The sequence below is a fragment of the Desulfosporosinus paludis genome, assembly GCF_045689965.1.
GTDB classification, from domain to species: Bacteria; Bacillota; Desulfitobacteriia; order Desulfitobacteriales; family Desulfitobacteriaceae; genus Desulfosporosinus; species Desulfosporosinus paludis.
The window spans coordinates 4,605,515-4,720,857 of the sequence record NZ_CP144211.1 but is presented as its reverse complement, the minus strand read 5'-3'; the positions used below and the strand labels follow the sequence as shown (position 1 = coordinate 4,720,857).

Sequence of the window (115,343 nt, the reverse complement as noted above, 5' to 3'; positions counted from 1 at the left end):
ATATTTTTACCTTCCAACATTTTTAACATTTGCAGGGTACCCGGATCTGACGTACGAACAGGATTCTTAGGATCAACAACTCGTGGTGCATCCGATGGTCGGGCAGTATGGGTTAAATCCCGATATCTAGGCATGTTACAACCTCCTCTTTATTAAGATCCCCTTCTCATACTCTTATTGCTACAAAAGAAAGCCTCAGTCATCTCCTTCCTCGGTTATTTTTCCATAGATTTTATTGAGCTGAACTCCCAGAGACCCTTCAGGCAATACATCACTGCCTGTATTAATGGACATTTCCAACAGTTCGTCGCTGTAAGGGATGATGCCAATAAGCTGTTCTGAAGAAAAGCGGTCTCTAAGAAAATTTTCATCGTTTGAGTTGCGAACTTTATTACCAATAACGACGACACGAGGAATACCAAGTTCATTAGCAAGCTGTTGAATGACATGAACTGTTTGCACACTGACTTTAGATGGTTCTGTAACAATCACTAAAACATCAACACCCAACGCTGTACCGCGAGTTAGCTGTTCAATACCTGCTCCCATATCCAGAATTACAGTATCTTTTTCCCCTAATATCAGAGAATTTACCAATGCTTGGAGAAAACTATTTTCCTTGCAATAGCAAGAGGTTCCTCCCCCTTTGATATTCCCCATCCTAAAAAAGCGAAGTTGTCCAACAGATACGCTGTAATCATCTAAAATATCATCGACATTGGGGTTAAGCGGGTAAAAAGCTCCGCTTCCTCCCATGCGTTCCTCAATGAGCTCCTTCATATCGACAATTGGTTTCAGATCCGTCAATACATCGTCCGAAATTCCCAGTATTGTCCCTAAACTTGCATCGGGGTCTGCATCAACTGCCAGAACGGTAATCCCTTTTTGTACTAACCAACGAGCAAAATTTGCAGTAAAAGTGGTTTTTCCGACACCACCTTTACCGGAGATTGCGATTTTCAAATGTCCTCCACTCCTTTATGGTGCAATTTAGCAACATATCTGGGAACTATTCTGTGGTTATAGATATATTCTTTTTTTATTTGCTTAATCCTGCAAACTTTCTGAATTTATTTTAATATTAACATTATTTTTATTAATGATTTTATTATTTTTGACTCAGAATATTATAATTAATTTAAATATTCTGTGAATATCCAATATTCAGTTCAATGCTTATTCGTTTTATTTTTGGTAGACAGATACAAATTTGTAATTATTGACCTTTGATATTATTCGCTAAAAAAATCATTATTCCTATCTTGTGCATTAAATATCTTACTCACTTTAAATCAAAGGCCTCAGCGGAAAATCTATAGTCCGAATCCCCTTGAAAGAACGTTTGAGGGGATGAACCATTAGGTTTAGCATTTCTAAAGTAAGAACTAAACTATATTATATTGGCCAAGGATGAAACACTAGGCCAAACGCTCCTGTTCCGACATGAGTCGCAATTACAGCCCCCGCTTCAAATAGACGAATATCATGTTCAGGAAAAAGATGCTTCAGTTCTGCAAGAAGAGCCGTCCCTTCACTTGGTATATTGACATGCATTATACAAATTCGAAAACGCCTTCCGCTTGATAACGCTCTTGTCAACTTTTCTAGTACACTCTGCCAAGCTCTTGAACGAGACCGTACTTTATCAAAAACATCGATCTCACCTTGTTGATTAAAATATAGAATTGGTTTTATCTGCAGTAAAGTGCCCAATAAGGCTGCAGCACCGCCTATTCTCCCGCCCTTACGCAGATTTTCCAGAGTATTAACAATAAAATATAATTCCGTCTGTTCTCTCAAAGTCGTTAAGTTTACCATAATTTCCGGAACACTTAACCCTTGTTCCGACCATTCTGCAGCCGCCCAAGCTAATGTGCCAAGTCCTAATGCCGATGATTGAGAGTCAAAACTATGAATTCTCTTATTTGTGGCTAAGTTGATGGCCATTTGGGCTGAACGTAATGTTCCACTTATGGCACTTGAGAGATGAAGACTGATGATCTCCTCATAGCCTTGGGAGAATAACGTTTCATAGGCCTCGAGGAAAGCTCCAACAGAAGGTTGTGAAGTCGTTGATAAACCATCAATACGATTGAGCTTTTCAAAATAACTCTTATTCGATAACTCGGTTTCTGGATACGTTTCCATTCCAATAGTAACAGCGAGGGGTACGACAAGAATCTGGAATTGCTGCAGGATATCGGGAGTTAAATATCCAGTAGAATCCATAACGATTCCTATTTTTCTCAAGTTGCTCTCTCCTCTAAATCAAAAACCTAAATTATCTGTAAATTACATCTTGTATCCAGTATATCCTAAAATATTAGGCCTAGCAATCTAAGCAAATAGGCATAAAACAGCAAATCAAGAACCAAAATTTTTGATTGATTTGCTTGTACCTCGAATAAAGGTTGACAGGACTAAAGTGGTTTGTTATCATAATACTCGTTCTAATAAACAGGGTAGCGGGGCGTAGCGCAGTTTGGTAGCGCGCTTGGTTCGGGACCAAGAGGCCGCAGGTTCGAATCCTGTCGCCCCGACCATTGATATTACTGGGATTCCATCGCTGGAATCCCTTTATTTTTTATCTTTTGACTCTCTTTTTTTAAAGAAGCTTTGCTTGTTAAAATAGTAACATGGTTTTTATCAGTTTGTCGATAGGATTTCAGTATGTTCATGATTTATTTTGTCTATGGCTGTTTGCGGTGCTCAATTCTATTATGCATAAAAAATTCCGATTCTTCCCCTATGAAGATTAATGGCAAGGGGATATTAAGGAGTTTTGCCAATTCGACCTATTATATTACATGAAATTAAAGAAGCATCCATTTCATATTCTTCCAATGTTCTTGATGAGATCTCGCAATACCCAGCTACCTCTTCTATTGTATAACCGCAACTAATCCTTGCTGCCCTTAGGTGATAGTAAACATTTTTATCTCCTTCGTTTTACCACAATGCCGAAGGGCTATTTATTGAACAAAAAGAACTCCTATGGTAAGGATAGGAGTATAGAAGAAGGTACAAAGGTTTTAAAGGGTGCACCTTTCAAAAAGAAAGATTACAGTTAAATTATTACATAGTGGTTGTGAAAATATTGCCTAACTGGAGCGTCTGAATTTATAGACTCCTACCTATATCAAATCATTAGAGAGCCATATTTGAAACCGATGAACTTTGGAAAGGAGATCCAGCCGACATTTGGGCGTAAGGTTTCTGAATTATGCCAGCAAGGTGTTGTCTGGGGAAACTTGTCTGATAAAATGTAAGACTCCCATCGTTATAAGAGTCAAATGCCTATCTATATACAAAAAATCCCCTCTCTAGGAGGGGCAAGTAAGGCTGCGTGTTGTTGTACTTAGTATAAATCATGTTTGTTACCTTTCCATAAACGTTCAGTAAAGAATACGTTAAACTTTATAACGCAAAACCCCTCCCGCCATTACGGCGAGAGGGATCCTCGTGCGTACAAACTACGGTCCAAGAGCTTGAATATTACGGTACAAGATACATATTATCTATTAGAAAGATGAATGATAAAGTGGTTAAAGAGGCCTTCTTGACGACAAGGGAAGTTCATGAGAACTACACATTACCCATCATTACAAGTTTCTCAGCCATTTGGGTAATTTGTAATAAAGCATTAGTTAGTTCTGTCGCTGCAGTGGCCTGTGATTCAGTGACTCCACTCAGTTGCTTCACAGATTCCACCAGATTATTAACGGAAATACGTACACCATTGAGATCAGCCTCAATTTCATTCGTAGAATTTTTGGTTGACTCGGCCAGCTTTCTTATTTCATTGGCGACTACCGAAAAACCTTTGCCATGTTCTCCGGCGCGGGCCGCCTCAATCGACGAATTAATACCAAGAATGTTACTTTGAGCTGAGATTTTATTAATTTTAGCGGTTACTTTATTGGTATGTTCAACTTCCAGAGTAACTTTGTCTGTCTCATCGATCATGGCCTTCGTAGTCGCTGCTAGTTCTTCTGAAGTCGCTGTAAGATTTTCGGAAATTGCTGAAATCTCCTCTACTGCTGAAAGAATCTCCTGCCCGGCTTTTAGTAAGTTATCATAGTGCTCGGTTGATATACTTACTGTAATACATCCAATAATCGTTCCATTCTCTCGTATTGGATTGGCTATCCCAACGTAAGGTATGCCTAAGACTTCTTTAGAGATACGTTTCACAATGCGGCTGCCTGTCTGAAGTGCTTCTTCTGTGGCCGTATTCTGGGGTATAAGATCTCCGGTCATTAGCTTTAAATTGAGTTGTGGTCCAGGATAAGCAGCCAGTACCTTTTCTGTATCTAATAACGTGATAGCTGTTTCTGCATCAAAGAGGTCCTGCAATTCACCGGCAATTTCTAAGTAAGAATCAAGTTTCAAATTTAATGACCTCCTGATTGTTGTTAAATCAATTGAATAATTTTAATATTTACTGACATTCTAGTATGGTTTAGCATTAAAATCAACCTCTTGAAACAAGTGGATCTTGTACAAATTCATTTTCCTTCTCTCAAAGCACATGATAGAATAGTTATTATTATTCAAACGAAGGTTAAGTGAAGGAGCATAAAATGTTAACGGGTAAAAGAATTAAAATTCGCCCTCTTGAAGAAGATGATATTGACATGTTATTTCAATGGTCCAATGATGAGGAAGTTAATTATTGGTCTAGTGGGGCTTGGCCGTTGAATTCCCTTCAAACGAAAGAACAATTAATCGAAAAGTTTCTGGACAGTCCACCGGATAGTTATCGATACGCTATTTTAAATGAGAACGATTCATTGATTGGAACAATTGGGTTTAGAGAAATCAATGTTCCTAGCCGTTCAGCGACCCTTTTTATCGTCATAGGAAATAAACCATACTGGGGTCAGGGGTATGGGACTGATGCCACTATTACCTTTGTACGCTTTCTTTTTACCCAATGGAACTTTCATAGAATTTCACTAGACACTTGGGATGAAAACCTTCGAGCTATCAGAGCTTATGAAAAAGTTGGTTTTAAAATTGAAGGCCGTCAGCGAGAGGCTCGTTTTGTTTTAGGAAATTATCATGATGCTGTACTCATGGGGTTATTACGTGATGAGTTTCTCACTCTACACGGGAAATTATAGGTTGCTAAATCTAACGGCCTGGAGTAAACTATAATCAATTTAATAAGATAGTATCCTCTGGGGTTGGGTGAAATTCCCTATCGGCGGTAAAGCCCGCGAGCCTTCTGGCAGATCCGGTTAGATTCCGGGGCCGACAGTAAAGTCTGGATGAGAAGAGGAATAGATAAAAGATGTGTTTTGGCACGCTTTTTTAGCTATGACTTTGGCTCAACACTCGAGGATAAGCGAGTGTTTTTTATTTTGCCTAATCGAGTTTTTCCGATTTTTTTGGGGGACACTAGATATCGAAGTAAGAAAGGATTCTTATGAACGAAGAAACTTCTCTAAAATTAGACGACGAAAAATTTATGCGCAAAGCTCTGGAACTAGCGAGTCAAGCTATGGGAAGAACCAGCCCTAATCCTATCGTAGGGTGTGTTATCGTCAAGAACAGCCAAATTGTTGGCGAGGGATATCACCAGAAAGCAGGTACGCCTCACGCTGAAGTCCACGCACTGGAAAAAGCTCAGGATCGAGCCCTCGGCGCAACGGCCTACGTTACCTTGGAACCCTGCTCACACTTTGGTAGAACCCCGCCTTGCGCAGATGCCCTGATACGCGCTGGAATTAAGCGAGTTGTTGTCGCTATGAAAGATCCTAATCCCTTAGTGGCGGGCCGCGGCATAGATCGATTGCGTGAAGCTGGAATTCAAGTCGACGTTGGAGTATTATGCCATGAGGCTGCTACATTGAATGAAGCATTTTGCAAAGCAATTACAACAAACTTGCCCTTCGTGGTATATAAGACGGCCATGACCCTGGATGGAAAGATTGCCACCGAAACTGGAGATTCCCGCTGGGTAAGCAATGAAGAGTCACGCCGATACGTCCAACAATTGCGCGATCATTACGACGTGATTCTCGTAGGAAGCGAAACTGTTCTTAGCGATAATCCTGCACTTACCTGCCGTTTACCTAATGGACGAGATCCGGTTCGCCTCATTGTTGACGGGGAATTGCGTCTGCCTGAAAGCTCTCACGTCCTAACATCCTCCACCTCTAGCCCTTGCATCATTGCCACAACCAACGCAGCCCCAACCGACAAGCTTAAGCGCCTAAAAGATCTTAAGCATGTTGAAATCTGGCAGTATGATGCGCCACGGCATGTTCCGCTTAAGAAAATGCTGCAAGACCTGGTTCAGCGGGGATGGATAAGCGTTTTGCTGGAAGGCGGAGGTCGACTAGCTGGTGCTCTTATCCAGGAACATTGTGTTGATAAATTAGACTGTTTCATTGCGCCCAAGTTAGTCGGAGGGAATGGTCCCTCTCCGCTCAGTGGATTGCATATCCGATGGATGAGTGAAGCTATTGAGCTTTCTGATCTTCATGTCGATATGAACTTGGGGGATATTCATGTAACGGGATATCTAAGACGTGATTAAATCGGTTCACTGACGAAGATGCCTTAAAGGGGGATTCAAGTGTTTACCGGAATTGTGGAAGAACTGGGTATTGTCCGCACTCTTCGCCTTTTACCAGACTCAGGGAAGCTCACTCTTCAAGGAAAAAAAGTCCTTGAGGGTACGCAATTGGGTGATAGCATAGCTGTTAATGGAGTATGTCTGACAGTTATCGATCAAACTGGCGATGAATTTACAGTAGATGTTATGGCAGAAACTCTGGCCAAAACAAATCTTGGTAATTTAAAAAGCGGTAACTACGTTAATTTAGAACGGGCATTACAACTTCAGACTCGTCTTGGAGGACATTTAGTAAGCGGGCATGTTGACGGTGTTGGGCGTATACGCAGGATAACCCCTTGGGGTATTGCTCAAGTTTTCGAAATCAGTGCACTATCTACTCTTCTTTCCTTTATTCTGCCCAAGGGTTCTATTGCTATTGACGGGATTTCTCTAACCGTTATTGATGTTGAAGAGGATTACTTTACAGTCTCTCTGATTCCTCACACGTTCGAGGAAACTACGTTAGGATTAAAAAAAGTGGGGTCAAGTGTTAATTTAGAAACAGATCTCATTGGAAAATACGTTGCCCGATTTATGGGACATAAAGTTTCAACTCAAGATTCTAAAGAAGACCTTTCCTTAGCTTTTCTAACCGAACACGGTTTTGTTTAGAAATAAATAAATTTGTCGAACACCAAATTTCAAAGGAGTGAATGATCATGTCATTTAATACAATTGAAGAAGCCATCGAAGATATCCGTCAAGGTAAAATGATCGTCATGGTGGATGACGAAGACCGGGAGAACGAAGGGGATTTAGTCATGGCCGCTGAAATGGCGACCCCTGAGTCCATCAATTTTATGGCCACTTATGGCCGAGGGCTTATTTGCGTGCCCATGACTAAAGAGCGAATTCAAGCCTTACAACTCGAACCGATGGTTACTCAGAATACAGACCCTCACGGAACCGCTTTTACAGTTAGCGTGGATTCTTCCGATAGTTCGACGGGGATTTCTGCGTTTGAACGCGCCCAAACTGTAAAAGTTCTTATGGACCCTAACAGCGTACCTAACGATTTGCACCGCCCTGGGCATATCTTTCCACTTCAAGCTCGGGAAGGCGGAGTATTAGTTCGAGCTGGCCACACTGAGGGAGCCGTAGATTTGGCGAGACTTGCCGGATTGAAACCGGCTGGGGTCATTTGTGAGATCATGAATGAAAATGGAACCATGGCACGTGTACCGGATTTACAGCTTTTTGTCCAAAAACACAATCTGAAAATCGTGACTCTTAAAGATCTTATCGCCTATCGCCGTCAGTCGGAAAAGCTCATTGAAAGAGGAGAAACTATCCATCTTCCAACAGATTTTGGCGACTTCCGAGCCGTCGGCTACCTCAGTATTACTGATCAAAAAGAGCACCTAGCTTTAGTAAAAGGCACTGTGAATGACGGAGAACCCGTACTAGTACGGGTGCACTCGGAGTGTCTCACAGGAGATGTTTTCCATTCCCGTCGCTGTGATTGCGGCGACCAGCTTGTAGCAGCCTTAGAAGAAATTGAACATGAGGGGCGCGGAGTTTTGCTTTACATGAGACAAGAAGGCCGCGGAATCGGCCTTTTAAACAAGCTTAGGGCTTACAAACTCCAAGAAGAAGGAAAAGACACCGTTGAGGCAAATCTGGCTTTAGGGTTTCCGGAAGACCTTCGAGATTACGGTGTCGGCGCTCAAATTTTAGCCGACCTCGGCATTTCCAAAGTTCGTTTAATGACTAATAATCCACGCAAAATTGTAGGACTTGAAGGATATGGCTTAAATGTAGTCGAACGAGTTCCTGTAGAAATCCCCTCGAAACCTGAAAACTCACGTTACCTCTGTACGAAGAAGACCAAATTAGGTCATTATTTATCCGCTGTTCAATAACTAACGTTTAAAAAGCTGTAAAAAGATTATCTAAAGAAAACTTGGCTGGCGCCCACGAAGACACTGTCTTCGCACGTATTAGCCTTCATGCAGACACTGTCTTCGCACTTGTTAGCCTTAGCGCAGGCGACTGCCTAGTTGCACTTATGCTGTAGAAAGTATTTAACGAAGTTATACTTTCTGACAGTACAAAAAAGAAAGGATGTTTGGATCTTATGAAAACTTTAGAAGGAAATTTGCTGGCTCAAGAACTTAAAATTGGTATTATTGCTGCTCGTTTTAATGAATTTATCACAAGCAAACTTGTAAGCGGTGCTCTAGATGCCTTACGCCGCCATGGCGCTGTTGAGGAAAATATAGAATTGGCTTGGGTTCCAGGAGCTTTTGAAATTCCACTCGTGGCCCAAAGAATGGCGAACTCTAAGAAGTATGATGCTGTAATTTGTCTTGGAGCGGTTATTCGTGGTGCAACACCACATTTCGACTTAGTCAGTAATGAAGTTAGTAAAGGGATCGCTCAAGTCGGTTTACAAAGCGGAATTCCCGTCATTTTCGGTGTATTATCTACTGACAGCATTGAACAAGCCATTGAACGGGCAGGAACGAAAGCAGGAAACAAAGGTTTTGATGCAGCAATGACAGCCATTGAGACGGCAAATTTATTAAAATCTTTTTAAATTAATTCTTTAAAGTGTTTAACAAGATATGGATGATTGTCCACTAAAAACTCCTTGTCAAAAAGATCAATTTTTATTAGACTCATGAAGAAGGACTTTGACAAATTTTTGACAAGGAGTTGAGTGCCATGTCTTTCCAAGAAAGCGCCATTGAGACGTCTATGCTTGAGGCAGCGCGCTCAGGCAATAAAGAGGCATTGAACCAACTGATCGAACATTATGAACCTGAAGTCCGGATGATCGCTTGTAAATACTTTTTGCCGAGAGCGGATTATGAAGATCTCATTCAAGAAGGACGAATCGCTATTTATAGAGCAGTTCTTGATTATGATGAACGTTTGGATATTCCTTTTCTTCATTTTTTAAGAATGGTCGTAAAACGCAAATTGATTGATAGCATTCGTAAATATACCCGTAATAAACACGTTAATCTAAACAATGCTTATTCCCTTAACAATGTTGTAGCGGAATCTGAGGAAACCAGCTTTATTTCCCTTCTCCCCAACGCTGAAGACCCTGCCACAACGGTTATAGCCAATGAAGAAGCTCGTTCAATCATTGATGAATTAAACCAGGAGCTTTCCAAGCTTGAACGCCTCGTATTTGAACACTATTTTCTTAAGGGATTTAAGCAACGGGAAGTATCCGAGCAGCTGGGACTCCACCCTAAATCTTTAGACAATGCAATCCAACGAATTCGACGAAAAACAGTACTCTATCGATCTCGACAAATGGCTGGTTAAATCAACCACTTGGAGGAAGTTACTGATGCTTTCGTTTTCAAGTTTCGTTTTTTCGTGGCGAATGCGCCTTTCAAAGTTAAGAAACCACAAATTAGCCGTCAGTTTAAGTTTGATTGTCCTTGTTTTAGCAATTATTTTAGGGCCACCTTTGTATTCAGAAAGCTGGCTTGACCCTTTTAGTACCCTTAATGTAGCCAATCGGGAGCTTCACCCCCATGCTATCACGATGGTAGGGATGCTTAATTCTGATGATCCATTTCACCCCTATTACTACACAAACAAAGCTAAGATTAGCGAATTAATGCGTAACTTACAACGCTCTACTCCCATTTCCACATCTGAGATACCCACAAATACGTTGGAGAATCTTAAGATTCAATATTTCACACTCCATAGGGCATCATCCAAATATCATCCAGAGGAAGATTATGCTCTGCAATACTATCCGGACAAAGGGATTGTTCGATTTGGCCAACAGTTATTTCATATCAATGAGGCCACAGTTTATACATTTACTCAAATCACCGAAGGCATGGCTCCAGGATGGTGGAAATAGAACTTCCAACTTAATGAATAATCTTGAAAAATTGTAAAATTCATAATAAAATGGGCTGTAACAATTGGAGACGTTTGTTACAGCCCTTTCCTTTACCTTTGTACTATCAGAAAGTATAAACTTGTGTTATATACTCTCTAAGGTCCCTTCACGCCATCCTTGGCTTCAGGGACACTTGGCCATCCTTGGCCTGCGCATAAGAGCAACTAGGCAGCCGCCTTCGCCAGAGGCTAACAAGTGCGAAGACAGTGTCTTCGGGCGCCAGCCAAGTTTTCTTTAAATGAGATCTTTTAGGCAATGCCACCATTCTGATTAATCAACTTGCTGACCTTACTATGTGCGTTAGTGGCTTCGTTGGCTAATCGTAAGTAGATATTTCTCAGATCACCATGATGAGCCCGCGTAGCCAAGGTCATATAACCCATAGCTGCAGTCGCAGCGTCTTTTTCATAATCATAGAGCATATCCAAATCTGTGAATTGACTCATTCTAAAACCCCCTTTCTATTGCAATTCAGCTATTCCTTTTTTGAAATATCCTATTACGTCTTCCAAACCTTTAGCCTGCTCTTTGAAAAATCCTTTTACAGTAGGGTCTTTGGCCATGTCATAATACATTTGGCATTTTTTCAAAGCTGTTTCGTTTTCAATAATACTTCGCGTCAACATTCCTTGATCTAGAAGTTTCTTCATTTCCATCTCGTTGAGTTGCATCTTGGTCCCTCCTTTTCATTCATTAGAAACTAATTCCATATAACAGTCTCAGGATGTGAAAAAACGCTCAAATTATTCACAAACCTTAAATTTCTATCAAATCAAAGAGGAGGCTTCAAAATTTGGAGATGCCAGATTTTAAGCGAGTCATCCGTGGTTATGAGCCCGAATCAGTCGACCAAGCGTGGACAGAAGCGAATCGTCAATTATCTGAAGCGAATGAGGCAAATAAAGAACTTCGCTTCCAAATTAATAAATTAAAAGAACAAAATTCAGAGTGGGGTAATCGTCTTAAGGACTATGAGGCCATTGAAAAAGACTTGCGAGACGCTTTGCTAAATGCTCAGCGAATCTCCACTCAGGTACGTGAAGAAGCTTCTAAAAATGCAGAAGAGCTGATAGAATCAGCCCGTGCGGAAAGTAAAGCCATCATCAATGAAGCAACTCGTCTTTCAGAACTCAAGGAAACAGAAATCGAGTCAATACTTATTGAAAAAAGGCAATCAGTTATTACCATTGAGGAACAAATACAGGATCTAATTGAGAGAAAGACTAAGCTTCAGGCTCTGGTAGAGCAAAGCATTCAGCATCTGGAGATTGTGCAACGGTTATTGAGGGATTATCCAACGACCATTGAAGGACCGAAGGAATAATATTCTTCTTCTCATTACCATGAGATATGGGAATTTAGAGCGCGCCCAAAGATTAGCAACATTATTGCCAACACTATCCCCCATAGGATTACCCGAGAAGGATTGGAAGAACCCGCTGAAACAGTTTCTTGTTCCTCTTCTCTCTCTAGCCTTAATAAGTTTTCCAACTCGTCACTATCTCCTTCAACAGCGCTTAAAGGCTCTTGAACTAATTCAAGGGCCTTTAAACGTAAATGGCTTGGGACATAAAGATCTACGCCCGCTGTTAATCCATAGGCGATTTTCAAAAAACCTCCAGCTTCCGGATACTTTTTAAGTGATGGGATACTCTCTTGGTTTAATAGAGCGACAATAATATCTGCTTCTTGATCCTGGTTTACACCACAGAGGAACGTCCAATTCTCCTCAATCATTTCCTCACTCACTCCTCTGCAAAACTTAAGCCATCGTTAATCCATAGTCCTTCCAGCGCTGATCAACAAGTTGGATTGTTGCCTCATCAGGAAGCACTTCCCCGGGATAATCAGGTTTCATACGCGCATCAATTAAGATAGATCCGTGATAGATTAGGCTATGCCGGCAAATCTCGGTTTCTGCATAGATATCGTGAGCAGGATCAAAGCGAGTAAAAACCTGCCATAGAAAGCCCGTGGTATCAAGGGCTAAATCAAGGTCATCAACTAAGACAGCTAGGGGCCAATTCTTGAAGTCTTCGCCGAGAAGATGGGGCAAAATCTCTTGAGCAAAGTCTGGTGCCTCTCTAAAAGGAGGAGCCTCCAAAAGCAAGCAGCCAGCACAAAACGGTTTGATGTTAGATATACCGGGCAGGTTTTCACCTCCAAATTGACGAGGCAAATCCCGTTTGGAACTGCCCAATCCAAGCATAATTGCCTTGCTTCCATGATTAAGTCTGCGCCCAGTGTAGTCTAAGGTATCCATGGAGGTTTCATTTAAGATCATGAGATCGGATTCTGGTTCAAAACGCGCGAGTACAGTCTCTAGTAAAGTTTTGAAATTCTTTAAATCAAGTTGGACATCTGTTAGAATTAGGAATTTTGTTAAGGTGAGCTGCCCTTCCCCTAGTATTCTAAAGGCATGAGCTAAAGCCTCCCGTCGGTAGCTTTCCCGAACTATGGCTGCGGCAAGAGCGTGAAAACCAGTTTCAGCATACGTCCAAAGTGCTTTTACCCCTGTCATTACGACAGGAAACATTGGGGATAACAACGATTGTAAGTATTCGCCAATAAAATAATCTTCTTGACGCGGTTTACCCACGACTGTGGCCGGATAAATTGCGTCCCGTCGATGGTAAACAGTACGGACATTAAACACTGGAAAATCGTGAGTTAAGGAATAATAACCATAGTGATCGCCAAAAGGTCCTTCCGGTTTGCGAATATGGGCAGACACGGTACCGCATAGAGCAAATTCGGCTTCGGAGATCAAGGCATGGGGATGGGAAGGGACATTCACTCGGGATAGTTTTTCTCCCATTAAAAAGGAGGTAAAAATCAGCTCCGGTAACATTTCAGGAAGAGGCGCTATCGCAGAAAGAATCAGAGCTGGTGGTCCGCCTAAAAAAAGTGTCGTTGGGAGATCTTGCCCAAGTCGTTCTGCTTCATAATAATGAAAACCTCCCCCTTTATGTATTTGCCAATGGATACCTGTCTGTTGTTGATTATAGATTTGAATTCGATACATACCCAGATTATGTTCTCCAGTTTTAGGGTGCTCAGTGTAGATCAAAGGCAAGGTCACAAAAGGACCTCCATCCTCCGGCCAACTTGTTAATACAGGAAGACGAGTTAGATCCACGGAATTCTCCTGGATCTCTAGAACTGGAGCTTTGTCTGGCTTTGAATAACGCAAGCCACTTTTAGCCAGCGACATGATCCACTCTCTTTCTTGCCAAAGTATCGAGGGTTTCGGAGGGAGCAGGTGATTCAGAGCTGAAACCGCTCGCTGAACAGTTTCTTCCGGTTTAGGCCCTATCGCGAGATCCACTCTTCGTCGAGTACCAAACAAATTCGTGACTACTGGAAAATCGCTGCCTTTAACACGTTTGAAAAATAAGGCTGGTCCTTCGTTCTCAATGACACGACGATGAATCTCAGCAAGTTCAAGATAAGGGTCCACTTCTGCTTCAATCTCAATGATTTGCTTTTCTTTTTTAAGCGTATCAATAAATTGACGTAAATTTTTATGCATAATTCACCTTCTAAAAAGATTTCATGATTAAGGTTAATATTATAGTAGATTTAGCAGGAACTCGGCCACGATTTCTCGATTGATTTTAATAACTTTACAGCTTCCTGAGTAGCACTGTTACAGTTTTGAATAATTTCACGTAATTCCTTCGGATTTAAGTGGTCGGAATGAATGCCTGAAGTAATTGTCACTGGAAGCACGAGTTCCTGGGCCAGTATTTCAGCCGTCGCTCGGCCAACATCAACGTCTTTGTGCCCCGGAACAGGTGTAATATAAACATCCGAACTCCAACCCTCTCCGCTCAAGCTTGGGCGAGGAAGGGCCAGGACAACTCCGCCGACATGTGGTTTTTCGCCCCCAGTTAAAAGGCCTTGGAGGCCATTACCAGTATCAATAAGGGTTAAAAATATCTGACAGCGTCCTTCTCCTTCTTGCCATTGCCACAACTTTAAATGGGCAAGGTTATCTAAGAGCATGGATAATTCCCCCACTTATAACTTTTATGTTCGGCTTCATTATACATTTTGTTCTTTATTATAGACAAGTTTTTGAAACAAAAACATTCAGGGGCTGTCTCAAAAGGAAAAAGGGGCACCACGCTTTAGAAATCTAATTTCTATTCGTGGTACCCCTTATGCTGTTAAACTACTAAACTATAATCTCCCGTGACGTTGTCTGTGTCCACTAAAATCCTTTGTCCATCTTTGATCTCACCTTGTAATAGCTTGAGCGCCACAGGATTCTGAAGGCGTTGTTGAATCACCCGTTTAAGCGGTCTTGCGCCATAGATTGGATCATACCCTTCGTTAGCAAGCTGGTGAAGCGCCTGATCGGTTAATTCCAAGGTTATCTTGCGTTCGCTCAAGCGTTTACGCAAGAGACCCAGCTGAATCTCAATAATTTTTCCAATATGGGAACGATCGAGGGGATGGAAGACGATAACTTCATCCAAACGGTTGAGAAATTCCGGGCGGAAATGCTGTCGGAGTTCTTCATTAATCGTCGAACGGACCTCTTCCTGAGAGGCATTTCGTCGGGACATTTCTTGAATCAAAGGGCTGGCAATGTTACTGGTTAAAATGACGACTGTATTTTTGAAGTTGACAATCCTTCCTTGCCCATCTGTAAGACGACCGTCATCAAGGAGTTGTAAGAGAACATTGGTGACGTCACTATGCGCCTTCTCGGTTTCATCAAAAAGAATGACGCTATACGGCTTACGGCGAACAGCCTCCGTTAATTGCCCCCCTTCTTCATAGCCAACATAGCCGGGAGGCGCTCCGATAAGACGAGCGACCGTGTGTTTCTCCATATATTCGGACATGTCTATCCGAATCAGAGCTTGTTCATCATCAAAGAGAAATTCAGCGAGGGCACGGGCTAACTCTGTTTTACCGACACCTGTAGGTCCTAAGAAGAGGAACGATCCCAGAGGGCGATTGGGGTCTTGCAGACCGGCACGTGCCCGACGTACTGCATCGGAGACTGCTCGCACAGCTTCATCTTGACCGATCACTCGCTGATGTATTCGCTCCTCCATTTGAACCAGTTTCTCCATCTCGCTCTCCATTAGTTTGGAAACAGGAACATGGGTCCATGTGGCTACAATTTCTGCGATATCTTGTTCAACAACTTCTTGCTTCAATAAAGAATTTTGCTTTGACTGCAGTTTTTCCTCCGCATTTTTTAAGTCTTTCTCTAAGCTGGGAATAATTCCGTATTGCAATTCAGCAGCCTTGTTGTAATCCAATTGTTGCTGTGCTTGCTCCATAAGAGTACGGGACCGATCAACTTCTTCTTTGAGTTGTTGAATTTTAGCTAAGATTTCCCGCTCACCCTGAAGCTGAGCCTCAAGCCCCGATCGTTCCTCTTTAAGATTCGCCAGCTCTTCTTCGATTTTAAGCAAGCGTTCTTTGCTGGCCTCATCTTTTTCCTTTTTTAAGGCCTCACGCTCGATTTCCAATTGCATGACTCGGCGTTTAATCTGATCAAGTTCATAAGGATCACTCGTAATTTCCATCCGCATTCTTGCCCCGGCTTCATCGATCAAGTCTATCGCCTTATCCGGCAGAAATCGATCACTGATATAGCGATCCGAGAGTACTGCAGCGGCGATAATAGCTCCATCCGTTATGCGGACTCCATGATGAGTCTCATAGCGTTCTTTCAAACCACGCAAAATAGAGATAGTATCTTCGACACTTGGCGCATCGACCATGATCGGTTGAAACCGCCGTTCAAGGGCCGCATCTTTCTCGATATGCTTACGGTATTCAGCCAGAGTGGTTGCGCCCAGCATGCTTAGTTCACCACGGGCTAGCATTGGCTTGAGCATATTGCTGGCATCCATAGCCCCCTCAGCTGCTCCTGCACCTACAACAGTATGCAGTTCATCAATAAATAGGATAACATCTTCACGATCTTTAATTTCCTTGAGCACCGCTTTTAATCGTTCTTCGAATTCTCCGCGATATTTAGCTCCGGCTATCATGGTTCCAAGATCGAGAGCTATCACTTGTTTATCTTTAATAGCCTCTGGAACGTCTCCGCGAACGATTCTCTGGGCTAAGCCTTCAACAATCGCTGTCTTGCCTACGCCCGGTTCTCCGATTAAGACAGGATTATTTTTTGTTCGTCTGGATAAGGTCTGAATAACGCGGCGGATTATTTCATCCCTCCCAATAACGGGATCAAGGCGACCGCGTTTAGCCTGTTCAACTAAGTTCAGCCCGTATTGTTCGAGAGCGGCATAAGTTCCCTCTGGATTTGGACTTGTTACACGTTGGGTTCCTCTCACCTCACGCAATGCTTGCAGGAGGCTCTCCCGGGTTAAGCCGGCTTGTTTAAGAGCCTTTTCAGCAGCTCCTCCTGATTTCTCCAAGGTAGCTAAAAGGATATGCTCTGTGCTGACGTACTCATCTCCGAAGGTTGACATTTCATCGTGAGCTGCAACCAACACAGTCCGTAAGCGGGGAGAAATGGTAATCTGGACGTTCCCACCGCTTATCCGCGGGAAACGATTAATTTCTTGCCGCATCGTTTGAATAAGGGCACCAACGGCCATATTTAATTTCGCTAATACTTGAGGAACGACACCATCTCCTTGCTCCAAGAGAGAGAGCAAAAGGTGTTCGGGCTCAACTTGGCTGTTCCCGTTGCGTTCCGTCATTATTTGAGCTTCAGCGATCGCTTCTTGGGACTTTTGAGTAAATCGATTGGTATCAAAGGACATTTTCTCACACTCTCCTCTCAAGTACTGACATGATATTGAATAATAATTCTAGCTTATCCCTCGTTTTTGGGCCAATTCACGCAATGTAGCAAGCTCTTGTTGGTTCAGATCTCCAGGTAACACGATCGACAACTCTGCAAAAAGAGCTCCATATTGGTTCGGTTGTTCCAAATTCGGCATTCCTTTTCCTTTCAGACGGAATTTTTTGCCGCTTTGCGACATGGGCGGGATCTTAAGAAGGACCTCTCCTCCGAAGGTTTGAACACTGACCTCTCCGCCTATGATTGCTTTATAAAAATTAACAGGGCAGGTTACTTTTAAGTCGTCTCCATCCCGTGTAAAGCGTGCATCTGAGCTTACTGTAATAGTTAAATAGAGATTTCCTGCAGGACCACCAGAAATTCCAGGGCCGCCTTGACCTGCTAACCGCACTTTGGAACCCGTCCGTACACCCTTGGGAATCTTAGCCTCAATTTGTTTTTCCCCTGTTCGAACCACTCGTTTTGTTCCGTGGTAAGCCTCTTCCAGGGTTACTTGTACTTCCACTTCAAGATCTTGTCCGGCTCGAGCTTTTACTCCTGCAGAGCTCCCACCAAATCCGAATCCTTGCCCTCCACTCCCTCCAAAAAGGGTCGAGAAGAAATCCGAAAAGCCATCGGTACTGTGGAATCCCCCGAGCGAGCCGAGCCGCCAAATATTTCAGCGAATTCTTCGGGTGACATAGTATAGGTCTGCTGTCCTCCCGCTCCGGGATTTGCCTGCCATCGACCCCAATCAAAATCTCCACGTCCTCCACGGGTTTGCCATTGTTGATAATCCTGCCTCAGTTCATCATATTTTCGCCGTTTCTCAGGATCGCTGATCGCTTGATATGCTTCAGTAACCTCTTTGAACTTGGCTTCCGCTGCTTTATCCCCGGGATTCACATCAGGATGATATTTTTTGGCAAGCTTTTGATAAGCCTTCTTGATTGTTTTTTCATCCGCTTCAGGAGAAACCCCCAAGCTTTCGTAGTAATCTTTAAAATCCATAGTTTCACCTCAAATGCTCATACTCTTAGCCCATTTTAATTTATAAGTTAGTTTACCCTACTCAGCGTTGCGAGTCTGGGATATATTGGTTTTATTTTTCCTTGACAATTAGATTATATTCTCTTTTTTGACGAAGGTCAATAATGGTCAGATATTTTTTTAAGAATTATTAGTTAGGAAACTATCTCTAATAGTAAAGAAAAAAGGTAAGTATTTGGAAATTAGTTGCCAAATACTTACCTGGATTAGGAATTCTTCCATGTAAAGAGCAGCTAAGCTCTTGATCATCCCCATAACTGGAGGAGCTTTCGATGAATAATAAACGTAACCGGTGCCTGGCCTGGTTGCTCACCGTCAATATCCAAAAGTGCCTTCTCCTCAGAACTAATAGCTACAGAACCTCCGCGTCGCTCTGTGACACCAGGAATCTTGAGATGCTCGCCTCTATAAATCTTTGGCAAATGCTTTAATAATGTCCAGGTGGAGAAATCACCTAAAATAATAACATCGAAAAATCCATCATCAATTTCTGCGTTTGGCGCAATCATCATGCCTCCGCCAAAATATCGTCCGTTCGCTACCATGATGCTGTTGAGTCGTCCTTCGATACGATCCTTGCCGTCTATAACACAAACCATGTTTTTATTACGGTAATGCAAGATACTCAAGATTGCACCTAATAAAAATGATAATTTCCCACCGAGCAATTTGTTCTGCTGATTAACACGAGCAACCGTCTCCCCACCCAATCCGACATCAGCAACATTTAAGAAATAACGCTGAGCTTGTTCGCTTTCACTCTTAAATTGAACTTCTCCAACATCAATGCTCCTTTTATAACCCTGGCGAAGGATTTTCAAAAAACCCTCGATTCCTTTGGGCATCATGAGAGATCGAATGAAATCTCCGCCTGTACCGTGCGAAAGAAGAGCAAGATCAGCATTGGAATTAATCAGGTGACCGTCGGAGAAGAAGCCATTAACGACTTCGTTCATAGTTCCGTCTCCTCCAACAGAAATAATATGTTTATACCCTGCTTGCAAAATTTTCCGTGTAAGATCCGTAGCATCGCCTGGTCCGGAAGTGTATTCAAACTCGACAGAATACCCTTCATGCTCCAACCGTTTTAAAAATTCGGGCCACCGTTTCCCTGTACAGCCACCTGCTGAATGCGGGTTTACAACGGCATACCAAGCTCCCTCATCTAACATCCTTTAGTCTCCCTTTTGGCTAGATCTTGTCGCAGAAATGCATTCATCTAACTTAACTCGGGAGAATTCGACGCTAATTGTACAATATCCTTTAATAAGGATAACCGGATTCACGAAATCGTTGCAAGAGTTTCTCCTGATGGCTATAGTTTTGTGTCTCCAAGGTCATAGTAACTCTAACGTAACGTAACGGCACACTTAAATCATACCGCACTTGCTCAACCGTAACGACATTAGCCTGTTCTTCCGCTACGAGATTCAATAATTTTTCCAAACTCCCAGGCTTATCGGGAAGAACTGTTCGCACGACCATTGAACGCCCTATCGTACGCAATCCACGTTCGATAATCTGGGCCAGGAAATTGACATCTATGTTTCCGCCACTCATCACTAACACAGTTTTTTGCCCTGCAAGATTCACTTTACCCTGCAGTGCAGCGGCAAGGGCAACTGCTCCTGCCCCTTCGGAAATGCCTTTAGCTCTCTCAAGGAACGTAAGAATAGCAGCGCTGATTTCATCTTCAGAGACTGTTACGATATCATCGACCCAATGTTTAATATGTTCAAAGGTTAGATTTCCAGCCCGTTTGACTGCAATCCCATCGGCGATAGTATTGGCAGTTTTGATCGTCAGTGGATGCCCATGTTTCAGAGCATCTCTCATAGATGCGGCCTCAGAAGCCTGAACACCAAGAACTCGCACCTCTGGCTTAAGACTCTTAATGGCTACGGCAATTCCGGAAATCAACCCTCCGCCACCGATTGGCACAAGAACCGTATTCACTTCCGGCAGATCTTGGAGAATTTCTAAACCGATTGTTCCTTGACCTGCCATGACATCCAGATCATCAAAGGGATGTATAAACTTTGCGCCTGACTCAACTTGGATTTCTTTGGCTTTTTCATAAGCATCATCATAAACATTGCCATATAGAACCACATTTGCTCCATATCCCTTCGTCGCTTCTACCTTTGTCAGCGGTGCTCCGACGGGCATGACTATCGTGGCCGGAATGCCCCTTCGTGAGGCGGCTAGAGCCACTCCCTGAGCGTGATTTCCAGCGGACGAAGCTAAAACACCGCGGCTCTTATCTTGAAGGGTGAGCTTAGAAATTTTATTGGCGGCCCCACGCACTTTAAAAGATCCTGTTTTTTGCAAGTTCTCTAACTTAAGATAGATTTCTGAAGATGTCAAGCTGCTAAAACTGCCGGAATAGTCTAGAGGCGTGTGTTGGACTAAAGAGCGAATGTTCGTATAAGCTTCTTGAATCTGAGTCAATGTTAATGTGTTCATTATTACTAATCCTTTTTTCTTTTTTTCAGAAATAAGCAGACACTAGACAAGAGATAATGTCTCACGCTGTGTCAAAGATTAGTATGTACCTCTGCTTATGGTTTATCCAAATGTTAAAGGGGTGATCCTTCAACACAAAAGGTTGTGTTGACAGGATCACCCCGGATATACAAGCGTTTTATTGGGAACGGATTGCGGAAATTCGGTTCATAACATCCCCTCTTATTTGGCGGAGAGATTCTTCTGCTTCTGAGAAGGTGCTTGCCTTGACAGAAAAATAGAACTTGATTTTTGGCTCTGTGCCAGATGGACGAACCATGGCAAATCCGCCTCCCTCAAAGGAAAACCTCAGAACATTTGAACGAGGAAGGGTTAGAGGATATGATTCGCCTGTCAAGAGATTCCTGCCAATTTGACGTTCATAGTCATCAATCGTAACAATCGGGATGCCACAAAGTTCGGAAATTTCTTCTTGACGCAGTGAGTCCATAATCCGCTCCATCTCTTCGTGACCTTGTAAACCTTCTAAAGTGATGGATTCCTGGGAATCAAGAAAATAACCAAATTTCTGATAAATACTATCCAAAACTTCAAAAAGATTGCGTTGTTCAATCCGCTGATAATAGAGAGCTGCTTCTGCCAGAAGAACAGCGGCAACGACCCCATCTTTATCACGAACAAAGTCTCCGGCCAAATAGCCGTAACTTTCTTCAAAACCAAATTGAAAGGTACCCCAGCCACCATCTTCCATCTCTTTTTCTTTTTCGGCAATGAATTTAAAACCGGTTAAGACATTTTCTACGGCAACTTGGAAAGATTGAGCAACTAAATCGGCCAAGTCTGTAGAAGCCACCGTTTTGATGATCGTTGCATTTTGAGGAAGGATTCCTAGGTCCTTTTTTTGAGAAAGAATGTAATAGGTTAATAATACTCCGATCTGATTACCAGTAAGCTGAATATAATTTCCATTATTGTCCCTTAAGACTACGCCTAGGCGATCAGAGTCCGGATCCGTCGCTATAAGCAGCTCTGCATTCACTTTCTGTCCATAGCTGCGTGCTAAATCAAAGGTTGTAGAGATTTCAGGGTTCGGATATGGAACCGTCGTGAAGTCGGGATCGGGCAATTCTTGTTCACGGACTACCGTAAGAGAACTAAAACCTAACTCGGTTAAAGCCCTGCGCACAAGTTTATTTCCTGCACCGTGCAAAGGAGTATAGACAATAGAAACTTCTTTTCCGTACTGGGCGTCAAGATTAGGATGAAGGGCAAGTTCTTTTACTCTTGAAAGATAGCGGTTATCAATCTCTTCCCCAATTATCTGGAGCAGACCTTGTCTTTTAGCCTCATCATGGTCCATTGGCTCGATGCCCAGCCAACTCTCACGAGCTTCAATACGGGCCAGGATTTCATCAGCTTTGGCTGGAGGAACTTGACCACCATCTTCCCAGTAAACCTTATAACCGTTATAGGCTTTGGGATTGTGGCTGGCTGTAACGACGATTCCTGCAATCGTTCCAAGTTCCCGAACCGCAAAAGATAACTCAGGGGTGGGCCGCAAGGCATCAAACAAATAGGCTTTAACTCCATTTTGGGCCAGAATTAAGGCAGCTTCAAGGGCAAAGTCTGATGAGAACTTGCGGGAATCGTAGGCGATCACGACCCCATGCTTCATTCCATCGGGGCCATGATCACAAATATACTCTGCTAAACCTTGGGTCACTTTCCGAATAACGTATTTATTCATCCGATTTGTCCCTGCAGCCATAATTCCCCTTAGGCCGCCTGTACCGAATTCTAAATCCTTATAAAAACGATCCTCAATCTCTTGCTGATCGCTGGTTTGTCTTAATTCCTGTCGCGTCTCTTCATCAAAGTAGGGATTTTCTGACCATATTCGATAGCGATCTTGAAAACTCATACTAAACATATTCCTCCTTCAATACTCAATCTACGTTGGATAATGTTCCCTATTAGGTGAGTATAGCATACTCCAACAGGTTAGAACAGCTCGAACGTCATCGGTATCCCTCAACCTATGTTAGATAACCTATGAGGAATTTCCAGCCAGCAGAACGATAATAAGACCTAAGTTTCAATTGAAACTCTTTTCTCATCCCAAATACAAAAGCGAGCTTCTTAAATAATAAGAAACTCGCTTTCAGATTTGGTTCCTGAATGAATCTAAGTCTATCAGGTTACAATTGAGGATTAGAATTCGGGTCAAAATACCGCTCCCTTTCTGTAACTACTTATCCTTCTTCATGAACTGGCCTTCGAGTCTTGGGTGACCTTATTGATTCAAGCCCAATCGACTCTAAAATTGCATTGATCATAAGTTGTTCTTTTTGCGTCATAAAATTCTCCTTTCATTAGAAAATAGATTACTATACTAGTATATACTTTTTTTCCAACTATTACAAGACTTTTTAAAACTCCCTCATTTAGATAGAGACGTCTCAGCAATCGTAACGAAACGACCCATATTTCCTGAAATCACCGGACCTTAACAATATATGACGGCGACGGCAGGATTATACCAGTTCAATACACATTTCATACTGCTGAGCATTAGGTTTAATTCCCTTGACCCTAAGAACTGCTACAATCCAATCTTCCGGCTGATTGATCAGGGAAAACCCTTGACTGCGAATATGAAATGCTATCGAGATAATCTCTTCGGCACCAATTGCAGTCGAGCCCCAGACATCGAGCAAAGGAGCATTTTTTTTGGGTGAGATAAGGATTCCTGCGGTTCCTTCTGAATTTATTAAAGCCGTTGTCTTACCATAACGTTCCAAATATCCCTGACGGCGCTGCCAAGCCGGATTAAATGATGCCCGCTTACGATTTTCAAAGTATTCAGGCAAGAGAACTTGTTTAATGGGACTCGTTTTGGTGAGTTGAGCCGAAATATTCATTTCAGCACCGATACGAAATATTTGAAGTTGACGTATGTTCGTAAAACCAACAGTCTGATAAACTTTCTGGGCATGATTCTGAGTTAGAACCTCTAAATAGACTTTTTTAAGTCCGCTGCGCGCAGCTAAGTCCAACTGAGAACGCATCAACGGGGCAAAAAGACCTTTCCCTCGATAATTTGGATCAATGCACGTCCCGGCAATCCAGCCCTCATCATTACTTACCGCTAACAAAGCAAACCCCACTATTTGATTTTGGGTACAAATTGCAAGGGAATTCGCTAAAACTACTTGACCAAGTTCCAGCCAGAACCTCATATGTTCTCGGGTATAAGCCATATCGTAATAGTACCCTTGCCAACAACGGTTCCATATCTCCACCAAGTCATCTATGTTAACGTTTTCCAATGTCATTAACCTAATAGTTTCCATAATTTAAACTCACTTTTCTTTTTAAAGATTTCTAACCTTCAAACCCAGAATAGTTCTCTATAATTAACGAATTTCCTGCTTAAAGTTTAAGAGATTTTACAAAATGAAATAGGCTGATATCATATAGGAGAGATCATTTATTTTTGATAATAATGGTAAGATATGTTCGTGAAATGAAGAAAGGCGGCTAAACAATGCAAACTTCCAATATAACCACTGAGGAACTTGAATTTTCCCAAGAACTGCTTCAGTTCATCGACGAATGCCCCTCACCTTTCCATACTGTAGAAAGTATCAAAAAAATACTCACACCGATCGGTTTTACTGACCTTAACCCGGAAGAAAAATGGTCATTAGTCCCCGGGGGAAATATTTTGTAACTCGCAATAATTCGGCAATCATTGCTTTTACCATCGGCTCTGGAGAGCTGGAGACTTATGGTTTTCATCTTGTCGGCACGCATACAGATAGTCCGAGTTTTCGAGTTAAGCCTCTACCGGAGATTTTGCAGGAGGGATACCTCAAACTAAATGTCGAGACCTATGGCGGACCAATTCTTAATACTTGGTTAGACCGCCCCCTCTCTTTAGCTGGTCGTGTCATCCTGCGCGGAGCCTCTCCTTTCCGCCCACAAAGTAGACTTTTCTGCAGTGAGCGCCCCTTGCTCGTTATTCCCAATCTGGCAATTCATATGAATCGAAAAATAAACGAAGGTATCGAATTGAACAAACAAAAAGACCTCCTCCCCTTACTGACTCAAATCCGAGAGGGTTTGCAAAAGGAAGGGATCCTCGTTGAACACCTCGCCGAAACGTTGCAATGTTCAAAAGAGGATATATTAGATTTTGATCTTTTCCTCTATGACACTCAAAAGGGGTGTTTTGTTGGCCTGCAAAAAGAGTTTATCTCTAGTGGACGACTCGATGATTTGGCCATGGTCCATGCAGGGATTTCAGCTTTAATCAAAGCGAAATCAGCTCCAGTTACACAAGTGTTAGCCTGCTTTGACCACGAGGAATGTGGCAGTACCTCGAAACAAGGCGCAGCTTCTCCATTTTTAGCAAATGTTCTCAAGCGAATTCTCCTAGCGTTGAAAAAAGACCCGGAAGCATACTACCAGGCCATGGCACGTTCTTTCTTTATTTCAGCAGACATGGCTCATGCCCTTCATCCCAACGCAGGGGAAAAGCATGACCCAATACATCATCCTATCCTCAATGGTGGTCCCGTCATAAAATATAGCGCCAACCAGAGTTACACCACAGATGCAGAATCTGCGGGTATTTTCACCTCACTTTGCCTAAGCGCTGATACTCCTGTACAAAAATTTGTCAATCGTTCTGACGAACGTGGTGGATCAACGATTGGTCCTATCACAAGCACACACCTTGATTTTCGATCTGTGGATATTGGAAGCCCAATTCTAGCCATGCATTCAGTACGAGAACTAGGTGGTGTAAAAGACCACTTAGCTATGGCCAATGTCTTTACTAAATTCTACGAAACCCTATAAAGGTATAAACTTAAAGCTGCTTACCATACAATCATTCAAAATGAAGTGATGAAACGTTGCTCTGAAGGAATAATTTCGCGTGATCACGATGTACTGCCATGATCTGGTCGCTTGTAGAATTAAGTGGGATGAAAACCGCCACGACCTCCTCAAAGTCATATATTCTTTTTCCAGTCGACTGGCAGACTAAATAACCATTCTGATTAAATATCTCTTCGAGTCTTAACATACCTTGGATACGTTTCGGCATTGTCTCATCACCAAGAGACTTCAAATCCCATCATCTCCTATCTCGCTGAAATCTAAGATTGTATCAATAACTTATGCGTTTCAGGATTTGTTTATTATGGTGGGGCAGTTTTAGAAGATCCCCATCTTCTGGATAACTTCAGGTAAATTTTTACTTGGAAATAACGTTTAATAATTGACTTATATTTCTATTTTAGTTATACTTAATTAAACTCGTTCGTACTTGTGGATTTGCACAGACCTTCTCGATTGCCTCAGGCTATGGGAAGATTTTTCTGAACTTCCCATGTAGCGGGTAATAAAAATCGTGGAGGTATTTATGTTCAGCGACAAAATTTTAAGTTGTAAGGAATGCGGTCGTGAGTTCGAATTTACTGCATCTGAACAGGAGTTCTATGCTGAGAAAGGGTTTACCAATGAACCCGGTCGTTGCCCTGAATGTCGTGCTGCTAGAAAAGCACAAAATAGAAATAGCGGTGGTGGTGGATATTCCCGCCAACCACGTGAAATGTTCCCTGCTGTCTGTGCCACTTGCGGAAAGGAAACCACTGTACCATTTCAACCATCTGGTGATAAACCGGTATATTGCCGAGACTGCTACCAACCGCGTTCACGCAGTAACTGGTAACCAGCTGCGAACTCAATAACATCGAAAGACCTTTCTAGTCAGACTAGAAAGGTCTTTTATTTTAAATAAACTTCTTACTTTAGACAAGTTGAAAACATACGAAAGGAATGTTCATAAGCCTACTTATTCTTATACCAGATTGTATGAATTTAGTCCCTTAGAGGTTGTTGGCGAACATCAAGTTGAATGAGTTCATGATAAAGTTCTTTTCGCCGGTCTGCTAGAAAAAAACTATCCCGCATGGAAGCCCGGTCGAAGCGACGTACTCGATTAATTCGCTCTGCAGAAAGAGTAGCTGTAACTATACCTTGTCCCATTAATTCTGATGGGGTAATTTGATCAATCACTTCTCCTTTGGGACCGACGACTAAAGTCCCGCCGCTAAACTCTTTATTTTTACCGTTGCTTCCTATCAAATTACATGCTCCAAGGTACACTGAGTTATCATAGGCTCTCGCCCCAAGATATCTTAGCCAAATCTCTTTACGATCACCAGCGATTATCGGTGAGGCATGCGGTGCAAAGATAAGTTCAGCACCCTTTAGAGAATAGATGGCAGCCATTTCCGGAAAATGCCAATCCCAACATATTCCTACTGCAAAACTAGTACCATGTGCCGTAAAAATCGGAAACTTGTCACCGGGAGAAAAAAAATCTTGTTCACTCCGACCTAAATGAACTTTCCGATAAACCATATCCTCTTGTCCCGGAGATAAAATTACTTGGGAAATGTAAGGCTTTTTCTTATCTACATCTTGTTCTACCAAACCTACTAATAATGTGATTTTTAGATCTTCTGCACACTCTCTCAAACGGGATATTCTTGAACTTTTGAGAGAATCACCAATTTCCGAAGCATCTTGTGGCGAATAACCATCTAAGGCACATTCAGGAAAGCATAAAAAAGAAATTTCCTGCTGACTAGCGACCTGTGCAAGATGTGCTATTCTCATATAATTAAGCTCGCTCTCTCCAACATGAGATTCCATCTGAACTAGGCCTATCCGACAGTCTTGTTTCATTTTATATACCTCGTCTTCCAACTCATTATAAGCCAGTAAATAAATTGTCGTTAATCTTTATTCACTCGATATTATCCAATTCATTATAATCCCTGCTAAGAATATTCGTTAATAATCTATGATCATGAAGTAAATCAATTAACAGGCGTTCATCTTTAGTCTGAGTTGTTTGGGTAGCCTGAGCATTCGTAAGAATACTTAAGGGTCGATAAACTGGGGCATCCTGTATCTTCAAAGATTTGAAGATTTTCTGATCGCATTCACGACGAACCGTAAGTGAAGAAATAATCGTGATGCCTAGACCTGCAGCTACGACTTCCTTAATCGCCTGGGTACTCCCTAATTCCATACTGATATTTAATTGATCAGGATCAAGCCCTCTCTCTTTCAGAGCCATTTCCATAACTCTGCGCGTTCCAGAACCGTCTTCGCGGGTCACTAAACGTTCGTGAGGCAGTTCAGCAAGAGTTATGCTTTCTCTCGAAGCCCAAGGATGAAAATACGGAAGTACAACCACTAACTCATCTTCCCAGAATTTTTCGACATATAAATCTTTATGCCGAGGAACAGGCCCTTCAATCAATCCAATATGAATCTTTTTTTCTAGAACATCTTGAGAAATCGAATCAGTGTTAGCAATCTTAACCTTGAAATCTACGTCAGGATGATTCCTGTATAAATATGCCAAAATATTAGGAAGAATATATTCTCCTATCGTTAGCGTTGCCCCTAAATAAATAAGTCCCCTACGACCCTTGGATAGAGCACTGATTTGTTCTTTGGCATTTAAGAGGATATCTAGAACACTTCGAACGTGTGTGTAGAATATTTCCCCCTCTTTCGTAAGGGTTACACCTTTGTTGGTTCTGTCGAAAAAGCGAGCACCATATTGATTCTCTAAGTTCTGAATCTGCAAACTAATACTAGGTTGGCTCATATGGAGTTTCTTCGCAGAGAGCGTAATGTTTTTAGTTTCTGCCACTTCTTTAAATACAAGAAAGTGTTGTTCCATGATGGTTATTTCTCCCTCCTAGATCTTATATATCAATAAAGATTCTTCGCCAATCACTTACGTTAGTTTGAACAAGATAAAAATTATGCAAGATGGCTATCGCATATCTTTATAATACCATTCGCAGAAAGATTCCGCCAGACAATCAATCTATCTTTTCCTAAATGAATTATCAAAAGCACCGAATTTAAAGACTCCGCATTACATTAGCTCTGCGGAGTCTTTTATAATTCTTAGACCAGTAAGATAGTTAAATCAAACAAAACGATTCGTATCAAACACTCATTTAAATGCGGAGAATCCTCAGCAATTTCATGTTTAAAAGCAACTTAATTTTGTCCGGCAACTTTTTCAATAGATGCCCATTTCGTTTGGTTGTAAACCGAAGCTAGATGAACCATTCGTTCGGCCCAAATAGGGCACCCTGAGGCATGAAGGTGATTATAAGAGGCGAAGACATTCTTATAACAGATTCCATCATGCTGTCCATCAATACCATGTCCGCGTTTAACATGCAAGCCAAATTTTATATCAGAGGATAAGTTCATAATTCGCGAATTATGAAACTCATGTCCTTTTATTTCCGTATCTTTTTCAAACCAGGGCTGCCCCTCGTTGACTTGCATCAAGGTATAGCCATGACCTTGTGGTTTAGGTTCCATTTGTGTATCAAAAGGAAGTAATCCAACCATCTCGTAGGTTCGAGAAGCGGTGCGTATAGAGCGTCCCAAAAACATTAACCCTCCACATTCGGCATATATAGGGAGCCCCTTTTCACCATAACTTCGGATTTCTTCACGGATTGTCTTGTTTTTTTCTAATTCTGCAGCGAAAATTTCCGGAAAGCCACCACCTATATAGAGAGCATCCAAATCGCTCGGAAGTTTACTGTCACGAAGAGCCTGAATGGGAATAAGATCAGCCCCCATTTGTTTTAAAGCCTCTAGATTTTCAGGATAATAGAAACTAAAAGCAGCATCCTGGATTACCCCAATTTTCGGCGATACGTTCTTTGATTTAAGCGCAAAATTATAATTAAGCGGCGACTTTTCAGAAATACATGGTAGTTCGAGAGCTCTATGAGCCAATTCAAGGATTAATTCCAAGTCAACATGCTTTGCAATCACGTCAGCGAAGTAATCCAGCAACTTGTCCGTTTCATTAAATTCTCCACTGGTAACCAGTCCAAGATGACGATCTGGAATGGTTAACTTTATATCTTTAGGGATTGCCCCAACTACCGGAATTTTACAGAATTCTTCAATAGCTTCTCGAGCAATTTTTTCATGACGATTCCGGGCAACTTTATTAAGAACTACACCAACTATTTGTACCTCAGGGTCAAAGTGTTGATAACCCATAACCATAGCGGCGATACTACGCGTCATACGAGTTGCATCCACAACTAGCAATACTGGAGAACGAGTTATTTTAGCAATCTCTGCAGTCGAGCTGCTTCCTTTCAGATCTGACCCATCATATAGACCCATCGCGCCTTCTATAAGGACAAGGCCCTTGTCCTTGGAATGATCCAATACGGACTTACATATCTGATGATGGTTCATAAAATAAGAGTCCAAATTTCGACTAGTGTTCCTCGCCGCAACAGAATGCCAATTCGTATCGATATAATCCGGTCCCTTTTTGAAAGGCTGAATCTTGAAACCTTGATTTGCAAAGGCTCTTAATAAACCTAAGGTGAAGGTTGTCTTTCCACTTCTCCCTTGCGGTGCCCCAATAACTAAGCGTGGAACGTTTAAGTCACTCTGCTCTATTTTAACTGATGTACTTTCTGACAACGGCAACATATCATCCACACCTTTCGCGAGCAATTTGTTATTAGGATACCGTGGGACATCATGGATGAAAATTGACCATCCATCTTCCATACCCGAGTATGCTTGATCGAATAATCAGCAGAAACAGAGGGCATGGGAGAAGGATGGTCATGGTTTAAACTGAAAGTCAGGATGTGATCTCGTCGATCATTCGTCTATTCATTTGGAGTTTGGACTTTTCCTTTTAGACAAATATAGGTGGTCGTAATATAGAGGTATTCAACAAGATCCTCAGCTGTTAGTTCTTTTACGGCATCATCTACATCGCTTTTTTTCTCCCCGATGGCTACCGCAACGTCTCTACTTTTAGCTTTTTGAACTTTCGCAAGGTACTCAAGAATTTTGGCCTTAATTTCGGGGTTCGCAGGACCTCTTCCCATAAGGCTATACCCCCTTAATTTTATTTTGCAAATGATTAGAACTTGAATCCAGCAGCAGTACGGAATGTCTCTCTCGCAAAGATATAATCATCAATAAGCATCTCCGAGAAAGGAAGTCCGCTTAAGCTGAAGAATCTTTCCCAACCAATGCGCTCAATCCACTCGCCTAAACGTTCGCCTTTATTAGCATTTGCAATCCAGAGTTCAAGAATACTACGAATAGCTTCTGTAACTTCTGGCCAACGAGGAGGATTGTTTGGAAGGAACGGAATAACCATGCGTGAAAAGCTCGGTGCAGTACGTGCATTGGAAACTTTTCCTCCGATGAGAATAGCAATTCCATCATTTCTTGGATCATAAATTTCCATAGCCGGTGACATCGTGTAGCAGTTTCCGCAATACATGCATTTATCTTCGTTAACGATAACGCTCTTGTTCTTCGGATCTGGACGAATAGCACCAGTTGGGCAACTTGCTACAAGTGTAGGAATTTCGGTAGTTTTACGCAGTTTCTCGTGGTCAATACGAGGAGGAGTACGGTGAACACCAACAATTCCAATGTCACTGCAGTGTGTGGATCCGCACATGTTTAAGCAGCATGCTAGACCCATTTTTAATTTTGCAGGAAGTTTCATAGTATTAAAATACTCATATAAGTCATCCATAACGGCCTTAACAACACCCGAAGCATCAGTTGCAGGAGTATGGCAGTGTACCCAACCTTGAGTATGGATGATATTGCTGATAGAAGCACCTGTACCACCAACAGCATATCCTTGAGCATTTAATGTTTCGAGGAGAGGATTTAGTTTTGACTCATCGGATACTAAGAATTCTACATTGTTACGTGTTGTGAAACGCAGGCAGCCATCACAGTATTGGTCAGCAATATTACAAATGTCACGGATAAAATCAATGCTCACCAAACGAGGAGAACCTACACGTACACTGTAAAGTGCAGCGCCGCTTTCGGCAACGTGTTTGAGTACACCTGGTTGTGGGATCTCATGATATTGCCATTTTCCATAGTTTTCTAAAATTGCAGGAGGAAGCATCTCTTTATAATTAGGAGGTCCTTGGTCTAATTTTGCCATGATTATCCACCTCTCGTAAGCTACTTATTTTTAATTAGAGTTTCGATCCATCAAGAGCAGTCCCAGACTTATCAAGGTCATCTTGTTGCCAGAACACATATGGGTTAGCACGTGGACGTAAGACTTGTTGCGGTACCGGTGGGATTTCAACTTCACGCAGGAATTTGCCCATTCCAAGACGGAAGATTGTTTCACCGATACGTTCACGGGACTTACCGTTTTCATCCCACCATTCCCAAATACGACGAACAACATCTTTAAATTCTTCAAAATCATTTTCAGGATCCATTTTGATGAAAGGCACGATAACTGAGGACATGAATGCAGATTGAACGATTGTCGACTTACCACCGACTAAAAGACTTGCGCCTCTTTCTTTACCAGCTTTAACAGCTTTAGGCATCATGTTGATGCAGTGCATACAGCGTGTGCAATCTTCAGCAACAACAGAAAGCTCTTGAGTCTCCTTGTTATAAGTCAGGCACTTGGTTGGACATTTGTCACAAACCTGACCCTGAATATCAAAGTTTTTAGCAGCATATTCTTTTACTGCAGCTTGATTAAACTGGATCGAGTCACGCCATGTTCCGATTACAGAGATATCGGCACGAGCAATTGCTCCAGTGCAGTCATTAGCGCAACCTGAGAATTTAATTTTGCTCTTATATGGCCACATTGGACGATGTAACTCATCCATGAATTCATTCGTAATGTTATAACAAGCCTCAAGAGTGTCATAACAAGCATACTCGCATCGTCCTGGTCCTACGCAGCAGTTAGTGGTTCTCAGGCAGGAACCAGATCCGCCCAAATCAAAACCTGCTTCACTATACTCATCGAAGATAGTTTGAATATCCTCTGTTTTACAGCCAAGTAAAATTACGTCCCCGGTAGAACCGTGCATGTTGGTTAAGCCACTGCCATATTTCTCCCAAATATCACAAATGGTACGAAGTGTTTTCGTGTTGTAGAAAAATCCTGATGGTTGATTAATACGGACTGTGTGGAATTCAGCAACATTTGGATAGGTTTCTGGCTCATCGACATAACGACCGATAACGCCACCGCCATAACCTCTAACTCCTACAATTCCACCGTGTTTCCAGTGTCCTCTGTGCTCCACATAAGATCTTTCCAAGACTTGGAGCAATTCGCCTGCAGATTTGCTTTTAACTGCAGCACGTTTCATTTCCGTCACAAAACTGGGCCATTTCCCTTTTTCCAGTTCGTCCAGTAGCGGCGTTTTCTTTTCGGTCATTGCACACCCTCCGTCTTTATAATTTATGAGGTTTTTTTACATTTCACTAATAGTGATAGCACCCGTCGGACAAACAGAAATGCAGCTTTCACAACCCATGCATTCTGATTCGTCGCCGATTACTTGTGCTTTGTCATCACTAAAGCCAAGCAGGTGAGCTGGGCATCCTTCGGTACATGAATTGCAACCAGAGCACTGATCTTCATCAATTGATACGATAAACACTAATTACACCTCCTTAACTTAAAAGAGAAGTATCAAAAAAAAGGACATTGTGAGGATTATTAGGAGAAAATCTTCTTGTGTAAATTAACACTAGTTCATATTCTTAATTTAACACCTTGTATTCTATCCGTACAATACATAATCACGATTGTACAATATGCAAAACTGATTATAATTCATATCACAAAATTTGACTTAAATATACATCACTTGACTAACTATCAATAGCTGATGTCAAAGTGGTATTAGCCCGAACTGAATTTTCAGGCCTCCTCTCCCTAGGGTTCGTGGGATGTTTCGGCAAATGTCCTGGGAACGTATGTTCCTGAAGCAGGCGCAAAACGCGCTTAAACTTCGACTTTAGGTAACCACCACGGTCATTTTTGTCTTTTCAATTTATCTAATTATAGTGTAACATTAAATATTTAAATTTCAACTAGATTATGGACCATCTCAAGTAACTGAAATGGCCCATAAAAATCCAAGGATCAACTTCTGTCTTTTATTCTAAAAATTCGAGGAAAGGCTTCTTCATACTTACTAATGCATTTACCATGAGTTCAACTAAACCGCCATATTGAAGGTTGTATTTTTCTGTTGCCTCAAAATGCTCTAGAATAGCCCTCATAGCTCCTTTACAGTTCGAACAGGGTGCGCAGATGTATTTAGGTAAAGAAGCGTCTTCCATGACTCCCTTGAAGGCTCCTAGAATTTGGTTGAATTTCATGCGTGAAGCTACATTATCTCTAAACTGAGGGAAATTGTGCGAGTTCATAATAGCGAAGCCGCTGCCTCCGCCACAACAATAGTTATTAACCCCATGAGGCGTCATTTCTCTAAACTGCGGGCATATTTCCTTTAAAACATTTCTCTGAGGCTCAACGATTCCCATTTGACGCACAACGTTACAAGGATCGTGGAGAGTCACCGGGAAATTATTACGGCTAGGATCTAGCTTTAAACGTTTTGTTTTGACCAGATCCCAGAGAAGCGGTAAACAACTTTCAACAGGGACTTTGGCATCACCATAGGCCATACGATCACCGACAATGATCGATGCTTTATGGGCGTGACCGCACTCCCCTACGACAATGCGATTAACTCCGAATTCTTTAGCCACTTTCATCTGCATTAAAGCTATTTGCTTCGCTTGATAGTCATCATACCACAAACCATAATTGACACTATCATAACCCATGATTTCGCTGCTGAGTGTCCAATTCAAGCCGGCTTCGTTAAATAAAATTGCAAAAGCAACGGGATTTTCCGGCCAAGCGATGAATTCTCCAGCGTTATGCAACACTAAAATGTCGGCACCTTTTTTGTCGACAGGGAACTTCAGTTTGATACCATACTTCTCTTCAGTATCTTCTTCCAAAAACTCAAGAGTATCCAAGAAAGCCGGCTTGCTTAATCCTGTCGATGAACCGGTTTTGATTTGCAGCATAGTACCTTTATTGTGAAGGGGGGTAGGAGCAATCCCCATTTCCTGACTAAAAATCTTACGAATTTCTTTAGCAAGAATAGAATTATCTAAACCTAATGGACATGTTTGAGCACAACGTCGACATAGATTGCAGCGATAAGCCAATTCACCCAGACGTGCGATCGTTTCCCAGTTTACGTCGATATCAGCGCCCACGAAGCTTCCTAGCAACTTGCCGCTCTTCGTAAAATACTTCTTGACGATTTTGCGAAGGACTTCAGAACGGAAAATCGGGCGATAGAGTTCATGATCTCCAGTAGCTTTATAGATATGACATGCCTCTGAACAGGTGTTGCATTTTGCACAATAATCAAAGGATAATAAAAGGGGTTCCAACACGCCGTTATTCGCATCAGTGAAAATTTTCTCCAGACCGCTAAGAAACTTGCGGACAAATTCGTCCTCTTCTTCTTTAGTGTTGGGGCGAGTTAGGGTATCAAGTCCAATATATCCATCTAAAGAAGTACAATACTTATCTCTCCACGCTGGTTTAGGATCCGTAAGCGGCGGTTGCATGCCTGGCTGATCGTACGGAGCCAATAAGGGCATAAGTTGATAAGCTTCTAATTTAATCAACTGCTCATCCGGACGTCCCATATCCTTAGGGCGCAAATCTTTTTGATTTAACATATAGCTCTCCTCTTTCCACAAAGTTCACTCTGGAATTCGATGCTATTCCTTAGGGGAGGTAGGTTTCTTAATATGGGGGGCAGACCAAGAGTGGGTTGGGCGATAAGCAGTAGCCTTTTTTACTCGTTGCTCTATCGCACTCCCTCTCAGATTTGGGCTATTATCCCACAGTACCGTATGGAAGGTAAAATACTTTCCAACGTAATGACTCATTTTACTGAGAGGTATATACGTCAGCATAATTCCGACTAAGATAATGTGCAGGATTAAGATGCCATTGGCGGCAAAAGGCGTAAAGGTGAGGAGGTTAGCGGTCACTTCGCGGGCAGCAGTAAATGAAAAATCACTGCTCCATGTAATAATCCCCGTTATAAGAGCGGCAAAGATGAGCAAAAGATTAAAATATTCTTGAGGAGTTGTGAATTTTTTCAGGGTATTGTCAAACATGCGGCGAAGAACTAATAACCCAGAACCTAAGGTTGCTAAAATAAGTCCAAGAATACCGGTCGCAAATGTTAAATAGAATAACAAAAGGCCCCAAGCACTTGTACTGTTGGCTGCCACAACAACTCCATTAAGTACAGAGATTGCCCCAGCAACTAACAATACTGTCCAAGCTACAATAAAATAGATTCCTAAATGAAGAGCGTAGGAAAGCCACCAGAAAGGACGTTGATTCTCGAACAACGTTTTAATAAAGAGTATTTCCTTGAGCATTTCGATGATTTCCCGGGCATGAGAGACTTCATGAGGTTTATTCCACCAAGAAACCTCCTCATAAAAAGAACCTCCATGTTCATAGCCCTTTTCTTTGGGCACAGGATATAGTTCCATCCGCCCATGTAAGGGCAATTTTGAAAACTGATAGGCCTTATGAGCGGAAATTCCGAGAAAAAGGAGTATGGACAAATATGCAATAATACTTAGAAACAAAACCGTCAACCTCCTTTGTTATTATTATCACGTTTAGTGTATGTGAGTTACTATAGCTTGTAAAATTATCATTTTTTATCTCACCATATCATTATATGATTGTATCTTAACCACGCACATATCTTATTTTTAATTCAAAAAAAGCTTAATGGTCTGATATTTCTTAATAATGCTAACACTTTTAAGGAAAATTTATATTCTGCTTTTACTAATTGACTTTTTCGTATAACATATACTAAATCCTTATTAAAAACCTATAATTTCAAGGAGGAAACACGATGAAAGCATTAATTACATTAACTACCAGTGAGTCAAAGCGCCTAATCGCCAGAGGAATCAAAGGAATGTCCTGTGTTCAAAATGCCTTGCAAAAGCATGCCGTTATTGTCGCAGGAGGTACGACAAACGCTTTTGTTGCTGAGGAATTACTCGGTATTACCATTGAAGACAAGACAGGATACACTATGGGCATCGTAACCAAGGGAGAATTGGGAGTAAGTCATTCAACGAAGAGGAAATCTCCTTATGTCATCGTTGAAGGGAATATTGTTGAAACTCCATGGAAAGAATATCTGCCGAAATTGAAAGCTGGTGATATTTTTATTAAAGGAGGAAACGCCTTGGACCCTACCGGTTTAACAGCAGTGATGGTTTCAGATTCCCTTGGGGGAACTATTGGTGCTGCTCAAGGACTTTTATATGCCCGTGGCGTAAAACTTCTTGTTCCAATCGGGCTCGAAAAGATGATTCCTGATGTTCGCCAAGCTGTTGAATTTATGACAAAATCACCTCTCGACGAATCGATGGGGCATAAAGTCGGGCTCATACCAATGTTAGGAGCAACTCCTGTCACTGAATTGACAGCATTAGAAACATTATATGACGTGGAAGCCCGTTGTATTGCTGCTGGTGGAGTTGATGGCTCAGAAGGAGCCGTTATAATTGCCATTGAAGGACTTGATGAAGAAGTTCAACGCGCTCTCCGGGATATCCATTCTTTAAAAGGAGAACCACCTGTTTCTGTGCAATAATATTGGTTATTCCTTAACCGTTAACTAAAAACCCTTAAATAAAGAGATTGAAAAAAACTTCTTATTTTAAGCGAAATCTCAACACGTATTAATTAAAACGAGGATTATTCACCTAACTGTGGCAAATAATCCTCGTTTTCTTTACTTTGGTTCTTGATGAAAATCGATTAGTCCTTGTTAATCTTGTGGGTTGATTCCTTTGCGTTCTCTCGGCGGTCGAGCACCAAAGAATTGATAGTAATGACATTCTAATCGGCCGTTATACAATTTTCTGCTTTTATCCCAACGCCGCCCAATAAAGCGTTCGGGGGCTTGCTGAGTAGTAAGAAGATGCAGGGACCAATTCTCTAAACGTTTAAACGTTTCGCCAAGCTCTAAATATAGTGGTTCCACGTCTTTTGTCTCGCCAAGGCGCTCGCCATAAGGTGGATTAGCGATTAAATGCCCGTAATTAAATCGCGATTTCACCTCTGCTACAGGTAAACGCTGAAAATGAATAATATCGTCAACACCTGCTTCTAGGGCATGTGTTCGCGCTAAAGACAACGCCTTGGGGTCAATATCTGAACCATAAATATGAAGACTTTTGTTGTGTTCCTGAAGATCAAGTGCTTCTTGCCAAGCCTCTTGCCAGTACTCTTTAGAAATACGCGGCCATTTCTCGGCAGCAAAGCTGCGTTTAAGGCCAGGCGCCCGATTTTGGGCAATCAAAGCCGCTTCTATCGGAATCGTTCCTGTTCCACAAAAAGGATCTAATAACGTGCGATCCTTGTGCCAATGGCTTAATTGAATCATCGCTGCCGCTAAAGTTTCTTTGAGCGGTGCTTGTCCCGCAAGCTTTCGATAGCCCCGCTTATGCAGGCCAAGTCCTGAAGTATCAATGGTTAGGGTAGCCTGATCATTTAAGAGGGCAACCTCAATTTGATAGCGAGGTCCTGTCTCTTCAAACCAATCTTGGCGATATTTTTCCTTTAAACGTTCAACGATCGCCTTTTTAACAATCGCTTGACAATCAGATACACTGAATAGCTTTGATTTGATGGATTTTCCCTGTACGGGAAAATTGGCGTCTTTGGGCAGCCAATCCTCCCAAGGCAATTTTTTGGTTCCCTGAAAAAGCTCTTCAAATGTCAAAGCTTGGAATGTTCCCATTTTCAATAAAACACGATCAGAACTACGCAGCCAAAGGTTCGATCGGCAAACCCCCAACTCATCCGCTGAAAAAGTTACCTTTCCATTTTCGACACTTTGATCAAAGTATCCCAGTGTTTTTAATTCTCGCGCAACAATGGATTCTAAACCAAAAGCAGCTGTTGCAATTAGCTGAATTTTTGCCATCTGGATTCAACCCCTCAATTTTACCATCTAAACTTACCTTATCGGATAGCCTTTCTACTATACGTTTTAGAAATGACAATAGCAAGCTAATTAATCCAGTTGTAATTTTCTGTCTTTGATAGAATACACTGGGAACAAACGTTCTCAAGGTTAACTAATTCATAAGTAGTTTTATTGGGGAGTATCCACGCTTTGGATACCTTCTTTTATTTTACGTGATATCTCCTCCATAAATTTCTGGAACTTAGTGTTGGCATCATTCGATCTAAAAACTTGAGGGTCTTTCAAACACTTAACTTCCATGCTCTGCATAGTTTCTGTTTCTTTATTTGTTAATTCTTGTCCAGCTAGTTTTTTACGATAATGCTCTTGCTTAAGCTTTTGTAAATCTTCGACTAATTTCCGAGCCTCCGGATTATGAAGGAGATCATACTCTGCTTTTTTAAAATCCTTATAGATCTCTGTTTGAGCGATTAATGTTCCAAGCTCAATACCTTTTTGCAAGATTTGCTCTATTTGATCCATTATGAACGAAGCCTCCTATGCAAATATAGTTATTACCTAGTCTAGCCAACAAATGATCGTTTAACTCATCTGAAAACAATGCTCGGTCTCAGCTTATTCTTTTATGAGTGGCTCTGAAACTCTTACCATCACTATACCCCCGAGCATAAGCTGCTTGACTGGCAGAACCCTGACTCACCGAGTGGGCTGAAGATTTTCCACGTTCCAAACCCAAGTTCTTATAAGCCTCAACAACCAAGGCATCCTTGGTTAGAACTAGCCCCCAGCCTTCTTTCGTTATTTGCTCGGTATATTGGGAATCTAAGCCCGAAATCCACCCCTCCACATAATTATTACGCACTCCCCTCTGCAGAGATATACCGGCCCGAAACCCCTGATGTAACAGAAAATCCCGGCGATACGTCTTCATATATTGATCTGCCCCAGCCCGGATAAAATCGGTGGCAAAGGCAAATAACTCCCTGGCAATTTCCACGTCATCTTTAAGCCCAATAAATGCCAACCTCGTGTACCCATCACATTTATTCAAATATGAATAGCAGCGGAAATTCTGTCCGATGACCTTTCCCAGACGTTTTTTCCACCAAGATAATTTTTCAAAGTCCGTAGCATAGTCATCCAGCACTTCTTTTGTCCGGAGTCCTTCACCTGCGTCCTTAAGCTCGGCTTCTTCAAGCCCATATTCTGCCATAATTCGCTGAGCCGTTAAAAGGGCAGTCTGTGCCTCGTTGCTGCTAGGATCTCCGCCGTTACGCGCCAAGTTTAGTAATGCCCGCACTCTGTGAGCTATCTTTTCATGCTTCCCATTCAACATCTGAACCCCTCTTCCTCGAAAGAAGCCTATGCTTAATTGAACAAGTCAGGCCAAAGAGAATTCTGACAATCTACTATGAGATTGAACTTCAATGTTCAGTTAGCTGAACATTGAAGTTCACTTTGAGCGATCTTGACAAGACTTCAGAATTTAGTGATTAGGAATTCGTGGAGATATTGATAATTTTCAAAATAACTTCCACCGCTTTCTCCATGGCAAACGTAGGAATAAATTCAAATTTACCATGGAAGTTATGCCCTCCGGCAAAAATATTCGGAGTCGGTAAGCCCATAAAGGAAAGTCTGGCTCCGTCTGTACCACCTCGAATCGGACGAACATCCGGTACAACTCCCACCTCCTTCATAGCTCTTTCCGCATTGTCGATAATATGTTTTACGGGTTCAATCTTTTCTTTCATATTAAAGTATTGATCTTTAAGGTCCATTACAAATGTCCCTTGTCCATGCTTTACATTAAGATTAAACGCAATCTGGCATATGTTGTCTTTTCTTCTCTTAAATGAAGCCATATCAAAGTCACGAATGATATAGTTCAGCTTTGTTTCTTCAACATTCCCTTGAAAGTCTGTCAGGTGGTAAAATCCTTCATACCCATCAGTATTTGCAGGGATTTCAGATTTTGGGAGCTGCTCGATAAATTCTTGGGCAAGCAAAATAGAATTAATCATTTTGCCCTTAGAATATCCGGGATGAACATTTCTGCCTTGAATCTTAATCTTAACTTCTGCCGCGTTGAAATTTTCATATTCCAATTCCCCGATGGGGCCACCATCTATTGTATAGGCGTAATCTGCACCAAATCTCTGAATATCAAAATGGTCTGCTCCTCTGCCAACTTCTTCATTCGGTGTAAAGGCGATACATAATTTTCCATGGGGAATGTCTCTATGACTCTGAAGATAATCTAGAGCAGTCATTATTTCGGCAATTCCCGCTTTATCATCAGCACCTAACAAGGTGGTACCGTCTGTGGTAATTAACGTTTTTCCTTGATACTTTAACAGCTCTGGAAAATCACGTGGAGATAGAACAATATCCTTGTCACTATTCAGGACAATCTCCCCACCATCGTAATTCTCGATAAGCTTCGGTTTTACATCCCTACCCGTCATATCTGGACTCGTATCCAAGTGAGCAATAAAACCTAGAGCAGGAATTTGTTTCTCTGTATTTGCGGGCAAGTTTGCTAAAACATAACCATTTTCGTCTAAGGAAATATCTTCTAACTCCAAGGCCTTTAGCTCTTCAACAAGGTATCGGGCTAACTCAATCTGTCCTGGCGTAGTGTTAACCGTCATTTCTTCACTAGACTGAGTATCATAGTTTACATACTTTAGAAATCTCTCGGTAACTGTCTTCATCATGAATCCTCCATGTAATTGTTTGACGTTAAATCTTCTTCTCACAAACTATAAATTAACCTTTTACTGTTCTAACTATAGCGATTAAAAACTATGATTGCAACCAATCCTTGAGCATAATTTCTATTCCAGTAATTAAGCCTCAAACCCAAAAGGTTTGAGGCCTGAGAATTAAACTTCAGTGTCTAAGTTATCTTTTACTTCCTTGGCCTTCTTCTGCTCTTGTTTAAATTCTGCGCTTCGTGAATCATACTTAGCGCTCGCGCGTCCTTTGGCTCGTTTTTGGATTTCACCTGACTTTTTCATGCTTACCTCCATAACTTTCGACATGCGAGTTTTCATGTCTAGTATGTTACAGGGGCATCGATATCATGTAGCTTAATTCGATTGTCACCTTTTTTTTCAACCATAATATTATGCTGAAGGAGGAACATAATTTTACCCGAAAGAGATGATCACATGAATTATAAGCTGCCTGAATCTGATTACAGACATCTTGTTGTTGGCACAGATACTAAAATCCCTTTATTTAATGGGCAATGGGCAACTTGCATCAACTTCGATAATGCTGCTTCAACTCCACCTTTGGTTTCCGTTATGGAAGAAATTAATCAATTTTCTTGTATGTATTCCTCGATTCATCGTGGCACGGGATATAAATCACAATATTCCTCCCAGCTATTCGAAGAAGCAAGATCAACCGTCCTAAAATTCGTAAATGCAGATCCTAATAATGATACCGTCATTTTTGTCAAAAACACTACCGAAGCCATTAATAAATTATCCTATCGTCTTCGGGAAGAAACTAAGAAAGGCATCATTTTATCAACCTGGATGGAACACCATTCTAACGACTTACCCTGGAGAAATAAATTCCTAGTTGATTATGTCCAAGTGAATCCACAGGGTAAACTAAGCCTTGAAGATCTCGAACGTAAATTAATTCATTATCGGGGTAAAGTAAAACTGGTTGCTGTTACCGGAGCTTCGAACGTCACAGGCTATCTTAATCCAATACATAAAATTGCCGAACTGGCACATCGCTATCACGCTAAAATTCTTGTTGATGGGGCACAAATGGTACCTCATACCATTGTCAACATGAGACCTCAAAATCCACTTCAACGCATAGATTATCTGGCGTTTTCCGCTCATAAGATGTATGCACCTTTTGGTATCGGTGTACTTATAGGTCCCCGTGAAACGTTTCGGCAGGGAGTCTCTGAGATGGTGGGAGGAGGTACAGCTCAGGTCGTAACTCATGATTGGGTCCTATGGAATGACCCTCCTCATAAGGATGAAGCAGGTTCCCCTAATGTTATGGGAGTTGTGGCCTTAGTCGCTGCAATTAAAACTCTCTCCGCCTTGGGCATGAGAAGAATCGATGACTATGAATATCAGCTTGCAGAGTACGCTTATTCTGGGCTTAGATCGATTCCTGGCATTACTCTTTATTCACACTTTAGCCCAGGTGAACGGCGCATAGGGGTTATCCCTTTCAACGTCAGAGGTATACATCATGAACGGATCGCCTCAATTTTGTCCCACGAAGCAGGTATTGCAGTCAGGACGGGCTGTTTCTGTACTCAACCTTATATCCAAAAATTATTATCTATTACCTCTAAGCAAATGGAGTTTTACAAGAAGAACGGAGATTCTCCCGTCCTGGCATCGTCAGAGTCAGTTTTGGTCTCTATAATAATCTTCATGAAATAAATGTTCTGCTTGAAACACTTGAGCAAATCATTAGGCACCCCACAACAAACATTTACTAGCTGTTATACTATTTGAATTTCTACTTATACTAGGTTTTGGATAACAAATTTAAGGGGTGTAAATGTTGGAGAAGAAAATGAATATTCTCATGTTCAGCGGTGACTACGATAAAGCTCTAGCTGCGCTCATACTGGCAAATACCGCCAAAGAATTGGGAGTTAATGTGAGCATGTTTTTTGCGTTCTGGGGCCTATTTTTGGTACGAGATCCTGCAAAGGCTTCTACTGAAGATAAAACTGCCTTTGAAAAAATGTTTGGTATGGTGACTCCCAAGGGACCTGAAGAATTACCTCTTTCCCGAATGAACATGGCAGGTTTAGGAAAACAAATGCTTTTAGAGATGATGGACGATGACCAAACACCTAGTCTGACTGATTTTCTTAATGGCGCCAGAAAAAAAGGAGTAACATTTTTTGGATGCAAGCTATCTGTGGATGTCATGGGTTTTAAAGAAGATGAGCTGCTGCCTGAAGTCAAAATCATCACTGCCAAAGAATACTTAAAGGATGCCTTAGATTCCGACATGCAACTATTCATTTAATTTACCACTATGTGCCGATTCCCAAGGCTTGCTTTGCTAGCCGGTCAACATAATCATTAAACTGATTTCCACTGTGGCCGGCTACTTTTTCAAAGCTATAGAGGCCTTCGTGCTCTTTCATAAATGTTACGTATGCTTGGGTGAATTTGTTCTTAGCTTGCCAGTCTCCGCTAACCCAATGGGAGATACCGGAATAATCATGATAGATTTTTATGCGTGCCTTTAAATCTTTGGCCTTTTTTACGGCATGAATCACCCCAGCGATTTCTCCGGCTACATTTCTCATGACGGCAGCTTCCAGATTTTCTCCAACTCCGTTGCCTTCTGAAATAATTTGTCCCTCTTTAACAAAGACGTAGCCATAAGAATACTTGCCATTCTTATAACTGCCATCGGTATAAACTTCATAATCATAGCCAGCTGCTGCCGATTGAACTAACTCGACCTCTTGACCTTCTTCAAGGGGTTTTCTTGTTGCCAAGCTTTCCTTGTTATTTTCCCAAGCAAGCGCTTCGGCTTTCGTCTCGAACCCTTTATAAATTGCTCCTTTATACCCTTTGACTGCTGCCTGACATTCCGGCCAGTTATTAAACAGACCTTTTGTGTACCCTTCTTTAACAACATAATAATTTTTCTTCCCCAAAGAAGCCTCTCCCTTTTTTATGGTTTGGAGCTTGTCTCTGATCACATAATACTATTATAAACCCTAGGTCGTAGAAACTAAACAACGTGTTATGACCGTTCCCTTTACACTGCGTCACACATACTAATATATTATACAGAATAATCTAAATAGTAGTCTCAATGCGGAAGGATAATTCAATTCTTTGTTGAAATCCTTAATATTAAGCGTACGATAAAATCTTAGTATAATACAAAAAGGGGGCGGAGAAACTATGGAAACTTATCGGGTGAAGGTCGGAGCAGAAGGGGAAATCGTTTTACCCCCGGAATTGCGAAGCCTCTTTGGTTTGGTTGCAGAGGACACCTTAGATTTGTGTGTTGACTCCGAAGGTAAAGTTTTCGTGCGAACAGCCGAACGTTCCGTTGGACCTCTTTCTGATTTCTTCGAGGATTTAATCATTGGAGAATTACATGGAATAGGATGTACTGGAGATGAGCTTAAGCGTAAACTGCTGGAACGCAAATTAAAGTTAAGTACTGTCCTTGATCGAATGTCAGAGGAAGCACATAGAGCGCATAAAAATTCGCAATCCGTCAAGTGGCGAAAAGTTCAGAGCCTTGTCTCTCTTGGCTGGGAGAAAACACCTCATGGTTCTTATGACGTTGTGATTACCACACGCGGAATTCATGATTTAGCCCTCCTTCATGAAAAAGAACTAAAAGAAATCCCGACTGTATTTAGTCACATTGAACAAGACCCTTTGGCCTTCAAACGTTTGAGAGGACCTTATTATGAAACATATCGGGTCTCTTTCAGAAGCGGTTTAAAAGAATATCGCGTCATCTATACCATTTTTGCTCCAGAAAATCTAATCGTCGTACTGATGGTCGGGGCCCGCGAAGCAATCTACGCGAACCTTAACGGTATTGCCTAGGCATACTCCATCCTAGATATTATTTATAGAGGCTGTCTCAAAATGATGTCTACGACATCACGAAGAGGCAGCCTCTTTTCAATATTTGGGGAAAAATAAGTTGAGATTGTGAAATCACAAGGGAGTATTCCTGATTTCACAATCTTATTGTTATATTTGGGAACGCTAAAAGAGCACTCTCTAAAACTCCCTAATTAAAAGGCATAAGCAGATTACGCAACCTCTATTTTATGTAACGAACAGCCACATCTGTCTTGTTGTATTTTGTTGTGCAACTTATTGATGTTAAAACCAAAGCTCAAAAGCAAAAATTCAGTTTCAACATTCTTTTTACCACGCATTACAAATCTTCGGAAGCTATGATCTTCCTTCAGAATTCCAAAAGCCCCTTCAACCTGGATGGAACGATTCATTCTTAGTAGGATACCTTCAGCCGTTGTGATATTATGTAAGGATTCTTCTCGTTTCTCCAAAAATACTTTTGATACAGATAGTTTCTTATTACCCGCTGCTTTTGTGCATTGTTTTTTGAATGAACAGCCTCCACAACTCTCACACTCATAGAGAGTTACATCCGATTTATAACCACTTTTCGAAGTTCTTGTCGTCTTTCCGACAGCCACTAGTTTTTTATTATTTGCACAAAGATATTCGTCTTTGACTGCATCATAGACCATATTTTCCCGTTTACCAATGATCTTACTAAAGCTTTTTTTCTTCATTACTTCATAGGTCTGTGGCTTAATGAAAGGCTTTAGTCCTTGTTTCTCAAAATAAACATAGTTTTCTTCACTTTCGTAGCCTGCATCAGCAATGACATTATGATATCTTTTAGGTAAGTTCTCAATTAGCTTTTCTAAAAAAGAAATAAGAGTCAATTGATCGGAGCGCTCACTCGAAATGGCCAATCCAACGATATATTCAGCCTCTACGCCAATCTGCACATTGTATCCTGGCTTTAGCTGAGAATTTCTCATATGATCTTCCTTCATATGCATAAAAGTGGCATCCGTATCCGTCTTTGAGAAGCTATTTCTACCATCAAAAAGCTCGTTATAACGATCATATCTCGTTTGTTTTTCCAAGAATTCTTCTAGTGTCTCTGTTGCCCTTTGCAGATTAGTCTTGCGTTTTCCCTTTCCAGAAACAAACTCTATTTTTTCGGCTTGTTGCTTCTCCTTCAGAAAAGCAATGTAATTCTGAAGGGTTTCCACTGTGATTGCCGACTCGCTTAATGGAATACCAGTTTCGATTTCTTTATTGAGTTTCACAAGAAATGCCCTGGCTTTTTCTTGCAGTTTCTGTTCATTTTTGATGGTGGTTTTCTTCCATACGAATGTATATTTATTGGCATAGGCCTCAATTTTTGTACCATCTATAAAAATATTTTCATACTGGATCTCACCCAGTTCACCTAGTTTAACGACCAATTGGTTGAAGAGCCCTTCGATAATTCCTTTAATCCGACCGTTGCGGAAACGAGCAATCGTATTATGGTCGGGCACCTTCTGTCCTTGGAGCAACCACATGAAATTAATATCTCTCCTACAGGCTTCCTCTATTTTTCTGCTTGTGTAAATGTCGTTCATGTAAGCATACACCAATACTCGGAATAATGTCTTGGGTGTGACTGCTGGATTTCTTCCCTTGGAAGAGTACGCCTTGTTTAAATTTGTATAATCTAATCCCTCCGTCATATGGCATAGCAGTCTCACCGAGTCATCTTCTGGTATTAATACTTCCATGTTTAGTGGGAGCACGAGTTGATAAACCCCACTATTTTCGTTATAATTTTTGCGTATAGTTTTGTTTTGTAGCATAAACTAATTATACCGAAAAGACGGGTCTTTGGACTTGTCTTTTTGTATTTTTACACAGAAAGGGGCTGCCTCTCCATAGAAATTATATTTCTATTTTGAGACAGCCTCTTACTTTGAGGCACCACCTTGAATACTAGTATCCAAACTATTTTTGTTATGATATATTAAAGGTTAACACAATACATAACATGGAAGGAGCAAACTACGTGAACCCAGGCAACAGCACTATTTCGGGCCGCTTAAAAGCCTCACAAAAATACCGCTGGTATATTTTAGCGACCGTTTCTATCGGAACGTTTATGGCAACTTTAGATAGCAGTATTGTCAACGTAGCCTTACCGACAATTTCAGGCAAGCTAAATGCTGATCTTTCGACACTTCAATGGGTAGTAACTGCCTACTTATTAACCATTTCCAGTTTGCTTCCGGTTTTCGGAAGATTAGCTGATCTTATCGGCCGCAGACGGATTTATTCTTTCGGATTTATCGTCTTTACCATCGGTTCAGCACTTTGCGGAATTGCAGCAAATATCTGGTTTCTAATTGGAATGCGTGTCCTCCAGGCTATCGGGGCCTCCATGCTGATGGCTAACAGTGCTGCCATTGTTACCGCTAATTTCCCGCCCAAGGAGCGAGGGAGGGCCTTAGGCTTAACTGGGACGGTTGTCGCTTTAGGAAGTCTTACCGGACCGGCTATCGGGGAATATTAGTAGGACTCTTAAACTGGCGGGCCATTTTTTACATTAATGTACCCATAGGAATCTTGGGATATCTGGCCGCGCGCTTTATTCTTCCCCATGATAAGCCCTTACAAAATCATGAAACGTTTGATTTTGTCGGTGCATTGTTTTTTACCAGCGGCATGATCAGTGTCTTGTTTTCTCTCAGTAATGGTCAAGATTGGGGATGGGGAACCTATCCCATCATTGGCGGGATACTGCTCGGCATTATCTTGTTATCGGCCTTCTTTGTTGCTGAAATCCGTGTAACTAACCCGATGATTGATTTGTCATTGTTCCGAATTCGGCCTTTTTTTGTAGGCAATATTACTGGTTTACTCTCCTTCGTGGCAATGTTTGCCAATACAATGCTGATGCCCTTTTACTTGCAGCACGTCTTGAATTATAATCCCACCCAAGTCGGATTACTTATGACCTCCTTTCCTCTCATGATGGCGGTTGCAGCTCCAGTCAGCGGACATCTTTCAGACAGAATCGGCCCTATCATCCTGACCACCAGCGGTTTGTTCGTCTCAGCATTGGGTTTTTTGTATTTATCCAATCTCAACGCCCACTCACTGGCTTGGCAGATTGTGCCTGGTTTGTTGTTGATAGGTCTGGGCTCAGGCCTTTTCCAATCTCCTAATAACAGCAGCGTCATGAGTTCTGTCCCTCCGATAAAATTAGGCGTTGCAGGCGGGATTAACGCACTGGTCCGTAATGTTGGTATGGTCATCGGCATTGCCTATTCTGTATCATTATTCGAAAACCGCAATGCGGCCTTTCTTGCAGGAATCAGTTCCCCTACCCCAGCTCAGCAGGCGAATGCTTTTGTTGGGGCTTACCATATTGTTATGTTAACCTCCATGGCGATCGCTATTTTTGCTGGACTCCTCTCGTTGAACCGTAAAGGTTACAGCCGTTCTGAATCTTGATTCCTTGATGGACACTGTACCACTACTGCATAGTTTATTTGGCATAGCGCTAAAGGCCAGAGCTTTATCTTAAGCCCTGGCCTTTGGCGTTTATTTTACGGCTTTTGCCGCTCTAGCTGATATAACCGTTGCAGGAGAATCATACGTCCATGGTTCTTTTTCGAAATTCCCCCATAGTCCTGCTATTTCCCAACCCTCTTCCTCAAAAGCTTTCATCAAACCTGAACAGGCAACAGGGTATAAACGATTAGTGCCAGATACCTCCTCTCTGGAATCAGGGAAGGTAATCTTCATAGTGAACTCCAAGCTGCCATCTGAACAAAACGTATAGTAACGCTGAAACATCAAACTAGAAGTTTTGATCAGGGGTAATTCCTTAATTTGCTTGGCAATGATCCGGTCATAGTTCACGGTTTGCACCAACACGCGAGGCGCTTTTAGTTTAAACTGAGCCAGAACCTGTTTTAACTCAGCTTCTCCGGACACATGCGCAAGGGTGTTTCCCAAGCAGACAATTCCATCAAATTCCTTCTCTATACTACTGAGATTACGCATGTCCGCTACTGAAAACGTTGATGAGCTGCCTATGTCTCGAGCCTTTTTTCTGGCGATTTCAATCATTTCTGCACTCAGATCCACACCGTAAGCCGAAATCCCTCCCCGACTCAGTTCTATCGCCAGAGTACCTGTTCCACACCCAACATCAAGCACTGAATTCATGGCTTCTTGTCTTAAGTAATTCTGGAGAAATGTCTTTTGGGCCTCCTTTAATGGGAAAATTTCATCGTAATATTCGGATAAAATCTGATAAAACTCCAAGCTCTATCCCCTCCTTCTCTCTATAGCTTAGACTAATCTGTCCTGCTCATTTTCTTTACAGTGTCAAACGAATGGTGTGAGACTGACCGTCATCCCTAAGGGAAATGACAGGTTCTTCTAATGGTTCTTCATCGCAAGTAAGCTGTTCAAACCCTGTCATTCGACCCTTGGGATTATCAACAACTATTTCGTATTTTGAAGAATGATAATGATAGACCATGCGATAGCCTTTCCAGTGACTCGGTATGCAGGGTTTGAGGATCAGTTTATCCCCTTGACATTTGAAACCCAAAACCCCTTCAAGCCCAGTTTGATACAACCACCCTGCCGCTCCAGTGTACCATGTCCATCCGCCGCGGCCTACATGGGGGTGGATAGCATAAACATCGGCTGCAACTACGTAGGGCTCAACTTTATAGCGATTAGCTTCATGTTCTGTTTGAGCATGATTGATGGGATTTAGCATTTGAAACAACTCCATAGCCTTATCTCCTTCTCCTAGAGTTGTGTATGCTGATATGGCCCAGATGGCCCCATGGGTATACTGCCCTCCATTTTCACGTACCCCAGGTACATACCCTTTGATATAGCCGGGGTCAGGCAGAGATTTGTCAAAAGGCGGTGTAAGCAACATAAGAATTCCATCTTCTTTTCGCCACAAATAGTGTTCTAAAGCCAGCATAGCATCTTGTGCTCGGCTGGGTTTTGCAGCTCCGGAAATTACTGCCCATGATTGTGCGATGGCGTCAATCTGACATTCTGTGTTTCGTGTTGATCCTAAAGGAGTTCCGTCATCAAAATATGCCCGTCGATACCATCCTCCATCCCAGCCGTACTTCTCCAAATTCTGTTGAAGTTCTTCCGAGACATGGCGATAACGTTCTTCTCTCTCCTTATCCTGACGCTCTCGGCAGATGGAAGAGAAACGCGTCAGGGTCAAGTGGAGAAACCAGCCCAGCCATACACTTTCTCCTCTGCCTTGGGGACCAATTTGACTAAAGCCGTCGTTCCAGTCTCCAGAACCAATGAGCGGTAATCCATGTTCACCAAAACGCAGCCCTCTTTCGATGGCTCGCAGGCAATGTTCATAGACATTTCCACACTCGTCAGAAATTCCGGGAACTGAATAGCGTTCATCTTCGCCCTCTTTCAGCGGCTCATCTTCGAGGAAAGGGATCACCTCATCGAGTACGGAACTATCACCTGTACGCTCAATATAATGCGCTGTCACAAATGGGAGCCATAAAAGATCATCGGAGAATTTTGTTCGTATTCCTTTACTTTTTCCTTCATGCCACCAATGCTGCACATCACCTTCTTTAAATTGATGACCGCAATGAAGGAGTATTTGTTTTCTGCTAACCTCAGGGGCGGTATAAACAAGAGCCATTACGTCTTGAAGTTGATCTCTGAAACCATAGGCTCCGCCTGACTGATAAAACGCTGATCTCGCCCATATTCGACAAACCGCAGTTTGATAGAGCAGCCACCGGTTCATGAGTAAATTCATCGATATATCGGGGGTTTCAACTTGGATTTTGCTCAATAAACCGTCCCAGTAGTCTCTTACTTTATCGAGTTCTTCATTAACTCTCTCTGGGTTCCTATACGCCGAAAGAATTTGCCCTATCTCTTCTCGATTTGTGGTTTCTCCTAAAAAGAGAGTAACTGTTCGGGTTTCTCCAGCGGCAATCGCTAAATGGATTTGCATGGCCGAACAAGGATCGAAGCCGGCACCGACGGAATCTGAGAAACTCTCCAACTTTAATCCCGCTGGATCTGCCAAACTCCCATTACGACCGATAAATTCAGACCGATCACCCGTATAGCTGACGACGTTGGCTCCCATAACCGCCAGAAATCCTATCCGTCCGCTAAATTCTTCTTGGTAAGTGTTGCGAATTAACAGAGCCGGGTATTTCTCATCATATTCCGTCACCAAATACGGGGCAGTCAGCTCACGGGCCACTCCCAAGACCCATTCCACGTAATAGACTAAGCTCAAGCGTATCTCCTGTTCTGTTGTGTTGGCAATTGATACATCGACAATTTTAACAGGTTCCTTTACTGGTACAAAAAGCCTCAGTGATTGCTTCAGACCATGACTGCAATGTTCAAAGACTGAATATCCCTGACCATGCCTTATCGTGTAAGACCCTTTCTCCCGCCTTGGCTTGGCAGTCACTGACCAAAACTCGCCGGTATCTTCCTTCCTCAAATAAAGCGCTTCTCCTGTGGGATCAAGGATCGAATCATTGGACCAAGGAGTAAGCTTATACTCCCGACTATTGTTGGACCATGTATAACCTGCTCCTACCTCAGAAACTTGGAAACCAAATGTCGGGTTAGCAATAACATTAATCCAGGGAAGAGGGGTATTCCTGCCCTCCTGAAGCTTAATTACATATTCTTTCCCATCTTGACTAAATCCTCCATATCCATTGGCAAACGTCAATTGGCTCATCATCTGTTCCGCTGGTTCATGGAGTATGTTGTCCTGAGAGGTTTCTAATAAGGAGTCTTCCAGCTCAGAAGGGGTATCATTTCCTCCGGCCGTACCGTCCCCATTAATAAGTTTACTCTTCTTTCTAACCTGAACTGAACAAGAACCTCCTTCACCATTAAAAATGATTCGAGCTACGGTATAGAGCAGTCTCAGATCATCGACTTGAACATGATCTTTTTGCAGTATAAAAACACCGCCTGGCTGATTTAAACGATCCCGCGCGTGTCCCATAGAAATCAAGTCTCTCAAGCTATCTTGAAAAGCCTGAACGTAACCGCTCTCATCTTCATTGAGAATTACTAAATCTACATATAATCCCTTAAGACTCCAGTATTCATGAATTGTCAGCAAACGTCGAACTAACTCCATATGTTCAGGCCTATCGACTCGAACTAGAACAATCGGAAGATCTCCTGAAATCGCATAGGGCCACAAAGCTGACTGCCCTTTGCAATTAGTGGCGATGTATTCCGCTACATCTCGGCGGCATGGACTGAGATAAAGCAGATGACCACCAAGACTGAGAGCCTCGTTGGCCTGCCCGACCGTCAAATTCAGATGACGTAGCTCCATTTTGCAGTGAGTCCAAGCCAGTTCAAAAGCCCTATTTACTGAGAGCGGGTCCCGATATTTTTCAGAAATACGGATGATGTCCTCTTGGTTGTCTGCATAACCGACGGAGAAAGAAACCCTCGCCGTTTGCCCAGGAGCAACTCTCACTCTCTGTCTCAGACTCATGATAGGATCAAGGACCGCACCAACCGTATTGGATAAGGGGTGGTTGGCATCCAAAGCTTGTGGTTTCGAAAGGCTTCTGCCCCGTCCAATGAACCGAGCTCGATCTGTTTCATATTGCAGGGTACCGACCGTGTCTCCCTCTGTCGCTACAGTATGCATCAGCCATAAACGCGGCTGCTTTTCTTTACGAGGACGTCGTGAAGCAAATAACACTTCATTTTGATAGTCGGTTTGAATAAACAGATTTCCAAAGGCAGGATGGGCTAAATCATCATTCGCCCTGGCCAAAACCACTTCAAAATAGCTGGTGATTTCAATAACTCGCTCAAACTTACTACGATTTGTCAACGAAATACGACGGATTTCTGTTTGATCTTCCGGTGAGACAACGATTTCGGTGCGGGTCGTCAGATTGCCGTCCTTGCGGAAGTATTCAACCCGATCTGGAGCGAAGGTGACTTTATAATCCTCACCAGAATTTAGACATGGTTGATACGTCGCTGACCAAACATCCCCTGAATTCAGGTTTTGGATGTAGAAATACATTCCCCAAGCATCCCTGGTTACATCTTCCCGCCAGCGAGATAAACATATTTTTTGAAAACGACTAAAGCCAGCCCCTGAATTTGTCAGCATCACTGAATACTGTCCGTTCGAGATACAATGCGTCACCGGAATCGGACTCATCGCTGTATTCATAAAAATCGACTGACTCTTCTCAGGAGGGGAACTCTTAGATTGTCGGCCAGAGACAGTCTGTTCACCCTCTGGTTGTGAAATAAGAGGGGTTGCCGACGGTATTCGTTCCTGCAAGAGCAGTTCCATGGCTTGAATAAGTGCCTCGCTGTGTAAACGTGTCTGCATTCTGTTGTCAAATAAGACATTATCCAAGGCTAAAAAGCTCATCCCCTGATGATGGGCCATAAAACTCTGGATCAGCCTATGGGACTTCCCTACTGGGATACGATCTGCTGTAAAATCGACGGCTTCATATAATCCATAGCGACCGCCAAAACCACGATGTTCCATGAGCGAAATATTGGATAAGGCCTCCCGGGGGGAAACCATCAATCCCAAAAAGCTGGCATAAGGCGCAATGACAAGATCTTGGATCAATCCCCTTTTCAGGCCCAGGCCTGGAACACCGAAGGCTTTATATTGATAGTTGAGTTGAGGGTCAAAGGCATAAAATCCTGACTCGGATATTCCCCAAGGTAAATTATGTTCGGCTGCGTACTTTTTTTGTACCTCTACAACGGACTTATATGTCTCATCCAACAAAGTTCCCGAATAGTTTCTCATGACGAGCAAGGGCATCAAAAACTCAAACATAGTTCCGCTCCAAGAAACGAGACTTCTTTTTCCCTGAGCCAAAGTCAAGGTGCGCCCCAGTCTAAACCAATGACTATGTGGCACATCTCCTTTCGCAATGGCAATAAAACTCGCCTGACGAGCCTCAGATGCTAATAAATCATAGTAAGACTTATCAAGCATACTTTCTCCGATTCGGTAACCAATGGAAAAAAGCTGACGGTTCTCATCAAACAAAGGCTGAAAATCTGTCACTAAAACCATCTCTTCGAGCCATTGCTGCAGTTCTTTGGATTTATGGATGATATTCTGAATCTTAAGCAGCGCAGGTCTGATTATTTTGCTGATTTCCGCACTGAAATTCCCGTTCTCCAGCTCTTGTGTATAGTATCGTCCTAATTCATAAACATTAAAGGATTCAAGATCATTGATAGTTTGTAGATTCTTATCTTCCAAGAGAAATGAATCATTGGTCCACGGCAAATAGTCTCGTATCTCCTGTTTGAAAGAAACAATCATCTCTTCGATCCGAGCGCCCCAGTACTTGGCTTCTTCCGGCCATTCCTGAAGTGAATAATTTTGTGGCCAGGACAATAAGAGACTCACCAAGGTCCGAAGGTTGCAGGTCTCGTTGGAGCTCTCTAAGGCTTCCTTAAGTGCACTTTCAAATCCAGCCAGCTCTTTAAGATCATCTTCTCCGACAGTCCGTTTTAACAGCATAAAGGTATCTTGAAGAGCAGAGACGTATTCCGAACCCAGGAGTGGTTTTTCTAAGGACTCAGAAAGCCCGGCTTTCAACGTCAGCAAATACATGACAAAGTTCCCGCTATCAACCGTAGATATATAGCGCGGTTCCAAGGGTTCCAGACTCTGGGTATCATACCAGTTGTAAAGATGCCCTTTCCAATGTTCTAGTTCTCTAATGGTAAGGAGCATCTTTTCGATGCGCTGCAATGCTGTCGTGATAGAAATATAACCGAAATCTCTTGATGCAATATTCGCCAGTAAGGCTAAACCAATATTTGTCGGGGAGGTTCTGTGAGCAACTCCATTGGGCGGATCAATTTGGACATTATCAGGAGGAAGCCAATGCTCAGCATCATTCACATATTCCTCAAAAAAAGCCCAGATTTTTCTGGCCCAAAGTCTTAAGGCAAGCTGTTCCGAAAGAGAAAGTAATTCTTTCTTAGAATGTTTAGGCAGGCTTACACGATAAGTGCACCAAATTGAAAGCAGCCATAAGATTCCTAGAGGTATAAACCCCGTAAGCTTGGAAGGAAACATGAAGCCAACAAGTAAACCAGCGAGAATAATGTAGACGATGACCGAACCCATCGACCATAACGTCGCTTTCAAACTAAGATCGATACGCTTCTCTGTATCTGCTGCAGTTTCCCATTCCAACATATGACGATGAGAAATCAGCTGGCGATAACTGCTTCGCAAGATGGCATCAAGCATACTGAACGTTTGTACGGGCAGTAAGATAAACTGCAGTCCAAACTGCTTGGCAACAGTCAAAGAATCTTGAGCTACATTACTCCTTTCTTTGCTTGTAGCCAAGAGCATGTTCAGCATACATAGAATCATAGGCCAAAGGACACTCAAGGTAGCCAGCCCAATCCACACCCAAGGGTTTCCAGGAAGGAAGGAGATTCCTAAGGTCATAAGCAGCAACTGGGCCGGATTTTCTAAGCTTCTCCTTAAGTTGTCAAAGATCTTCCATTTCGAAATAAAAGGTATTGATTTGAAAAGCCAAGGTACAAGCTGCCAGTCGCCACGGACCCAGCGATGTTGACGGCGGAGATAAGACCGATAGGTGGATGGGTAACCGTCCACCAATTCAATATCTGTCACGAGACCTGCTCTTGCATAGATTCCTTCGATCAAATCGTGGCTAAGAATCGTATTCTCTGGAAACGTCTGATGGGTTACTTGATGAAAGACCTCAACATCATAGATCCCTTTGCCCGTGAAAATACCTTCGCCAAACAAGTCCTGATAAAGATCGGATATGGCGGTTGTATAAGGATCAACACCTACTCTGCCAGAGTAGAGTTGAGCAAATTCAGACGCTCCGGCGCTCAGAATAGAAACCCCTACCCGCGGCTGAAGTACGCCATACCCTTGAACAACTCTTGTTTTTGCATCATTGAGGTGCGGAGAATTCAAAGGATGAGCGAGAGTTCCAATAAGTTTTTTAGCGGTTCCTTGAGGCAATTTGGTATCTGCATCGAGGGTTATTACATAGCAGATGCTTGGCAGAATTGTCAAATTTCCAATTTTTACATTATAACTAGTTGCACCTTCTTGACGTAATAATGCGTTAAACTCAGCTAATTTTCCCCGTTTGCGTTCCCAGCCCATCCAAACCCCCTCTGAAGGATTAAAGAGGCGTAAACGATGAAAAAAATAGAACCTATCCTGTTCATACTTATGATTGAGATTTTCTATGGCCTCCGTGGCGGCAGCAATGATTTCATCATCACCCGGGATCGTCTGAGAAGGGGCATCCGCGAAATCTCCCAGTAAAGCAAAATGTAAGTTATTATCTCGATTGGCCAAAAAATAAACTTCCATTTCCGCGATGAGTTCCTTCACTCTCTCGATACTAGTCAAAAGAGTGGGCACTACGACCATGGTCTTAAATTCTTCAGGAATTCCTTCTCTCAACTCCAGCTTAGGCAAAAAGGTCGGGGGGAAAAGTTTTGTAACAATCCAGTTTAACGTTGGTATCATCAAACTGCTCGCCCATATAAGCACTCCCAAAAGCAAGGCTGTATAGAGAATCGAAAAGGGAGGGACGTTTTGAGCATAGGAAATAACCCAAGCACTAAGCAATAAAACTCCGATGAGCATACTTCCGAAATAATATAATTCGGGCTTTTTTCGAATCTCCTGACGAAACCGATAAAGAACACTTGAATTCGAACCGAAATCTCGTTTCAATTCTTCCTCTAAGTCTGAACGACCTGAGCCCATTAAATCATAGCCAACATGAGCAGACAAAAAATCGCCTCGTTGCTGGGCCGTTTCTGCTCGTGTGAGAACTTTTCGCGCCACAACTAATTCAGAAAGTTTAAACTGCCGAGCAATTTTTTCTACCTCATGACGATAGGCATCACGTGAATCAAAATCCATTTGGCAATAGACATTACTCGGATCTTTTTCAAAGACACTTTCCACGAGACTGACTTCCTCAAAAAATCTCGGCCAATCCTCTGCAGAAATAAAATGTATACTCGAGATAGCGTGTCCCATTGAAACCTGATACATGGTCTGATGCTGACGTTCAAGCTTTGCTAATTCCTCTATCGTTGTATCCTGTTTGGCAATTGCTCGATCGATCCAGTGCAGCAATGGTGCTCCCTCAACGCCATGTTCCCTCATCCGCCTCAAGATCTGTTCCGCATAGGCCGAGGAGTATTCTTCCTGAGGAGTTAAATTTTTTAGAATTTCATCCCAATTCATTTTATCATGGTCAGTTTCTAAAAGAGGTAAAACCCAATGATCTGCCCTTTCCCTTTCTGCTTGGGTAAATAATATAAGTTCCGTTAATCTCCTGATGTTCTCCAGGATTACGATTCTAAGCATCGTTGGGATTGCCCATAGTTCACCGCTTGACAAAGGGATTTGAACCTGATAAGCGTTAATAAACGCTTTTAAGGTGTCTCGTTGCAATTGACTGTCCGTATGCTCGATTAATTCCACTAATAAACCATATACTCTAGGGTAGCCCATAAAATCACCGCTAGAGTTTCTTGGCAATTGGCGCTCAAATTTCTGAGGCAAGCTCCGGGGAATCTCTTCCTTTAGGCTTCTTAAACTGTAATAATTGTCTAGCAGCCATTCTGTCGCAGGGACTGTATCTTTAGTGCGGGCAGTGTAATCCGAAATTTCATGATAGGCCCGTTCTAAAAATTTTATATTTTGTTTAACCCTTGGCAAGAGAGTACGTTTCGGAAAATGAGCACTCTGATTCGAGGTGGAATGGGCAATTTCTTCGGCATGCTTAAGCAGATCTTCCCCATGGAGGGCAATATCTTTATAGGGTTTTTCCTTAATCATAGACCGTTCGAAAAACTTCATTGTTCGTCTCCGTTTGTCATTTTTTAAGCATCATTATTGCATTATTCCCAATCCCTCCCACTTCATTCATCAAACAATAAAACCCTAGCCGTTCTTTACAGCTAGGGTGTTTATTGTTAGTGTTTGTATTATGTTGGAATTCAACCAAACCGTTCCATAAATTCATCCATAGTTATAAGTACTTGTCTAGGTTTGCTCCCTTCAAAGGCACCTACAACACCTTGCTCCTCGAGCATATCCATTAAGCGTGCCGCTCTAGTATACCCTAATTTCAGGCGTCGCTGCAAGAAAGAGACTGATGCCATACCGGTCCTGATGAAAAGCTGTCCCGCCTCAAAAAACAAGGCGTCATCAGGTCCACTGCCTTCATCATTCTTTTCTGTGGTTTCCGAAAAAAGCCGTTCCGGATCAAGATACTCCGGTTTTCCCATACTTTTCCAATGAGTGATAATTCTTTGGACCTCCTCATCCGTAACCAAGCAGCCTTGCACACGTAATGCTTTGTTTTCACCTAAGGGAGAATAAAGCATGTCGCCTCTGCCGAGGAGTTTTTCAGCTCCAGTAGCATCCAGGATCGTGCGCGAATCAATTTGGGACGATACTGCAAAGGAAATTCGGCTGGGAATATTCGCTTTGATGACTCCTGTAATCACATCGACAGAAGGCCGCTGCGTAGCGATGACAAGGTGAATCCCCGCCGCTCGTGCCATTTGGGCTAAGCGACAAATGGCTTCCTCAACTTCCCCGGCAGCTACTAACATTAGATCGGCTAGCTCATCAATGATCACAACAATAAACGGTAAGGCGAGTGATGATCTCGCTAAATCAGCTGATTTTAATTTATTATAACGATCGACATCACGTACCCCTGCAGCAGCAAACAGCTCATACCTGTTTTCCATCTCTTTAACGATCCATTTTAGCGCGCTGGCCGCTTTCTTAGGATCAATGACAACTGGGGCCAAGAGATGGGGAATTCCATTATATTGACTTAGTTCAACCATTTTAGGGTCTACAAGTAAAAATTTCACTTCATCTGGAGTAGCATTAAATAAAATCGAATTGATGACCGAGGTGATACAAACGCTCTTACCCGAACCAGTCGCTCCGGCAACTAAAAGGTGCGGCATTTTAATCAAATCTGCAACAATAGGCTGATTGGCAATATCTTTTCCTAAGGCAACCTTAAGTTTAGAGGGATATTGCTCAAAAGTGGTTGTTTCAAGTACTTCGCGAAATGGCACCGAACGAGCTTGTTTATTGGGAACTTCAATTCCGATGGCTGCTTTTCCGGGAATCGGAGCCTCAATGCGAACGTCACGCGCTGCTAATCCCAGGGCAATATCATCCGCCAGATTAACGATCTTACTGATTTTAACTCCTGGAGCCGGTGCGAGTTCATAACGAGTAATTACGGGACCTCTCGTGACTCGAATAACTTTTGCTTTGACACCGAAATCTGATAGCACTTTATCCAATAATTTAGGTGTTTCCAGATCTTGTATAGGAGCATGTTGCGGCACCGAATCCAGCAAATTAAGACCGGGAGGATTCCACTGGGGACTTCTTGGCTGAGAATCATCGACGGACTTGGTAGGTTCTTGATGCTCCGTTAACAGCTCAGGCTCAGGCTCAAGATCCGTATCCTCTTGCTCAAAAGTCAGAAGTTTTACTTCATTCTCTTCCTCTTCGTAAATTGCCAATCGTTCTTCGAGTTGGCTCCCAGAATTCTCTTCCGGTTTAAGATTCAATTCACCGACAACGTTAGTTTCGAATTCACTCGTAACATCACTGTTAAACGCCGGCTCAGGTTTATTCTCAGGTTTATTCTCAGTTTCCTCGGGTTCACCTTCAGTTTCATCGGGCTTACTTTCAACGGCAACTTCCTTTTGTTCTGGCAATCCATTTTCTGTCGATAAATTATCAACTTCCGGAGTTTCCATATGAGCAGAGTTACTATTGAATTTAAACTGTGCTAAAAACTCTTCTTGATCTGCTTGAGATTTGAAGATCGGTTTAGCAATAGGTGTAGGAGTTTTTTCCTTTAAGGTTCCAGAAAACATCGATGAAGTATTCTTTACGGGTTGGGGAATTACGTGCAACAATTGTCCCATTTCTTGATCTACATCCTCAAAGTAAGCTTCAAGTCCCTTTAGGAGGGTCATCTTATGAGGTCTTTTAGAAAAAAGGTCTCTCCCGATCCGAAATAGGATGGAAAATCCTTCCCCAATTCATTCATTTCCGTTGCTTGCTGTTGGTCGATTTCTTTAATTTCAACCCATTCAGGAGAGGAGAAATATTGATTAAACCCTTGCAAATTAATGAGTTTTCCAGCTGGCAGTGGTATACCTTCCTCATTAGGCTTAAAGTTCGTGGCCCTCTGTTTCGAGGTCTCCCGTTCAATCTGCCTCTTGGAATGAGTTTTAGTGACCGCCTTTGATTGAACAATCTTAGAGGTTGTTCGAAAGCGTAGCGTTATTAAATTTGCTGAAAAGACCCATAAAACTAAAGCAATAATAAGACAAAAGAAAAGCCCAACCCAAGCAAAATGATTCCCCAGAATCGTTGCAACCACGGAAAAAATCTTTTTCCCGATAACAAAGCCGAGGCCACCTAAAAGCCCCAATAGTGAAAATAGTAATAATATGATACTTATCAATTTTAAGCCAAACGTATTTGGGCCCTTTTTGCTGGTCCGCACCTTTTCACCCCCATGCTATACTCATTATGGTTGATAAGCTATGAGAATGTCAAAAGGTTTTTTTGGATCTGATAATATTTATCAGTAACTTAAGAGTATACCTTCTTGATTGGGCAAGGGATGAAAGATTTCATGCGATATTTCACCATCTTGATTTAAAAACACATTACCTGTATAGAGAAAATCACCTTTGGTCCAATAACGGAGATCTAAAAATTCCACATTACACTCTTCCGAATCAGAATCGTGAGCTATAATGTGATAATATGGTGTAAATTGACAGAAGAGTTCCGCTAACGTCCCTTCAAGTGCGTTGGAAACTGAAGGATTATCCTTATCGATTTTTGGCAGAACCCTGCAAATGGAAGGGGTCTGGTTACGAATGATACCAAAACGTACGGTATCTCCTTGAAATAAAATAAAGTTCCACGCAAACGGATGATACATCGCTGGAAGGACTTTGACTTGATCCTTTTCTTTAAGGGCATAGACAGCCATTAAACGATCACGCGTTTTTAATCGTCCTATATGACGGTTTCCTAAATACAAGATACTTAAGAAAAAGGCCATCAAGGCAGAAGATCTGGATAAATCCGGAGAATAGAGTGAGATCATAGATGATCCCAGAAACAAGCAAGAAACAATGGGGTCAGTGAGCATTATCATGTCAAAGGTAATTTTCTTTCGTGAAAATGGCCACAATAATTCAGCCCCGAAAGAATTTAATAAGTCCAAAATACTATGGGACATTGTTCCGAGAAGTGTCCAAATAACGACAGTCCACCAGGAGGTGCTTGGGAAAACTAAATACAGAGCTGACCCTAGACCCAGAGCCATACCAGTTAAGGCGATCAGGGAATGGCTCGCTCCTCTATGATTTAACAAATAATTCAAACGACCTTTGAGATGGGCGACAATATCAATGTCAGGAAGCATTGCACCTAATGTGCAACCTAAGAATACCGGATCATTTAATTGCATACTGTGACCAGAAAAAGTACTTAAGGCAATCCCAACAAGTCCATGAGTGATCGGATCCATTATTGCCCTCCTTCAATGAATTAAAGTTCTACAGACTATAACACTACTATTATAGCATAAAGTTTTTGCGGCAACTCAAATTTCATTTCCTCATTTTCCATCTTCAGACACACGAATAACTCCGCATAAAGTATGCGGAGTTATCATTCGCTGCAATGAATCAGTAATTCGAATTAACCTTTACTGGCGTGGGCAGCTACTTTTATTGAATTATTGATATTATGAATTTCCGGGATGTTTTTAATCATTTCCTCAGCCAACTCGCGATCCTCCTCGGTATAAACCTCCCCTGTCAAAAAGGCGATACCGTCTTGGACAAATGCCCGTATCTGTCCTGAATTCAAGCGATGCTGCCCCAACTTAGAGACAAGTTGTTCAGTAAGCCATAGATCTTCTCCCTGAGAACGATGACGAGTCATGATCTCACTGACCACTGCTTTGACGCCCGGAACCTGGTAAGCAGTTTCCACAGCCCACTCCATTTCTTCTTGGGTATCCACGAGCCCACTTAACGAAATCAAACCATTGCGGGCTGCAGTTTGAATTTCATGAGCATTAACCCAGGGGGAAGCAACTAAGGCATTTTCCACTCGATTAACGAGGGTAGCATCGTCGACAGCCTTTTCTAAAAATTGTATTTCACTGCGAATTTCTTTGACACCTCGCACTTGAGAGGCAAGTCGTTTAGCCAAGCGCTCCGTACTTTGAGTTTCAACATGTCCAAGCAACGTCGCAATCCCACGACTCACTCGACATCCCAAATGAGTGAGATCTTCAAAGTTAGATCCTCTAAAACGTTCGATAATTCCTTGTTCAACGTCTTTATCTAGGATATTACCGTCATTAGCAACAGTTAAAGAGTTATCTAATTCACGAACACCGTCAATCCGCCCTACACGACTCCCGAAGAAATCTTTTTCAACCAAGCTGTCGACCATTCCCCAAATTGTTGCTCGGTCCCCTTTGACTTCCACATGGATTCCTTGTCCACTTTCTCCAAAATGTGTATGAATAAGTCTTTTGATATCACGAAGAATGTCTTGTTCTGACCGTGAATTACGCATAAATCTCCCTCCACCATGAAACTGTTGTTTTTCATACTCAGAGGGTATTTTATCCCAAGACTTCCTCTTTTAATCTACCCAACTTCTGAAGGCTGTAATTTTGTTTGATTCGCTGCAACTTCTTCTAGTCGGTGCAGTTGTTCTCTTAAACCTAAAACAATTAAAAGATCCCCTTCCATGATCACCTCTTGAGCATCTGGGTTACTAATGACAAGCTTATCGCGCAAAATTGCTAAAACCATAGCACCCGTTTGCTGTTTTATCCCACTCTTTGACAACGTCCTCCCAATCAGACAGGACCCCTGATCAACTCTTAGTTCCATTATTTTCATTTCAATATTGTGATCATGTATCACTGTTTCGATGTACTCAATACTAATTGGTTTAAGAATGGACATGGCCATTCGCCATCCGCCCAAGATTGCCGGAGAAATTACCTTGTCTGCTCCAGCCCGCAACAATTTATTCTCGGACTCTAATTGGTCCATTCGAGCAACTACCTGGACATTTGGGTTTAATCCTTTGGCTGTCAGCGTCACAAAAACATTCAACGAATCCTCAGGCAGAGCAGTAATTAGCCCTTTCGCTCTTTCAATTCCCGCCTTTTTCAGGACCTCATCTTGTGTCGCGTCATTATGGATTACAAGATAACCTTCCTCAATAAATTGTTGGACGAGATCCTCTTGTTGCTCGATAACCACGCAGGGATATACTTCTTTTCGGAGTCGATAAAGTACCTGTCGACCAACACGCCCTGCTCCGCAGACAATGATATGGTCTTGAAGCTGTTCGATCTTTTTATTCATCTTTCTTCTCCCATACACCCCAGCTAACTGGCCTTCCACCAAGAAAGCCATCATTAACCCAGCAAAATAGAGCATGACTCCTGCTCCACCGAGCATGAGAATAATTGAAAAAACATGCCCTGCATCAGATTTCAGTTTAATATCCCCGTAACCAACTGTGGTAATGGTTTCCACGGTAAAATAAAAAGCTTGTGTCAAACTGAGATGTTCCGTTAATATTAACCCCACTGTGCCAAAAGAGAGTGTAAACAGTAACGCTAAAAAGGCAAGTCCAATACGCCGACCCAACAAATTCACTTTCTTTCTTCTGCAAACAGACTAGATTAGCCTTTAGTAAGAATCGTCCGCAATTTATGAACCCCCTCAATTGGAACATTCATCTGGCCAATCTGAATTTTTCCAAACGGTCCGTGATAATCACTTCCACCCGTGGCTAATTGGGCAAATTGAGCAGCAACTTCTGCATAATAAGAAATTAGGCTTGTTTGTTCTTCCCAGTAGCCATAATACACTTCAAGCCCTATAGGCCGATAAGCCAACAAATCAAAGACTATTTTGGGCTCACGCAATAATCCGGGATGGGCCACAACTGGAAAACCGCCCGATTCAAAAATCAAATCCACAGCATCTTCAAATCTATGTCCAAGATACGGGAGATAAGCGATTCCACCGGGACGAAAGTACGTTGCAATATCCTGCCAACTTTTCGGATTATGAGCATCACATCGGTGAAATATTGCCCTCATGATATGCCCCTTGCTCACAGCGCCTTCCGAACTCACCTCACGTTCGACATCATTCCATTCTAGGGAAACTCCGCCTTTCTGAAGACTGAGCACCACATCGCGGGCTAGAGCTGTCCGCTGTTTACGAATCTCACTTAAGCGAGCCTGCAAAACTGGATTATGAACATCTTTAAAATACCCCAGAAGATGAACTTCTTGACCATGGAAATTTGTCAATAACTCAACACCAGGAATTATTTCAATCTCTAGATCCCTACCCAATTCTTCTGCCTTCGAGATTCCTTCAGTACTCTCGTGATCCGTAATAGCAAGTACCTTAATATTATTAGAATGGGCGAGATTTACAACCTCTTCGACTGTAAGTGACCCGTCAGATTCTTGAGTATGGACGTGTAGATCAATCCTCAAGAAATCTCCTCCCTCACATTGGCTTATCTTAATAATGCCTATTCTGGTTTTTCTTTAAAAATCCTGCTAGTGACTATTATTATTCTTTTTATGTAGTCTCATAATTATTATATAATTATTATTGACACATTTCTCGTTTTAGGATATAATTCATTTCGTCGCAAAAATCATAGGGGATTAGTTTAATGGTAGAACAGCGGTCTCCAAAACCGTCAGTGCGAGTTCGACTCTTGCATCCCCTGCCAAAGAAATAATAAGACACCGCAAGGAATTTGCGGTGTTTTTTAGTTTATTGAATTTGGCTACTGAATGTCAATTGGCTACTATTTGGCTACTAAAGATACAAAAGGCTACTTAAAGATACTGTAATATAACTTTAGTAATCTTTGAGACTTAGAAGATGGGTCCTGTCATTTATAAGTAGGCAAGAATTAACTAATTAGCATATTTTGATTTCAGATTAGATAGATCATATATTAAGTTTTTATAAGTCTCATCAAGGTCTCTTTCTATGTCTAGCTCAATATCACCGAATTCTGTAAAAGAAGTCAGGTTTTTATGAAGGAAACTATCACTGAAAACTTTATTCGACAACTTTTTAATAGCCGATGAAAAATAAACTGTTCTATTTAAATCATTGCTATCTCCTAAAAAATCAAATTCGCTCATATCTTTTGTCAAATCACGGAGAGTCTCTAAATCACCATACAACTTATAGATTATATCCACATTACTATCTAATTTATTGGCGATTATAGCAACATTTTTAATCCATTCATTGCTAAAATACATTCTAGAAGGAATATCCATGTAATTTGGATTTAATTCATGTATATAAAGCTTTTTAAGATCACTTAATCCCAAAAATAAATCATAGTATACAATTAATGCATTTTCCCTAATTTCTGATTCTTGCTGAATTGTTTTCCCTTTATTTAAGCTTATTAGGACTGCAAAAAGAGTGGCTATCCCCCCTAAAATTCCGCCAGTATAACTACCTAAGAAACTAGCCCATTCGCCATTGTTTATATTTGAGAAAATATTATTTCCAAAAATAAAATGGTCTAAAAATAATGGAAAAAAAATTAAAAGGATAACACCAACTGCAATAGAAATAGTCTTAAGTAACTCAAACTGTTGTTTTGTTTCCAAAATATTTTTCGATCACCTTTCACTATATAATATACACCTTAGTGAATTAAAGAAAACTAACGTTTTGTAAATCTTCGTGCTATTAGATTTACCCCAACAGCTACTACGATCAAAATCCAAAGCCACCATGGGATTCTGGTTACTATATTTTTTAATATTAATAATGTCCATTTTAAAATTGCTATCCAATCTATTTGAAAGCTAATATTCAACTCCCCCTTTGTAATTTAGTTCAATTTTTCTTATAATCTCATAATTTTTTCGCGAAGTAAGGGGAAACTTGTCTAAATTAATACCTACAAATAAGAAGAGAGGCATATGCCTCTCCCTTAAATCCTAAGTCATTTTTCAACGTCTCCCTAATGATGACTACTCTTCCTTAATCGCCTCATGGGAACGCTAGGAGCATCCATTTGGGCTTGATAAGAAATTAAACGAACATTTCTTTCATAATCGGTGTCAAACCCATGTTTCTTCATTTCTTCTAAAATGGTAAGTACACCAGCTGCCGCCTCTGAAATATCTGTTGCATTCGGATAGGCAAAGTATTGTCCTCCAGCGAATACGACAACCCCATAAGGTGAAAAAGGGTTATCCTCTTCCAGTGGAAAAGCAAAGATTGTTCCACCTAGTTCCTTCCTGAGTTGTTTAGCCTTTTCAATGGTTCGTGCTTCGTTCATAATGTCCTCCTCTTTATTTCAGTCCTAAATCATTCTTCAATGTGAGCCATAAATTTTTATAAGTTTGTTTTGGGTTCGTTCCCTTCGGCAAAGGATCATGCCCTAGTTTAAATCCTGCTATAATAGGAAGCTTTTTCTTTTTAGGCTTATAGTTTGGATTTTCAAGCTGTTTTCTCTTTTCTGTTGCATCATCAATAATCTTTTTTGTTATTGTGGATGTAATTTTTCCTGCTTGCTGGTTCTGCGTTGTCACTGGAGAAAGAACAAAGGTACCGGCTAGAATAAGCATCATGATTTTAATAAAAGGATTTACGACTGGCATAAGTTATCGCTCCTCTCTTTAATAGAAGCTAAAAGATGAACTTCGAACTTTAGCCTTGTGTTAGCGTTGGCAATCATTTCTCTAATCTTTTGGCCTCTGCGTACATCATCAGTCACTATAATAATTTTGGGGAATCTCAAGGGGTTATCTAATCTTTTCAGTAATGGTGAACCTGGCACACCTTCCCGATTGTAAAGGGCTATATACTTATCAATCTTATCGAACTTATTACGGTTGATGGAACCTCGATCCATTTCAACGCAGTACCACCGTATTTCCTTAGTCATATCAATTCTGACTGAACATAGAGCATCTGCGCGAAGGATATTACCAAACTCTTTAAGTTGTTCCAGCTCCCAAGTTAGAAGGGTTTCCCCTGGTCTTTGTTTCATCCAGGCATAACACCATGTAAGCGCGAGCGCGTGTTCTAGATTTTCAGGCAATCGGCCTTTGTAATAAATCGTTGCAGTATCCAAGGACAATCTAGTTTTCTTCACAAGTTTTTTATCATAAAGAGTTTTCATAACGGCCTGACACTTTCTTAATCCAGAGGGAAATCTGAAATATAATTCAGCAATCTGGTTTGTGTCTATGACCTTACAAATAGTAATGGCATCTAAAATAGCCTTAACCCGGTATGAGCCTTTCTGGGCATTTGTCATTACTGACAAACTCATACACCCCCTTTGGAACACGCTCAGACAAGAGACTTTGAGCCTCTTTTGCGCTTAAATACATTGACTGGACTATCTGGTCATGGTCGTTATTCCAAACGCCTCTACCGGGCATTTTAGGAAGTTCTGCGCCCCTCGTGTTGCCTGATCCTAGTACGATCTGGCTGTCAGTTTGATCTCTGACATAAAAACACATTGCCCCGCTGAGTTGTGATCTAACGTCCGTGAATCCGTCCCATATTTTTGCACTTGGTTTCTGAGTGGCAAGAATCATGCTTATACCACTGGACCTAGACAAAACTGAAAGGTCCCCAATACCTCAAAACATGCTTTATTTTTTATCTGCGTTAGTTCGTCAACGAATAAGACTAAATACGGTAAATCATTATGATTTTCTGCGTACTCTGCGAAGTTCTGGCACCCGGCATCCCTAAGTATTTTTTGCCGCCTATGCATTTCCTCAATGTGTTTATGCAATAAATCCTCAGTCTCGGCATCCGTTAAGGCAAGGTTAACCCAGGGAGCAAATCGCGGGAAATCCATTCCTTTTCTATCTATTGCCGACACCTTAACGCCTTTAAAGAGAAAGGAAACCATCAGGACCAGAAGGAATGAAGTTTTACCAAAGCCGGTTATACCACCAACCATCATATGAGGTAAAGAATAAAGGTCCTCTACAAGCAGTTTTCCGTCCGGAGTAATGCCAACTGGGAAAGGCGCGATCATGCCAGGGTAAAGGGAAGGATTAAAGTTAAATGGAACCATTGTGGGTAATTCCCCCTTATAAGTCTTGAGAATCAGCTTCCTGCCCTTGGCTTCTATGTCCACAATGGAATTAAGATAAGACTCAAAGTAATGCCGGTTAGTCTCAAAGTCGGTCCGATCCACTCCGGCCGGCAGAGCAAAGACGTAATCTTTACCGGAATCTGTTTTGTGTTCCTTTATGAGAACTGGCCTTTGCTCTTCTTTATTTTGTAAGTGAGTGCCGGTTATAACGTCACGAATGCTGTCTTTCTTGAATTGTTTTATTGCCCAGGTAATGAGTGAAGCTGTCACGCCGATGATGTCAGGATTAACCTTTTTATCTGGCATATCGTCACTCCTCCCAAGGTATTCCCAAGTTGGGAATACCTTTAACTAAAAATACTTGGAAGTCCATTCTTAGCTCTTTCAATCTCGCCCATTAAAATCAAAGCATCGTTAAATCCTCTCTTATATGATGATTCTTGGAGACCAGCAAGCTTTTCACCGGTTACTGCATCAACACCAGAAATGTACCACCACAATTTTTTCAATTGTTTTTTGCTTAACTGCTTTCTAAGTTTCTTATCTAGCAATATAGCCTTGTCAACGTGCCTTCCATAGTCCCCTGACTTGTAATAGTCACACTCCCCTGATCGCTCATCAAATAGATTCATAATGCAATCTTTAAGTGAAGAATCATCTTGAATGAACATTTGTGTTATACCTCCGTTGTTAAATTGGCAAGCGCTTGCGAATTTGAATTAAGCCGCGTTATCTTCCTTGCCGTTTACCACTTTTTCTAAGAGAATTCTGCTCTCATAAACGTAATCAGCCACAATGTCAATAAATCCAACAATTTTGGTATAATCGTAGAACCATTTAAAGTGCTGCTCCTTTTTACTTCTTTCTTCAGGCGATTTTGTTGACTGACATTGTATAGCCTTATATGGGTCTGGTATTTCGCGGAACGCATACTCATGCATCCAATGACCTAATAGCATGTTGGCCTTATCGAGCTTCAATAAAGCGCTTTCCACCTCTGAAGTTTGCATAAATAATTCATGTTGAAGTTCTTCTTGGGTTTTCATCTTTTTATCTCCTCTCTCTATCTTATTGTTTTACACTCGATAGTTTAATTATACACTCTATGGTGAATTACGTCAACACTAGACAGTGTAAAAATAGATTATATTGAATAACAGTAAACTACCAAGTATAATAACGGTGAGGAGGAATAAGCCGTGACGATGAAAGATGAAATAAAAGCTCGTATAGTTGAGTCAGGTTATACAATGAGCCGTGTAGTTAGTGAAATAAATAAAAAACGTGATGCAGAAAACCAAACTACTACCCAAAATTTAAGCAATAAACTTTCAAGAGAAACCCTAAAATACAAAGAGGCTCAAGAAATTGCCGAAGTAATTGGATATAAAATTGAATGGATTAAAGAAAAATAATAAATTCTAATTTAGATATAATAACCAGCTTAAATTTGAGCTGGTTTTATTTAACGCCCCCAAATCTGGGGAGGTTGAACCAACGGGAATTTCCTTTGGTTTACTCAGCGCAAATGTCCGCTAAGTTGAAAATCCATTTTTGGATTTTCTGATTCCGTGTTACTCGGCTCAGATTTGAGCCCAGCAAAAAAAATCGCGCGGCCAGTGGTCGCTGCGCTTTTATATTTCATTACTTTTTATTTGACATCTACTTCTTTTACTGAAGGATTTTTTATCCTGCGTCTTAGTCTTTAATGGTGTCCACATGATTTTCTATGTTCGTTTTAGCGAATGACTTACTGATTGTCCAACGAACGACTTACCGCCTGTCCAGCGTTTGTTCGTTAAGTTGTTCGTTTTTTAGACAAGCAAAAGCCCGGATTTTAAGTCCGGGCTTAACTACTTACCCAACAAATGGGATGGGCGTAAAATTAAGGGGAGTTGACCCCTTTCCGTATTTCTAATTAATTAGTCCTTTATTCACTAAATGATTTACTAAAAGTATTTCTTTCATAAAATATTTTGAATTAGAATAAACAAATTTGTCCGAATACTTGTACGTTTCAAAGTTTATGTCATTAACTTCATCGGCATCAACTTTTTCAATAATTTTTCTAGATCGTTCCCATTCTCCAAATAAGCACATCTTAGGATTTAACGGAAAAGTTATCTGTGCTCCTGCATGACCAAAACCTATAAAAAGCCAATTTGGATCATCTGGAATCCTTACAACTACAGGGTTATCGGACGTGATAAAATGTGAATGATCTGGTGCAATTAGTAGTGACCAAGCCATTCCTTGAAGAAGTTGACTTGCTACGTGCGTTGTTCTAATAACCGAGTCCATTGATATTTCTGAGGAAATTTCTATATCCTTAAATTTACCGTCTGAAAGCTCATTTATATATCCTTCCATAACCAGTTTCCTAAAGGTATCACGAAATTTTGGCACCCTTAACATCATAGAAAAAACAAATTCACTTAGTAGATATCGCTCAGTCTTAGAGATATACTTCAATTGTTTAATTTTCCTAAGTACGTTTTTAGCTTCACCTTCTATTTTCCCAAACTGTTTTTCTACAATATCAGATTTATTACCATCTTTATCATATATATCATTATACCCCTTTATAAAAGCAAAATTATTCGGTGCTTTGTTAGTAATAGATTCATTCTTTTTATCTAAAATCCATACATATGGCGTATGCAATGGAGGGGTTAATGGATCAGTAAAGAATTCTAAATAGCATTGTGATATATAATGATGTTTATCTTTTTTATCCTTATTTTTTTTCATAAAACCCTACCTTTCTCAGATAATTAATAAAATATTTTCTATGAATTGGTGTTATTTCCTGCATAAATTTACATACATTAAAGGATAATTCCATAAAGTGGAGAAATACTCCTTCATTATCAATAAAGAGAAGGAGATTAATTAAATGGACGTAATGTTTCAATGTCAAAAATGTTTAAAACCCTTTGTCCCCCAGGAAGATCTGTACGCAAAAGTTTACGAAGGGCAGTCATTATGTATGATGTGCAGAAAGGCCAGCGGCCAGGATAAGTTTACACCTGAAGAAAATATGTGCCTGTTTGCGGAAGAACAATTGGCAAAATAATTTGACCTAATCTAAACAGCCCCCCTCAAATCTGAAGGGAGCTGTTTTCTTATGTCAGTAATGTCAGTTAGCATCCCTATGCATTTGGGGAAAATTTTTTACTAAATGGACCCTCACCTTAAGAACAACTATTCTTAGCCCTTACAATAAGCTTAGTTTGAATTGCAAATTGGCTATACTTCTCTGATTCTACCAGAACATAATTATTTTTATTTAACAGGATCATTAATCCAAAGAGATCGTTAGCGGTTGACCCATCGGCATCAGCCACCTGACACTTTTCATAGGTTTCCACGTTGTGAGATGCTTTCAATGGCTGAATCATTAGATCAAAATGTCCAGGGTTCCGGCTCTTTTCTAACTCGATCATTGGATTTCTCCTTTAAACTCACGTCTCGATGGATAGAAGCAATTGCGGCAGAATACTGGCCTTTCCTCTATCGGCTGGAATGGAATGACCGTTTCTCTGCCACATTTTGCACAAATAGCAGGAAATACTTCGCGTTTTTCTTCACGCACTCGCTTCTCGTAACGACATTCAGGACAACGTTGGGGTTCACTAAACTCTTTTTTCGCGAAAAACTCCTGTTCTGGTGCGGTAAATGTGAATTGTTGATGACATGTTTTACAGGTTAATTTTTTATCTTCGAACATCTTAAATTACCTCCAAAATTTAATTAATTAAGCGTTTGTGAAAGGGTAGTCAAAGCGGCATAAATCTCTTCTCTGAGGATTCCAGCCACTACTCCCGGATCACGTAATCCAATGACCTTAACAGCACATCTTTCAACCAGTGGTTCAAACGTTTCCTTTGCATTAACTATCAAGTCATGCATGCCTGTGTCTATGTCAGAGGCGTAAACGAGGCCGTTTTTTAGCTGTTTTAGCTCAAGTTCAGCTATTTCTCTCTTTGCTTTTTCATGGCCGGCTCTCTCTCGCTCGAAGCTTAATTCTGTATCCTTTTGATATTTGAATTTGTAATAAGCCTCTAGGGAATCTGGAGCATTAAATTTCCCATCTTGTTCGCGTTTTAAGATATTTTCCTTAACAAGTTGGTTAACTCTTTGAGGCGTCAAACGTAGAATCTGCGCGAGGTCTGAGGTATTTAGATGTTGATCCATTTTTAATCAAACTCCTTTTTGGAAAGAAAATCAGTTGAAAAAAATTTACACCTAAAAAATAAACGGGCGTTTCGCTTGCGCATCTGGGTTCCATGTTCCAGAAGAACCTATCGTTTTTATATTGTGCTGATTTTAGCAATAATTTCTCTGAGACTACTCATATTTGCCCTATATGACATGCAAACCTTATTTCTTACTTTTTACATTCAATTCGTAATTAAGTTCAGCTGCTATACGTGCATTAAGAGTAAGCTCGGCTTCTCTTTCTATAACACCTATAACTTCTTTATTGCCAATCATTTGTGGCACAGATGGACCCATGAGGCGTCTCCATGGGTATCTGGCTATTCCTTGACGCACGCATAATCCCCACTTGGTGCTTTCAGCAGCAAAGCCCGGAACTTTCTTCCATCCACCGGATCGTGTAATCTGGATTTTATAATCATTCGCTCCTTTGAATAGATTCTTTGGAGAAAGTTTAAAGTCTACGAAATCAATTCGATTCCCTTTTGACCTTACAGTTCCTGAAGGGTTAGCGGCAGTTGCCTTAACAGTATCAATTGTGAGTTTGACATCTCGAGACTTAACTACGTATTTACTTGAAGCCTCCTTGGCCATATTTGCTTTAGCATTAGTGACTGCTCTATTTACTGCTCTGGCCAGTACGGTATTTACTCTTTTCGGAGTATCTTTAAAGGCTTCTTGGACTTGTTTAAGATTGTCAACGCTAATTTCAATCATTTTCTTAATTACCTCTATTTAGGATTGGGCAAGGGCATTAAACCCTTGCCCTGACTGTTTATTGGGCAAAACTCACTCTACGTTGATTCCTCTGCCAGGTTTGCATTCTCGTTTCCCATTCTCTTTGTGCATCACTGGCAGCCTGTTTAAAGTCTTGTACGTTTGCACCTGCACCAATGTTAAAGACTGGAGAATAAGTAAAGTTGTTTCCACCGCTGTTATTGTTCCCAGCACCTTGACTAATCCCTCCAGACTTACCTTCACTAAGACTGGCAGCGAGTCCACGAGATTTGTTATTCGGTATTACTTGAGCACCTTTCGCAAGATTAATTAGCTCTGGACCTTTTTCACCAACCCACGTTAATCCACCGCGCCAATTGTCAGTACCGAGAGCATTATGGGCCGCCTTCATGCCATCTGCAGTTGTATTACCACTAACATTCAAACCTATCTTTTGGATCATAGGAATGTTAACACCAGGTATTTTGTTTAATCCTCCTATAAGACTATCAATAAGGTCTATTACCTTATTTACGCCACCAGTAAAGAAGTTTTCAATATCCACCCATGCAGTCTTTAACGCTGCAGTTACAGTGTCCCAGTTCTTATAAAGGGCAACACCGGCGGCAATTAGTCCACCTATACCTATGACCACTAAACCTATAGGATTGGCGTCTAAGGCCGCATTAAATAATAACTGCGCTGCAGCAGCAGCCTTTGAGATACCTGTTCCAATAAGTGTGGCGGCATTACTGGCTAATTGCGCAGCATTTTGAAGGATTTGTGAGTCTTTTAAAAAAGTAATGGCCTTTCCGACCCCTCCAATAGCGTCTTGCACACCTTTTACGACACCTATTGTTCCACTTATAGCCTTGAAACCAACGAATGCAGCTCCAAGGCCTAAGACAATGTTTTTTGAGGCCTCACCATGATTAGTAATAAAATTGAACAGATTTTTAGCAACAGGCAAAACGTCATTTAACACGGCTTGTCCAGTGCTTGAAATGGTTGAGGCTAGTTTCTGAATATCGGGTTGATGGGTTGTTATAAAATTAGCCACTTTTCCTAATCCGTCCATAAGCTTAGGCAAAAGGTTCTGGATTGTTGGCATAAGTGCCAAACCAATACTACCCATAACGCCTGTTATTTTATTTTTTGCAATCTCCATCTGACCTGAAAACGTCTGCCCTGCTGCCCTCGCACTACCTCCAAATTCGGTACCTAGCTCCTTGAGAATAAGTTTCTGTGCATCCATAGTTTTGCCTGATTCAACGAGGGTTTTGATCTGATTCTTTTGCTGTTCGTTAAAGGTTACGCCGACACGCTGTAATGCAGAAACTCCAGAAATCGGGTCCTGCAAAGCTTTGCCCAATTGGATTGCAGATGATTTAGTATCCTGTCCCAATGCCTGACTCATATTTAAGACGGTTTCCGTGGCGTCTGGCATAACGTCTTTGCCGATCTTGGTGAATGTTAAGAGTAAGTTCTCGGAGCCTAAAACAGCATTTTTACTAAATGTCGTTACATTACTTAAGCTACCGGCTAAATTTAGAGCAGCCTGTTCAGTGATTCCAGCTGCACCGCCCGTTGATTTTAAAACAGTTTCCAACTGCTTTGTGGTATTCTGTGTATTGCTAGCTGCGTCCATCATAGTCTTAAATCCCATGGATACCCCAATGGCTGCGCCCGCACCTGCGATAACCTTAGTTAGGGAACCAAATCCCTTTGAAACGCCTCCAGTTACCTTATCAGATGTTTTCTGAATTCCAGAAAGTGTTTTGGATGCTCCTGAAAGGGATGTATTGAGGCTAGGAGAAAGTTTACCGGCTATCTCTAACAAGATTTCATACGACGAACTCAAATTTCTTCACCCCCCTTGCTTGACTATAAAGGCTTCAAGATAGTTGTCACTTACGCCCTCTGAGAATGCTGCCAGATAGGCAATCTCTTTGCCTGGCTCAATAGGTTTTTTTTCGATGTAAGGAAGTAGTGACAATAGTTTTTTGAGAACTAATTCCGATTGATTTTGGTACGTCTGCCCCCAGTCGTCAATGTCCTTTATGGTCTGTTTCAAAGTGTCAATTCTTCGAATAATGGCATCCTGCTTTTTTTGAAGATCGGCAATCTCATGATTAACTCTTTTTAATTCTGAGGTTTTGCCTCTTAGGGATTTTTCACGCTGATCTTCCCATTGTCCGGCAAACTTGATGATTCCGGGTAATTTATCCCTAAGCAAAGCCCTCACATCATTGTGGACATTTTGGTTAATCTCCTGAATTAGTACATCCACAGTATTGATAATGTTTGTTTCACGAGCTAAGATTTTCACTTTAATTCCTCCAGTTACACTCGATGGTGCTCAGACATCATTAAATTACGTGGCTCAGAAGGTTGTTTTATTTCCTGGCTAAAAGGATTAGCTTTAACAACACCAAAGGTTTGATGAGGTATTGGAGCCGGTCGATTATCTGCCGGTTTCTCTATAAATGCCTCCAGGTACTCTGCCTTTGATCCTTCAGAGAACAATCTCAAGTAATCGAGCTCATGGCCTCGTTCTACCCTTCTAGGCTCAACATACTTAACCAATGACGCCACGGTATTCTCGATTGAACTTGATTGATAAGTAAATGTTTGTGCCTCTCTCCTTAGTACATTTGCTTGTTCCTCAAGATGCTTAATGCCCTCAAGAATATCCTCAAGTTCTTTCGACTTGGCTTGGCGTTCTTGAGCAAGCTTTTCTTTTCCTCTATCCAAAACCTCAAAGATACCTGGCAGCTGGAGGCGAATAAAGCCCTTATCATTAAGAGCGTCCTCATAGCCCTTTATTCTGTCGCTCAGACCGTCATAATTTTGCTTGCATTTAATCAGCTGATTATTAATATCTAATTGCGCTTTTCCGTCTCCTGCCATTTCGGCGGTAACAAGGTCTCTTGTAAGCTGAGAAATGAGAGTTTTTTCTTTGGTTGCTTGTGCCTGGAGTTCAGAGATTTTGTTTTTTATAGAGGCTTCGCGGGAATGAATTTGGTTAATTAACTCGTTTACGGCCTCTGAGATGGTTTTTTCTTTTATGTCCGGTCTTTCTTGATTTTGGGAAAATATTTTCATATGTTTTGCCTCCTAATTTTTAATGGAGCGTGATTCCAGTTTGTTTAGCGTTTTCGAGCTAGAATCTGATTAGCGAAATTTGCAATAGATTCTGCGGTTGATACCTTAGTTTGTTTTTGCTGCTCATCGGCCGATTTCTTTGAACTGCTTAGGATTTCGTTTGCCTTATTAGCAATATTTTCAGCTATCGTTAGCCTTTTGCCACTTATATCAAACGAACCACTGTTCTTGATATTCACGTGTTCAAGCCCTTGTGTGGCCTCCCAAATTTTATAGAGAGCTTGAATATCAGATACCACAGTGTTGTCATCAGCAGTAATTCCCATCGACGCGCATAATGTCAGCATGTTTTGGTATTGTTTGAGATTACTCTTTCTTAAGTCTTTCATTTTCATCTTGATCCACCTCCTTTCATCGAGAATTTAGTTAAGAACATCACCCCCTTAAATCAAAAACTCGCCTGTTGTAACCAGACGAGTTTTTTAGCGTTGTTTCCATTTGAATTCCTTAAAATACTTTGAATCTCTGGGGTCTTCAATGTATCCATCCCCATCCGTATCCATAATTAAAATTTCACCTTCATCCGTTAAGGCAAGACATAAGACAGGCTCAGCCTCGTCTTTCTTTCCCGTGTTATAGACCGAATATAGGTTACTTGGTGCCGGGCATATTTGAATGATTTTGCCTTTCGTTTTTTACACTCCTTTTTTATCTAAATGCATAGACATACGTACCTACATTGGTTACACAGGTCGGGCCAATGTATCCAACGTAAGTTCATACCCTTAGGCTTTTGGTGAAAAATTTATTTCCATTGAGATGGAAGTTCATCAAGTGACACTTCCTTCCCTAAGAGTGGTATTATATTAAATCCATTCATGCGTTCTTCCTCGGTGCAATTTTTCCGTCCAATTTGATCGATGATCCTATTAAGCTGCCGCAGTATGTCGTTAAATAATGCCGATCCCTTAATCAGCTCTTCATTTGTCCTCACTGGATCATCTAGCCATATCTCCCCGGCTTTTTCACGCATAAGGAGTTCGTTATATTTCAACTTTATACCAAGATGACCGAACGCTTTTGGGGTAATTGTTTGTTTTTCAAGCTGTGACAACCACTTACTCACAAAACCATCTCCAGTTATTTTCCTTTAAACTTTACTTAGTGTGAACATACATAGGTTACATTGGTCTTGTTAACTGCTTAAATTCATATCCCTAGTTGGGCAACGTAACCTATGTTGGTTCGTATGTTATTCGTTTGAGGAAAATATTTTTGGATTTACTCTGTAAACTTTCTTTGCTTGTCGCCCCGGGATCTCAACTTGATCCGGTCTTAGCCAATTTGCTTCCACCAGTTCTCTGCACGCTGCCTCAACTTTTTCCTTTGTGTCTAATAGAGTCCACCCCTTTGGATATACATCTCGGACAGTAAACCCGTCAGATACTTTCCTGGTCCTAATTTTGTTTGCCAGATTCGCGGTTGCTCTAATACTAACGTCTTCTACTATCGCGTAAATTCTTCGAGCATGTTGTTCAAGGAATTCTGTCCATGCTGCAGCCATCAGCGCGGCTTGTTCTGTAATTGGTCCGCCTGGCTTACCAGTCGTAATATCCAATAGGTGAAATATTAGCGATAGAGAAGGCATTAAGCTTCGATATTTAGCTAAGTGCTCAACCATGAGAGGCATTTCTTCAGAGCGAAGTTCATATTCCAATTCTGTTATCCAGTCATTAAAGATAGCTTGTCCCCCGGAAGAAAACCGGAAGAAGGGAATTTTCTCTTCATCCATTAACTCTGCTCCAGCAGCTAGAAAATCCATTGCGGCCAGTTCCTTTATTGCTTTCCAAGCTATGTCCTTTGCATTCTTGTCAGGCCATTCATCTATGAGTTCCCATTTCTTAGGTTCATCGGGGTAAACTAGTAATTGGAATCTTTGGAGTAACCCATCATTAGCAACATCGCTAATCGCTTGTTGAAGATATCCTGTAAGCTTTGCGGGCTGAATTCCTCCTAGGAGAGAAACGCAACAGTTTTTAACATCAAGAGTTCCTCTACCGATTCTATCGGTTGTAAAGCTTCCATTGCCATTCCAAGCTTCTAGGTAAAATGCTCGGTCCTGAGCCCTGTCTTCCCGATCCCATGAGCAAAGCAAGCCAATTAATTCATCACGGAATACAAGTAAACCTCTGGGGTTTTCATTAAGCAGTTCCCCCAGTTTTTCAATGGTAGAGTCATTAGTTCTGTAACGTTTCCTTACTGGTGTTTCAGGTATTTCAAGTTCAATAAGTTCACCCTTTAGGACATCCATGCTTTTAGTCGGAGCATTTTTCTTGCCCTTCGCAACCGCTTGCATTTCACTTTTTAATGCTTCTCTTTGTGCTTTGTGTATCTCAAGATCAGCTTCGTAATATAAGAGATTTTCTTCGAATTGCTCTTTTGCTTCAGCTTCCAGTCTCCCCAGCGGTTTCATTACTTCCGCTAAGCTTGGAGTTTTTAACATTGAGGGCCTAGCAATAATGCCACCCCAAAGATTAGGGATAACAGTCCAATCATCCCGCTGTTTTGGTCTTATTCCGCAACCGGCACCAATCAAAGCGCTACTTACTACTATTGAGGCAGCAGCCACAAACTCCAGAGGGCATTGCATACGATTAGAAATGTCAGTTAGCCATGGCCTGAAAACTTCTGGAATCATTGTTGGTATAATTGACTGAACTGGCCTTAAGCTTTCTTCCCTTAGCTCTTCGGGCTCAGGCCATTCTAATATTTTTTTTGCATGTTCCTGGGCCTGTAGATCTTTGTTTTCAGCGGCAATTTTTTGGGCTTCTGCCAATTTCTCAGCAAGTGTGGCCATAATACCAGCCGCCTTTCAGAACGCACATGATGTCTTCGAAAATCCCATAAATCAACACATCGATTAAGTTTTCTAGTTGAGCTAATGTTTCAATAGACTCTGAATCATCAGGTAAAGTTATAGTCAGTAAGGCATCTTTCATATCACATGCGGCCCGAAAAAGAATATTTACTCCTTGTCGCCACAGTTGTTCAAGTTTTCTCTTTTCCTGCTTTACTCGAATCTGCTTTAGCTCTTCCGGGCTTAGTGGCTGCCCTATTTCTACTATAAGACCAAAATCGATGCATATAGTTTTTGCGGCCACCAAAGAGGAAACACCCCAAAGCTGAGACAATAAATCAATGCAATCACCGCCGATTCCACAGGTCCAACAACGCCAATGATCCCCTTTAGTCGTTAGGGATGGATGCTTGTCCGGACCATGTTGGAAACACTTAGCTTTAATCCGATTACCGTGTATAGTGAGATCCTTAGTGTAATATTTCCGGAATACATCCTCTAGTGGAATTTGCTTTGCTAAATCGAAAATGTTTTCATTGTGTGGTAAACTAGAATAAAGTGAATTATTCGTCTTAATCGCCTCGATTCTGCCCGGCTCCGGCAAGTCGGGTTATTTTTTTGCCCAAAATAAAAACCGGCTCAGATTGAGACGGTTTTTTAAATACTTAAAACCTTATTTTCATGTACATGTAATTTAAGAGAAGCTTCCCATGGTGTTGGGTCTGGGGCATTAAATTCATTCTTTCTCATGAGTTTATTATCTAGGTGTTTTTCAATAACTAGGTAATCCCTTTCGACACTACGCATAAAAGCCCCACGATGTCGAGCTTCCCGATTCTTGGCTTTCCTTGCCTCGCTAATTGGCATGTGTTGCCCTCCTTGATTACCAATTAATTTACGTCAAGCCATGCTCTTCAAATTATTTGGTATTCTTAATTTACTTTTGTTTAAGTAATTATTTTCCTAAGCACCCCTATTGGTTGCTTAATTTCTTTATCAACTGGCGGGTTTCTTAGGAATTCTTCCAAGAAATCTAGATCGATTAACACCTTATTTCCTGCTCGATGACACTTTAATTTACCACTATTAACAAGTTGTCTCAGCCACCATTCAGAAATACAGCTCTCCGGGTCTTGATCCCTTATGACCTGAATGGCTTGCTTGATACTCCGCATTCTCGCGGTCATGGTTAGTTCGCCTCTCTTTCAGTCGGGAATATGTCAGTTTCGTCCACGTTTAGGACAATAGCTATTCGTTTACGCCAAGCCGGTGGGACGTATCCCTTACCGTTACAAATAAGGTTAAAATTTGATTGTGGGATATCAGCTAATCGAGAAACTTTCGATTGACTTAACCCCTTGATCTTTAATATTTCTTTTAACTTGTGCATTCTCATTCACCCCTCTCTATTTAGAAAATATATATCTTATATCGGTTTTCTATTTTTATTCTATATCGTTCCACGGCTATTGACAATAGCCAAATTTCGAGCTATATTTAGAACTATAAATAAGTATTATCTATTTTCTATCAAAGAGGAGTTCCTTACATGCCTACTACTATAATAGAGCTTGATCTAATCGCAAAAAAAATACGCTATGGAAATCAAACGCATGCCATAGGTGAACATTTAAGTAATTTTGTTAACTCAAATTATGATCTATTTCAAAAATATCGAGGACCTGTTTATGGTGTTTACGAGAAATTAAATAATTTATATCTTGTGCCACAACAAGAACTTTTTAGCAAGATAAATGAACTTTTTAAAGAGTTGTTTTTCGTTTGTTTTAGTGATTTGTTTTTGGAAAATCAAGGTATTAAATCCGAGCATAAATTTATGAAACAAGCTCATAAATTATTTACGCCCAGTAGGAGATTTTTATATTTTTTATCAAAAAACAAGGACTTCATTAGTGAATTAGATATTTCTTATGAAATAAATTATGGATGGTATTCTAAATTGATTTCTTCTTTAAGTTCTAAAGATAATTCAACTTCAGACTTAACTTCTATTCTTAAGGATGATCCTGATACGATAAATAAGGATTTTATTTCAATACTAAATATTGAACCAAAATATATAGAATACATTAGTGTGAAAAATTATCAAAGTTTTTTATTTTATGAGTTCCAGAAAATAATCCAATTAAATATCCCAGTAAAACAATGTAAAAACTGTGGCCTTTATTTTGTACCAAGTGGGCGCCCCGATTCCATATACTGCGATAACATAGATAAAGAAACTGGTAAAACATGCCTCGAAATAGGAAGTACTAATGTTTATAAGAGAAATATTAGCGGAAGCAAAATTCATGAAATTTATAATCGAACTTATAAAAGAATGTATGCAAGGCGGACAAACAGAAAAATATCCCCAAAAGACTTCGAAACTTGGTTGAATGCCGCAAGAGTTGAGCGAGATAAAGCAATTGAAAACAACACATCCCCGGATGAATTCACCGAGGCCATTAGTAAATTGGAGGTGCATAATTGATATGGCATCCATCAAAAAACGAGGCGAAAACTCATACCAGATAACTGTTTCATGCGGATATGATGGTGCAGGAAAAAAAATAGTCAAAACTAAAACTATTACAATTGACCCTGGGCTTACACCAAAACTAGCAGACAAAGAGCTTCAAAAACAAGCGGCTTTGTTTGAGCGGGAGGTCGAGAATGGGACCTATTTAGACGGCTCCAAGATAACATTCACTGAATTTACTGAGCGATGGCGTAAGGATTATGCTGAAAAACAGTTAGAACCTAAAACATATCACCGATATGATGATATGCTTAAATCTAGAATTCTGCCGGCATTGGGACATATTAAGCTAGGAAAGCTGCAACCTACTCACCTTCTCCAATTCTATGACAACTTGGGAGAGGCTGGTATCAGGCGAGATGTGAAGTATTCTGTTAAGCCTGAATTCGAAGATCTGATAAAGCAGAAAAAATTAAGGTTAGTGGATCTTTGTAGAAAGTCCGGTGTCTCTGATGATACCATCAGGAGAATGCGATCCGGAAAAACGATCACTACCAAGACTGCAACTGCTTTATGTAAAGCCCTTGAAGTCAAACTAGAAACACTTTTCTTGGCACAGGAATCAGGGCCGCTCTCTGGTCAAAGTGTTAAGCATCATCACCGTCTTATCAGTTCAATCTTAACTTGTGCTGTTCAATGGCAATGCCTTATCAGTAATCCTGCCGAACGAGTAAAACCTCCGAAAGTTGACAAAAAAGAAGCGGCTCATCTCGAGGAGGACATGACTGAATTCATGCTTTCCTTACTCGATGACGAACCGCTCAAATACAAAACAATGGTCTATTTGGCCGTTTACTCCGGAAGCCGTCTTGGTGAGGTATCAGGCCTAGAATGGTCAGACATTGACTTCGATAAGAACCTTTTGCAAGTTTGTCGCGCCTCTCAGTATATCCCCGGCAAGGGAATTTTCACGAAAGGCCCGAAGAATGAAAGCAGCAAACGAGTTATCGCTATGCCTCCATTAGTAATGGATCTTCTAAAGGAATATAGGGTTTGGCAAAACCAAGAACGCCTTAAATGCGGAGACATTTGGGAGGATCATGACCGTCTATTCACCAAATGGAATGGAAAACCTATTTTCCCAACGACACCTTCTACCTGGTACCGTGAATTTAGGAGAAAGCATAACCTTCCAGATGTTAAATTTCACGGGCTCCGACACACCAATGCCTCTCTGCTTATAGGCCAGGGTGTGGATGTGCAGACAGTCGCTAAGAGGCTAGGTCACACCAAAGCAACGACTACGACTAGTATATATAGCCATTTCCTAAAAAGACCTGATCAGGAAGCGGCCGATAAACTTCAGAACCTTTTTAAGAAAAAAACAAGTGAAAGTCCGAAAGAAGCATAAAGATAATCGCAGCGTCAATTTTTACTCAGACACTGCGATTTTTCTTTTAAAAGTTGGCTACTATTTGGCTACTAACGACACAAATAGTAGCCAATAAACACAATAAGTTAATATATGACAGTGCGGACAAATCTAGATATACCAAGGGTTATATCAAACTACACAAAGTTAAAACATGATGAATCTCGCTCTCCAAAACCGTCAGTGAGGGATCAACTTCTTCATCCCCTTCCAATAGAAAGTAAGACACCGCAAGGATTTGCGGTGTCTTTTGTTATATACATTGACCGTATAAGATTAACGTTTAGGGGAAATTTAGGGACATACTAGATTAGAATGGTTAAATTGAAGTTTCATTGGCAGATAAGTGGAAAAAGAGTTACCGAAAGGGGTTTTTTCTATGGTACTAGTATGCCCAAAATGCAAAAGTGAGAAGTATTATTACACCTATATAAATAGTCGCGAAATCGTGTTATGTCGAAAATGTGGGTATTGGCAGACTATGTCTCTCCACGAGTGGGAGAATTTTTATAAAGCGAACCAACCTAAAATTTCATTCAATAAAACAATCCACTACAAGATCTAAAAATATCCTCTTTCGTTATGCCACGCCAGAGTATTATTTCATTCATCAGTGCCTTGAAAACTTGTTTAACGAATTACCTTCAAGGCTAAAAGTCATTGAATCGTCGTGTGAGTTAGCTCCGAAGGATTTATAAAACTCTTGAGCTAAAGTGTTCCAGTTTAGACATTTCCATTCAAGACGTTCAAACCCCTTCTCAACAGTCTCACTGACCAAGGTTCTCAGTAGGGCCTTCCCATAACCTTTATTTCTATGTGCCTTGGAAATATATAGATCATCCAAATATACACCTCTTGTACCGGAAAAAGAGGAAAAAATATTAAAATATAAGGCATACCCTATCGGTTCTTCCCCAACTTCAGCAAGCAATACTTCTGCTGCATTGTGTTCAAAGAGTTCATTTTCAAGCTTTTGTCGGTCAACAATTAAGTACTCTGTTAAGTTTACATATTCTGCAAACTCGCGCATAAGGGCAAGAACCTTATCACAATCTTCTTTTTGTGCTTTCCTTACTCTGAAGCTTTCAGCGTTCATATAAACCTCCTTTTTACAGCAACACCACGGAATCAGGTTCTCTCCTGTATAACGTCCCTCTTTCCCGAATGAATATACCAATACCTGAGCGACGCTCAAGAAAATGCTGGGATAAACTCAAGATTACCTAATTATCTCATAACATTCCTTAAGGGGAAACCTGTAAAATTTTAAAACAATGCAAAAAAAGAACTCCCATCCTTACCGATGGGAGTTAAAATGAAGGTTAAAGGTGCCAAGGATGAACTTTAAGTTACTTAAAGACTATCACTGTTTTAGTCTTTTGTCGATATAATTTACCTATGTTCATAATAAATATTTTTTATTGTGTGAATCTAAGGGGATTATCCCCTTTCTTCCTCTGACTCTCTGTCTCAGTCTCTCGCTGCAACTCAGGCAAATTGATTAAAGATTTTATTATGCAAACTATGATCGTTGCATTTTATGTTATCAGCATTTCAGAAGTCTCTACAATAGGGGCAAATTTTAATCCTTGATGTAGAGTAAATAAATCGGATTAAAAATGCACTGGATTAAGCGCTCTCTGCTTCTAGCGCCTGCACATTTCAGGACAAGAAACATACTATGAAGTAGAAAGTGAAGATAACCCCTGAAAGAAGATATGGTAGGTTCTTTCTTCTAGGCCACTTAGATGGTCAAAATTCAAAAGGGGGTTATCTAAATGAGCTTTGGAGCATCTCCATCTATTTTGGGACTGTTTGACACTTATCCTATTGGAGCAAGACTCGCGATAGGCGAGGATTCCGGTTTCTGGGTTGGTAACTTTGGAGGAATTCAATGCGGTATTGCTCTTTTAACCAATGCACAACTTTTCTCTAACGTTGGAACCCCAATTGATGGGATCCGTCCTGTCGTGCGTATTCCTATCCGCTCAATTACTTTTGTCAGCCAATAATATGGCTAAAGGCCCTTGGCTGCGCCGAGGGCCTTCTATGCTTGTATAAGAGTAAAACGTCTTACGTAAAAAATTCCATTAAAAAGGAACACAAAAAAAGCCGGAGGATCCTGTTCGATCCATTTGGCTCTTTTTTTTAGAGTATTTTGAACTTAGTTTTACACTTTGGGCATTCGGTCATTTCACTGTAGTAGTCCCAGATCGAGTGACACATAGTACATTCCTGTATAAAAGGTACTAATGGCGAAACATCTTCTCTTACATTTAAATCGTATCGATCCAGTTCTCCAACATTTTGTTCGCTGGCGATTTCGATACCTGACCTGGTAACGGTGATAGACACTAGACAACGTCCCTTTCTTCGTAATCCAATTATACTATTGCTAATTATAAGAAAAGAGGGATAACTCCGTCAATTATCAAAGTCCCTAGCTGTTTGTACTATATTTCATTAATCGTACGAAAAGCATTCATTTTCCATGTGTAATTGCCTGTCATTCTCTATAGGCGACTTATATCCCTTTTTCGGGTTATTTGGGAGCGTTGCATTGTATGATACTCACTAAATGCGTTGAGAGTTCTAAAGCTTATTTTTTCCTTGCAAAAAAATCCCCTCGCTAGGAGGGGGAGATGAAGGAGGAGGAACGTGAAAAACTTTTATATTTAACCGCTATAACTAGCGTGAGGTTTTTATGCACCTCGAATCAGCTCGATTCCTAGTGATCGCCGATAGCAAAACTTTTCAACAAGCTAAATATAATCCCACACGATACCAAGGTAATAATTAATTTCATTTTAATCAACTCTTTTGTTTTATTTTAGCTTAGTCTAATTATTTTATTTGATTAATTATAATATAGTATTTTTTAGTTTACAATAGCTTCTTGGGGAATAACCGTTAAAACTTCAAAAACAATTTTCAGTCTTCTTGACCACCTTAGCTTCTTATTTTGTTCAACTTTTAGGCCTCAATCTTTTACGCCAGTAGTTCATTATTCTCCACATGAACATTTAAAGGACACGCTGAATAGCATGTATTGGGAATTATCTCGCACCTATAAAAACCGAAATAGTAAGGAGTTGAAAACTATATGATTCTAGCGGCATTGATTATTATCATCATCTTATTGTTAATAATTATTGGAGAACTGCGAAGACTTCGAAGACTTCCTCCACCGCATCCGCCCTGCCCCACCCAAACACTTCTCTAATGGTTTCGGAAATTAGGCTTAGGTATTTTTTGCCTAGGCCTTTTCACATTGGCTTTGCTTGACATTGGCCATGATATTTAAAAGCAGAGGACTGTTTTAATTCAACGATTGCAGGAGAAAATTATGCCCCCATCGAATCCTTGCGTTACAGACTTAAAAAGGAAGATGGAGTATGAAAAAAATCATCATTCCCCTACTGCTTTGCGTTACCCTTTCTCTCTCTGGATGCGGGGCATCCGCTGCCCCTCAGTCTTTTGCCGCTTCACAATCAGAATCCCAAGTTGAATACTTTTTCACCAGGGCACATCAGCACCCTGAGCAAGCTTTAGAGTCCCAAATAAATAGCGCTAAAACATCCCTTGATATCGCCATTTATAGTTTAACTAAAAAAGACATTGTAGAATCAATTATCTCTGCCAAGAAACGTGGAGTATACGTGCGAATCATTACTGACCGTACAGAGGCCAAAACAAAAACACAGGCAAGTGAGCTGTTATTACTAAAAAAAGCTAACATCCCCATAAAAGAGGATACTCATTCCGGATTGATGCATATGAAGGTTTCCATCATCGATAAATCTGTAGTGACCACTGGCTCCTACAACTACACGCAAAACGCTTCAACCGATAACGATGAAGTACTAGTTGTGATCCACGACTCAAAGATTGCCTCGAATTGGGCCGACGAGTTTGAGCAGATGTGGGATGATACAAAGAATTACACAGAGATTAAGTGAAGTAATAGGATTCTTGACTTCCAATTTCAGACCTTTCGTGACTCACTTATAAATTGGTTAATTAGTTTGTCAAGCTTATCACTTACTTTAATTATCCCCGTCTCCTCAAAATCTTTCATTGACTCGGCTCGAATGATTTTCTGCCTTAGGTTTCCGCTTTGTTGTTCCATGACCATCATAACACCACCTTAGCGATCAAACTTTATTAGTTTAACTTAAATAGCAAAACTTCTAATTAAGGAAAATAGTAAGCCACATGATACCAAGGTAATAATTAGTTTCATTTTCAGCACTCTTTCAAAATTCATTAAGGGGTGACTTCCCTTGCCTATAAGCATAAATTATATTTCTTACGTTTTTATGAACATTTTATTAAAAATCCATTAAACCTTTGTTAAAAAAAGAAGACCACCGCGTCCGGAGGTCTTCTGCGCAATGCCCCATTAGGGTTAAACCCTATAAAAATGGGACAAAATTTTCGAAAAAGATCCTTCCGTCAAACGTTGGAAGGATAAAAATTAAACGTCACTACATGAAAAAAGCTAAAATTGCTTTCGACACATTATACTATAAATTTACATATTTGTGTTAAATAGTATTTTGGTAATTTATTGAATTTATAAACCTAACGTTATTATAAGGCCCTGGCGATTGCCAGGGCCTTCGTCTTATTTTGGGAAAACGCTAGGACATGATAGGAAGCTAGGGTTCCCATGAGTCTATTTAAAGCTCCAAACTAAGAGCTAATATCGCCTATTTTGGGAAAATAATAAACAGCCCTATAAACATCACTATGAACATTTAAGGGACACGCCGAATAGCATGTATTAAGAATCTCGCACTTATGTATTTAAAAATAAAGGAGTGAATTATATGATTCTGACAGCATTAATTATCATTATTGTTTTATTATTAATAATCATCTGGGAGATATGGAGACTCCGAAGACCACTCAGACCACCCTTTCCACCTAATCCATGCAACCCTTTCTAAAATAACGCTTGGATTTTAGCCTAGGTATAATTATTCCTAGGCTTTCTTATATCTTATATATTGAGCTTTCGATACCCTTAAGCGAGAGCTTACTGCCTGCGGTTAATCAAAATATTCTTTAGTGTTCCGTATAAAATCCCTGCACATTTCCTTTGCTTCTGCTATATTAACTCCACTCGATGTACAACATTTATCACCTTTTCCATTGGCGATCACGATGACATTCTCTATCTCTCCTTGCAGGAATAAATCTCGCAGATAACTCAATTCTGCTAAAAAGTCTGTGACTCGTTTATCTTTCATTGGTTTTGACTTGAATTTTATGACATCCCCCATTTTACCCCTCTTTCTCAAAATCATTAACATTTTTTCAGAATAACTTTATAACTTTGCCTAGGCTTATACTAAGTTTTACAAGCAAGTTTCTTCCAATGGCTAAAATTTTTTTCTTATACCGCTTATCCAAAATATACTGGATTAATTCGTTTTTGATTCCTAATAATCTTAATCTGCTTTCACAGAACATCTAACGGACATGCTGAATACTATATCATCAGAACCCTCTCGTTCTTATGGAAATCTAAATGGGGGGTAAATGGATGCCAAATTTATCAAGATTTTTTACAAATTTTAGATAGTATTGTTATGATGAAAATTAGAAAAACTAGATTTGTTAATAAGATTGTAAGGAGGCTTAAGAGCATGGGAATGATGAAACATAAAAATAGTTTTCTGAGTCCGCGATCGCTGATTATTCATACTATTGGGATAGGGGCTGCTGTATGGTTGGGCAAAGCCTGGGGTAAAAATGACTATTGATTCCGTCCGTAAGGACGGTTTTTCATTAGGCATGAACAGTTGCGCATAAGGTCAATTTAACAGCAGAACTGATACCTCCATAGATGAGGTATCAGTTCTGCTCATTGAGTCAACATAAAACTAAGTGTATTTAGTGATTATGGGCTACCTTTAATTGATTCACTAAAGTCTCACTGATTCTGTCAGGAACCTCTTCATACTGCAGGAATTTTAGGGTAAATGTTCCCCTGCCTTGAGTAAGGGCTCTTAAATCTATGGCATAGCGCATCATTTCAGCCTGGGGGACATGTGCCTTGATGATTTGATACTTTCCGCCAACATCCATTCCTAATACCTTACCCCGTTTGGCATTGAGGTCTCCGATGACATCTCCCATGAAGTCTTCGGGCACTCTAACTTCCACTTCGACGACCGGTTCGAGCAAAGCCGGTTTCGCCAGCTCGACTCCTTTACGAAAAGCAATTATTGCTGCTAATTTAAAAGCCATCTCTGAGGAATCAACCGCATGATAGGAGCCGTCACAAAGCGTGACCTTAATATCCGTCACAGGATATCCAACCATAGCTCCTTCAGTCATAGCTTCGCGAATTCCTTTTTCAACCGCTGGAATATACTGTTTAGGTACTGAACCGCCAAATATTTCCTCTGTGAACTCAAAATCTTTGCCGTTCAGGGGCTCCAGGTTGATCCAAACATGACCATATTGTCCATGTCCGCCTGTTTGTTTTTTATGTTTACCTTCCACTTTCACTGCTTTACGAATAGTCTCACGATAAGGTACTCGAGGAACTTTAATGACTACTGCAACCCCAAATTTGCGGGTTAACTTTTCCTGAAGAATTTCCAGATGCATCTCGCCTAAACCTGTTAATAGCAATTCCTTCGTTTCCAAGTTCTTGCTAAGCCTAATTGTTGGATCTTCTTCGACTAAGCGTGCTAAAGAGTTGCCAAGTTTATCTTCGTCCCCCTTGCTCTTAGGTTCAATAGCCATAGACAATGTAGGTATCGGGAAATCTATACCCTCTAGTTTAACTGGGTGGTCTTTGCCACATAACGTATCTCCTGTTTTTACATCCTGCAGTTTGGCAACGACAGCAATATCTCCTGCCGAAACGGAAGGGATCGGCTCCTGGGCTTTACCTCTTAAATAAAAAGGTTGACCTATCTTTTCTTCAACATCCCGACTTGAATTATAGACTAATGATTCAGCATTAAATTTACCTCCATAAACGCGGAAGAAAGACATCTTTCCAACATAGGGATCTGCTAGGGTTTTAAATATTAAAGCAGCCTTTTGGGGGATAACTTCTGGGGAAGGAAGAAAATCAGCAAAGAAATTAATAAGATTAGCAATTCCAATATTCTTACACGCTGAACCGCAAAGAATTGGGATTACAAGATTTTGTTTTATTGCCAGCTGCAAAGCGGTTTTTAAATCATCAACTGTTAGACTTTCCCCTTCAAGATATTTGGTTAGAATTTCATCATCAGCTTCGGCAACTGCCTCTCCTAGTTGCTCTCGAAGACGATCTGATTCAGTCTGAAATTCTTCAGGAACCGTTTGAACGATAAACTTGCCGCTTCCATTGGTTTCATAGTCATAAAACCTATTTTCAATAATATCAACGACTCCGTGAAAACTGGCTTCCTGTCCAATTGGAATTTGTAAGGGAGCAAATCTGGCATCGGGATACATTTGACGAAGTTGTTCTAAGACCTTGCTAAAACTGGCATTTTCTCGATCCAATTTATTAACGAAGATAACTCTAGGCAACTTTTGCTGATCCATAACATCCCAAACAATTTCTGCCTGGACCTCTAAACCTGCTACACCATTGAGTACTAATACCCCGCACTCAGCGACTCTCAAGGCACTCATGACTTCCCCGAAAAAATCGGAATATCCTGGAGTATCGAGAACGTTGACCTTAACTCCTTGCCATTCAATGGGAATAAGACTCGTACTAATCGACACCTTGTGTTTAACTTCTTCTGGCAAAAAATCCGAGACTGTGTTTCCTTCAACAATTTTGCCGATACGATTGATCACACCTGAATTGAAAAGAAAAGTTTCCGATAGGGAAGTCTTTCCCACTCCACCGTGGCCGACCAAACAGATGTTGCGAAGATGTTCTGTGTCATAGGTCTTCAAGACGATCTCCTCCTAGTAATGTTATTAAGAAAAAGGTCCTTGCCTTTTACTTGCAACAGTTTTCTGGAGTTTCCATGTTAGTCTGAAGAAACATATTTAAATTAGTTTATTGAGCCGAGCAGGTCAAGTATTCTCGATGCCTTACTTTTTTTTCGTTTCGTAAGTCCCCCATACCAAAGGCTGCTTATTTTTTACCATATACTTTCCCTTAGCCCAAACATCATGAACCTGTAAAGATTCATCCAGGACCACAAGGTCAGCGTCAAATCCGACGCGAATCAAACCTTTATTTTTAAGGGCCAGTACTTTCGCTGCATTCGCAGTTATCGTGCTTAAAGCCCTCTCAAGTGAAATTCCATAATGCAGTACAGATTCCCTAACATCACGCCACAGTACTTCGACGGATCCAACACCCATACCAACGAGAACACCCTCCTCGTTATATTCAGGCATGCTTCCATTTCCGTCTGATGTCACGGTAATTCGCTCATTAAGGAGTTTTCGCTGCTCTAACATAGAAAGTACTGCGGGCACTTGAAGTTCAACAGGAAAATCGTCACACCCTGCAGTGAGGTCAATGTGTCCTCCTGCTTGGAGAAACTGAATTCCTTGCTCTAATAAAGAATGGGTTCGATTAATGTGAGTAGGCATAAATTGGGTGATAGGAATCTCTGTTTTCTCCAGGATCTTCCATATAGGATCTAGTCCGCTCTTGCCTTCCCCAAGATGAAGATGAACCACCCCAGCTTTTCCTCCAAGCATTCCTCCAACTCGAGCCTCTGCAGCTAAGCGTTCAAGTTCAGCGATTTGTGGTTGCGCAGAACGATGATCCGATATGGCGATTTCACCTGCGCCAATCGCTTTCTCTATCAAAGCTAAGTCTTGTTGTAAGGTCGGCAGAAGCGTTCGTGTGGGTACTTGATAAGCGCCACTATACACAAACGTACTTATTCCCTCATCTTCAAGGGCATATGCTTTCGTCAGGAGCTCAGACATTGAGCGGGAAATAGAATCCGTACCTAAACAACCTACAACTGTGGTGGTCCCGCCTAATGTAAGTTGAGATAGATGAATTTCTGGTGTTCGTGAGGCCGGGCCGGCTTCTCCTCCGCCGCCACAGATATGCACATGTGCATCAATAAAGCCGGGAGCCAAGATCATTCCCTGAAGATCAAACTCTTCTCCTTTAATAAAGTCCGGGAGTCGAAGATCCTTCCCGATCGCTGCAATACTTGTCCCGACAATGATAACATCCGTATCCTCTATTAATTTTGGACTATGAATTTTAGCATTCTTAAGAAGTTGCCACATCATAATTCCTCCCTAGAGGTAGAATGCCCCCACTTTTAATATCATATCCATTACAGGAAAATATTTTCTCTATGAGGTTGGCAAATTCCTTTCTGATTTGGAAATAAGTGAAAATTTCTTAAGCATTTCCTTATTTCCACAAGCATATGGTTAGAAGTAAACGATTTTGCCATATTTGTGGAGGTTGACATGCCAAGAAGGACCTTTGTCTATGGAGCGACTATTTTATTAGGCGCTAATTTATTAAATCGACTTTTAGGCTTTGCTTATCAATATCTGATTATGACTCACATTGGCGGGGAAGCGTATGGCCTGTTTAATATGGTATTTCCCATCTACATGTTGGCTTTAGTTTTTACAACGGCTGGAATTCCGCTTGCGATCGCTAAAATGGTTGCAGAAGAGGTATCCTTAGGCCGGCCATATCAGGCTCGATCAATTTTCCATCTGGCCTTCTGGCTTCTCACTATCTCAGGAGCTGTCGTTTCCTCAGCTCTCTATTTCTTGACTCCCTATTTAGCACATAAAATTTTTCCTGACCCCAGGGTGCTTACCATTTTTCAGATTTGCACACCTGCGATTTTCATTGTTTCCATCTCTTCAGTCTTTCGCGGATATTTTCAAGGGCTGCAAAATATGGTTCCAACAGCAGTCAGCCAAATTTGCGAACAGATTATTCGCGTTGTTGTTGGGTATACGGCGGCGCTTCGACTTCTTGGAGATGGCGTAGAATGGGCCGCAGCCGGATTGGCTATTGGCATGTTAGCAGGGGAAGCAGTTGGCCTATTGGTGATTGTCCTGCATTACCAAAGAGCTCAAGTAACCTCTACAGAAAGCACCACTTCTCATTATTCCACAGAGCATATTTTAAAACAGCTATGGCACCTCGCTTCGCCTGTTACTCTTGGCAGACTATTTGCTACAGGACTATCTGCTCTGGATGCCATGATCATCCCTCAGCGTCTTTATGCAGCCGGCTACAGTGCCCGTGAGGCAACAACCTTATTCGGGCAGCTTGGAGGGTCTGCCTTCACCTTGCTCACGTTTCCCAGCGTCTTCACGTTTGCCTTGGCAACATCGTTGGTACCGTCTATCTCCGAAGCAGCTGCTCAGCGCCAGTTTCACATTGTTCGTGCTCGAAGCGTCGAAGCAATTCGTTTAACCATCATCATAGGAATCCCCTGTCTGATTATCCTCTTTTATTTTTCTCGTCCCCTTACAGCGTTTTTTAAGAGCTCGGACATCTCCCCAATTTTGCGTATCTTAGCTTTAGGAGGAATATTTTCCTATATCCAGCAAACAACAACAGGAATTTTGCAAGGTCTCGATAAAGTTCATCTGCCAGTGTTTCATTCCATTATTGCGGCCATACTGAGGATTCCGATCTTAGTCTACCTAACTGGTCTTCCGCAATGGGGTCTTAGAGGCACAGCTTGGGCTTATGTCATTGGCTTTGTTATTACTGCGATCTTAAACCTTCTGGCGATCTCCAGAACAAGCGGCATGGCTCTTGACCTTCAGCGTTTTCTCCTCCAGCCCTTCAGTGGAGGAATAGGTATGCTGCTTATATTTCATATATTAGATCCTATCTTAGGAGGACACGTTATTGGGTATCTCTGTGAATTTTCGTGCGGATTCGTACTTTATACTCTTATTTTAATGTTTAATGGAGGGATCTCGGTCTCAGATATTAAGCGGCTGCCTTGGATCGGAAAATATTTTAAATTTTAAGGATCATCTCCACCAGCGACGAATTTTACTTCCCCACTGCCAATAGGAAAGCAAAAAAGTCACTGCGATAAATAGGAGGATAAAGAACTTATAGATAAAGTAAATTCTTATAACCGTCAAAAAAGACAAAACAGCTCCCAACAATACAGGTGCTGCCAATAATTTAACGACTGAACTCGAACGATCTTTACTGGCCAATCCGGGATAGGAAATGATTAGGCCAAAAATTAAAACATAAACGATAAAAGTTCCAAGAATCATGACAACTTCCTCTCTTAACAAAAAGACATAGTATATCCAATATTTAAGCACTATAAACCTTAAGAAAATGTAAATACTATCATTGTACGGATAAACAAAAAGGGAGGAGATTTAAATATGAGTCGTAGAAATAAAAGTAATGCTAATATTTTACCCCAATCTGTTTTAGATCAATTCAAATGGGAGGTTGCTGATGAATTGGGACTCAGCGATAAAATCAAAACTCAAGGATGGGAAAACATGACATCCCGAGAATGTGGTCATGTTGGCGGCAGAATCGGCGGAAGCATGGTTAAAACTATGATTCGTCGAGCCAAAGAATCTCTCAACACACCCGTTTAATCATTTAGCAAAAAGGAGTACAGAGAAATCTGTACTCCTTTATAGCTTGTCACTGAAAAAATCTTTCCAAGCTTGTAAGGAAGCAAAATCTGTTAAGTCGCTATGCATTGGAGTCACAGAAATAAAGTCATCCTGAATCGCCGTTAGATCTGTGTCATCTTCACAGTCCCGAATCAGATTTCCACTTTGCCAAAAATAGACTCTGCCACGAGGGTCAGATCGTTTCTCAAAAATATTTTCGTAAATAGCTTTACCCAACCGGGTTACTTTAAGGCCCCGCCACTGTGTCTGTGGTTTCCCCGGAAAGTTTAAATTCATTAACCCTTTATGCTGAAGTTTGAGCAACAAGTCTAAATGGTCTGCGAGATAGGTCGCAGAAGGTCCAAAATCCTTATACTCAAAGTTTGCTAAAGAAACAGCTATGGACGGAACTCCAAGTAATACCCCTTCCATAGCTGCAGAAACCGTGCCTGAATAAAAGATATCCGTACCTAAATTAGCTCCCTGATTGATCCCTGAGATCAAAAGATCAGGTTTAGGAATGAGTTTTCCTTGTATGGCAAGTTTTACACAGTCAGAAGGTGTCCCACTTATAGAAAACCCCTTGCAAGGTCCTTCAAGGGAATGTTCTGTCACGAATAAAGGGGTAAATAAGGTTATTGAGTGACCCGTAGCAGAACGCTGGCCTTCTGGAGCGGCAATACTTACATCGTGTTTGGTTTTAGTTTTAAGAACTCGATATAATTCTTGGATTCCAGGAGCATTATAGCCATCATCATTAGTTAGCAGAATATGCATATCGTTACTCTAATCACTCCACTTCATAAATCGATATAATCATTTTATCATCTTTTTTGGTTAAACCGAACATAAGCCGATAGTCTTTTAAGTTCTTATTGAGAAAATCAACAACTTTGTAAAGCTCACGGTTTGCGCTAATTTTTTGTGTCGCCATTAGTTCAAGTTTTCCTTGAGGTCCTGGCATAGGGTTCTTCAGGTTGTCATCCATAGATTGCCTCTTTCTTATCGTCTGTTACCTTGAATTAGGGAAAAAGCTTCTGACCTTGTAATGGAATTCGTCTTAAAAATGCCCCGGACAGCTGAGGTCAAAGTTTTAGAACCCGCCTTTTTAACGCCACGCATAGTCATACACATATGCTCTGCTTCAATGACGACCAGAACCCCTAACGGAGAGAGTTCCCCATAATTGCGTCGGCAATTTGAGATGTTAAACGTTCCTGAAGTTGAGGTCTGCGGGCAAAGCCTTCGACAACTCGAGCAAATTTTGAAAGTCCGGTAATTTTACCCTTTCTAGGAATATATGCAACATGAGCTTTACCATAGAATGGTACAAGATGATGTTCGCACATGGAATAAACCGGAATATCCTTAACAATCACCATTTCCTCATGTTCTTCTGAAAATTGCACTTTCAAATGTCGGCTAGGGTCTTCGTGTAAGCCTGCAAACACTTCAGCGTACATCCTGGCTACACGCTTCGGTGTATCTTGAAGCCCCTCTCGCTCAGGGTCTTCTCCTATAGCCTCGAGTATCATATATACGGCTTGTTCAATTTTTTCTAAATCCATCCCCATAATCGTTTCTCCTTTGTTCGATGGTCCCTCTCTTTAACGTTTCCCTAAAGTTGTCCCATAAAAACATGTGTCTGAGGAATAACCCGAACATTAATAAGTTTTTCTAAAAATAAGCGTTGCCAATCTAGAAGCTGGCGAGGTTTGGGTGAGTTGATATCATTTATTTTTGTAACGGGCTGAAGTATGGTTAATAGCAATGGGTTAACTCCAGCAATTAAATCTCGAGCTTTCAAAAGATCTTGAATTGATGTTTTTTCGTCAACAACAATCTTAATGAATACTTCCTTGCTTAGACTTTCGCGAAGGAAAGATTCATGAATGTCCCAGAAAACCTGATCTCCGAAAGGCAATTTAATATCCATACTAATAATATCGACAAGTGGCAATATTTTGTGAAGTTGGGACGGTAAAGTTCCATTGGTCTCTAAATAAATAGCGAGCTTATTTTGAATGATTAAGGGCAAAAGGGCCTGAAGTTCATCTGCCCAGATAAGAGGTTCTCCGCCAGTAATACTTAAAGAGTGATGCAAGGAAAAATCATAAGATAGAAGCAAGCGAACCAACTCGTCGATAGCAATAGGATTGTTCATCTCGTCAAAGCATCTTGAGCCTGGAATTGTTTCCATCGGAAATTTATCTGGAACCGAAGTCTTAGTATCACAATAGGGACACTTCAAATTGCACTTAGGCAACCTCAGGAATATTTGGCGGGTTCCAACATAAGGACCTTCCCCTTGAATCGACGAGAAAATCTCTGAAACAGGTATCTTGAGCATCATGAAACCCCTCGAACTTTACAACGTGCAAGTCGCATAGACAAAACCTCAGCACAATAATGTTGAGCGACGCTCTCCCCAAATTCAAAGACGTCATGAATCTTAAGATTTGTCAAGCCAACGGTAGGTATGGGCGTATTATGATTTGAAACGTTTAGACCACAGTGAATGAGCGTCGAGACGGGAGAAAGAGTAGCGATGCTCACAGAAAGCTTCTTGTCCTCTTCATAAAGGTCATCTCCGCTCCGTCTCAGAGAAAATACACCGCGTTTTTCCAGTTCATCCTTGATCGTGGCTATTAATAAGCGTTGTCGAATGATGGTCTTTTCTAAATCCATGTCAAAATGTTCAACGATAAAATGCAGCATGTCCTCACTATGAATCCAGTCCTGGGCTACGACATCTTCCATGTCCACCATTTCATTTTGTTCAACGGTGCAGGAACCTCTAAATACAAGGACACTGTCTCCCATTAGACCAAAGTTTTTGTAAGTGAACAATGACTGAAGTTGACTGCCATCATAATTCAGAGGATCACGCTGAATATGGTATTGCAAGATTATTCCCTCTTTTCTTGAGTCTCTGGTATTCAAAATTCTAAAAACTCTTGATAAACGTCTTAGATATCAGCAAACAACGTGTTAAGCAAATCCTGAGCTTCGTTATGGATTAAGGCGCGCTTCAATCTTAAGCAGCTCTCACACTGTCCGCATAATTGCTCCCCGCTCTCGTAGCAGCTCCATATCTTTTCAAACGGCAGTGCAAGTCGCAATCCTTCTCTGACAATTTCCGATTTGGAAAACGTTACTGTAGGGCTGGCAACCGTAACCTCATTTTGGGTTGAATACTTAAAACAATGATCAACTGACGTCATGAAGCCCTGAGTGTTGTCCGGAAAAGTAGCTGCTTCCTCCCGATTGAAACCTGTGATTAACGTCGTAGCTTCACCCATATTCTCAGCGTAAACAGCGGCAATGTTCAGAAATAAACCATTGCGGTTGGGAACCCAAACTTGTTGCGCACTTTTGCGGGTCACCCCTTCAAGATCGTCCAATTCTTCAAACTCTAAGCGTGGTAATTCTGTGGAACGATTGACAAGTGCCGAATGAGTCTGCTCCTGGAGAAAGGGCAAAGACACTATTTGGTGCGGAATGTTGTAATGTTCTGCAATCCTGCGCGACGCATCAATCTCCTTAGTCTTGGCCCTTTGACCATAATCAAACGTTAGGGCAAGATCTACTTTTGACGTTTCTAAGTAAAGGGCCAAAGACACGGATGAATCTAATCCGCCTGATAATAAAACAATAGCAGCCAAAAGTCAGTCCTCCTTATAGATTGCCCAAGCATCAGGAGATTCGAAGACCTTCACCCATGCTAAGCGCTTTTCTCTTAATACGAAATTTTTATTGAAATCGCGAAACAAATATTGAGCCAAACGTTCTGCTGTCGGGTTAACTCCTTCTGGCCCAAAAGTTGGCAAATCGTTCAGCAATTTATGGTCTAAGACGTCCAGAGTTTTTCGGATAGTCTTCTTAACATCACTGAAATCTACTAACATTCCCAATTCATCTAATTCGTTTCCCTCGATACAAACAACAACGTTCCAACGATGGCCATGCAAATTGGCACACTTACCATTATAGTTACGAATAAAATGGGCCGCATCGAAATGCGCCTGAACACATACCTGAAACATATTAAACTCCTTATTTGACATATTAGTATCTATATTAACATTTTTATCTATAAAAGAAAAATGAAAATTAGTCATGAAAAAGAGAAGGGTTTCCCCTCCTCTTCAAGCTAATTTAAGTGCTTTATTGTAACAATCAATAGCCGTGTCGTATTGATCCATTTGATCGTAGATATTCCCCAATAAGGCCCAGCCCGCCGAATGATTGGGGTCTATTTCTATAAGTTGATTCAGTGATTGAATACTTTCCTGCCAATTTCCTTTACGAGACAGACATACGCTTAAGTTATAGAGAATTAGAGGATGATTGGGGCTTAATTCTAAGGCTTGTCTGTAGTACTCTGCAGCCTTTCTGGTGCGCCCTTGATGAACAAGAGTAAAGGCTAAATTATTGAGTAAGATAGGATCCTTGGGATAGATTTTAATGGCTCGATCTAAAAGAGTTATAGCTTCCTGAGTCTGCCCTTGATTTTGATAAACAGCTGCGAGGTTACTTAAGCAATCATAATGGTCCGGTTCATACTTGAGAGTGAATTTATAATATTGAATTCCTTTCTTTATCTGACCGGTCTGAATATAACAATAGGCTAATCTCGCGGCTAAATCGGGAGTCCCTCCATAGCGAAGTGCCCGATCAAAACTCCTGCAGGCATCGGACATTTGTTCTAATTTCAAATGCATTTCGGCCTTGACTTCCCAATATTGAGATTCGCGGGGTTCCAACTGACAACAACCTTGGAAACAGCGCAAGGCTTCAAGGTACTCCTCGTGATAAGCATAAATAATCCCAAGACGATAATAGGTTTCGGCATTTTTAGGTGCAGCGCGGCAAGAATTGTCCAGCGCCTTGACGCCTTCTTTCCAATCACCCAATTCTAAATGGCAATCGGCAAGTATATCCCAGAACCTGGAATTTTGCGGCCTTAACTTAAGAGCCTCTTCAATCATACATTTTGCTTGTGGAATCAGAGCTTGTCCAAGATAACATCGTGCCAACAGGCCACATATTGATGCCGATTCTTCATCATAATTTCTTTCAAGGTTTTCCAAGTAATCCCTGGCTTCTTGAAATGCCTGGACTTCGATCAAATGTTCAGCTTCTTTTAACCGAGGCTTCTCGGACTCTTGGTTTAATAAATCTACCCATTCTTGGATGGCCAGATCAGTTTTGCCCACCCAAAAATGCCATTTAGCTTGCAAAGAATTCCACAAATATGTCTTCCGAAGGGATGGCCTTTTTTGTTTGACGCTCGAGGCCAAAGGTATACCCATAATCTCAGCCCCTTTATTTACTTATTTTACCATTATATCATTCTCCTTCTCTCCTCTATCTCCTTCTGCCGGTGTTAAGAATCGAACGCCAAATGCCTTGTATTTACGCGTTTATTCTTTAAATAGCGTTGCATTTTCTCCCAGCCTCGTCAGATTAGCGAAGTATCGCTTAAAATTTAAACATGATAGTATTTAATTCTTACATATTACCTATTCCTGCATTGGTTATTTCATCTTCACTCCCTCTTACTTCTTTTCTTCGGGTTTAAGACCATCAATGCCACGTTGGAAATAAATTATTTTTTATGATTTAACAAGAAACTAAAAGAGGCGCCTATTGCGCCTCTTCACACTTCGAACAATAACCATAAAATTTCAGATCATGATCTAATACTTTAAAGTGATTCCGCTTCAAAATGACGGCTTCTAAAGATTCTAATAAATCGTCGTCAAATTCCGAAACATTCCCACAACCTAAGCAGATAAGATGATGGTGATGATGATGTTCATCTTTCCGGCTAAATTCATATCGGCTTCGGCCATCCCCGAAATCGTTCTTCATTAAAACTCCAATTTCTGCCAAAATGTCTAACGTTCGATAAACTGTAGCAAGACCAATTTCGGGATTCTCGTTTTTAACAAGCATATATACTTCTTCCGCGCTTAAGTGGCGATCGAGATTTTCAACAAACATGTGTAAAATTGTCTGTCGTTGAGGGGTTATTTTATATGAGTGATTGCGCAATAGATTGCAGATATTTTCAAACGTTTTTAGATCTTCCACCCTGTGCCCTCCTCCATATATTCCCTATTATAAGACAAAGCTCTTAATTTGCAAAGAGTCTCTCAATAATAATTATTAACGGTCATAGACTTCGTAGATGGCGAACTTTAGGTAGTCCGTTTCTTCGCTTCCTAAAAGAACAGGATGATCTTTGCCTGCACGGCGAAATTCGACAAGACGCAAGACTTTATGCGCGTCTGTTGCGGCCTCTTGAATCATTTTCAAAAAGCGTGCGGCACTTAAATGATAGGAGCAAGAAGCAGTTACCAAAATTCCCCCATCTCGCACTAGCTTCATTCCTTGAAGATTAATTTCTTTGTATCCTCTTAGTGCTCCTTCTAAGGCCTGACGATTTTTGGCGAAAGCAGGAGGATCTAGAATAACGACATCCCATGTCTTTTTATCTTTAACCTGCTCTCTTAAAAAGTCGAAGGCATTGGCTGCAACAAAATCCGTGCGATGCAGGAATCCATTGAGCAAAGCGTTTCTTTTGGCCATTTCCATGGCTTTTTCAGATATATCTAGGCAAGTTACCCTTTTGGCACCATACAAGCAGGCGTGCAACATGAAAGACCCTGTATGCGAAAAACAATCTAAAACCTCAGCACCATCCCAGAAAGGATTCTTGATTTCTTTTCCCCTCGCATCTCGCAGGCAGCCTTCTTTGTCCTTAGTGATCCCATGTTTTTCTCCCCATCCCGTCATTAAGGGTTTCAGGGAGGCCCGGTTTTCACGTTGATCGAAAAAATAACCGGTCTTTTGTCCTTCAGCAACATCCACCATAATTTTTAACTCATTTTCCAGTAAGGTTATTTGAGTATCAAAAGCGGCTTCCACGAAACCCACTCTTTCTTCCAGTCCTTCTAACCGCCTTACAGAAACATCACTTCGTTCATAAATCCCCCGAGGATTGAAAATCTTCTTTAAAGCATTAATAATCCATTGGCGTCGAACCTCCATCCCTAAGGCAAGAATTTGAACTACTAGAACATCTTCATATTTATCGATGATTAAACCCGGCAAGAAATCTGCTTCTCCATGGACAACCCGACAGGACGAGGCTGCGGGCAAAAGCCATTGTCTACGCCTCCAAGCGCGCTGAATTTTTTCTAAGAATAAGTCTTCATCAATGGTTTTTTCAGAATACGATATAACCCTAATGACTAATTGTGACACAGGGTTGTAAAATCCTTGGGCTAAAAAATGTCCGTCGTGATTTAAAATATGTACAATATCCCCACCTAGTGGTTCTCCTTCGATTCTTTCAATTTCTCCGGGATAAACCCAGGGATGTCCTTGCTCCAGTCTCCTCTTTCTGCTCTTTATAAGAAAAGCTCGTGGTATAGACATGGTATTTTCCTCACTTTCCAGAACTGCCTTCAATAACTCTTATGTCCTTAAAAATATACCGTGAAAATGAAAGAAAGGAAAGCTTTTACTTCCCTTTTCTTTCAAAGTTCTATAAGATAGTTTCTACCATCCCATATAAGGGTATGCGTAAGGATATGGCGGGTATGGTGGATAAGCCGGATAGGGAACATAACTTGGTGCAGCCAAAGTTCCTAAGCCAAAACCTAAAGCGAAGGGCAAAACCCCGAAAAACATAGTAATAGCACTCCTTCCAAACCAAAATAACCTACTATCCATTATATGGAATCATTTCGATAATGACAAAAAAAGCCATCCATTTAAGGATGGCCTACAGATTGATATTTATTAGGAAAATCGATCTCTAAGAACTTCAACAACTTCTTCTGCACTCCGCCCAGAAGCGTTTATTACCGGCATTTTAATTGGCCAATCAGGAGCCAGAGAATCCGTTCCATTCCCTTTAACAATGACGGCCTGGATATTATACAATGCCTTTCCTTCTAAAGGAGTGGTTTTAAATCCTGCCGCATTAAGAGCCTGAGTAACATTTGTAAGACCATCCTCAACTGCTACTAATTTATACATTTTTTTCCCCTCTCTTCGAATTATTTTTAGTTTCTCCATCTGAAATTCATCCTATCCTGAGATGTTTTTCCTTAAAAAGTATAGTTTTCTTTGAACTGGATTTGGTAATCTGTAGATAACATTTCGTTTTGAATTTGCAGCTGTGGCTTCAAATATGGAAAGATTCCTTCGAGGGAGCAAGTGAGAATTCCTTGAGTTTCAACGGTCAAATGAATGGTAGTTCTCTGAGGTGGAGTTCTTTGGATCAGAAGAGAATAGTTTCCCTCGGGTTGGCGAACCCCAATCAGTTGAATTTTTTTGGGGAGTTTGGCCATAGGTAAGAATTCATCTGTTTTAACTTCAAAAGGGTGACCGCTTACCAGTTTTAGACTTATTAAATAGGGTTCCTGAAGATAATTAAGTTTAAAGGAAATATCCAGGATTCTTTGGGTACTCGAACTCTTCTCCTCAACTGTGGAAACAACATTCAGAGGCGGTTTATCATTTTGTATGGGAACAACGATGCTTTTCCCTTCCTGCCCGCTTAGATCCCTGACTAACTGACTAGGCAGACGGTTATCTGAAACTATCTGTATTTTCCCGTCCCGACTACCCATCCATTCTTCACGAACGATCACTGGCTGGGGATACTCTTTCGTGTAAGTAGGCACTAAACCTAAAGAAAGTATCATTAGGCCGGTTCCAGCCAGAGCCGGCATTTTCAAGTAAGCCAAGATTTTTTTCAGGCGGACGGGTCTGCTCAAGGCGACATGACAGCAAGCTAACAGGAAGGGAATAAGAAGTAATGAGTAAACCCCCAGGAAAACTATTGGATATTTATGAATCGCATCGTAGTAACTTAACCATTGCTCAGAATTTAATAATTCATAATGCATCCAGTAAAGAAAATAGGGACCCATTAACACTAAACTCAAACTGGGGAAAAAGTACTGTAAGTCCATACATAACAGCCAAAAAACGAAGGGAAAGGCAAGGTCAATGCGGACAAGTGCTAAAATCAGACTGCCGATTATGAGCAGGAGTACACCTGTAAACCAATAAAGGTTAGGATCCCGTTTGACTGGAAGTTTATTAAACCAATTAGCAAGAAAGAGAGTAAGACTTAGTCCAATGCCGATACGGGCTATAAGATACAGTTCAGGATGAGCAAAGTATAATACTTGGGTCTGTTTTAAGCGTTGCCAGAGGTTCTCTCCTAGCCCGCTTACCCCAATAATTACAACGCTTGAAAGCATAATGATTCCTAAAATCACTAAGATAGTCTTCCAATTGAAATTAGATTGGCCTTTGCTATTTCTCAGGAATCTGCTTAAGATCAAAACGGTTACTAAAAAAACGACGATAATGAACCCTCGAAGCCCATAACTAGGCAGAACAAAAACATTTCCACCTACTTGAAACGATAAGTACAACTCATCCCATACCTCAGGTCCCAACTTTTTCAAGGAAACCTGACTTACTAACAGATGGGCAAAATTGCCGACTGTCTGCATATCTTCCAAAGAAACATGGTCTAAACGATCTTCAGGTCTGTGGAAGTACCCGGCGGGTCTTCCATAAATACCTAACCCAAGGGCGGGGATACCCTCATCTAAGAAAGAACTGAAATCGCTTGACCCTCCCTGAGAACTATCCCGAGTCATCGTCATAAAGTCTCGGCTTATATGAAATGGGATGTGGCTTTCTTTAGCCAAGGCCGAGGCTTGTTTTAACAGCTCCGGCGGAGCGGATATTTTGCCGGCACCATCAATTTCCAAAGGAGTCCCAACCATATCGACATTGAGCATCCATTGAATAGCTGACAAATCGGCTTGTGAGGTGTAAAATTTAGAACCGACAAGCCCATTCTCTTCCGCGCCAAAAAACACTAATTGATATGTTTTTTGATGAGGTTCCTTGCTTAAAACGCGCGCAAGTTCAAGCAAAACTCCCACACCTGAAGCATTATCAACGGCACCGGGCACATTCATTGTCGCTGTATCGTAATGGGCCCCAATAACGACAGTATCTGGTAATGTTCCTGGCAGCTCCGCAATGATATTTTGACTGTTGATCAATTCGACTTGTTGATCCGGTTGCTGTACAGAAGCATTCCGAACAATCACTTTACTAAAAGGCTGTTCTCGAACTTTCCAGCCATTTTGATTCAAGACATATTCAATATATTGCGCCGCTTTTAACTCTGCTTTACTTCCGGCCGGACGAGGGCCAATTTTTTCAGCAAGGTACTTGACATGCTCAAAGGCTGAGGTTGAGGAGAATTCACCGCTGGATCCCTGAGAACGTGGGGTATCTTTGGTTTGCAAAGTTATAAACCCCAATATGACGAGAACGCTGACAATTATCAGCAGGAGTATCATTCTACTTGTCTTAATAAACTTCATAGCCCCATGCCCTTTCCAAGAGTAAAACTCACTTGCCCATTCTTATGAAAAACTTCTTGGGGTTATGCCTCTCCAATCCTTTTAACCTTTTAGACACATATGTTATAATGAAAACAATACTTTTGACCTTGGGAGAAGTAAGTGCCATGCCGAAGCGAAATTTGTACTTAATCACGTCATTCTTAATGTTATTCTGTTTACTCTTTCTAAGCGGATGTTCCATTAAAATTCCTAAACCCTTTTCGAAACCTGCTCCAACATCGACTCTGTCCCCAGAGGCACTTTTTCTTGATAACAATGCCATCTATAACCGCACATTAAGCTTGATCCAATCTGCTCAGTCTTCTATCTATATTGAACAATTCGAGTTTGACGACCCTCGCCTTATTCAGCTCCTGCTCGATAAATCTCGTGCAGGCCTTGATGTACGCATTTTATTAGATCAATGGCAAAAACAAAATTGGTCTACTCTGGACCAATTAAAAAGTCAAAACGTTTCAGTTCAGTATTACCCGGCACAAAAAGGACAAAGCGATCATACCAAAATGCTAATTGTTGACCAAGGAAAAGCACTCATTTATGGGCCTTCGTGGACTGCCAAAGGGTTTCAAGCTCATGACTTAGCTGTGGAGCTCTCTGGAAAATCAGCTTGGAAAGCCGCAGGCCTTTACTCCAAGGATTGGGAATTCACGACAACATTTCCATTAAATGTACCAAAAACCACAACCCTTCCTGACGACAATATTATCCTGGCTACCAATGCCAACGTGAAACAACAACTGCTTGAGCAGATTTCCAGCAGCACAAAAACAATTTGGATTGAAAACTCGGAAATTACCGAACCGGATTTGGTTCAAGCCCTAATTGATGCTGCAGGGAAAGGGCGTGACATTCGGATTATCGTTGATTCCAGTGTGGCTACCCAAACACCCGTCACCTTGGAAAAATTGAAAGCCAGCGGGATATCTATACGCTATTATCCAAGTCAGACTTCTCTAGGAATTCGTCTGGCGATTATTGATAGTAAATCATTCCTGATGAGCAGTTCCGAATGGACACGATATTCTTTTGTTGTCAATCATGAGTTTTCGATTACCATACCCTCACCGACAGCTTCCGTAAAGTTAGCCCAGGTGTTTCAACAGGATTGGGACAAGAGTAAGCCATAATTAACCTAGCTTCCACTATAAACAAGCCACCCAAGGCATAGCCAAGGGTGGCTTTTAACTGACAAGTCTGATCTAAGATTATGGTTTGGGATCTATTATCTCTTCCAAATGTTGGCAATCCCCAACCAACTTTGGTTCCCATTCTTGGCCATTGACATCAAAAATATTCAAGGCTGTATTATGCTGCCAGGGAGTTTGAGCCCAATCAGAGATTTCGAAGCCTAAAGCTTTCGTCACCAAAAGTTTCAGAGTTAAACCATGAGTTACCAGACAAACGGTTTCTCCAGAATGGTCCTGAAGAACCCGTTGTATAAAATTCCATGACCGATTAAGTACCATTTCCATACTCTCACCATTAGGCGTTGTCACCAAATGAGGAGAAACATCCCATATTTTAAAAATTTCCGGATAAGCCTCCCGTAATTCCCCCCAAACACGCCCTTCCCAATCTCCGAATGAAAACTCGCGCAAGGCAGGGTTCACGTTTATTTTATCCAAACTAAGCTCTCGTAAAATTTCTTCAGCAGTTCCTCGAGCTCTGGGAGCATCACTAGAGTATATATGCTGAATTCCCTCGTTGCAGAGTCTGCAGGCTAAAGAACGAGCTTGAAGCAATCCTTTTTCGGTAAGCGGAGAATCAAGCCGCCCTTGTACACGTCCTTCAATGTTCCATAAGGTCTGACCATGACGGGTTAAAATTATCCTAGTCATAAATACACCCCTTATAAAGAAAACTTGGCTAACGGCCGAAGACACTGTCTTCGCACTTGTTAGCCATCTGGCGCAGTCGGTCGCCTAGTTGCGCTTATGCTGTAAGAAAGTATACAAACGAAGTTTATACTTTCTGGCTAGTATAATAACAAGGGTAGGAACTTCTCCCTACCCTTCCCCAACTTGCCGTAAGACTTCAGGTTTCTGACCCCGCTTTCGCAGGTGGGCATCTAGTCCAAACTTTCCAACTTCCCTCTAAAAGGGCTTGTTGTACTCACTTGGCATTTGATTCCCGTGTCACTTAATAGGATCAAAACCATGATAATCTGTACGCACAAGGCAGGCTGTATTTGTATTATATCACCATGGGTTAAAAAAATCTCTAGCAAATGCTTGGAAATTATCGTTTTCGCAGTTTATCCTCAATTTCCGCCAATCTATCCTGTAGTAAGGCAATGGACATTTCCTGATTACGTACGCGGCGGCGAAGGTGATCAACCAGTTGAAGAAGTTCAAGAACGTTGTCCTTAATTCCGTCATAATCAGCTCGCTTCTCATCCTGATCAGGATCTTCATTTGCTTGTCTTTGCTCAGACAAAAGTTCTACAGTATCCTCAGGTGTTTGGGATGCTAGAAGATAGCGAAAACGTGCATATCTGGAGTTTCGACCAGGATTAACTTCCAGCACGCCATCTTCTGCTAAAGCTTGAATGGCACGTTTTAACGTGACACTCGCAGCTCCAGTTTCTCTTTGAATATCTGAATATGCTAATTCGAAATCTTGCCCTTGATACATAGTAGAAATCTTCTCAAAGAATTCAACAAATTTTCTATGTGTCTTTTCCTTTAATCTCAAAGCTGGTCCATCCTTCCACAACAAATATTGAATCGCTAAAGAATAATTTATATTATAGCAAATTTAAAATAAAAAGCTATACAATAAATTATTTTTAAATGTTAAGTTTTAAACACATTTATAAAGAATCACTTATCCCCATATAGTTTTTGAATTACTCCATCGGATAATCCAAAAGTATGTTCTTCTGTTGGAAAATTGCTTGCTTTAACTTCTTTGTTATAGGACTGAATAGCTTGAATTGCTTCCTGCCCCAACTGAGCATATTGTTTAACAAATTTCGGTTTAAACCGCTCGAAAAGGCCCAGAATATCGTGATACACCAAAACTTGTCCATCACAATCCAGGCCGGCACCGATCCCAATGGTGGGAATCGACAGGCTGGATGTAATATGTCCTGCCAGCTGTCTCGGTATGGCTTCAAGAACCACTAAGAAGGCACCAGCTTGTTCGATGGCCTGGGCATCTGCGACTAATTCCTTGGCACTCTCGACATCCCGTCCTTGAACTTTAAACCCGCCGAGTTGGCTTGCCGTTTGAGGAGTCAGCCCAATATGTCCAACGACTGGTATTCCGACCCGAGTAAGAGCTTGTACGATAGGAGCTATGTAACTCCCTCCTTCAAGTTTTACAGCATCCGCTCCGCCTTCCTTAATCAGTCTTCCCGCATTCGCTAAAGCAAGATCCAACGTAGCATAACTCATAAAGGGCATATCTGTTATTACAAAGGTTTGAGGTGCTCCGCGCCGCACTGCTTTTGTATGATGGAGCATTTCATCCATTGTCACCGGAACCGTTGAATCGTACCCTAAAACTACCATTCCTAAAGAATCTCCAACAAGGATTGTATCAACCTCTGCAGCTTCGACTAATTTAGCGGAGGGATAATCATATGCAGTTAACATGCTAATTTTCTCGCCGTTATGTTTCATTCTTTCAAAATCAGGAATCATTTTCTTCATGATACAATTCCTCCTCAAATATTTATCGTCTTTATTTCAGGGTGTTGTCATACTCTTGGAAAATGAGGCATAGGTAGTTATCAATTAAAGGAGGGATACTATGGCTAAATCCTTTCAGTTTAATCTGATTATAAAAGGAATTCTCTTAGCAACCGTGTTGGCCCTGTTGTTGTCCGTATTCTTTGGCATCGTACTCTCCTACACATCTCTTCCAGAGTCGGACCTTTTCCTTAACATCATTTTTGGTCTCAGTGTTTTCGTTGCATCCTTCATAACCGCCCATCATGCTGGTACTAAAGGCTTATACTATGGACTCGCTGTCGGGCTTGGCTTGGTTCTTGTTGTTCTTGTCCTATCGGCAGTCTTATGGTCAGATGCTCCATCCTGGTTAAGAATGGGCGAAAAAGCAATTATAGCTTTGGCAGCAGGCGGAGTGGGCGGAATTATCGGAGTACTGTTTCCTTAAAATCAAGAAATTTCGCATAGGTTGACAATTATAATTCTTGATTAAGAGAGGGAAGTCTCGCAAAGAGATTTCCCTCTACTTTCTATTTCCTGCTTGAAAATTCCTGCAATTAAAACTCTAAACTACAAAATATAAACTCAAACCCTTTTCATTTAATCTCCATAGTTATACAATAACCTCAAATAAGAAACTGTAGCAACAGAGGGGGAATGTCTTGATGTGCATCGAAAAAACTCCTTGGGAACAAGTTATTGATTTTCATGGTCATACTTGCCCGCAAATCTCCTTAGGATACCGAATTGCTCAAATCGCTATGCGTGAATTAGGAATAAAGCCTACACCCAGCACAGAACTGATCGTTACGGCACAGACCCATTCTTGTGCTCTTGATGCTTTTCAAGTCTTAAACCATGCCACATATGGCCGAGGAACCTTGACTGTCGATGAGAAGAAACTTCATAAGTATCGCTTCGAATATTCTGGCACTCCGGTTAGAGTGGAAATTTCGATACAACCAGACATCATCGAACACCTTGTCATTCCGGAACATTTAAGTACACGCGAGAAACAGAATGCAACGTTAGAAGCCATTCAGTTTATCCTGGGAACTGATGAATCAATGTTTTGCACGATCCGCAAAGATTAACTTCTCCTATAATGCCGTCCCGCGTTTCCGATCTTTCCATACTCTCCATGCCAACAACACCAGAGCGATGATTACTGCGATCATACTACTCCATTGAGCCGCTGTCCAATGGAACAAAAACCTCGGGCTATCCCCTCTCAGTCCCTCCAGAAAGAGCCTCGAGAGATTGTAAAATACCATGTAGAGCAGAAAAATTGTACCCGATGGCCATTTTCGCAACTTCAATATCACAAGTATCGCAAAGATAATCACATCGACTTGGCCTTCCCATACTTCCGCAGGCCAGAGCGGTTGATTCCCAAACGTATCGCGCGCTATTGTCCCGGCAGGATAGAGTATCCCAAAGTCTCCTCCCGTTGGCCCACCAAAAGCATCACCATTCATTAGATTGGCATCCCTGCCTATCGCCTGGGCGAGCATAAGGCCGGGAGCTGCCAAATCTGCTAAATCCCAAAAGGGTAACTTTTTACGCCAAACATAGATTCCTCCCGCCAACAATGCTCCGACCACACCACCTTGAATAGAAAGCCCACCATGCCATATGGCAATAATTTCCCCTGGATATTTGCTGTAGAACGACCAATCGAAAAAAAACACTTGCCAGATGCGAGCCCCCAGTAAACCTGAAAGCAGCAAGAGAGGCGCCAAATCGAGCATGGTCTCCATGTATTCTTCTCGTTTTTCGGCTTTGACGAAGTATAAGGTCACTCCAACGCCCAAAATGAAAGCTAAGGCAAAAAGCGTGCCATAAGCACGTATGGGGAAACTTCCAATAAAAAACCAAAATTGATGCATTAAATTTTTCCTCCACTCAATGGATAAGTTCCCTGATTGTTGAATTGTTAATTATTTATTGTTAAGACTATTATAGCCAAATTATGGCCAAACTTCATTTTATTATATCCGTAAATTATGAGGTTCTCAAGGGCTGCCTTTTGCTCCATCAAGCAGTTAAAATTCAGCTCTGAAAAATATGACAGATCCGATGTTTTTCATCGGATCTGTTAAGCTTTTAGAAGCTATTCAGTTTTGCAAAAAAGCGATCATGTTCGTTGGGATTAGGTATAGCAGCCTCTCGTTCCTTTTTTCCCAGCGGTTTTTGAACTGCTAAGAAATAGTTCGAATGTTTCTTTTTACCCGTTAAGGCATCTGAATAGACAGTAACTATTAAAGTAGCAACTGCAATTAGAACCACTAACCATTGAAAGAGCATAATTATTACACCTCCATTACCATTTTATGGCCTGATGCGAGAATGTCAAGTGTTCATTTTCTCATGGTTGTTGTGTCTTTACTCAAAACTGGCAGAAAGACGATCACCAGGGTGCAAAATCGTTGTAAATTCTGCATCTTGCCCATTCACTTTTAATTTCAAGGAAACCCCTGAGGGCAGCTCGTTAGGAAATTTGACAAAAGGTAAAAGATCGGAAAGAATAGGCATTTGTTTATAGCCTTTAACTCTCAGGTCCATTCCATCCTCAAGCAGTTGGCTATTTGATACAGGTCTCCCGTGGAATAAGATCTCCGTAATTTGAGGAGGATATTCAATTTTTTCACCATTTAGAGTGAACATCATCGGCTTTGGTTGGAGACAAAGATCGGCCACCGTCTTTCGTTGGAAACAAACCTCGATCGCATCCCCATTCTTGATTGGACAGTTACCTTCTATTCGATGGCCACTCACCCATATCTCGTGACTGAGAACCAGGGTTTGGACTTCTCCATTAATATGGACTGTTAAGGTTTCCGTTAGTAAAACTTGGGTCTGTTGCAAAGCCTTCTTTTGTTCCAGAAGATCTTGGAGGTCGTTATTGGAGATGTAGGTCAATTTATATCCATCTTGGATCTTATCCGTTTTCTTTAAAGCAAGGTTATTAAGCAACACCTGGGGTGAGTATTCTTCGCGCTGACCGTTCCATAAAATCCACTTTGTTTCGTGAGGTGGCATAACCTCCTCAACAGTCGCTTGAGCATCTTCCCCTGAAACTCCGGGAATAAATTCAATATGATCTCCGTCCATCAAAGTCTGTTCAAATCTGCCTGGTTGAGAGTTTACCGTTAATTTTGCTGGAGTACCCATCGATCCTTTGATCATTCGCATATCCTTATTCCACTCAAAGGTTAGGGCGGCTCCTGGCTTCCCAACAAAGGAACGGGGAGGTATGCCGGCAGCGAGCAAGGCCTCTGCAACCGTCGTTAATTGCACTTCAAAAATTGGTATCGGTATTTTGTTGACCGTTACCGTATAGTACTGAAGCCCAGTTCCTTCAAGAGCAGATATACCAATACCAATTGGAGTTATGCTCTCTGGTCCCTTTAGACTTTTCTCTCCCTGAATATCCCCTAAGCGTTCTCTGACTTGAATTCCTACTCGCTTTGGAGAAATACCTAGAGTTTCAGATAACATCTCTGGAAGCATTGGCGTTAGACTTCCTCCGCCTATCAGGATGATCGCTTGAGGAATCGTTTGATTAAGTCTAATAATCTCGTTGGAAATATTCTCAGCTAATTTATTGACCGTCGGCTGAATAACTGCTAATACTTCTTGTTTTTCGGCAACCACTTTGGTTCCCAGAAAGTCTGTAAACTTAAGCTGAGACTTGCTACTTATGTCCCGCTTGATTTTCTCGCCTACCTTAAAATCAAGCAGATAATGCTCACAAATTGCTTCTGTGACCTCGTCGCCGGCCATGGGAACCATACCATAGGCAAAAAAAGATCCTTCGCGGGTCAGGGCAATATCCGCCGTTCCAGCCCCTACATCAACGAGAGCTAGGTTTAGGCGCCGCATATTATGTGGAATCGCCGCTTGCCCTGCCGCTATGGGTTCTAAAGTCAGGCTTGTCATTTCTAATCCGACGTTGCCAAGTACAGCAACCAAACCGTCCACGACAGTCCTCGGCAGGAAAGTAGCAATCACCGATACCTTAGCCTTTTTCCCTCGTTGACCGATAAGATTGGAGATTTCCTCTTCTTCATTCCAACTGGCTATTGTACTATATCCAACACAATGATAATGGGTTGCATCATTCTCTGTCGTTGCTTGAAGTTGACGCAGAGCTTGATGGACCGCTTCTAATTCTAAGGCCAAGATATCTTCGCGTTCCCAACGAACCGGAAACAATTCTTGATGTTCAGCGCTGGCAACTTCAGTCCGCAATGCTCTGCCTGCAGCTGCTACAGCAACTTGTTTCAAAGTGATGTCGAATTTTTTCTCAAGGATCTCTTTCACGGTTGTTACGGCCCTGGCTACTTCATTCACATCATGAACCTGACCATCATACATTGCCCGTTGACGATGTTCAGTGTGAGCGCTCGCCAAAATTTCATACCTTTGATCCTTGTCTTTGGTCATCACTAAGCCCATGACCATTCGTGTTCCTATATCTAAGGCAAAAATCGGTTCCACTCGTTTCACCTCTTCTTTAGGAATAAATTCGACCTTAATGACTAAAATCCTTCTCTAAAATACATAAACAAACCCCTACTTACCTTGTTGGGATAAGCAGAGGTTTATTCAAAGTTAGATTTGGCTTAATAGGTGTTTTTCTTTGCCAAACTCTTCTATTTGTTGTCTCTTACTTTCATAACCTACGCGCCCCATTAAACCATAAGTACCGTTTTTCCCTTCCTCAACCCCCGGCTGGTCAAAAGCATTGATGTCCAGCAATTCGCCCATATAGGCAGTCTCCCATTCAAGCAGAAGAAGTAATTCACCCAGAGTACGAGCATTTAAGTCCGCTAGAATGATCTTCTGATGTTGCCGTCCTGCTAAAGTCAGTGCATATTCTGTCGCTTTTTGCTCCGCAAACAACAGCTCGTCTAAAGTTCGGCCACCCAAAAATTGAATATCCTCGGGCAAATCCGGATCAATTGGGATTTCCTGAGTTCGTTTAAATTTTTCAAGCGTTAAGAACGTGATAACCTTGTCATCAGGTCCTTCCGTATAAAGCTGGACTTGAGAGTGTTGATCTGTTACCCCCAAAGCCTTCACAGGTGTTTGCCCGAGAGAGACCACCTGTCCTGAGCGATTATTACGTTTTCCCAAACTCTCAGCCCATAACTGGGCGTACCAATCAGCTATTGTTTTCAGGCCATCGACATAGGGCATAAATACAGAAATGTTCTTCCCTTTTTGCCAGGACAAATACGACAAAGCTGCTTTCAGTTGTGCAGGGTTAGAAAACACTCCGCTTGTTTCTCTAATCCACTGATCCATCTGCAAAGCCCCTGCTAAAAGCTCCTCGACGTTAATCCCACAGATAGCTGCCGCAAGCAAACCAACTGGGGTTAATTCGGAAAACCGCCCTCCGATACCTGTTGGGATAACAAACCGTTTAAATCCTTCCTTAATGGCAATCGGCAATAGATTACCCTTTGCTTGATCCGTTGTCACAACAAGATGCTCTGCATAGTTCTCCCCGCAAAGACGACGGAGATTATCACGGACAATTAGAAATTGGGCCATTGTTTCCGAAGTATTGCCCGATTTGGAAATGACATTAAACAAGGTTTTGTTAGGATTAAGGACTTGACATAACTCCTGAAATCGAACGGGATCAATATTGTCCAGGACGTAAAAACGAGGTCGGTAGGAACGATTTTCTGGTGTTAGTTCATTATAGTAATAATGATTCAAAGCTTGGTGAACTGCTAACGGGCCAAGGGCCGACCCACCAATGCCCAGAACCACAAAATTCTCAAATTTGGAAGCTGCTTGATCAGCGTATGCCAACAGTTCAGGAAGTTGAGTTTTCATATTAGGCAAAAGTTTGGAAAAGTCCATGTTCCCTGTCTCTCTTAAAGCAGAGAGTGACGTTTGTGCCTTGTCCAGCGACGTTTGAAGGCCTTCTAATTCTTCTCTTAAAAACCCGTTAGGATTTTGGCTGGAATACATCATCCCCGTATAATCAATGGTTAGTTTTGAGTTCTCAGCAGACATGACTAAACACCTCATTTCTCCAGAAATTTAAGGCATCG

107 protein-coding genes, 2 tRNA genes, 1 other RNA gene, 6 pseudogenes and 1 riboswitch (1 of these 117 cut by a window edge) are annotated in these 115,343 nt (G+C 41.3%); of the genes and pseudogenes, 28 read left to right on the top strand and 88 right to left on the bottom strand.

The window, feature by feature from the left end; translation table 11 throughout:
- The 3 genes from cooS to VZF35_RS23480 all read right to left on the bottom strand — a co-directional run.
- Positions 1-134: the start of an anaerobic carbon-monoxide dehydrogenase catalytic subunit gene (gene cooS / locus VZF35_RS23490; RefSeq protein WP_407308830.1), read on the bottom strand. It extends 1,885 nt beyond the left edge of the window; only the first 134 of its 2,019 coding nucleotides appear in the window; it begins with the start codon at positions 132-134; its stop codon lies off the left edge, out of view.
- A 61-nt stretch (positions 135-195) separates the two neighbouring features.
- Entirely contained in the window at positions 196-963 is a 768-nt protein-coding gene (locus VZF35_RS23485; protein ID WP_407308829.1) for a P-loop NTPase, read from the bottom strand.
- 432 nt (positions 964-1,395) lie between these two features.
- Positions 1,396-2,250: a DegV family protein gene (locus tag VZF35_RS23480; protein WP_407308828.1), complete on the bottom strand. Its 855-nt coding sequence runs from the start codon at positions 2,248-2,250 to the stop codon at positions 1,396-1,398.
- A gap of 216 nt (positions 2,251-2,466) precedes the next feature.
- On the opposite strand from VZF35_RS23480, the gene VZF35_RS23475 reads away from it, so the two are divergent.
- Positions 2,467-2,543: transfer RNA gene (locus VZF35_RS23475), tRNA-Pro, on the top strand.
- A 1,042-nt stretch (positions 2,544-3,585) separates the two neighbouring features.
- Here the strand turns inward: VZF35_RS23475 and VZF35_RS23470 are convergent.
- Positions 3,586-4,392 carry a methyl-accepting chemotaxis protein gene (locus tag VZF35_RS23470; RefSeq protein WP_407308827.1) on the bottom strand — a complete coding sequence of 269 codons (807 nt, stop codon included), beginning with the start codon at positions 4,390-4,392 and terminating at the stop codon, positions 3,586-3,588.
- A 191-nt stretch (positions 4,393-4,583) separates the two neighbouring features.
- On the opposite strand from VZF35_RS23470, the gene VZF35_RS23465 reads away from it, so the two are divergent.
- The 7 genes from VZF35_RS23465 (at position 4,584) to VZF35_RS23435 (ending at position 10,466) form a co-directional block, all read left to right on the top strand.
- Entirely contained in the window at positions 4,584-5,126 is a 543-nt protein-coding gene (locus VZF35_RS23465; protein WP_407308826.1) for a GNAT family N-acetyltransferase, read from the top strand.
- A 49-nt stretch (positions 5,127-5,175) separates the two neighbouring features.
- A riboswitch (FMN riboswitch) is annotated at positions 5,176-5,289 on the top strand.
- A gap of 142 nt (positions 5,290-5,431) precedes the next feature.
- Positions 5,432-6,547 (top strand): bifunctional diaminohydroxyphosphoribosylaminopyrimidine deaminase/5-amino-6-(5-phosphoribosylamino)uracil reductase RibD, encoded by a 1,116-nt coding sequence (gene ribD, locus VZF35_RS23460; protein WP_407308825.1) that lies wholly within the window; start codon positions 5,432-5,434, stop codon positions 6,545-6,547.
- A gap of 39 nt (positions 6,548-6,586) precedes the next feature.
- On the top strand, positions 6,587-7,240 hold the full coding sequence (gene ribE, locus VZF35_RS23455; protein WP_407308824.1) for a riboflavin synthase: 654 nt from the start codon (positions 6,587-6,589) through the stop codon (positions 7,238-7,240).
- 41 nt (positions 7,241-7,281) lie between these two features.
- Positions 7,282-8,490, top strand: coding sequence for a bifunctional 3,4-dihydroxy-2-butanone-4-phosphate synthase/GTP cyclohydrolase II (locus tag VZF35_RS23450; protein WP_407308823.1), 1,209 nt, complete (start codon positions 7,282-7,284; stop codon positions 8,488-8,490).
- A 215-nt stretch (positions 8,491-8,705) separates the two neighbouring features.
- Positions 8,706-9,167 (top strand): 6,7-dimethyl-8-ribityllumazine synthase, encoded by a 462-nt coding sequence (ribE, locus tag VZF35_RS23445; protein ID WP_407308822.1) that lies wholly within the window; start codon positions 8,706-8,708, stop codon positions 9,165-9,167.
- A gap of 128 nt (positions 9,168-9,295) precedes the next feature.
- Positions 9,296-9,910, top strand: coding sequence for a sigma-70 family RNA polymerase sigma factor (locus VZF35_RS23440; RefSeq protein WP_407308821.1), 615 nt, complete (start codon positions 9,296-9,298; stop codon positions 9,908-9,910).
- Between the two features lie 25 nt (positions 9,911-9,935).
- Positions 9,936-10,466 (top strand): hypothetical protein, encoded by a 531-nt coding sequence (locus VZF35_RS23435; RefSeq protein WP_407308820.1) that lies wholly within the window; start codon positions 9,936-9,938, stop codon positions 10,464-10,466.
- 290 nt (positions 10,467-10,756) lie between these two features.
- Here the strand turns inward: VZF35_RS23435 and VZF35_RS23430 are convergent, their stop codons facing one another.
- Positions 10,757-10,954, bottom strand: coding sequence for a spore coat protein (locus VZF35_RS23430; protein WP_308895822.1), 198 nt, complete (start codon positions 10,952-10,954; stop codon positions 10,757-10,759).
- A 15-nt stretch (positions 10,955-10,969) separates the two neighbouring features.
- On the bottom strand, positions 10,970-11,179 hold the full coding sequence (locus tag VZF35_RS23425) for a hypothetical protein (RefSeq protein ID WP_407308819.1): 210 nt from the start codon (positions 11,177-11,179) through the stop codon (positions 10,970-10,972).
- A 128-nt stretch (positions 11,180-11,307) separates the two neighbouring features.
- Between VZF35_RS23425 and VZF35_RS23420 the strand changes: the two genes are divergently transcribed.
- On the top strand, positions 11,308-11,832 hold the full coding sequence (locus VZF35_RS23420) for a DivIVA domain-containing protein (protein ID WP_407314801.1): 525 nt from the start codon (positions 11,308-11,310) through the stop codon (positions 11,830-11,832).
- A gap of 14 nt (positions 11,833-11,846) precedes the next feature.
- On the opposite strand, the gene VZF35_RS23415 is transcribed toward VZF35_RS23420, so the two are convergent.
- The 9 genes and pseudogenes from VZF35_RS23415 to VZF35_RS23375 form a co-directional block, all read right to left on the bottom strand.
- Positions 11,847-12,245, bottom strand: a complete 399-nt coding sequence (locus VZF35_RS23415; RefSeq protein WP_407308818.1) for a hypothetical protein — start codon at positions 12,243-12,245, stop codon at positions 11,847-11,849.
- Between the two features lie 25 nt (positions 12,246-12,270).
- Entirely contained in the window at positions 12,271-14,040 is a 1,770-nt protein-coding gene (locus tag VZF35_RS23410; protein WP_407308817.1) for a UbiD family decarboxylase, read from the bottom strand.
- A gap of 50 nt (positions 14,041-14,090) precedes the next feature.
- Positions 14,091-14,516: a hypothetical protein gene (locus tag VZF35_RS23405; RefSeq protein ID WP_407308816.1), complete on the bottom strand. Its 426-nt coding sequence runs from the start codon at positions 14,514-14,516 to the stop codon at positions 14,091-14,093.
- A gap of 164 nt (positions 14,517-14,680) precedes the next feature.
- Positions 14,681-17,272: an ATP-dependent chaperone ClpB gene (gene clpB / locus VZF35_RS23400; protein WP_407308815.1), complete on the bottom strand. Its 2,592-nt coding sequence runs from the start codon at positions 17,270-17,272 to the stop codon at positions 14,681-14,683.
- 48 nt (positions 17,273-17,320) lie between these two features.
- Positions 17,321-18,303, bottom strand: a pseudogene (locus tag VZF35_RS23395) (DnaJ C-terminal domain-containing protein).
- Between the two features lie 284 nt (positions 18,304-18,587).
- On the bottom strand, positions 18,588-19,514 hold the full coding sequence (locus VZF35_RS23390) for a diacylglycerol/lipid kinase family protein (RefSeq protein WP_407308814.1): 927 nt from the start codon (positions 19,512-19,514) through the stop codon (positions 18,588-18,590).
- Between the two features lie 91 nt (positions 19,515-19,605).
- A complete protein-coding gene (gene ilvA, locus VZF35_RS23385) occupies positions 19,606-20,808 on the bottom strand; it encodes a threonine ammonia-lyase (RefSeq protein WP_407308813.1) in 1,203 nt (400 codons plus the stop codon).
- 178 nt (positions 20,809-20,986) lie between these two features.
- Positions 20,987-22,729, bottom strand: coding sequence for a phospho-sugar mutase (locus VZF35_RS23380; protein ID WP_407308812.1), 1,743 nt, complete (start codon positions 22,727-22,729; stop codon positions 20,987-20,989).
- Positions 22,730-23,342: 613 nt separating this feature from the next.
- Entirely contained in the window at positions 23,343-24,143 is an 801-nt protein-coding gene (locus tag VZF35_RS23375) for a GNAT family N-acetyltransferase (protein ID WP_407308811.1), read from the bottom strand.
- Between the two features lie 212 nt (positions 24,144-24,355).
- On the opposite strand from VZF35_RS23375, the pseudogene VZF35_RS23370 reads away from it, so the two are divergent.
- Positions 24,356-25,674 (top strand): annotated as a pseudogene (locus tag VZF35_RS23370) (M18 family aminopeptidase).
- Positions 25,675-26,242: 568 nt separating this feature from the next.
- A complete protein-coding gene (locus VZF35_RS23365; protein ID WP_407308810.1) occupies positions 26,243-26,551 on the top strand; it encodes a zinc-ribbon domain containing protein in 309 nt (102 codons plus the stop codon).
- A 149-nt stretch (positions 26,552-26,700) separates the two neighbouring features.
- Here the strand turns inward: VZF35_RS23365 and VZF35_RS23360 are convergent, their stop codons facing one another.
- The 9 genes from VZF35_RS23360 to VZF35_RS23320 form a co-directional block, all read right to left on the bottom strand.
- Complete coding sequence (locus VZF35_RS23360) at positions 26,701-27,573, bottom strand: nitrilase-related carbon-nitrogen hydrolase (protein WP_407308809.1); 873 nt, start codon at positions 27,571-27,573, stop codon at positions 26,701-26,703.
- A gap of 61 nt (positions 27,574-27,634) precedes the next feature.
- A complete protein-coding gene (locus tag VZF35_RS23355) occupies positions 27,635-28,585 on the bottom strand; it encodes a LysR family transcriptional regulator (RefSeq protein WP_407308808.1) in 951 nt (316 codons plus the stop codon).
- Between the two features lie 329 nt (positions 28,586-28,914).
- Positions 28,915-30,393 carry a cobyrinate a,c-diamide synthase gene (locus tag VZF35_RS23350; protein ID WP_407308807.1) on the bottom strand — a complete coding sequence of 493 codons (1,479 nt, stop codon included), beginning with the start codon at positions 30,391-30,393 and terminating at the stop codon, positions 28,915-28,917.
- Between the two features lie 185 nt (positions 30,394-30,578).
- Positions 30,579-30,803 carry a hypothetical protein gene (locus VZF35_RS23345; protein ID WP_407308806.1) on the bottom strand — a complete coding sequence of 75 codons (225 nt, stop codon included), beginning with the start codon at positions 30,801-30,803 and terminating at the stop codon, positions 30,579-30,581.
- A 35-nt stretch (positions 30,804-30,838) separates the two neighbouring features.
- Positions 30,839-31,897, bottom strand: coding sequence for a dissimilatory-type sulfite reductase subunit beta (dsrB, locus tag VZF35_RS23340; RefSeq protein ID WP_407308805.1), 1,059 nt, complete (start codon positions 31,895-31,897; stop codon positions 30,839-30,841).
- Positions 31,898-31,931: 34 nt separating this feature from the next.
- Positions 31,932-33,155: a dissimilatory-type sulfite reductase subunit alpha gene (dsrA, locus tag VZF35_RS23335; protein ID WP_407308804.1), complete on the bottom strand. Its 1,224-nt coding sequence runs from the start codon at positions 33,153-33,155 to the stop codon at positions 31,932-31,934.
- 36 nt (positions 33,156-33,191) lie between these two features.
- A complete protein-coding gene (locus VZF35_RS23330; protein WP_407308803.1) occupies positions 33,192-33,380 on the bottom strand; it encodes an ATP-binding protein in 189 nt (62 codons plus the stop codon).
- A 502-nt stretch (positions 33,381-33,882) separates the two neighbouring features.
- Positions 33,883-35,496, bottom strand: coding sequence for a (Fe-S)-binding protein (locus VZF35_RS23325; RefSeq protein WP_407308802.1), 1,614 nt, complete (start codon positions 35,494-35,496; stop codon positions 33,883-33,885).
- Between the two features lie 42 nt (positions 35,497-35,538).
- A complete protein-coding gene (locus tag VZF35_RS23320) occupies positions 35,539-36,429 on the bottom strand; it encodes a respiratory nitrate reductase subunit gamma (RefSeq protein WP_407308801.1) in 891 nt (296 codons plus the stop codon).
- Between the two features lie 278 nt (positions 36,430-36,707).
- Here VZF35_RS23320 and VZF35_RS23315 point away from each other — a divergent pair, with 278 nt between their 5' ends.
- A complete protein-coding gene (locus VZF35_RS23315; RefSeq protein WP_407308800.1) occupies positions 36,708-37,460 on the top strand; it encodes a hypothetical protein in 753 nt (250 codons plus the stop codon).
- Positions 37,461-37,637: 177 nt separating this feature from the next.
- Here VZF35_RS23315 and VZF35_RS23310 read toward each other — a convergent pair whose 3' ends face one another.
- From VZF35_RS23310 to VZF35_RS23290, 5 genes are all read right to left on the bottom strand, one after another.
- A complete protein-coding gene (locus VZF35_RS23310; RefSeq protein WP_407308799.1) occupies positions 37,638-38,798 on the bottom strand; it encodes a class I SAM-dependent RNA methyltransferase in 1,161 nt (386 codons plus the stop codon).
- 171 nt (positions 38,799-38,969) lie between these two features.
- The gene (locus tag VZF35_RS23305) at positions 38,970-39,323 is read right to left on the bottom strand and encodes a YlbF family regulator (protein ID WP_407308798.1); all 354 of its coding nucleotides are present in this window, start codon (positions 39,321-39,323) and stop codon (positions 38,970-38,972) included.
- A gap of 88 nt (positions 39,324-39,411) precedes the next feature.
- Entirely contained in the window at positions 39,412-40,137 is a 726-nt protein-coding gene (locus tag VZF35_RS23300; protein WP_407308797.1) for a DUF2786 domain-containing protein, read from the bottom strand.
- Between the two features lie 157 nt (positions 40,138-40,294).
- Positions 40,295-41,518 carry a peptidase T gene (pepT, locus tag VZF35_RS23295; RefSeq protein ID WP_407314799.1) on the bottom strand — a complete coding sequence of 408 codons (1,224 nt, stop codon included), beginning with the start codon at positions 41,516-41,518 and terminating at the stop codon, positions 40,295-40,297.
- A gap of 171 nt (positions 41,519-41,689) precedes the next feature.
- Positions 41,690-41,824, bottom strand: coding sequence for a hypothetical protein (locus tag VZF35_RS23290; protein WP_407308796.1), 135 nt, complete (start codon positions 41,822-41,824; stop codon positions 41,690-41,692).
- Between the two features lie 153 nt (positions 41,825-41,977).
- Between VZF35_RS23290 and VZF35_RS23285 the strand changes: the two are divergent.
- Together VZF35_RS23285 and VZF35_RS23280 are read left to right on the top strand one after the other, a co-directional pair.
- Positions 41,978-43,293: pseudogene (locus tag VZF35_RS23285) on the top strand (aminotransferase class V-fold PLP-dependent enzyme).
- Between the two features lie 65 nt (positions 43,294-43,358).
- A complete protein-coding gene (locus VZF35_RS23280; RefSeq protein ID WP_407314797.1) occupies positions 43,359-43,835 on the top strand; it encodes a DsrE/DsrF/DrsH-like family protein in 477 nt (158 codons plus the stop codon).
- A gap of 7 nt (positions 43,836-43,842) precedes the next feature.
- On the opposite strand, the gene VZF35_RS23275 is transcribed toward VZF35_RS23280, so the two are convergent.
- Complete coding sequence (locus tag VZF35_RS23275) at positions 43,843-44,478, bottom strand: viroplasmin family protein (protein ID WP_407308795.1); 636 nt, start codon at positions 44,476-44,478, stop codon at positions 43,843-43,845.
- A gap of 253 nt (positions 44,479-44,731) precedes the next feature.
- On the opposite strand from VZF35_RS23275, the gene VZF35_RS23270 reads away from it, so the two are divergent.
- Positions 44,732-45,394, top strand: coding sequence for an AbrB family transcriptional regulator (locus VZF35_RS23270; protein ID WP_407308794.1), 663 nt, complete (start codon positions 44,732-44,734; stop codon positions 45,392-45,394).
- A gap of 212 nt (positions 45,395-45,606) precedes the next feature.
- Here VZF35_RS23270 and VZF35_RS23265 read toward each other — a convergent pair whose 3' ends face one another.
- Entirely contained in the window at positions 45,607-47,214 is a 1,608-nt protein-coding gene (locus tag VZF35_RS23265; RefSeq protein ID WP_407308493.1) for an IS1182 family transposase, read from the bottom strand.
- A 188-nt stretch (positions 47,215-47,402) separates the two neighbouring features.
- Here VZF35_RS23265 and VZF35_RS23260 point away from each other — a divergent pair.
- Positions 47,403-48,868: pseudogene (locus VZF35_RS23260) on the top strand (MFS transporter).
- Positions 48,869-48,958: 90 nt separating this feature from the next.
- On the opposite strand, the gene VZF35_RS23255 reads toward VZF35_RS23260, so the two are convergent.
- The 7 genes and pseudogenes from VZF35_RS23255 to VZF35_RS23225 form a co-directional block, all read right to left on the bottom strand.
- Complete coding sequence (locus VZF35_RS23255; protein WP_407308793.1) at positions 48,959-49,687, bottom strand: class I SAM-dependent methyltransferase; 729 nt, start codon at positions 49,685-49,687, stop codon at positions 48,959-48,961.
- A 55-nt stretch (positions 49,688-49,742) separates the two neighbouring features.
- Positions 49,743-58,310, bottom strand: coding sequence for a GH36-type glycosyl hydrolase domain-containing protein (locus VZF35_RS23250; protein ID WP_407308792.1), 8,568 nt, complete (start codon positions 58,308-58,310; stop codon positions 49,743-49,745).
- 161 nt (positions 58,311-58,471) lie between these two features.
- A pseudogene (locus tag VZF35_RS23245) lies at positions 58,472-61,032 on the bottom strand (DNA translocase FtsK).
- A gap of 81 nt (positions 61,033-61,113) precedes the next feature.
- Positions 61,114-62,073 carry a metal-dependent hydrolase gene (locus VZF35_RS23240; RefSeq protein ID WP_407308791.1) on the bottom strand — a complete coding sequence of 320 codons (960 nt, stop codon included), beginning with the start codon at positions 62,071-62,073 and terminating at the stop codon, positions 61,114-61,116.
- Positions 62,074-62,246: 173 nt separating this feature from the next.
- Positions 62,247-63,137, bottom strand: a complete 891-nt coding sequence (locus VZF35_RS23235; protein WP_407308790.1) for a BON domain-containing protein — start codon at positions 63,135-63,137, stop codon at positions 62,247-62,249.
- A gap of 74 nt (positions 63,138-63,211) precedes the next feature.
- Positions 63,212-64,240: a potassium channel family protein gene (locus VZF35_RS23230; RefSeq protein ID WP_407308789.1), complete on the bottom strand. Its 1,029-nt coding sequence runs from the start codon at positions 64,238-64,240 to the stop codon at positions 63,212-63,214.
- Between the two features lie 26 nt (positions 64,241-64,266).
- A complete protein-coding gene (locus tag VZF35_RS23225) occupies positions 64,267-65,097 on the bottom strand; it encodes a PHP domain-containing protein (protein WP_407308788.1) in 831 nt (276 codons plus the stop codon).
- A 171-nt stretch (positions 65,098-65,268) separates the two neighbouring features.
- Between VZF35_RS23225 and VZF35_RS23220 the strand changes: the two genes are divergently transcribed.
- Positions 65,269-65,342 (top strand) — tRNA-Trp (locus VZF35_RS23220).
- Between the two features lie 190 nt (positions 65,343-65,532).
- On the opposite strand, the gene VZF35_RS23215 is transcribed toward VZF35_RS23220, so the two are convergent.
- The 7 genes from VZF35_RS23215 to VZF35_RS23185 all read right to left on the bottom strand — a co-directional run bounded on the left by VZF35_RS23215 (position 65,533) and on the right by VZF35_RS23185 (position 69,757).
- Complete coding sequence (locus tag VZF35_RS23215; RefSeq protein WP_407308787.1) at positions 65,533-66,249, bottom strand: hypothetical protein; 717 nt, start codon at positions 66,247-66,249, stop codon at positions 65,533-65,535.
- A gap of 359 nt (positions 66,250-66,608) precedes the next feature.
- On the bottom strand, positions 66,609-66,929 hold the full coding sequence (locus VZF35_RS23210; protein WP_407308786.1) for a hypothetical protein: 321 nt from the start codon (positions 66,927-66,929) through the stop codon (positions 66,609-66,611).
- Positions 66,930-66,942: 13 nt separating this feature from the next.
- Positions 66,943-67,251, bottom strand: coding sequence for a hypothetical protein (locus VZF35_RS23205; RefSeq protein ID WP_407308785.1), 309 nt, complete (start codon positions 67,249-67,251; stop codon positions 66,943-66,945).
- Positions 67,239-67,922: a hypothetical protein gene (locus VZF35_RS23200; protein WP_407308784.1), complete on the bottom strand. Its 684-nt coding sequence runs from the start codon at positions 67,920-67,922 to the stop codon at positions 67,239-67,241. The genes VZF35_RS23205 and VZF35_RS23200 overlap by 13 nt, the downstream gene beginning before the upstream one ends.
- A gap of 279 nt (positions 67,923-68,201) precedes the next feature.
- Positions 68,202-69,017, bottom strand: a complete 816-nt coding sequence (locus VZF35_RS23195) for an FtsK/SpoIIIE domain-containing protein (protein ID WP_407308783.1) — start codon at positions 69,015-69,017, stop codon at positions 68,202-68,204.
- A gap of 41 nt (positions 69,018-69,058) precedes the next feature.
- Positions 69,059-69,382, bottom strand: a complete 324-nt coding sequence (locus tag VZF35_RS23190; RefSeq protein ID WP_407308782.1) for a hypothetical protein — start codon at positions 69,380-69,382, stop codon at positions 69,059-69,061.
- A gap of 48 nt (positions 69,383-69,430) precedes the next feature.
- A complete protein-coding gene (locus VZF35_RS23185; RefSeq protein WP_407308781.1) occupies positions 69,431-69,757 on the bottom strand; it encodes a hypothetical protein in 327 nt (108 codons plus the stop codon).
- A gap of 159 nt (positions 69,758-69,916) precedes the next feature.
- Between VZF35_RS23185 and VZF35_RS23180 the strand changes: the two genes are divergently transcribed.
- Positions 69,917-70,126, top strand: a complete 210-nt coding sequence (locus VZF35_RS23180) for an LLM class flavin-dependent oxidoreductase (RefSeq protein ID WP_407314795.1) — start codon at positions 69,917-69,919, stop codon at positions 70,124-70,126.
- Between the two features lie 499 nt (positions 70,127-70,625).
- On the opposite strand, the gene VZF35_RS23175 is transcribed toward VZF35_RS23180, so the two are convergent.
- Positions 70,626-71,462: a DUF4238 domain-containing protein gene (locus VZF35_RS23175; protein WP_407308780.1), complete on the bottom strand. Its 837-nt coding sequence runs from the start codon at positions 71,460-71,462 to the stop codon at positions 70,626-70,628.
- A gap of 145 nt (positions 71,463-71,607) precedes the next feature.
- Here VZF35_RS23175 and VZF35_RS23170 point away from each other — a divergent pair, with 145 nt between their 5' ends.
- On the top strand, positions 71,608-71,787 hold the full coding sequence (locus VZF35_RS23170) for a hypothetical protein (RefSeq protein WP_407308779.1): 180 nt from the start codon (positions 71,608-71,610) through the stop codon (positions 71,785-71,787).
- 118 nt (positions 71,788-71,905) lie between these two features.
- Here the strand turns inward: VZF35_RS23170 and VZF35_RS23165 are convergent, their stop codons facing one another.
- The 14 genes from VZF35_RS23165 to VZF35_RS23100 form a co-directional block, all read right to left on the bottom strand.
- On the bottom strand, positions 71,906-72,157 hold the full coding sequence (locus VZF35_RS23165) for a hypothetical protein (protein WP_407308778.1): 252 nt from the start codon (positions 72,155-72,157) through the stop codon (positions 71,906-71,908).
- Complete coding sequence (locus VZF35_RS23160) at positions 72,154-72,441, bottom strand: CxxC-x17-CxxC domain-containing protein (RefSeq protein WP_407308777.1); 288 nt, start codon at positions 72,439-72,441, stop codon at positions 72,154-72,156. Before VZF35_RS23160 ends, VZF35_RS23165 begins: the two co-directional genes overlap by 4 nt.
- 23 nt (positions 72,442-72,464) lie before the next feature.
- Positions 72,465-72,908 (bottom strand): hypothetical protein, encoded by a 444-nt coding sequence (locus tag VZF35_RS23155; protein WP_407308776.1) that lies wholly within the window; start codon positions 72,906-72,908, stop codon positions 72,465-72,467.
- A 186-nt stretch (positions 72,909-73,094) separates the two neighbouring features.
- Positions 73,095-73,649 carry a hypothetical protein gene (locus VZF35_RS23150; protein WP_407308775.1) on the bottom strand — a complete coding sequence of 185 codons (555 nt, stop codon included), beginning with the start codon at positions 73,647-73,649 and terminating at the stop codon, positions 73,095-73,097.
- Between the two features lie 58 nt (positions 73,650-73,707).
- Positions 73,708-75,510: a phage tail length tape measure family protein gene (locus tag VZF35_RS23145; RefSeq protein WP_407308774.1), complete on the bottom strand. Its 1,803-nt coding sequence runs from the start codon at positions 75,508-75,510 to the stop codon at positions 73,708-73,710.
- 6 nt (positions 75,511-75,516) lie between these two features.
- On the bottom strand, positions 75,517-75,978 hold the full coding sequence (locus tag VZF35_RS23140; RefSeq protein WP_407308773.1) for a hypothetical protein: 462 nt from the start codon (positions 75,976-75,978) through the stop codon (positions 75,517-75,519).
- 14 nt (positions 75,979-75,992) lie between these two features.
- Entirely contained in the window at positions 75,993-76,754 is a 762-nt protein-coding gene (locus tag VZF35_RS23135; RefSeq protein WP_407308772.1) for a hypothetical protein, read from the bottom strand.
- Between the two features lie 44 nt (positions 76,755-76,798).
- Positions 76,799-77,149 carry a hypothetical protein gene (locus tag VZF35_RS23130; protein ID WP_407308771.1) on the bottom strand — a complete coding sequence of 117 codons (351 nt, stop codon included), beginning with the start codon at positions 77,147-77,149 and terminating at the stop codon, positions 76,799-76,801.
- Positions 77,150-77,559: 410 nt separating this feature from the next.
- Entirely contained in the window at positions 77,560-77,880 is a 321-nt protein-coding gene (locus VZF35_RS23125; protein ID WP_407308770.1) for a hypothetical protein, read from the bottom strand.
- A 126-nt stretch (positions 77,881-78,006) separates the two neighbouring features.
- Entirely contained in the window at positions 78,007-79,611 is a 1,605-nt protein-coding gene (locus VZF35_RS23120) for a YfjI family protein (RefSeq protein WP_407308769.1), read from the bottom strand.
- The gene (locus tag VZF35_RS23115; RefSeq protein ID WP_407308768.1) at positions 79,595-80,215 is read right to left on the bottom strand and encodes a CHC2 zinc finger domain-containing protein; all 621 of its coding nucleotides are present in this window, start codon (positions 80,213-80,215) and stop codon (positions 79,595-79,597) included. The genes VZF35_RS23120 and VZF35_RS23115 overlap by 17 nt, the downstream gene beginning before the upstream one ends.
- Positions 80,216-80,268: 53 nt before the next feature.
- Positions 80,269-80,478, bottom strand: coding sequence for a hypothetical protein (locus tag VZF35_RS23110; RefSeq protein ID WP_407308767.1), 210 nt, complete (start codon positions 80,476-80,478; stop codon positions 80,269-80,271).
- Between the two features lie 80 nt (positions 80,479-80,558).
- A complete protein-coding gene (locus tag VZF35_RS23105; protein ID WP_407308766.1) occupies positions 80,559-80,786 on the bottom strand; it encodes a hypothetical protein in 228 nt (75 codons plus the stop codon).
- Positions 80,787-80,800: 14 nt separating this feature from the next.
- A complete protein-coding gene (locus VZF35_RS23100) occupies positions 80,801-81,001 on the bottom strand; it encodes a helix-turn-helix transcriptional regulator (protein WP_407308765.1) in 201 nt (66 codons plus the stop codon).
- A gap of 159 nt (positions 81,002-81,160) precedes the next feature.
- Between VZF35_RS23100 and VZF35_RS23095 the strand changes: the two genes are divergently transcribed.
- Together VZF35_RS23095 and xerC are read left to right on the top strand one after the other, a co-directional pair.
- Positions 81,161-82,105: a DUF6076 domain-containing protein gene (locus VZF35_RS23095; RefSeq protein ID WP_407308764.1), complete on the top strand. Its 945-nt coding sequence runs from the start codon at positions 81,161-81,163 to the stop codon at positions 82,103-82,105.
- A gap of 1 nt (position 82,106) precedes the next feature.
- Positions 82,107-83,504, top strand: coding sequence for a tyrosine recombinase XerC (xerC, locus tag VZF35_RS23090; protein WP_407308763.1), 1,398 nt, complete (start codon positions 82,107-82,109; stop codon positions 83,502-83,504).
- Between the two features lie 631 nt (positions 83,505-84,135).
- Here the strand turns inward: xerC and VZF35_RS23085 are convergent.
- The gene (locus tag VZF35_RS23085; protein WP_407308762.1) at positions 84,136-84,621 is read right to left on the bottom strand and encodes a GNAT family N-acetyltransferase; all 486 of its coding nucleotides are present in this window, start codon (positions 84,619-84,621) and stop codon (positions 84,136-84,138) included.
- Positions 84,622-85,303: 682 nt separating this feature from the next.
- Between VZF35_RS23085 and VZF35_RS23080 the strand changes: the two genes are divergently transcribed.
- Positions 85,304-85,537 (top strand): hypothetical protein, encoded by a 234-nt coding sequence (locus tag VZF35_RS23080; protein WP_407308761.1) that lies wholly within the window; start codon positions 85,304-85,306, stop codon positions 85,535-85,537.
- 136 nt (positions 85,538-85,673) lie between these two features.
- Here VZF35_RS23080 and VZF35_RS23075 read toward each other — a convergent pair whose 3' ends face one another.
- On the bottom strand, positions 85,674-85,880 hold the full coding sequence (locus VZF35_RS23075; RefSeq protein WP_407308760.1) for a hypothetical protein: 207 nt from the start codon (positions 85,878-85,880) through the stop codon (positions 85,674-85,676).
- A 1,040-nt stretch (positions 85,881-86,920) separates the two neighbouring features.
- On the opposite strand from VZF35_RS23075, the gene VZF35_RS23070 reads away from it, so the two are divergent.
- Positions 86,921-87,484, top strand: a complete 564-nt coding sequence (locus VZF35_RS23070; protein WP_407308759.1) for a phospholipase D-like domain-containing protein — start codon at positions 86,921-86,923, stop codon at positions 87,482-87,484.
- A 26-nt stretch (positions 87,485-87,510) separates the two neighbouring features.
- On the opposite strand, the gene VZF35_RS23065 is transcribed toward VZF35_RS23070, so the two are convergent.
- The 4 genes from VZF35_RS23065 to iadA all read right to left on the bottom strand — a co-directional run bounded on the left by VZF35_RS23065 (position 87,511) and on the right by iadA (position 92,759).
- Positions 87,511-87,654 (bottom strand): Spo0E family sporulation regulatory protein-aspartic acid phosphatase, encoded by a 144-nt coding sequence (locus VZF35_RS23065; RefSeq protein ID WP_407314793.1) that lies wholly within the window; start codon positions 87,652-87,654, stop codon positions 87,511-87,513.
- Between the two features lie 925 nt (positions 87,655-88,579).
- Positions 88,580-88,780: a hypothetical protein gene (locus VZF35_RS23060; RefSeq protein WP_407308758.1), complete on the bottom strand. Its 201-nt coding sequence runs from the start codon at positions 88,778-88,780 to the stop codon at positions 88,580-88,582.
- A 646-nt stretch (positions 88,781-89,426) separates the two neighbouring features.
- Positions 89,427-91,448 carry an elongation factor G gene (gene fusA / locus VZF35_RS23055; protein ID WP_407308757.1) on the bottom strand — a complete coding sequence of 674 codons (2,022 nt, stop codon included), beginning with the start codon at positions 91,446-91,448 and terminating at the stop codon, positions 89,427-89,429.
- Between the two features lie 141 nt (positions 91,449-91,589).
- Complete coding sequence (gene iadA / locus VZF35_RS23050) at positions 91,590-92,759, bottom strand: beta-aspartyl-peptidase (RefSeq protein ID WP_407314791.1); 1,170 nt, start codon at positions 92,757-92,759, stop codon at positions 91,590-91,592.
- Between the two features lie 189 nt (positions 92,760-92,948).
- Between iadA and VZF35_RS23045 the strand changes: the two genes are divergently transcribed.
- A complete protein-coding gene (locus tag VZF35_RS23045; protein ID WP_407308756.1) occupies positions 92,949-94,490 on the top strand; it encodes an oligosaccharide flippase family protein in 1,542 nt (513 codons plus the stop codon).
- A gap of 3 nt (positions 94,491-94,493) precedes the next feature.
- Here VZF35_RS23045 and VZF35_RS23040 read toward each other — a convergent pair whose 3' ends face one another.
- Positions 94,494-94,751: a hypothetical protein gene (locus tag VZF35_RS23040; protein WP_407308755.1), complete on the bottom strand. Its 258-nt coding sequence runs from the start codon at positions 94,749-94,751 to the stop codon at positions 94,494-94,496.
- Positions 94,752-94,868: 117 nt separating this feature from the next.
- Here VZF35_RS23040 and VZF35_RS23035 point away from each other — a divergent pair, with 117 nt between their 5' ends.
- Complete coding sequence (locus tag VZF35_RS23035) at positions 94,869-95,093, top strand: small, acid-soluble spore protein, alpha/beta type (protein WP_407308754.1); 225 nt, start codon at positions 94,869-94,871, stop codon at positions 95,091-95,093.
- A gap of 39 nt (positions 95,094-95,132) precedes the next feature.
- Here VZF35_RS23035 and surE read toward each other — a convergent pair whose 3' ends face one another.
- From surE to VZF35_RS22970, 13 genes and pseudogenes are all read right to left on the bottom strand, one after another.
- Complete coding sequence (surE, locus tag VZF35_RS23030; protein WP_407308753.1) at positions 95,133-95,891, bottom strand: 5'/3'-nucleotidase SurE; 759 nt, start codon at positions 95,889-95,891, stop codon at positions 95,133-95,135.
- Between the two features lie 13 nt (positions 95,892-95,904).
- Positions 95,905-96,102, bottom strand: coding sequence for a YpmA family protein (locus VZF35_RS23025; RefSeq protein WP_407308752.1), 198 nt, complete (start codon positions 96,100-96,102; stop codon positions 95,905-95,907).
- A 14-nt stretch (positions 96,103-96,116) separates the two neighbouring features.
- A pseudogene (gene folE / locus VZF35_RS23020) lies at positions 96,117-96,688 on the bottom strand (GTP cyclohydrolase I FolE).
- A 44-nt stretch (positions 96,689-96,732) separates the two neighbouring features.
- The gene (locus tag VZF35_RS23015; protein ID WP_407308751.1) at positions 96,733-97,467 is read right to left on the bottom strand and encodes a 7-carboxy-7-deazaguanine synthase QueE; all 735 of its coding nucleotides are present in this window, start codon (positions 97,465-97,467) and stop codon (positions 96,733-96,735) included.
- Positions 97,464-98,021: a DUF366 family protein gene (locus tag VZF35_RS23010; RefSeq protein WP_407308750.1), complete on the bottom strand. Its 558-nt coding sequence runs from the start codon at positions 98,019-98,021 to the stop codon at positions 97,464-97,466. Before VZF35_RS23010 ends, VZF35_RS23015 begins: the two co-directional genes overlap by 4 nt.
- Before the next feature lie 62 nt (positions 98,022-98,083).
- Positions 98,084-98,779, bottom strand: a complete 696-nt coding sequence (gene queC / locus VZF35_RS23005; RefSeq protein ID WP_407308749.1) for a 7-cyano-7-deazaguanine synthase QueC — start codon at positions 98,777-98,779, stop codon at positions 98,084-98,086.
- 3 nt (positions 98,780-98,782) lie between these two features.
- On the bottom strand, positions 98,783-99,235 hold the full coding sequence (queD, locus tag VZF35_RS23000) for a 6-carboxytetrahydropterin synthase QueD (RefSeq protein ID WP_407308748.1): 453 nt from the start codon (positions 99,233-99,235) through the stop codon (positions 98,783-98,785).
- Between the two features lie 27 nt (positions 99,236-99,262).
- Entirely contained in the window at positions 99,263-100,429 is a 1,167-nt protein-coding gene (locus tag VZF35_RS22995) for a tetratricopeptide repeat protein (RefSeq protein ID WP_407308747.1), read from the bottom strand.
- Between the two features lie 334 nt (positions 100,430-100,763).
- Positions 100,764-101,213, bottom strand: coding sequence for a Fur family transcriptional regulator (locus tag VZF35_RS22990; protein ID WP_407308746.1), 450 nt, complete (start codon positions 101,211-101,213; stop codon positions 100,764-100,766).
- Between the two features lie 75 nt (positions 101,214-101,288).
- Positions 101,289-102,563: a class I SAM-dependent rRNA methyltransferase gene (locus VZF35_RS22985; RefSeq protein ID WP_407308745.1), complete on the bottom strand. Its 1,275-nt coding sequence runs from the start codon at positions 102,561-102,563 to the stop codon at positions 101,289-101,291.
- Between the two features lie 123 nt (positions 102,564-102,686).
- A complete protein-coding gene (locus VZF35_RS22980; RefSeq protein ID WP_407308744.1) occupies positions 102,687-102,818 on the bottom strand; it encodes a hypothetical protein in 132 nt (43 codons plus the stop codon).
- Positions 102,819-102,929: 111 nt separating this feature from the next.
- Positions 102,930-103,169, bottom strand: a complete 240-nt coding sequence (locus VZF35_RS22975) for a YkuS family protein (RefSeq protein WP_407308743.1) — start codon at positions 103,167-103,169, stop codon at positions 102,930-102,932.
- Between the two features lie 71 nt (positions 103,170-103,240).
- On the bottom strand, positions 103,241-105,553 hold the full coding sequence (locus VZF35_RS22970) for a M28 family metallopeptidase (protein WP_407308742.1): 2,313 nt from the start codon (positions 105,551-105,553) through the stop codon (positions 103,241-103,243).
- Between the two features lie 146 nt (positions 105,554-105,699).
- Between VZF35_RS22970 and VZF35_RS22965 the strand changes: the two genes are divergently transcribed.
- On the top strand, positions 105,700-106,722 hold the full coding sequence (locus VZF35_RS22965; RefSeq protein ID WP_407308741.1) for a phospholipase D-like domain-containing protein: 1,023 nt from the start codon (positions 105,700-105,702) through the stop codon (positions 106,720-106,722).
- Positions 106,723-106,800: 78 nt separating this feature from the next.
- Here VZF35_RS22965 and VZF35_RS22960 read toward each other — a convergent pair whose 3' ends face one another.
- From VZF35_RS22960 to panB, 4 genes are all read right to left on the bottom strand, one after another.
- The gene (locus VZF35_RS22960; RefSeq protein ID WP_407308740.1) at positions 106,801-107,433 is read right to left on the bottom strand and encodes a histidine phosphatase family protein; all 633 of its coding nucleotides are present in this window, start codon (positions 107,431-107,433) and stop codon (positions 106,801-106,803) included.
- Positions 107,434-107,606: 173 nt separating this feature from the next.
- Positions 107,607-107,782: non-coding RNA, 6S RNA (gene ssrS / locus VZF35_RS22955), on the bottom strand.
- Positions 107,783-107,833: 51 nt separating this feature from the next.
- On the bottom strand, positions 107,834-108,289 hold the full coding sequence (locus VZF35_RS22950) for an IclR family transcriptional regulator (RefSeq protein WP_407308739.1): 456 nt from the start codon (positions 108,287-108,289) through the stop codon (positions 107,834-107,836).
- Positions 108,290-108,417: 128 nt separating this feature from the next.
- Positions 108,418-109,251, bottom strand: a complete 834-nt coding sequence (panB, locus tag VZF35_RS22945; RefSeq protein ID WP_407308738.1) for a 3-methyl-2-oxobutanoate hydroxymethyltransferase — start codon at positions 109,249-109,251, stop codon at positions 108,418-108,420.
- Positions 109,252-109,351: 100 nt separating this feature from the next.
- Between panB and VZF35_RS22940 the strand changes: the two genes are divergently transcribed.
- Both VZF35_RS22940 and VZF35_RS22935 read left to right on the top strand, forming a co-directional pair.
- The gene (locus VZF35_RS22940; protein ID WP_407308737.1) at positions 109,352-109,717 is read left to right on the top strand and encodes a TIGR04086 family membrane protein; all 366 of its coding nucleotides are present in this window, start codon (positions 109,352-109,354) and stop codon (positions 109,715-109,717) included.
- A 217-nt stretch (positions 109,718-109,934) separates the two neighbouring features.
- The gene (locus VZF35_RS22935; RefSeq protein ID WP_407308736.1) at positions 109,935-110,363 is read left to right on the top strand and encodes an FmdE family protein; all 429 of its coding nucleotides are present in this window, start codon (positions 109,935-109,937) and stop codon (positions 110,361-110,363) included.
- 6 nt (positions 110,364-110,369) lie between these two features.
- Here the strand turns inward: VZF35_RS22935 and lgt are convergent, their stop codons facing one another.
- The 4 genes from lgt to VZF35_RS22915 form a co-directional block, all read right to left on the bottom strand.
- On the bottom strand, positions 110,370-111,158 hold the full coding sequence (gene lgt, locus VZF35_RS22930) for a prolipoprotein diacylglyceryl transferase (protein ID WP_407308735.1): 789 nt from the start codon (positions 111,156-111,158) through the stop codon (positions 110,370-110,372).
- A gap of 217 nt (positions 111,159-111,375) precedes the next feature.
- A complete protein-coding gene (locus VZF35_RS22925; RefSeq protein WP_407308734.1) occupies positions 111,376-111,576 on the bottom strand; it encodes a hypothetical protein in 201 nt (66 codons plus the stop codon).
- A 78-nt stretch (positions 111,577-111,654) separates the two neighbouring features.
- Entirely contained in the window at positions 111,655-113,772 is a 2,118-nt protein-coding gene (locus VZF35_RS22920) for a cell division protein FtsA (protein ID WP_407308733.1), read from the bottom strand.
- A 114-nt stretch (positions 113,773-113,886) separates the two neighbouring features.
- Positions 113,887-115,305 carry a glucose-6-phosphate isomerase gene (locus VZF35_RS22915; protein ID WP_407308732.1) on the bottom strand — a complete coding sequence of 473 codons (1,419 nt, stop codon included), beginning with the start codon at positions 115,303-115,305 and terminating at the stop codon, positions 113,887-113,889.
- Positions 115,306-115,343 lie beyond the last annotated feature (38 nt).

Excerpts from the sequence above, each read along its gene's own strand:
- VZF35_RS23465 (WP_407308826.1), top strand. The coding sequence starts at position 4,584 with ATGTTAACGGGTAAAAGAATTAAAATTCGCCCTCTTGAAGAAGATGAT.
- ribD (WP_407308825.1), top strand. The coding sequence starts at position 5,432 with ATGAACGAAGAAACTTCTCTAAAATTAGACGACGAAAAATTTATGCGC.
- VZF35_RS23450 (WP_407308823.1), top strand. The coding sequence starts at position 7,282 with ATGATCATGTCATTTAATACAATTGAAGAAGCCATCGAAGATATCCGT.
- ribE (WP_407308822.1), top strand. The coding sequence starts at position 8,706 with ATGAAAACTTTAGAAGGAAATTTGCTGGCTCAAGAACTTAAAATTGGT.
- VZF35_RS23440 (WP_407308821.1), top strand. The coding sequence starts at position 9,296 with ATGTCTTTCCAAGAAAGCGCCATTGAGACGTCTATGCTTGAGGCAGCG.
- VZF35_RS23435 (WP_407308820.1), top strand. The coding sequence starts at position 9,936 with ATGCTTTCGTTTTCAAGTTTCGTTTTTTCGTGGCGAATGCGCCTTTCA.
- VZF35_RS23430 (WP_308895822.1), bottom strand. The coding sequence starts at position 10,954 with ATGAGTCAATTCACAGATTTGGATATGCTCTATGATTATGAAAAAGAC.
- VZF35_RS23425 (WP_407308819.1), bottom strand. The coding sequence starts at position 11,179 with ATGCAACTCAACGAGATGGAAATGAAGAAACTTCTAGATCAAGGAATG.
- VZF35_RS23420 (WP_407314801.1), top strand. The coding sequence starts at position 11,308 with ATGCCAGATTTTAAGCGAGTCATCCGTGGTTATGAGCCCGAATCAGTC.
- VZF35_RS23415 (WP_407308818.1), bottom strand. The coding sequence starts at position 12,245 with ATGATTGAGGAGAATTGGACGTTCCTCTGTGGTGTAAACCAGGATCAA.
- VZF35_RS23410 (WP_407308817.1), bottom strand. The coding sequence starts at position 14,040 with ATGCATAAAAATTTACGTCAATTTATTGATACGCTTAAAAAAGAAAAG.
- VZF35_RS23405 (WP_407308816.1), bottom strand. The coding sequence starts at position 14,516 with ATGCTCTTAGATAACCTTGCCCATTTAAAGTTGTGGCAATGGCAAGAA.
- clpB (WP_407308815.1), bottom strand. The coding sequence starts at position 17,272 with ATGTCCTTTGATACCAATCGATTTACTCAAAAGTCCCAAGAAGCGATC.
- VZF35_RS23390 (WP_407308814.1), bottom strand. The coding sequence starts at position 19,514 with ATGTTAGATGAGGGAGCTTGGTATGCCGTTGTAAACCCGCATTCAGCA.
- ilvA (WP_407308813.1), bottom strand. The coding sequence starts at position 20,808 with ATGAACACATTAACATTGACTCAGATTCAAGAAGCTTATACGAACATT.
- VZF35_RS23380 (WP_407308812.1), bottom strand. The coding sequence starts at position 22,729 with ATGAGTTTTCAAGATCGCTATCGAATATGGTCAGAAAATCCCTACTTT.
- VZF35_RS23375 (WP_407308811.1), bottom strand. The coding sequence starts at position 24,143 with ATGACATTGGAAAACGTTAACATAGATGACTTGGTGGAGATATGGAAC.
- VZF35_RS23365 (WP_407308810.1), top strand. The coding sequence starts at position 26,243 with ATGTTCAGCGACAAAATTTTAAGTTGTAAGGAATGCGGTCGTGAGTTC.
- VZF35_RS23360 (WP_407308809.1), bottom strand. The coding sequence starts at position 27,573 with ATGAAACAAGACTGTCGGATAGGCCTAGTTCAGATGGAATCTCATGTT.
- VZF35_RS23355 (WP_407308808.1), bottom strand. The coding sequence starts at position 28,585 with ATGGAACAACACTTTCTTGTATTTAAAGAAGTGGCAGAAACTAAAAAC.
- VZF35_RS23350 (WP_407308807.1), bottom strand. The coding sequence starts at position 30,393 with ATGTTGCCGTTGTCAGAAAGTACATCAGTTAAAATAGAGCAGAGTGAC.
- VZF35_RS23345 (WP_407308806.1), bottom strand. The coding sequence starts at position 30,803 with ATGGGAAGAGGTCCTGCGAACCCCGAAATTAAGGCCAAAATTCTTGAG.
- dsrB (WP_407308805.1), bottom strand. The coding sequence starts at position 31,897 with ATGGCAAAATTAGACCAAGGACCTCCTAATTATAAAGAGATGCTTCCT.
- dsrA (WP_407308804.1), bottom strand. The coding sequence starts at position 33,155 with ATGACCGAAAAGAAAACGCCGCTACTGGACGAACTGGAAAAAGGGAAA.
- VZF35_RS23325 (WP_407308802.1), bottom strand. The coding sequence starts at position 35,496 with ATGTTAAATCAAAAAGATTTGCGCCCTAAGGATATGGGACGTCCGGAT.
- VZF35_RS23315 (WP_407308800.1), top strand. The coding sequence starts at position 36,708 with ATGAAAGCATTAATTACATTAACTACCAGTGAGTCAAAGCGCCTAATC.
- VZF35_RS23310 (WP_407308799.1), bottom strand. The coding sequence starts at position 38,798 with ATGGCAAAAATTCAGCTAATTGCAACAGCTGCTTTTGGTTTAGAATCC.
- VZF35_RS23305 (WP_407308798.1), bottom strand. The coding sequence starts at position 39,323 with ATGGATCAAATAGAGCAAATCTTGCAAAAAGGTATTGAGCTTGGAACA.
- VZF35_RS23300 (WP_407308797.1), bottom strand. The coding sequence starts at position 40,137 with ATGTTGAATGGGAAGCATGAAAAGATAGCTCACAGAGTGCGGGCATTA.
- pepT (WP_407314799.1), bottom strand. The coding sequence starts at position 41,518 with ATGAAGACAGTTACCGAGAGATTTCTAAAGTATGTAAACTATGATACT.
- VZF35_RS23290 (WP_407308796.1), bottom strand. The coding sequence starts at position 41,824 with ATGAAAAAGTCAGGTGAAATCCAAAAACGAGCCAAAGGACGCGCGAGC.
- VZF35_RS23270 (WP_407308794.1), top strand. The coding sequence starts at position 44,732 with ATGGAAACTTATCGGGTGAAGGTCGGAGCAGAAGGGGAAATCGTTTTA.
- VZF35_RS23265 (WP_407308493.1), bottom strand. The coding sequence starts at position 47,214 with ATGCTACAAAACAAAACTATACGCAAAAATTATAACGAAAATAGTGGG.
- VZF35_RS23250 (WP_407308792.1), bottom strand. The coding sequence starts at position 58,310 with ATGATTAAGGAAAAACCCTATAAAGATATTGCCCTCCATGGGGAAGAT.
- VZF35_RS23240 (WP_407308791.1), bottom strand. The coding sequence starts at position 62,073 with ATGGATCCGATCACTCATGGACTTGTTGGGATTGCCTTAAGTACTTTT.
- VZF35_RS23235 (WP_407308790.1), bottom strand. The coding sequence starts at position 63,137 with ATGCGTAATTCACGGTCAGAACAAGACATTCTTCGTGATATCAAAAGA.
- VZF35_RS23210 (WP_407308786.1), bottom strand. The coding sequence starts at position 66,929 with ATGAACGAAGCACGAACCATTGAAAAGGCTAAACAACTCAGGAAGGAA.
- VZF35_RS23205 (WP_407308785.1), bottom strand. The coding sequence starts at position 67,251 with ATGCCAGTCGTAAATCCTTTTATTAAAATCATGATGCTTATTCTAGCC.
- VZF35_RS23195 (WP_407308783.1), bottom strand. The coding sequence starts at position 69,017 with ATGCCAGATAAAAAGGTTAATCCTGACATCATCGGCGTGACAGCTTCA.
- VZF35_RS23190 (WP_407308782.1), bottom strand. The coding sequence starts at position 69,382 with ATGTTCATTCAAGATGATTCTTCACTTAAAGATTGCATTATGAATCTA.
- VZF35_RS23185 (WP_407308781.1), bottom strand. The coding sequence starts at position 69,757 with ATGAAAACCCAAGAAGAACTTCAACATGAATTATTTATGCAAACTTCA.
- VZF35_RS23180 (WP_407314795.1), top strand. The coding sequence starts at position 69,917 with ATGAAAGATGAAATAAAAGCTCGTATAGTTGAGTCAGGTTATACAATG.
- VZF35_RS23175 (WP_407308780.1), bottom strand. The coding sequence starts at position 71,462 with ATGAAAAAAAATAAGGATAAAAAAGATAAACATCATTATATATCACAA.
- VZF35_RS23170 (WP_407308779.1), top strand. The coding sequence starts at position 71,608 with ATGGACGTAATGTTTCAATGTCAAAAATGTTTAAAACCCTTTGTCCCC.
- VZF35_RS23165 (WP_407308778.1), bottom strand. The coding sequence starts at position 72,157 with ATGATCGAGTTAGAAAAGAGCCGGAACCCTGGACATTTTGATCTAATG.
- VZF35_RS23160 (WP_407308777.1), bottom strand. The coding sequence starts at position 72,441 with ATGTTCGAAGATAAAAAATTAACCTGTAAAACATGTCATCAACAATTC.
- VZF35_RS23155 (WP_407308776.1), bottom strand. The coding sequence starts at position 72,908 with ATGGATCAACATCTAAATACCTCAGACCTCGCGCAGATTCTACGTTTG.
- VZF35_RS23150 (WP_407308775.1), bottom strand. The coding sequence starts at position 73,649 with ATGATTGAAATTAGCGTTGACAATCTTAAACAAGTCCAAGAAGCCTTT.
- VZF35_RS23135 (WP_407308772.1), bottom strand. The coding sequence starts at position 76,754 with ATGAAAATATTTTCCCAAAATCAAGAAAGACCGGACATAAAAGAAAAA.
- VZF35_RS23130 (WP_407308771.1), bottom strand. The coding sequence starts at position 77,149 with ATGAAAATGAAAGACTTAAGAAAGAGTAATCTCAAACAATACCAAAAC.
- VZF35_RS23120 (WP_407308769.1), bottom strand. The coding sequence starts at position 79,611 with ATGGCCACACTTGCTGAGAAATTGGCAGAAGCCCAAAAAATTGCCGCT.
- VZF35_RS23110 (WP_407308767.1), bottom strand. The coding sequence starts at position 80,478 with ATGCCAATTAGCGAGGCAAGGAAAGCCAAGAATCGGGAAGCTCGACAT.
- VZF35_RS23105 (WP_407308766.1), bottom strand. The coding sequence starts at position 80,786 with ATGCGGAGTATCAAGCAAGCCATTCAGGTCATAAGGGATCAAGACCCG.
- VZF35_RS23100 (WP_407308765.1), bottom strand. The coding sequence starts at position 81,001 with ATGCACAAGTTAAAAGAAATATTAAAGATCAAGGGGTTAAGTCAATCG.
- VZF35_RS23095 (WP_407308764.1), top strand. The coding sequence starts at position 81,161 with ATGCCTACTACTATAATAGAGCTTGATCTAATCGCAAAAAAAATACGC.
- xerC (WP_407308763.1), top strand. The coding sequence starts at position 82,107 with ATGGCATCCATCAAAAAACGAGGCGAAAACTCATACCAGATAACTGTT.
- VZF35_RS23085 (WP_407308762.1), bottom strand. The coding sequence starts at position 84,621 with ATGAACGCTGAAAGCTTCAGAGTAAGGAAAGCACAAAAAGAAGATTGT.
- VZF35_RS23080 (WP_407308761.1), top strand. The coding sequence starts at position 85,304 with ATGAGCTTTGGAGCATCTCCATCTATTTTGGGACTGTTTGACACTTAT.
- VZF35_RS23070 (WP_407308759.1), top strand. The coding sequence starts at position 86,921 with ATGAAAAAAATCATCATTCCCCTACTGCTTTGCGTTACCCTTTCTCTC.
- VZF35_RS23065 (WP_407314793.1), bottom strand. The coding sequence starts at position 87,654 with ATGGAACAACAAAGCGGAAACCTAAGGCAGAAAATCATTCGAGCCGAG.
- VZF35_RS23060 (WP_407308758.1), bottom strand. The coding sequence starts at position 88,780 with ATGAAAGATAAACGAGTCACAGACTTTTTAGCAGAATTGAGTTATCTG.
- iadA (WP_407314791.1), bottom strand. The coding sequence starts at position 92,759 with ATGTGGCAACTTCTTAAGAATGCTAAAATTCATAGTCCAAAATTAATA.
- VZF35_RS23045 (WP_407308756.1), top strand. The coding sequence starts at position 92,949 with ATGCCAAGAAGGACCTTTGTCTATGGAGCGACTATTTTATTAGGCGCT.
- VZF35_RS23040 (WP_407308755.1), bottom strand. The coding sequence starts at position 94,751 with ATGATTCTTGGAACTTTTATCGTTTATGTTTTAATTTTTGGCCTAATC.
- VZF35_RS23035 (WP_407308754.1), top strand. The coding sequence starts at position 94,869 with ATGAGTCGTAGAAATAAAAGTAATGCTAATATTTTACCCCAATCTGTT.
- surE (WP_407308753.1), bottom strand. The coding sequence starts at position 95,891 with ATGCATATTCTGCTAACTAATGATGATGGCTATAATGCTCCTGGAATC.
- VZF35_RS23025 (WP_407308752.1), bottom strand. The coding sequence starts at position 96,102 with ATGGATGACAACCTGAAGAACCCTATGCCAGGACCTCAAGGAAAACTT.
- VZF35_RS23015 (WP_407308751.1), bottom strand. The coding sequence starts at position 97,467 with ATGATGCTCAAGATACCTGTTTCAGAGATTTTCTCGTCGATTCAAGGG.
- queD (WP_407308748.1), bottom strand. The coding sequence starts at position 99,235 with ATGACTAATTTTCATTTTTCTTTTATAGATAAAAATGTTAATATAGAT.
- VZF35_RS22995 (WP_407308747.1), bottom strand. The coding sequence starts at position 100,429 with ATGGGTATACCTTTGGCCTCGAGCGTCAAACAAAAAAGGCCATCCCTT.
- VZF35_RS22985 (WP_407308745.1), bottom strand. The coding sequence starts at position 102,563 with ATGTCTATACCACGAGCTTTTCTTATAAAGAGCAGAAAGAGGAGACTG.
- VZF35_RS22980 (WP_407308744.1), bottom strand. The coding sequence starts at position 102,818 with ATGTTTTTCGGGGTTTTGCCCTTCGCTTTAGGTTTTGGCTTAGGAACT.
- VZF35_RS22975 (WP_407308743.1), bottom strand. The coding sequence starts at position 103,169 with ATGTATAAATTAGTAGCAGTTGAGGATGGTCTTACAAATGTTACTCAG.
- VZF35_RS22970 (WP_407308742.1), bottom strand. The coding sequence starts at position 105,553 with ATGAAGTTTATTAAGACAAGTAGAATGATACTCCTGCTGATAATTGTC.
- VZF35_RS22965 (WP_407308741.1), top strand. The coding sequence starts at position 105,700 with ATGCCGAAGCGAAATTTGTACTTAATCACGTCATTCTTAATGTTATTC.
- VZF35_RS22960 (WP_407308740.1), bottom strand. The coding sequence starts at position 107,433 with ATGACTAGGATAATTTTAACCCGTCATGGTCAGACCTTATGGAACATT.
- panB (WP_407308738.1), bottom strand. The coding sequence starts at position 109,251 with ATGAAGAAAATGATTCCTGATTTTGAAAGAATGAAACATAACGGCGAG.
- VZF35_RS22940 (WP_407308737.1), top strand. The coding sequence starts at position 109,352 with ATGGCTAAATCCTTTCAGTTTAATCTGATTATAAAAGGAATTCTCTTA.
- VZF35_RS22935 (WP_407308736.1), top strand. The coding sequence starts at position 109,935 with ATGTGCATCGAAAAAACTCCTTGGGAACAAGTTATTGATTTTCATGGT.
- lgt (WP_407308735.1), bottom strand. The coding sequence starts at position 111,158 with ATGCATCAATTTTGGTTTTTTATTGGAAGTTTCCCCATACGTGCTTAT.
- VZF35_RS22925 (WP_407308734.1), bottom strand. The coding sequence starts at position 111,576 with ATGCTCTTTCAATGGTTAGTGGTTCTAATTGCAGTTGCTACTTTAATA.
- VZF35_RS22915 (WP_407308732.1), bottom strand. The coding sequence starts at position 115,305 with ATGTCTGCTGAGAACTCAAAACTAACCATTGATTATACGGGGATGATG.